Here is a 115,343-nt window from a genome sequence, read left to right as displayed (position 1 = left end):
CGGGCCGTTATATCCCGCGCCACGCCGACCAGTTCAACAACCTCCGCGCCTTCTTCAATGAGTCGGACGGTCTGCCCGATCCAGACGCGCCGGTTATCACGACCAATGGCCGCAAACTCATGGTAGGTACTCTGCGTCCGGGTGCGCATCATCTGCTGGTAGAACTGCGCCAGTTCCTGCCAGCAGCCGGGCTCAGCTATGTGGGTAAAATGCCGCCCTACAATCGATTCCGGTGCGTAGCCCAGCAGCTTCTCGGTAGCGGGGCTGGCATACGTAAACACGCCCCCGGGCGATATTTTGTAAATAACGTCATCGACCGAATCGATCAGTTGCCGGTACCGCAGCTCACTCTGGTCGAGTTCGGTCAGTTTGAGCTGAATTTCATCTTCAAGGTGTTCATTGAGCCGTTGCAGGGCTTCATTGGCATGGTAGAGTTGTCTGGCTTTATCTTCCAGAATTGCTTCAGCTTGCAGGCGGGCGGCCCGCTCGCGGTTCAGCCGCCGTTTTGTCAACTCCAGTTCGTCCATACACAGGCGCTCGCGCTATACTTTCTGAATGGTGAATGCTACGTTGCCCCCATCGCCAGAGAGGTCGTTTACGCTGATGGTTGCTTTTTCGCCGAAGTGATCCAGACAACCCTCAATCATGCCATACGCGAAATCGGCCATCTTCCGTTCCGACTCGTAGCGCATGACCATGGTATCGGGAGTCAACTTCTCGATAATAAACTGGGGTAGCTCCGCATCGGGGTACAGCTTACGTACTTCGACGTGAATATAGTGCTGCACCGAGTTGAGTAACTCAAACGCCGATGTGGCCTGGCTGATAAACATCCGGTAAGAGCGGGAAAACGAGCTAAATGTATAGTGCCCGTATGTCCGCAGCAGGTCGGGTATGGGCAGGCCCGTCTTTTTTTGCAGGGCGCCGACCAGCGTAACCATCTCCGCATGGTCGTAGGTACCGATGGTGGTGTACACCCCCCCGATGGCAGGTCGTTTTCGGTCAGAATCTCATCGACAAGCTCGTACCCGTACTTCTCCTCGACCATGTCGAGCAGACCGGTAAACACGATTCCTTTCATAAAAGTACACTATAGGGCTAAGTGGTATATAAACTCAAAAAAGGTAACATTTTTTGAAAAAAAATAATCACTCGTGTACATATCCAAGTACCATCAACAATTTTTTTACCAAAAATCGTCCGAAAGCTACAGTTCATCGAAATAAGGTGCCTTACCGAGATCAGTAGTGTAACCTTTGTATATCGAAACGGACGAAATCGCTCTCACTGCTTAACCTGAGCCATTGAATCAATGAAAACTAAACTGAACGACGAAGAAGTAATCCGGCAATATCTGGGCACCCGCCCGAACGATTGCTTTGAAACGCTTTACACGCGTTATGTCCGTAAAGTATATAACCGCTGTCTTTCGTATACTAAAGATTCGGAGAAGGCTCAGGATTTCACCCACGATATTTTCATTCGGGCCTTTTCCCGGCTGGATCGCTTCCAGGAACGGTCGACGTTCTCAACCTGGCTCTACTCGATTTCGTACAACTATTGTATGGATCAGATTCGGGTGGCCAACCGGATGACGACAACCCCACTGGACGACGATCTGGACTGCCAGATGCCGTCGATGGACGACTACGAAGCGAAAGAGCATAGTCTACAGCAGCTTTCCGACGCCATGAGCACGATCTCGCCCCAAGAGTCGATGATTCTGCGCATGAAATACCAGGAAGGGCTTGATATTCACCAGATCGCCGAGCAGCTGAACCTCAACGACAGCGCTGTCAAGATGCGCCTGAAGCGGTCGCGCGATAAGGTTCGCCGGCTTTGTGGCGACACCACGGCAATGCCTTTTTAACCCTGTACCCATAGGTTAAGAACCGATAAAGGCGTGCACTCATCAGAGTGCACGCCTTTTCTGTAGTTGGCTGATGGCTATTGATATACCCGCACATAGTCGATCTCCATGCGCCGGGGCCAGATCGTTTCGTCGACACCTTTCGCGCCCCCCCAGTTGCCACCAACGGCCAGGTTGAGCAGCAGATAAAACGGCTGATCGAAGGGCCACTCGGCCGCTGAACGCCCCAACTCACTTTTCTTCGCGGAGAAATACCGCTGCTCATCGACGTAAAAATCGATCTGATCGGCGGTCCAGTCGATGGCGTAGACGTGAAAGGCCGACGTAGCATCGGGAATGGTCAGCGTCCCGGTTTTCTCGGTGTGCTTCACGTGGTTATATACTTCAGTGTGAGTGGTGCCGTGGATGACGCCTTCGTCGTAGCCCACGTGTTCCATAATGTCGAGTTCGCCACAACGCGGCCAACCAACGGTGCCTATGTTATTGCCCAGCATCCAGATCGCGGGCCACGTACCCACCCCCGCCGGGAGCTTGGCGCGGGCTTCGATCCGGCCATACGTCCAGCTTCGCGACTGTCGGGTCGTTAACCGGGCGGAGGTGTACGAGCTGCCCTGCCAGTTTTCCCGCCGGGCTTCGATAATCAAATTTCCAGCTTCGACACGGGCGTTTTCGGGGCGACGCGCAGTGTAATATTGTCGTTCGTTATTCCCCCATCCGTTGCCCCCAACTTCGTATTGCCACCTGGCTGAGTCGGGCAGGCCCGGCCGATCGAATTCGTCGCTCCAGACCAGTTGCCGGGTCGCCGGCCGGGTAGCGGGTAGCGAAAGAGTGTCAGTAGCGGCTGAGCAACCGGTTACCAATCCTAACAGGCACAGTATATGTAGCATACTGGTATAAAACCCGGCGGTGCTCTTTTCTAACCATACTCAGCCGCGCGGGCTGATTTATTGCCTATTTTTCCGCCTTCCTTTAGCCACTATTCCCGCTATCCAACCTTTACAAACGTCAACGTTATACCCTATGAATCGACCCGCACCGAGCGAATATCAGCAGATCAGGCAGATGCTGGCGACGCTACACCCCGACCCGGAAGCGCGGCAGCGCATGGTTCCTACCGACAAGCAGCAGGCGTCGCTCAAACGGCTGCGCACGGAGCTTCATCCCGAACAGTTCTTTATGGTCGTTGACCTGCTGACGCTGTCCATCGTTGCCGCCGGCGGCTGGCGCGAAATGGGCTATGACGATAATGGCCTGACCTTTCGGCAGTACATGGACATGGTACCGAACCGGGGTACCTACCAGACGATGATGATGATGGGCGGGCAAACGTTCCGGATGTCCAATCAGCAGCTGGTCCGCTTTGCCAGCCCCGCTTTTATCGCGACAGTGCCGCTCCGCCATGCCGACGGGCGTGTGCTACTGGTAAAGCGCACGATTACCCCGTGGCAGTATTCTGCCGATGGTTATATTCTGGCTTACCTGTCGGAGTTTACGATCGTTAAGGACTACGAGGGCGAGCCGATGAGCCCGCGCTTTCGCGGACTGCCGCCGGAGATCGAGCAGACGTTTCTTCAGGCTATCAGCGTCGCCTTTGCCAATTTCGGTACGGCCCAAAACCCGTTTCAGCCTAAAGAAATGGAGATTCTGCGCCTGTACGCCAACCACCCGGCGCACGAACCGGCACTCACCATTCAGGCCGTCAGCCAGCTGACGGGTAACACCAAAGAAACGGTAAAATCATACCAGAAAACTATCGTCGCCAAAGCCCGTGAACTTTACGAAGATCAGGTATCGCTGAACACGACCCGCGACGTGGCGCTGTTTCTCAAGCGTAGCGGACTACTGCTGACCCGCCCCTGAGCTACCGCCCAAACGCCCAGGTCAGAAAATCGGGCATCACGGCCCGCCACGTCTCCTGATTGTGCTGCCCGCCTGGCACCTCGACGTACCGGATGTCGGTGTCGCGATGGTAGCCTTTCTTGACCAGTTCGTCGATCAGGTCGGTTGTGTCTTCAATCGCGTCGATGATACCGTTGTTGTTACGGTCGCTGGTTTCGTCGTCGGTGCCGGTTTCAAACCAGAAACGCAGTGGCTGCACGCCCCCACCGTGCCGGACGAGCTGATGGGCAATCCGGTCAGTGTCGTCGGAATAGGCACCGTCGAAGGCGCGGCTGCGCCACCAGAACGAGCCCGAAAACACCCCCGCCCGACTAAACTGGTCGGGGTGGTGATAAACGATATCGAAGGCCGACAAACCACCGAGCGAAAAACCCGCGAACGCCGAACTGGCGGCATCGGTGCGGATACGGTAGTGCTTCCGGACGTACGGGATCAATTCGGTCAGCACGAAGTCGGTGTAGCGGGCGGCCTTGCTGCCCCGCTGCATATAGTCGGCCTGGGCAGCGGTGCCGTATTCCTGAATACGATCGCCGGCATGAATCGCAACCAGCACAAACGGCCGAATGGCCTGCTGCTGATAGAGCGAGTCGAGCACCTCGCTCATGTGAAGCTTCTTCAGATCCTGCCCGTCGTTGAGGTATAAAATAGGATACGTCTGTGTACCATTTTCCTGATAGTCGGGGGGCAGCATGATGGTCAGCCGGACACTGCGGTTGAGCGGTACTGACACGAGCGAGTCGTCGTGCCGGACGATCACGGGCGGTGTGTGCGTCTGGTGAGGGGCTGGTACTGGTTCAGCCATAAGCAAAAACAGAAATAGAAAAACGGTTGTCACAAGAAGCAAAATAGCCAATTATTCCGTTACAATCCTGCTTCTTTTTTGCCTGTGCCGGTGTTTTGCCTTACTTTCAACCGATAATCAGTCTGTTACCAAACGACATACAACCTTGCAGGAAGACTATCGAAAGTGGTACTCGCACCACCTTGGCCGCGACATGGAAATGCTGGTTTACGGCAACTGGGGCTACCCGGTCGTGCTGTTTCCGACCTCAATGGGGCGCTTCTACGAATACAAAAATTTTGGGTTTATCGAATCGGTGCGCTGGTTTGTCGAAACGGGAAAAGTAAAGCTGTACTGCATCGACAGCATCGACCGCGACAGCTTCTACGCCCGCCACCTGCACCCCGGCACCCGGATCTGGAATCAGGTGCTGTACGACCGGTTTCTGCACGACGAGCTGGTACCGGGCATTCAGCGGGAGTGCAACGAGCGGAAAATCGGTGTAGCAGGGGCGTCGTTTGGCGGCTACCACGCGCTCAACTTCGCCTTTCGCCACCCCGAACAGGTTGGCAACCTATTCTCGATGGGTGCCAAGTTCGACATCCGCTCGTTTCTGCACGGCTATTACGACGACAACGTCTACTATAACAACCCGGTCGATTTTGTACCCAACGACGGCAACCCGGAATTATACCACATGAACATCGTGCTGGGCACGTCGGCTTACGACTTCTGCAAACCGGCCAACGAGCAGATGGCGGGTATTCTGGGCCGCAAAGGCATTCGTCATCAACTCGATATCGTCCCCTGGGGCGATCACGACTGGCCGGTCTGGAAAGATATGTTCCCGCGTTATCTGAGCCAGATTTAACGACAGGATTACACTGATTACACTAGCGTTTCAGACCTGACAATACGAAACGACCCGCGCTTATTTGGTGCGGGTCGTTTGTGTTTCACCGGATTAGATTTGCTCGCTTTCGTTTGAACAGTGACTGGAGCGGGTGGTTCTGCTCCCGTCAGCACGGCCGAACGTGTTATTCGGCGGCCTACTCGTTCGATGCTTTTGGGTATAGACGGCTGAATGAATTCGAAACGGCCTGATGCAGTATTGTCGCATGATTCTCCGAGGGCAGGTAATCAAAATAGACGCGTACGTTTTTGTCGTTCAGCGACTTCATTTTGTCAGCAAGCAGGTTCGCATCAACTTCCATTACGCGAGGAATTTCGGTTGGTGTTAGCCCTTCTTTCCCGACGCCGATGTAAATATCGGTATCCGAAAAGGTTGACATGGGGTGTTGCAGCAGCGAACCGTTATTCCACCATAGACTTGGACTCACGATGACGTACTTGGTAAAAAGCGTCGGCTTTTTGATCAGAATTTCTGTCGCCAATAGCCCGCCCAACGACTGGCCTATGATCGTCTTGGAGGTATTCGTCTTATAAGTGGCCCGAATGTACGGTTGCAATTCCCTCTCGATGAACGAGATAAACCGATCGGAGTGCCCGGTCGTCGGATACGCCTTTTTATCGCGTTCAATAGTTGTGGGAAACGTGAAGTCCCTCCGCCTGTCGACCGTTGCGATGCCCACCACGATTGATTTTGGCACCCGGTCGACCCACTCGAAACTATTGAATTGCACGAGCCCGACTATGTGAATGAAGTCTTCGTCGGCCGAACCATCGAGCAGGTAAATAACCGGATAGGTTACGGTGTCTTTCTCGTTGTAGCCTTCGGGCAAATAGATGTTCAGTTTCCTTTTTTCATTCAATTCTTTGGACACAATCTCGTCTATCTGACCGAGCACAAACGGCCTGGATGCTGATTTTTTCGGTGCTAGCGTCTGACCACATACCGTAGCTGCACAAAGAGCAAGGAACAGGATTGAAAAAATCTGCTTCATTTTTTGTCTACTCGATAGTCACGGATATCGGCTGAAAAACGGCCGACAATTCACAGGTTGACGTGTTTTCAGCACGAAATAGGCACGTCACCGTCTGTATTACTACACCCTCCCCTTTTTTTACCAGCACCGGTGATGAATTCCACTGCCGCACTATGACTGTTGTAAACGGTCTTATTACGGATTATGTAAACCTCCGGGGGTAGTTTGGGTTTTTACGGACAGCGGTGCAACTTTGGCCCGTCACAGCGTAACAACGCGCCCCTATTCATCCTTCGTTGCACAGCAGCATACCATCTAACATCAACTACCTGATTATGAGCGATAAACGAAAAATCGGCATCCTATTCGGCCAGGAAAACACGTTCCCGCAGGCCTTTGTCGACCGCGTCAACGAAAAGCAGAGCGACTTTCCGGCCGAGTTTGTCCGGATCGAACAGGTCGAACAGAGCGTACCAACCGACTACGCGGTGATCATCGACCGGATTTCGCAGGATGTGCCGTTCTACAAAGCATTCCTGAAAAACGCAGCCCTTACCGGTACCGCCGTTGTAAACAATCCATTCTGGTGGAGTGCCGACGAAAAGTTTTTCAATAATGCGCTGGCCGTTCAGTTGGGTGTGCCTGTTCCGAAAACGATTCTGCTCCCCTCGAAGGAACGGCCCGACGATACGAACCACAACTCGTTTCGCAACCTCGACAACATGAACTGGGACGGTATTTTTAACCACATCGGCTTCCCGGCGTTCATGAAACCGCACTCCGGGGGCGGCTGGAAAAGCGTGTATAAAGTCGACAATCCGGAGCAGATGTTTCGGGCCTACGACGAGACGGGGCAGCTGGTGATGCTATACCAGGAAGCCATCGACTTTACCGATTATTTCCGTTGCTACTGCATCGGCGGGAAAGATGTCCGTATCATGTCGTACGAACCACGCAACCCACATCATCTGCGCTATGCATCGGAGATGAAAACGACCGGCGACGCGGGTAAGAAGCTGCTGGCAACGATGCAGGACTATGTGCTGAAGCTGAACCACGGTCTGGGCTACGATTTCAACACGGTCGAGTTTGCCGTGCGCGACGGTATCCCCATCGCTATCGACTTCTGTAACCCCGCCCCCGATGCCGACGTACATTCGGTGGGTCAGGAAAATTTCGACTGGGTTGTTGAAGCGGCCGCCAACATGGCCATCGACCGGGCGAAGAAAGCGACCAGAGGCAAAGACAACCTGACCTGGGGTACGTTTGTGCGCGGGTCGATTGGTGAGCCGGGTCCGAAACCGGAAAAGCCCGAGCCGAAACCAGAGAAGCCAGCGCCAAAAGCAGAAAAGGCTCCCAAACCCGAAAAAGAGCTGAAAGAGAAACCAGCTCCGGCCGGGAAGCCAGAAAAAGAAGCCAAACAGGCTGACAGTTCCGAGCCCAAAAAAGAGAAAAAGGGTGACGCAAAACCACCCAAAAAGAACAAGTAATCTACGTACCCAAACAGGCGTCAATCGTTTACCAGTGGTAAATGATTGACGCCTGTTTGACGTTTGTGGCCTCTGCCAAACAATTCGTTTACATAGCCAGTTTGTCGATTACCGTAACCGAATAGTCGATTATTGTCACTTTCGTACGGCATACCTAACTGACAACTGACATGACAACGAGTAGCAAACTGGCTGCTGAATTTATCGGAACTTTGTGGTTGGTACTGGGTGGATGCGGCAGTGCCGTGCTGGCCGCTGCGTACCCCGAACTGGGCCTTGGCTTCGTCGGTGTGTCGCTCTCTTTTGGTCTGACGGTTGTCACGATGGCCTATGCCGTCGGCCGGATTCCGGTGGTCATTTCAACCCGGCTGTCACCATCGGTCTGACCGTGGGCGGTAACTTCAGCCGGGCGATGGTGTTACCCTATATCGTTGCGCAGGTGTTGGGCGGGCTGGCGGGGGCGGGTATCCTGTATGTTATTGCCAGCGGTAAGCCGGGTTTCGTGCTGGGCGACTTTGCCGCTAACGGCTACGGCGATCACTCGCCGGGTGGTTATTCGCTGCTGTCGGCTTTTGTAACGGAGGTCGTCATGACTTTTTTCTTTATCATCATTATCCTCGGCTCGACGCACAAAAAATCGCCCCGCGAACTGGCGGGTTTGGCGATCGGGTTGTCGCTGGCACTGATTCACCTGATCAGTATTCCTGTTACCAACACCTCGGTCAATCCGGCCCGCAGTACCAGTCAGGCTTTGTTTGCGGGCGGCTGGGCAATCGGGCAGCTTTGGCTGTTCTGGGTCGCTCCTATCCTGGGCGCAATTCTGGCGGGTGTTTTTTACAAGACGGTCATTGATAATTCACCCATCGACCTCGACTGATCGGGCTGGTCTTGATCAGGGTTGGTCAGGACTTTTTCGCTGGTCCAGTTCACGCAGCACGTCGACCATTGTTCGGTGGCGGTTAGCGTCGCCAATCAGCCGCAGGCCGGTCATAATCAGGGAGAAGCCCCCCGTGCTGACCCAAAACCAGTTGTCTTCGCTGGCCTGCCGGAGGCCCCAGCCGTGCAGTACGACGGATATGCCGCTGCCCACGAACATCGCACCGACACCGCCCTTTACCCAAAACTTCGTAAGTAATTTCTTTTCCCGTTCGCTGTGCATATGCTGATTAGTCAGGTGACACTAGCATAACCGCCCAGCCGCCATTCCGTTTTTTTATGGACAGGATTATGGGATTAACAGGATTTTTCTTTTTCTCCTAGAATCTCATAATCCTGTCTATACCTAATTCGGGAGGGGCATAATTTGGATGTTCTTGTAATAAACCGTGCTTTTGGGGTCGTGGCCCTGTAAGGCAATGGTCCCGTTGGCGGCTTTGTCCGTGGTTTCGGGTTCGGTGTAGGTGTTGATGACCTTGTCGTTAATCAGAATCTGGATGGTCTTGCCCCGCACGACGATTCGCTCGTTGTACCATTCGCCATCCTTCACAAACGTTTCCTTCACATCCTGTAGCCCGTAAACGCTGCCCGTTTTGCGCCAGTCCGTGTGCGTCTGGTTGACCTGAATCTCGTACCCCTGTTTGGGCCAGCCGGTTTCCTGATAGGCCGTGTGAATAAACATGCCGGAGTTGGAGCCGGGCATGGTTTTGACGTCGGCTTTCCACTCGAAATTTTTGAAATCGTGGTTATTCACCGGCCCTTCGTAGAACAGATGCGCCCGTGGCCCGGCTACAACAATAGCCCCGTCCTGCACGCTGAACGTTGCCGGATTTTCGGCGGCTTTCCAGCCGTTCAGCGTTTTGCCATCGAACAGGCTAACCCATTTTTCGGCGCGCGAAGCTGATTTGTAGGCAGGCATCGCCAGCAGTCCGGTCAGGCCGATTGCCAGCAGTAGTGTACGTTTTAGCATTGTGTGATTGTTGAGTGTCTTTCGGTAAATGAAGTCGACACCCACCCGCTTCTACTGACTAGGGAGCAAACAGAAAGCCCCCGTTTTCTGAAAAACGGGGGCTTGTTTCAGTCGAATCAGTGGTTGAAGCGGAGTTTACATCGATGTCATGATCTGCCGCGATACGCTCAGGTGCGTTTTCACCAGCGGATGAGCCGCTTTCGCCAACTGCTTCAGGTTGCTGTCCGACGCGCTGGATTCAACTTTCGTCATCACCTGGTTGAGTTTTTCGTGGCCTTTTACCCCACTCTCCGTTACGTACAGCTTATCGAACGATGTGCCCGATGCCTGGTTGAATTTGGTCAGCAGCGTTTTCGTCTGAGCGTCGGGCGCGGTAGGCAGCGTAACCCCTTTCGCGGCAGCGATCTCTTTCAGCTTGGCCGATAATCCGGTTTGCTCGGTTACCTCAGCCTGAGCCAGCGCCTTCGTTTGCGGGTTGGTCGCTTTCTGAACCGCGACCCGACTCAGTTCGAGCTGCATCATTCCCCCCATCGCCACTTCGTTCATCAGTTGCTTATCGGCTTCCGATAGTTTGGCACTGGTCGGCGATACGGCACTGACGGCCGCTGCGCCCTGCTTGTTCTGCCGGTCGAATTCGGCTTTGCTTTCATTCCCGACTTTGTTGGCCGCCATGCTGGCGTTACCGGTCCCCGGCTGTTGAGCCAGACTAGCATTTATCAGCGAACCGCTCAGTAGCAGCCCAGCCAATACAGTGTTGATTTTCATGAGTATTTCGGATGAATGTATATCAGTTTATGCGAGACTGGTCCGGGTGTACGCTGTTGCCCTGCCCCGGACCAGTTGTTGACCATACGTTAGCTTTTGTCGCCTGCCTTCTCGATTTGTTCGGTCTGGGCGTGGGCTTCCGGCGCAGGTGGCCCAAGTTGAGGCTCGTCGCCATAGGGCTGCGCCTTGATTTCGTGGAATTCCCCTTTCTTGTCGATCGACGGCCCTTCCGTCCACCGGCGGTGTTCACCGATCGACGGCGACGACGGGTCAATATTGGTGTTGACAAACGCGTAGCTGAACTCCTGCTTCTCCTGGCTCTGCGGGAAGCTGTTCGGAATGGGCAACACCTTACTCATGTCGCCATGCCCCAGTTCTTCCAGCACCGCCAGCCATTGCTGCTGGTGCATGGTGTCGCGGGCAATCATAAACGACAGCATATCTTTCATGCCCGAATCATCGGTCATTTCGTAGAGCCGCGTTGCCAGCACCCGCCCCGTCGATTCAGCCATCACGTTGGCGTACATATCGGCGGCAATGTTGCCCGAGCCAACCACCCACGACCCGTTGAACGGCACACCATTGGAATCGGCGGCCATAGCACCAAGCCCGGCCGACAGATAATGCCGGGGGTCCATGCCCCCATAATGTCTTTCACGATTGGGTTTTTACCCACCAGATCATCGACCAGCGAGTTTGACGCCCCCTCCAGATTGAGCGCGATAGCCGTTGCCAGCATCTCGATATGGGATATTTCTTCGGTACCGGTATCGAGCAGCATATCGCGGTATCGGACCGGGCCGCGCGAATTCCAGGCCTGAAACAGGTATTGCAGACATACCCGAATTTCGCCTTCGATTCCGCCCAGCGCCTGTTGAAGTGCCCGGGCGAATTGTGGATTAGGCTTATCGACCCGTACCTTGTACTGCAATCGTTTGTCGTGGTAAAACATACTGGTTAGTTGGGTTTATGTGTTTATTGCTGGCAATACCACTATCGCAGTCGATAGTATGTGCCTGGCCAGTGAAAAAAATAACCCAACACCTCCCTCCCCCGCCGTAATCCAGACCGTCTTTTCTGCTTTAGTGAGACAATGGTCCCAGGCATAAATAACCGCTCGTATGACCCCGATAAAGATTATTAAACAAATAACCCTTTAGTCGGTAGTTTATATATACTATTTACGTATATGTTCGTATCTAGTCCTCTTTTTTCCCTATTAACTATGACTACCCCACTTGATAAACAACGGAGCGGCTCCCGCCTTGCCCAATCTAAACTGTTGGTCATTGAAGACAACAACGACCAGTGGGCACTGATTAGCAGTGCCTTATCACAGTCTATACCCGAAGTCGACTGTGTACGCGTCAGCTCAGCAAACGAAGCGATTACCCTGCTGGATAGCTGGAGCACGCAGGAGTGGGAACTTCCCAAGCTGATTCTACAGGACCTTTATCTGCCCCAGCGCGAAGACGGCTGGCACTTACTGACGGCCATAAAGGCACTGCCGATGCCGGTGAATCACATCCCGGTTGTTGTCTTTAGTTCGTCGAATCATCGTCCGGACATTGAGGGAACGTATCAGCGTGGAGCCGCCGGTTACGTTGTCAAGCCTTTTGAAGTCGACGAATGGCGCACGTACTTCGATGAACTGCGTGCGTACTGGTGGGACACGATTGCGCTGCCACCCCTACAGTTTGGCTTTTTATAACTACCAGTACTTTCTCAACGCAACTTATAGACGAGCCTCGTATCCGTATGCTACCTGTGCCTCAACCAGATCTACTATCGGATAGAGAAAAGATTCCGCTCCCAACCGCAGGGCTGTTGAGTGCTGTCCCGCTTACCCCCTAGCCCCGACCCGTCGGACCGCCCTGAAGGGGGAGTATTCTGCGAATGAATTTCTCCCCCTTCAGAGGTTGTTTGAGGAACGAATTTTTGTCATCCCGACGACAGGAGGGATCCGCTCCGGCGGCCCGGTCCGGTAACAGGCGTTTTCTTGCTCCTAGCGAACCGGGCCGATTTCTATGGTTTATGCAAGTGGAGACACATAATTTTTGTCATACTTTTCGCCCTTGGCCACCACCGCGTACACCCGATGGATGAGCTTGTTGCGAACCGCATTGAGGACGAGCATCTTATTCTTGCCTTCCTTGACTTTACGCTGGTAGTAGTCCTGCAATTCCCCTTTGGCACGGATAGCTGACATCGCACCCAAATGAAAGAGAGACTTCAGCCGCTTACGAGCATGTTGACTCACACCAGGGCGTCCCCGGACGCTACTGCCCGATTGATAACTGAAGGGGGCAACCCCAGCATGACAAGCCATCTTTTTGGGGTCGGTGATCGTCTTCATTTCATTGGTAGCGATGACGATCTCAGTGGCCGTAGCCGTGCCAATGCCGGTAACCGACACGACCAGTTCAAAAAGTTGGCTCAGACGAGGATCGGCTTCGATAAGCGCACCAATGGCTCTATCGACTGCCTTACGATCTTTCTCCAGAGCGGTGAGAGAGACTTGACAACTTTTGTTGAGTTGCTTCTGTAGAGTGGGATCAATAAAGCCCTGGTGTTCAGCCAGTGGACCGGCAAGCTGATTGTATACGCTGATAAGTCGCTGACGAGCAGCACTTAATAGAGCTAATTTCTGGATGACTTGACGGGGCGCTTCCCACAGACGAATTTGGTCGCAAAAGCGATAGGCGTATTCCGCAATACGCTGGGCATCGATGGAGTCGGTCTTACCTCGTTGCAACCCGCCCGCTTTTTTGATTTGCAACGACGACTCTAACCAAATGGGGAAATGGAGTTTGTGGAGAAAGTCCAACAGGTGGGCGTTATAGATACCCGTATGTTCCATACAGAAGACCGCCTGCTTAGGATTCCAGTCTGGGAGTGCTTTCAGCAGTCGCAAAGCGGTCTTTATGCCCGTTACTGAATTGGGTGTGCTGGTTTGCAGCACTATCTTTTTACCAGTATAAATGGCCCAGTCCAGGGTGGCCTTCGCAATGTCAATGCCCACGAAGTAGTGAATGTCCATGATGCTTTCTAATTTAGGGTTGCCGAATGTCTACTTGTTTTGTGCTCAATACCTTACTAACGGGCCTGATGTCCCACATTTCTATACGAGCCATTCAAGTAGAGACAGGGCGGGTCCTAAATCGGCCCATAGGCCACGAACCTTGCCGAGCGATAGGGTAGCCCGCTCTGTTTTTCGTTCATCGGTAAGCTACCAAATCTTGGAATCTTACCGACCCTCAAACCTAAAGGCCGGAGCGGATCCCTCGCAGGCTCGGGATGACAAAAAGGGCATTTTTGACCCAATTTATGCTTCCCCAAACAACCTCTCAGGGGGCTGGGGGGTAAACGGACCGAAGCAAATTTGGCAATTGCTACCACCAGAAGAAGAACTTAACAACACTGCCGGATGGTGAACTAATCTAGCAGGTTCTGGCTGGTTGGCATCACGGCCATTTCCAGCCAGAATCGGCATATACGGCGCAGCGTCTCTTCTGGCGGTATCCCCTTTGGCATCGCGATTACCGAATTGGCCCGGTGTGCATAGCCCTGCAAAATCGATTGGCGGTTTGGCAACACCAACACGATTATCGGTATGTGGCAAAGCGCGCTGCTGGCCTTCAGCCGACTGAGAATACCCAGGCGTTTATCAATAGCCGTCCGGGCATCGATCAGCATCAGGGCGGGGTGGTCCAGACCGGGCTGCTGCGTTAAGAAGTCTGCCAGTGAATCGCTGGTGGTGTCGCTGTAACACTGGTAATCGAAAGCGTGGTCGCCCACGATCGTTTCCAGCATCCAGGCGGTTTGAGGCTGCTCCGTCACAACCACAATTGTCCGGCCGAGTGAATTAACGTCAGCCGGTTTTACGGTTGCCACAGCCTGACCCGACCCGACTGTGATATCGTTCGCCGGAGACGACGGTGTTTCCTGTCCCGTCAGCGTCAGAACAACCTGTGCCCAGCGACGCCGACTGACCGGAAACGCTTCGCCCGTATCGATCCGAACCTGACCCGTCTTTTTCCGGGTGGCGGGCGGCACCAGCTGGTCAACAAAGCTTGGATTAAGCAGAACCGTTTTATGCACCCGGACGAAGGCCGTCAGTTTGCGCTCAAGGTAACTAATCGGTTTGGATACTAACTCTTTCTCCCCGGACCGAAAATGAATCCAGCAATAGTTGTTGGCACCGGTGCAGTAGGCGATAGATTCAGGTTGCTGAAGGGCGTATTTGATGGCACTCATCTGTCCATTTGTTAGCTGCGGCACAATTCGCCACATCCAGTATGTTATATACGCTGGTAGGAGATAAACCCGGTACCAGTTGATAGGTTCGGCTGACCAAGTGAAACGCTTTGCACGGATTGATTACCCAGCATAATACGTTATTTGTCACCATACTACACCAATACAACCTCACTTTCTGCATATCACGACCGGACCATTCCCTCACGATTTCAAAAAGCGGTTAACCCTGCTAAAAAACAGACCGTTGACACCAGAACATAGTACTCAACTTAAAATAACCCCGCACAAGCATGACTCGCACCTTATTAATAGCGGCTCTCCTGACAGTAGCCATCGGCACCAGCAGCTATGCCCAGGCCAATGTATCGGGTAGCACACGGTCTGATCGCCAGAACAAGCAAAAGACGACGACCCGGAAAGATCCACGACCAGCGCCAGCGCCACCGTCGGTAAGTGCTACCAACCAGACCCGGTCTTCGCCCGACATGGGCACACCAGCATCGGGTGCTACCAGCCAGCCAACCCGTGGTGCCCGCTCCACAACCAACGAACCGGCCCCCAAACGACCAGCCACGAAAAAAACCGGTTCGCAGCGTTAACCACCGGGACGTATAGCTTGGCCACCAGGCAGATAAACGCCAAAGCCGCTATTGGTCTGTCCAATAGCGGCTTTGGTGTTTAGTGGCGTTAGTGCGGCTAGAACGCGAAGTTATACCGGACGAAGAACGAGCGTCCGGGCAGGTTGTAGCCCCGCTTTTCGTAGTAGTTTTCGTCGGTCAGGTTCGTCACTTGCAGGCTCAGCGTATGCTGCCGCGCCAGCGTATACGACGCGCTGGCGTCAAGCACCAGATAGACCGGGTATTCGATTTCGGGGTTGGCTGCGTCGGTGAAATCCGTGTCTTTGCGGTGACCGACGTACCGGCCCAGCAGCCGCGCCCGGAAACCCTTAAACGAATCGTAATCCAGTCCGGCATTGACGTTGGCTTTCGCGACGTTCATGATGTCGCGTTCCGTCACGGCTCCGTCGGTACCAACCACGGTTTCGCTGTACCGAATCATGTTGGTGGCGTTGGCGAACAATTTCAGCGAATACCGATAAGCTGCCAGTGCGCCAAAATCATATCCCGCTTCCGACTCGATCCCGCTGATCTGCGAATCGGCCGCGTTGACGTAAGTAGCCCGCGCCACGATAACATCGCCGTTGGTCTGCCGCTCGTTTACCTGCGTGATAATGCGCGCAATCCGGTCGTTTACGGTCGTGTGGAAGTAGGTTACGCCCGCGCTGAACCCGCTCGTGGGGCGGCTGTAGTGCAGCCCGGCGTCGTAGCTGACGCTATTTTCGTTGCGAATATCCGGGTTACCGGTCGTGATCGTGATGCGCCCCGCCGAGGTACGCACTTCCGAATAGCCCGCTACGTTGAACGCATCGGGCGTTACGAACGCGCGACCCACGGTACCCGTCAATCGCAGATCAGGTGCTACGCGAACCACCGCGCCCAGGCTGGGGCTAACGAACGGCGTGGTCGATTTACCGCCTTTGTAAGTCGTCAGCAGCGGGGTTTCCTTCACGTCGAACGTAATGTTGTCGTAGCGTATGCCCGGTTGCAGAATCAGCCGATCGTTGCTGAATCGCAGTTGCCCCTGCGCGTAGAACGCCGACGAACGGATCGCGTAGTTGGGCGAGGTTGGTGCCCGTTCGGTGGTCGCGTCGGTCCAGGCGCGGCTGCTCGTACTGGCATCCAGATAGTCATAGCCAATGGTCAGCGAGTGCCGACCGATCTGCCAGTTGTCTTTCAGTTGAATCCCCTGCCAGCGGTTTTCGGTCGTCGACGACTGATAAGGTGTAACAGGTTTGCCAGATACGTTGGTCGTTTTGAAAAAGCTATTTTCGCCCGATGCAAACACACGCAACACCGGTTTGTGCGCCCCCAGTTGGCCGCTCAGCGCAACTTCAGCCGCCTGCCGATCGGCATCTTTCAGGCTCGACTGCGTGGTACCGTACGTAATGTCACCCGGCGATTCGACGTCTTTCGCGATGAACTTCTCCCCCGCACATCGACGCGCCAGTTGGCACCTAGCTGATACCCCAGCCGTAGCGAACCCGAGTAATAGGACAGCTTTGTGTTGGGGCGGGTCAGGCCGTCGTCTTTACGGTCGTCCACCGTTTCCGATGGCTTGTTGGTATAATTCTTTACCGCCTGATCGCCGTTCAGTTTGTCCCGGAAGAAATTGCCGCTGCCCAGTTTATAGTCCTGCGCCCGTTTGAAATAGCTGGCCGACAGGTCGAAATCGAGTCGTCTGGTCAGGTTGCCACCGACGTTGCCGCCCGCCTGATAAGTCTGAAACGACCCGTATTCGGCAAAGGCGTTTCCGCGAATCGGCCCGCGCGACCGCCGGGTAATGACGTTGATAACACCCCCCATCGCCTGCGATCCGTACAGCGCCGACGCAGGACCTTTCAGCACTTCCACCCGCTCGACGTTGTTCAGGCCGATAGTCGAGAGGTTGGTTGCCCCCGCCGGACGGCCGTCGATGAGCAGCAGCGTACGTTGGTTTAGCCCCGAAAACTGCGGCCGGAACCCCCGAATACCCACGCCCGACGACAAGCTGGGATACTGAATGACGTTGACAGCCGCCAGCTTCTTGACCAGATCGGTCACGTCGAACGCCTGCGTCTGGGCGATGTCGTGGCGGGTTAGTACGTTGATTTGCTGCGGCACCAGCTCGCGCCGACTATCGGAGCGGGTCGCCGTTACAACGACCTCCGTGAGGTCACGATTGCGGAGTGAATCGGGCGTTTGGCCATAGGCTGACACGGTCAGCAACGACAGGGTTACCAGCGTCGAGCCGACGCGAACCGATATAGCCGATGATGAAGAAACAGGCGCACCCAAACGGTCGCATCGACGGAAAAAATTCGTCACGTAGGTTGTATTTAATTGATAGATGATTGCTGTTGAATCCGTTCGGTTTTTGTCATCCCGACGACAGGAGGAATCTCCGGGTAAGAGTAGGAGAGTCGTCTGCTACCGAAGATCCCTCCTGTCGTCGGGATGACAGAAAGAGAAGTAAAACGGGCCTACCGATACGATTGGGCCACTTCCCACAGCGTGAGAAGCCCGATGCCGATGGAGAAAATACCGACGGCGTAGTTGATAACCCGCACCGCCGTGCGCCAGCGGTCGACCACTTTTGTCAGTGAAAAAGCCAGCAGGCAACCGTACAGCGTCATGGCGACGATGATCCCCGCGCTTTGCAGGATGATAATCCAGACGGCGGTTGCTGCGTCGCGGGCAGCCAGGGTCAGCGCGACGGTGCAGGCTCCACCTGTCCCGGCCAATCCATGCACCATCCCAACCCAGAACGACCGGCTGAACGTCGTGGCCGGTGGATTGTGCGGATGGGCGCGTTCGTGGGTCTGTACGTAATTGCGCCGGATCGCGACGACGCCCAGCCAGATCATCAGCGGCCCAACCGCCAGTTCAACCTGCTCGGCGATGTTGAGAGACAGGGCCGATTTGAGTAACAGAATGAAGCAGGCAAACAGAATGAGCGTGAACGAATGCCCCAGCGCCCAATGCGACGACCGCCAGATGACCCGCCATAGATGCCGACGGCCTGATTTTTCTTTCTCCGACGCCAGTACCGACACGGCAGCCATGTGATCGGGTTCGAAGGAGTGCTGAACCCCCAGCAGTAACGAATCGAGGAGTAACGGATTGACCATGTGCGCAACGGATTGGGGCTGACCGTTGGGAAGTGCGCACGAAAAAAGCCCGGACGCTGCCGCATCGGCGCATCCGTTGACTTTCCTGCCGCTTTTGGTCCCGAAAGCAACCCGGTTATGATGTTCGCGGCAGGTCTTCTGGCTCGTTCAGCACCGACGCCTTCCCATTCCGTCCGGAACAGTGGCGTATTGTCAATGCCTGATTTGTGAACTATACAGCAGCGGGAACTGCTCCGATTAACTCCGCATCGGCGGGGCGACGGATTCCCTTTTAAGCCCTCCGCAACGGAAGGGCACCAGCTAACAGCTGCAAAAGTAGGGGCTTTTCGCGTTACCTTTGGTATCGATTAACGTTTCGACGTCATTTCTTCCAACCGAAACAGGTGCCACCCTATAGGTGGTGAAAAGGGAATCGGGATAAGCCCGAACTGTCGCGCAACTGTACGAACGCATCAAGTCGCTGCTCACAAGCGTCCACTAACCCGTCGATTCGGGAAGGACGGCAGCGATGGTTCAAGTCAGGAGACCTGCCTGTTTCGAGACGACAACGCTTCCGCGGTTTGAAGCTAGGTCGGGTTTGGTGCGTGCTGACTTACCGGTATGGTATCAGCAAGAACGGCAGTATAGGCCTGCCTACCAACCCCCTCTTCTCCATACTGCCAGCGCACAGAAATACCGGTTCGGCCGTTGGTCTGCTCACGACTCAACCCACGTTACGCATGGCTGAACGCTTTTCTCAGTTCCTTGTCGCGGCACCGTCCAGCGGTTCCGGCAAGACGACCCTCACGCTGGGGCTGTTGCGGGCGCTGGCAAACCGGGGATTGCAGGTGCAGCCGTTCAAGTGCGGCCCCGACTACATCGACACGCAGCACCACAGCACGGCGGCCGGTCGACCCAACGGAGTGCCGCCCAACGGACTGCCGCCCAGCATCAATCTCGATTTATTCATGGCGTCGCCGGAGCACGTACGGGCTTCGTATGGGCGATACGTGCAGGAGACTGACGTCGCGATTACGGAGGGGGTGATGGGGTTATTCGACGGGTCGGATCGGATGCAGGGCAGTAGCGCGGCCGTGGCGGAGTTACTGGACATACCCGTCGTGCTGGTTGTCAACGCGAAGGCGATGGCGTATTCGGTGGCCCCGCTGCTCTACGGATTCAAGAATTTTTACGCGGGTATCCGGTTGGTCGGGGCTATTTTCAACAACGTTGGGTCTGAATCGCACTACCGGTTTCTGGCCGACGCCTGCGCCGATGTGGGTGTAGAACCGCTGGGCTATTTGCCCAACAACCCGCGCTTTGCCATTCCCTCGCGGCATCTGGGGCTGCACCTGTCGTCCGAAACGGATTACGAACAGATCATTCAGGCCATCGCCGACGAACTACCCAAAACCGTCGACCTCGACCGGCTGCTGACCGTCACGCAGACCGCTGCACCGGTGGTGGCACCAGCAACTACGTCGGTATCGGAACGGCAGACGCGCCGAATCAGCGTAGCACGGGACGAAGCCTTTCTGTTCACGTACAAACAAAACCTCGACCGGCTGGCGGAGTTCGGCACCGTCACGTTTTTCAGCCCTCTGCACGATTCGGTTTTACCCGACACGGATTTTCTGTACCTGCCCGGCGGTTACCCCGAATTGCACGCGCAGCAACTGAGCGCGAACGAATCCATGCGTACCAGTATCCACGACTACTGCCTGTCGGGTGGACTAGCTTACGCCGAATGTGGTGGGTTGATGTACCTAAGTCAATCCATTCAAGTCCAGTCCCGCCTGACCCGGTCTGGAACAGCCTGGCCGATGGCGGGGGTGTTGGACGTAACGACCTCGATGCAAGCCGCCAAACTGACGCTGGGCTACCGAACCGTCAACTGGAACGACATGCGTATCAACGGCCACGAATTCCACTATTCCAATCTGGCGGAACCAACTCCCCTGCCCTCTGTCGCGTCGATCAGCAACGCCAAAGGCATTCCGGTCGAGACGAAGCTATACCGCGTTCAGAACACGTTCGCGTCCTACGTTCACCTCTACTGGGGCGATAACCCAGCGTTTATCGAGCACTTACTTCGGCTGAATTCAGTTGAAACGGCGAATCAGGTGGCCTCATAAACTGCCTATATTCGCCTGGAAGCTGGTATGCCAGCACCGAATACGTTAAATTTGTTAATCCAGTAAACGAGAATAGCATGGCTACCAGGACGACGAAAAAATCAACGATTCCTTTGGTGATTCGTGGCCGTAACGCGGCAGGCAAGCCAATTGAAGGCGTCATTCCGGCGGGTGAACTACCGACCGAAAACCCCGGCCTGGCCATCCAACGGATTCTGGCGAAACACAAAGACATTACGCCCGCGCCCGTTCAGCCTGAATGAATCCCGTCTCCCCCAACTCGTTCGTTCTGGTCGATACGGGCGTGATCAGTCGCTACTTTTTGCAAAAACCCCAGATCGTTACCGCCTATAATGAACTGATGACTTCGGCGGTGCCCGTTCTGTCTGCCAGCATTTATATCGAACTGATGCGCTGGCTAGTCGCTATTCGGGGACGCACAGTCGACCCAATCACCAAAAGTGAATTCGCTACTATTCGCCGACTACTGGATAACTACGTACAGCTCAATCATGGTGACTGTCTGGATTTAGCGGTAGAAGTCAGCCGATTGTACCCCGATACGGGTTTGGACGACTGCTTTACTATTGGCGTCGGACTCTTTTTCGACGTACCCATCTTTACTCTCAACCAGAAGCATTTTGACCGGGTGCCGGGCGTTCGCCTGTACCGACCCAGCAACTACGCTCTTCTGGAAACGAACTGACTATTGCTAGTTATGGCAGATATCAAACGGCAACGCGTGACCCGCGCCGACGGGAAAGCCATTAACCTCGTGCAGCGCCGGGGGCACCTGTCGTACTGTTACAACGCCTGCTGCTGCGGGCGCGTCGACCGGGGGTACGCGGCCATTCCGGTCGACCTGTACAAGAGCGAGTGGATGCGCCGAAAAATCCGCAACGTCGTCCACATGACCAAAGGCGGCTGTCTGGGCCCGTGTACACTCGCCAATGTCGTAACGCTACTATTCGACGGGCAGTCGGTCTGGTTTCACTCCATCAACAGCGACTGGCAGATCATCGCCATTTTTGACTACATCGACAGTATGATTACCGCCGATGGCTACCTGCCGCCCCCAGCCGAGCTGTCGGAATACGTCTTTCAGTTTTACAGCTGGAAGGGCTCCGAAACAGCCACACAGACGGGGCAGGTGGCCCTACCAACAAGCGGTGTCGTGTTCCTGACCCATGCCGACACCGACCTGCTAACGATGAACCGGGTGATACAAACGCTGCCCGACGATTTCCCGAAAACGACGGGGCTGAGTTTACTGGCGATCAAGAGCGAAGCGCAGATGGCGCAGTTGCTCGACCGCGAGATTGGTGCCGCCCAGATTATCATTCTCCGCATTCACGGTCGGCCGAGCAGCGTACCGGGCTTTGGCGAACTGGTTCGTCGGGCCAACGAGCGGGGGCAGCACCTGATCGTCATTAGCGGCACGGGTGATCTGAACCCGGAATTTGCCGCCGTCTCGACGGTGTCGCCCGCCATTCTGCACGAAACGCTGGCCTACGTACAGGCCGGGGGGTATCAGAACCTGACGTCGCTGCTGTACTTTTTGTCGGACCACCTGCTGCTGACGGGTTTCGGGGCCGACGCGCCGGTGCAACTCCCCAACCACGGCATTTACCACCCTGATCTGCCCGAAAACACCGACCTTCAGGACTGGGTGCAACGCCACAACCCCGACTGGCCGACGGTGGGCATCACGTTCTACCGCTCGCACTGGATCAGCGGCAATACAGCTTTCGTGGACGCGCTGGTGCGGTCGCTGGAAGAGAAATCGCTCAACGCGCTGCCCGTGTTCACGACCTCGCTTAAAGCCATCGATTCTGACACAGGTGCGCCGTTTGCGTTCGCGTTTTTTCAGTCCGATCGGGGCGGCATCGCCATTGACAACCTCATCAACACCATTTCCTACGCTATGACCGACCTGCGTTCGGGCGACGATGAGTCTCCCTCGCAGGCGATGCTGGCGCAACTGAATGTACCCATTTTTCAGGCCATGACGCCCGGTATGGCACGGGGACCGTGGGAGTCGTCGAACCGTGGACTGAACCCACTCGACACAGCCATGAACGTCGCTATCCCGGAGTTCGACGGGCGGATTATCACCGTGCCGGTGTCGTTCAAGGAAAAGGAGCGCACGACAAAGGGGTACGTGCCCCTCGACGACCGGGTGGAACGCGTAACGGGACTTGCCCGGCGGTTTTCGATGCTGCGGAACCTGCCCAATGCGCAGAAACGGGTCGCGTTTATCTTCACAAATTCGAACACGAAAGCATCGCAGATCGGCAACGCCGTGGGGCTGGATGCGCCCGCATCGCTGATGAATATTCTGCGCGCCATGCAGGCCGAAGGTTATCAGGTCGGCGACCTGCCCGCTACCGGCACCGACCTGATCCACCAGTTGATCCACCGCTGTTCGTACGACCAAACGTACCTGACGACCGACCAACTGGCGAACGCGGCCGGGCGGGTGCCGACGGCGCAGTACGCCCGCTGGTTTGCCGACCTGCCCGAAGTCGTGCAGCAGAAAATGACGAAGCAGTGGGGACCGCCCCCCGGCGAAACCTACGTCCACGACGGGCACATCGCGCTGGCGGGGCTGCACCTGGGCAACACGTTCGTGGCCCTGCAACCCCCGCGCGGCTATGGCATGGACCCCGACGCCATTTACCATCAGCCCGACCTTCCGCCGACGCACCACTACTACGCCCTCTACCGCTGGCTCCGCGACGACTGGCAGGCCGACGCCATCGTACACGTTGGCAAGCACGGTACATTGGAATGGCTACCGGGCAAAAGCATCGGCCTGTCGGCGAACTGCTTCCCGGATGCGTTGCTGGGTGATCTGCCGCTTTTCTACCCCTTCATTATCAACGACCCCGGCGAAGGATCGCAGGCGAAACGACGCGCCCACGCAGTGGTGGTCGATCACCTGACGCCACCCATGACGTCGGCCGATAGTTACGGCGAACTGGCCCAACTGACGCAACTGGTCGATGAATATTATCAGGTCGAGACGATGGACCCGGCCAAGCTGCCGCTGCTGCAACGGCAGATCTGGACGCTCATCAAACAGACCAATCTGGACATGGACCTGTCGGCCATGCTCAGCCGCGACCACGGCGACCACAAGCACGAGTGGGACGACGAGATGACACCCGACGGGGTGCCGGTGAGCCTGACGGAGATGGACGGCAAGGACGTGGCGCACCTGATCGAAGACATCGACGGCTACCTCTGCGAACTAGGTGCGGCTCAGATTCGCAACGGCCTGCACACGCTGGGCGAGATGCCCACCGGCGACGCGCTGATCGATATGCTGCAATCGCTTACCCGACTGCCCAACGCATCCGCACCGAGCCTGTCCACCGAAATCGCCCACCTGTTCGGCTTCGACCTGAACGACTTGCAATCGGCTAAAGGCACCCGGCTCACGACCGTTTCCGACCAGTTCACGGACCTCGCCGGACGCCCCGTCGTGACCGCTGCCGACGCGCTTGAGGTGATTGACGAACTGAGCAACCACCTGTTCCGCGTGGCTGAACAACACCGATTCCGCACCGGTCAGATCGATCAGATCGTGTTCGAAACGTTCAACCTGCCCCCCGCCACGCCCGCCCTAACCGGCATCCGGCAGGTACTGACCTACGTTTGTGAGCGACTCCTGCCGAACCTGGTCCGCACCGATGACGAATTGGTCAACCTCTTACATGGCTTGTCGGGCGGGTACGTACCGGCGGGGCCGAGTGGCGCACCGACGCGCGGGCAAGCGCACATTCTGCCGACGGGCCGCAACTTCTACGCCGTCGATCCGCGCGCGCTGCCATCGCAGGCGGCCTGGGAGGTGGGGCAGCAACTGGCCCGTGAAGTCCTCGACCGACACTGGAAGGAAACCGGCCGCTACCCCGAAAGCGTCGGCATCAGTATCTGGGGCACGAGCGCGATGCGTACCAGTGGCGACGATGCCGCCGAGGTGATGGCCCTGCTGGGGGTACGGCCCGTCTGGCAGGCCGAAAGTCGGCGCGTGGTCGATATTGCGGTGATTCCGCTGGCTGAGTTGGGTCGCCCGCGCATCGACGTTACGACCCGTATCAGCGGCTTTTTCCGCGACGCCTTCCCCCACCTCATCGAGTTGCTGGACGACGCTGTGCAACGAGTCATTGCGCTGGATGAACCACCGGAGCAGAACTTCGTCCGCAAGCATTACCTGGCTGAACTGGCACAGTTGCAGGCGCAGGACGTACCCCTCGAAGAAGCCGAAGAGCGGGCGGGTTACCGCATTTTCGGCGCGGCACCGGGTAGCTACGGCGCGGGGATTCTACCGCTCATCAACGAGAAAAACTGGCATACCGACGCTGATTTTGCCGAAACCTACGTCAACTGGGGCGGCTACGCCTACACGCGCACTGTACAGGGGACCGACGCCCGCGACGAGTTCCGGCAACGGCTGTCGGGCGTGGAAGTGGCCCTGCACAATCAGGATAATCGCGAACACGACATTTTCGACAGCGACGATTACCTGCAATTCCACGGCGGGATGATTGCCACCATCCGCAGCCTGACGGGTCAACAGCCGAAGCATTATTTCGGCGATTCACAGAACCCCGCCCGGCCCGTTGTCCGCGATCTGAAGGAGGAAGCCCTACGCGTGTTCCGCTCGCGGGTCGTCAATCCGAAGTGGATCGAGAGCATCAAAAAACACGGCTACAAAGGCGGTCTGGAACTGACCGCTACGGTCGATTACCTATTCGGCTACGACGCCACCGCGCAGGTCGTCGACGACTGGATGTACGCGAAAGTCGGTGAAACCTATGCCCTCGACCCCGCCATGCAGCAATTCTTCGCCGACAACAATCCGTGGGCGTTGAACGCCATCGCCGAACGCCTGCTCGAAGCCGCCCAACGCGGTCTATGGGCCGAACCGTCGCCCGACATGCTAAACGCGTTGCAGGGCATCTACCTCACCAGCGAACGCCTGCTCGAAGCCCGGAACGAATAGATGCGGAGATTAACCAACATATTCTCCGCAAGTTTGCGGAGAATAGGGCAACCAGTACACGTATGACAGCTAACAACTGTCTGATTATTTTCTCAGCGTAACGATGACTTACCCATTTTCTGCCCTCGTTGGTCAGCCGCTGCTCAAACAGGCCCTGCTGCTGTGCGCCGTCAATCCGGGCATTGGCGGGGTACTGATTCGGGGCGACAAAGGCACGGCGAAAAGTACCGCCGTTCGGGGGTTATCAGCCGTCATGCCGCCAGTCCAGCGTGTAGCAAATTCACGCTTCAACTGCCGCCCCGACGAGCCGCTGTCGGTTTGCGACGCCTGTCAGCAAGCCGACTATCAGATTGAATCCATCGCCGTTCCGTTTGTCGATTTACCGCTGGGCGCGACCGAAGACCGGGTAGTGGGTAGTCTCGATCTGGAAAGCGTACTGGTCGACCGGCAGAAGAAACTCCTACCGGGGCTGCTGGCGTCGGCACATCAGGGCATTCTCTACATCGATGAGGTAAACCTACTGGCCGATCATCTGGTCGATGTACTGCTCGACGTGGCGGCAATGGGCGTCAATACGGTACAGCGCGACGGACTGTCGGTCAGTCATCCCGCACGGTTCATGCTGCTTGGTACGATGAATCCCGAAGAAGGCACGCTGCGCCCGCAGTTCCTCGACCGGTTCGGATTAGTGGTCGATGTAGCGGCTCCTCGCGCGGTCGAGGAGCGCACTGAGGTTGTGCGCCGACGCATCGCGTTTGAAGCCGACCCGGTTGCCTTCACCGAGCAGTGGACCAGCGAGCAGCAAACGTTGCAGCATAAGATTGAGCAGGCCCGGCAGTTGCTGCCATCCGTCCGCATGGCCGATGGGATGCTGACGCTGATCAGCCAGCTTTGCACCGACCTGAACATCGTCAGCCTGCGAGCCGACATCGTGTTGTACAAAACAGCCCTGACGATAGCCGCTCTTGCCGGACGTACCGACGTGACACCCGACGACGTAAAGCAGGCGGCTGAACTGGCATTACCCCACCGGCAACGTAAAAAAGCAACCGACGCATCACCGCCAGCCGCCAACCGCCCTCATACGTCAACTGCTCCACCACAACCGCCTGCCGAAAACAGAGCAGGATCGGATAGCACAGAGCCGGATTCAGCACCGAACGATTCATCGGAAGAAGACAAGGGGCAAAATCCTGAATCAGCCCAACCGGAACGGATATTCGGTGCACTGCCACTGGTCAATGCACCGACGTTACCAATCGTACCGGCCGAAACCCTACGTCAGCCCCACCCGGCTCCGGCGGGAAAGCATCAGGTGACAAACGGCCATCAGCAGGGCGCGTTTGTGCGTGCCGTTCCCAATCCGCAGCCGACCGACCTGGCCGTTACGGCTACGCTTCAGAGCGCGCTGCTTCGCGATGCGAGTGACATCACCATCAGCCGCGACGACTTGCATCAGACGGTGCGGGCAAGTAAGACCGGGCGGCTGATTCTGTTCGTCGTGGATGCGTCGGGGTCAATGGCAGCCGGTCAGCGAATGGAAGCGGTGAAAGGAGCCGTACTAAGTCTGCTGACCGACGCCTATCAGCACCGCGACAGCGTGGGTGTCATCAGTTTCCGGGGTGTCGACGCACAATTGCTACTGCCGCCGACGCGAAACGTCGAGCAGGCCGAGCAAGCGTTGCATACGTTACCCACTGGCGGGCGGACACCCCTGCCCCACGCCCTGCAACTCGCCCTCGACATGATGCAGCAGTTCCGCGATCAGCGTCCGTTACTGGTTATCCTCAGCGACGGCAAAGCCAACGTTTCCCTGCCGGGTCTGTCCGCCGGGGCGGGCGGTGGCGATGCGTGGCAGCAGGTCGTGCAGCTTGCCGGTCAGGTACGCGCCCAATCCGTCCCCGCGCTGGTCCTGGACACCGACGCCGACTACCTGCGTTTGGGCCGCGCCAACGCCCTTGCCGACGCCTTGGGAGCAGACTGTATTTCGCTGGATAGCTTGTCGCCCAATGCGCTCACAGAAACCGTTTCGAGCTATATTCTCACGAAGTAGGCACGAACAGTTGTGTGTCAACTACGACCCATCAGGGGCTTTTTTACGCTCTGTTTATGTTGTAGTTTTGTTTTGTACCCATTTATTCAGCAATAGGTATGAGCACGCTCGAAATAGAACTTGTCGATCAGAAAGCGCTGAAGCTCCTACAGGATATGGAAGAGTTAAATCTGATACGAGTGATACGGAAAAAGTCGGGTATGGCTGCGCTGCGAAAGCAGGTTCAGACGAAAATGAGTGAGACCGAAATAAATAGCCAGTCAGGGTGAATCTCATCGACTAAAAGTAGTACAGTTCGAACTTGATAGTTGCCAACCGCCCTCTTATGTAAATCTAATAAACATCGAAGCCGCTAATGATAACCGTGCATATCGACGACGCCCAGTTGGAGCAACGCATCAACGATGAGGTAAATGCCACCGGAAAGAGTGTGCAGTTGGTCATTGAAGAACTGTTGAGCGCAGCCTTGCCGACACTGGAATACCCGCATCTTAATCCCACCGAGCATGGGCACATCATTGCTGATTCGCTGGATCTATCCAACGAACAATCAGCAAATACGACGCTGTTCGGTCAGGTTACCGACTCCGCTGACTACGTTTCCAATCTTCGTAAAGCTTCCTGGCGTCGCTAATGCTTTTAACCGATACGTCGATTTTAATCGATTACCTACGTAAGCGCCCCGACGCCGTTGCTTTTGTTAATACCATTGGGAAAGCTAACCTGGCGATCAATACCATCATCGCCATGGAGTTATATCAGGGCGCGTTGAACAAGCCGGAATTCACCACGATTCAGAAGGAGTTACAGGGCTTTTTCATGTTACCCGTCAACGAACCAATAGCACAATTGGCGTTGCAACTTTCGCAGTTATATGCTCTATCTCATCACATAGGGCTTCCAGACACCTTTATTGCTGCTACAGCCCTAATCTATAACATCGAGTTGCGGACATACAACATCAAAGATTTTCGATTCATCCCCCGGTTGCGCGTATCCAACTCGCTGATCTATTAAGTCTGCTTTCATGCTTAACCTTCGGCCCATCATGTTTGTCGGGACGGCCTCCGACGTGGGAAAGAGCGTCATTACGGCCGGCTTCTGCCGCATTTTCAAACAGGACGGTTACCAGCCCGCGCCATTCAAGGCACAGAATATGTCGCTCAACAGCTACGCGACGCCGGACGGGCTGGAAATCGGTCGGGCGCAGGCGGTACAGGCCGAAGCTGCCGGACTCCCCTGCCATACCGACATGAATCCGGTACTGCTCAAACCCACCAACGACCGCAGTTCGCAGGTGATTCTGAACGGTAAACCCATCGGTAATCAGTCGGCCTACGATTATTTCATGGGCAACGACCGGGCTGAGCTATTTGCCGCCGTAACGCAGGCATTCGACCGGTTGGCCAGTCGGCATTCGCCCGTCGTGATGGAAGGCGCAGGTAGCATATCGGAGCTGAACCTGAAGCACCGCGACATTACCAACCTACGCATCGCGTACCATGCCGGAGCCGCTACCTATCTCATCGGCGACATTGACCGGGGCGGTCTGTTCGGCAGCGTATATGGCACCATCGCCCTGCTGACGCCCGACGAACGGGCACTCATCAAAGGCATCATCATCAACAAGTTCCGGGGCGACGCTCGTCTGTTCGACGACGGTCGTCGGATGCTGGAAGAGCTGACGGGTGTACCGGTAGTCGGGATGCTACCCTACTTCCGCGATATCTTTATTGAGCAGGAAGATTCGGTCGCACTCGAACAGAAAGCCCGGTCGATGTCAGCGGGAAAGGTAAATGTGGCGGTGGTGCTGCTCAAACGGATGTCCAACTTCACCGACTTCGACCGGCTGGAGCGCGACCCGCGCGTGAATCTGTTCTACACCCATCAGCCCGACGACATCGCGCAGGCTGACATCGTGATTCTGCCGGGCAGCAAAAACACCATTGACGACCTACTGACCATCAAAAATAACGGCATCGCCCGGGCAATTACCGACGTATACAAGCGGGGTAAAACGGTCATTGGCATTTGCGGAGGCTATCAGATGCTGGGCGAAGTCGTGGAAGATCCCGACCATCTGGAAGGCCCCATCGAAACGCTACCGGGACTCGGCCTGCTACCCATCCGGACGATATTGCAACCCGTCAAAACGACGCAGCAGCGCAGCTTTACGTACCGCCAAACGACTGACCCGTGCCGAGGTTACGAGATTCATATGGGGCAGACCGATGTTACGGGCACGCCGAACCCCCTCGCCCGGCTCGACAATGGGCAACCGGACGGCTACTTACTCCATGACCGTTGCTGGGGGACGTACCTGCACGGCATTCTCGACAACGATATCGTCATCAATGATCTGCTGGCCCCCTACACGGCCGGGTCGACTAATGAGCCGTTCGACTACGCCCATTTTAAAGAAGAGCAGTACGACCGGCTAGCCGAACTTATTCGCCAACACGTCGACATGGAGCAGATTTACAGCTCGATGCGAGCATAAGTTCATCCGTCAGTCTGACGAAACTCCAGAATATCGCCGGGCTGACAATCCAGCGCGTTGCAAATGGCTTCGAGGGTCGAAAACCGAACTGCTTTCGCCTTTCCCGTCTTCAGTATAGACAGGTTCGCCAGCGTTAGATCGACTTTTTCCGATAATTCATTCAGCGACATCTTACGCTTCGCCATCATCACATCCAGATTTACGATAATCGGCATGGCTTAGACAGTCAACTCGTTCTCGGCCTGCATTTCGGTTCCTCGTCTGAACACCAGCGCAACGATGAAAACGACGCCTGCCATAAACAGGTATTCGGAGCTACCCCAACTTTGAGTAATTGCCACGCCCCGTTTAGCCAGCCAGCCGCAATACCCCTCCGCAATCAGCGCCAGCACGCTCATCCCAAGCATAAGCTGACTGATCGTATCGACCCATGACGCTACCCGTGTGCTGAATGGATAGTCCAGATTGAGTGTCGAAAGAATCTGGATCAGTATGTAAAAAACGTGTGCCTTCAGGCAGTACAGCGCAGCCAGTAGCGAAACCACGGAGATATAATGACGCATGCCAGCCTGACGAAGCATGGATAAGTCCAGATCGGCATAAATTTCTCCCGCCAGAGCCGGGTTACCCATGAGGCTAATGATGAAGGAAATGATTAGTCCCCCTGCTTTAATACACAGGCCAATGTAGATGATCCAGGCAACGACATGAGCCACTGGTATGATCTGTTTTGTCTTTGTTTTCATGATTCCGATCATTTGTTCGATACAAGGTTCAATAAAAATTTATTGAATTACAATAAATTTTTATTCACAAATAGAAAATACTGATTTGTAGGGACGGTATTAAGCCCGCTAGCAGTGGACGTACCAACCCGCAGGCACGCCGGTACTGCTCAGCCTTACACGTCGATGCGCCTGTAGAGCCGGGGAGGCAAAATCGTTATCTTTGCTTGCTGATACTGAAAACGTGCTACGCTATGGTCAAGGCTATCGAGGGTACATACGAAAACGGGCAACTGACGCTGAACGAAACCTTCCCGACGTCAAAAAAGACAAAGGTTGTTGTGTTGATACTGGAAGACGAAAATCCAGCCACCACACAGCGCAAACCGGGCGGACTTAGCCACCTTGGCGGTAGCATCCCGGTTGATTTCAACGCCCCATTGGACGACTTAAACGACTACATGTGATGGACTACCTCATCGATACGCAAATTCTCATCTGGTTTGAGTTGAACGGTTCGGAACTCAAGCCCGCAATAAGAGAGATGCTAATCGATGGGCGTAACAGTATTTGGGTTGCCCAACTCTCACTGTTCGAAATAGCGATCAAACAAACAATCGGCAAGTTGCCGGACCTTCGCTGGGACACAATCACACTCGCCAATCAATTGGAACAGGATGGCTTTCTACTCCTGCCCCTAAAAACTGCCCACATCGCGGTCTACAATTCAATACCCCTATTGGCCAATCACCGCGACCCGTTCGACCGGCTGCTCATGGCATCGGCTATAGCGGAGGGGCTGACTATTATCTCTGCCGACGAACAGTTTCGGCGGTACGTTCCTCAGATTCAGTTGGTCGAAGCCTGATTTATGCTACACGGACATGGCGATGACCGCTATCGCTACGCGACCCCGATTCGCGCCGATTTCAGCACCAACGTTTGGTATGGTGGCGAACCGGCAGGTCTGAAAGATTACCTATTCAGTCAGTGGGACCGGATTAACCGCTACCCCGACGCACTGGCGGGGCAACTGGCCGAACAGATCGCTGGTCACCACCGGCTTGCCGCCGATCAGGTGCTGGTCAACAGCGGCACGACCGAGACGATTTATTTGATCGCGCAGGCATTCGCCGGTAGCCACACGACAATCGTTACGCCCGCCTTTGCGGAGTACGAAGACGCCTGCCGGATGCACGGCCATCAGCTCGACTTTCTCGACTGGAACACGCTCACGGATACACCTTCGCTCTCGGCTGAGTTGGTATTTATCTGTAATCCAAACAACCCGACAGGAGCCATTTTTCACGCATTAGCTGCCTGGATGGACAGAAATCCGCAAACGCTGTTTGTGGTCGACGAAGCGTTCATTGAGTTTACCGACAAACTGGAAACGGCCCTGCCCCTGCTCGCTCAGTACGACAATCTATTGGTTATGCGGTCACTGACGAAGGCCTACGCCATTCCGGGGCTACGGCTGGGCTACGTCATTGGGTCGCCGTTGCTGATCACCCGGCTGACGGCCTGCAAACAACCGTGGACAGTGAATGCGATGGCGATGGCCGCCGGGCAGTTCATCTTCGATCACTACGACCACATTCAACTGCCGCTAAGCCAACTGCTGGCCGACCGGCGGGCGTTTACCGATGCGCTGGACCAACTGCCAACGATTCAAGCCCTCGACACGGCCACCCACTTCTTCCTGGCTGAAACCCGCACCGGGACGGCGGCCGATTTGAAAGCGTATTTGCTCAACCAACACGGCCTGCTCATCCGCGACGCCAGTAACTTTCGGGGGCTGCGACCGGGCCATTTTCGACTTTGCACCCTCGCACCCGACAAAAATGCGCTGCTCATCGACGCACTGACCGAATGGATGCACTGATACAATTGGGACTTCCACTGCTGCTGGGCTATGTGCTTGATCTGCTCATTGGCGATCCCGACAACTGGCCGCATCCTGTTCGGGTATTTGGTAATCTGATTGCCGCCGGTGAGCGCCGACTCAACCGGGGAACAGGCCGTTTCGGTAAAGGGGCTGCGCTAACAATTGGCCTATGCGTCGGCGTCTGGCTGTTTTTCTACAGCCTAAACGCGCTTGCTTTACGCATTCATCCGGCCGTTTACGTGCTCATCAACAGCCTGTTTGTCTGGTACGGGTTGGCCAACAACAACCTGATTACCGAAGGGAAGGCCGTGTTTCGGGTGCTGAAACAGGACGGCCTGGAAGCCGGACGGCGGCAGGTAGCCCGCATTGTCGGGCGGGACACGTCGCGGTTGAGTGCCCAGCAGATTCGGATCGCGGCACTGGAAACCATGTCGGAAAACCTCAGCGATGGCGTCATTGCGCCACTGTTTTTCTACGGGCTGGCGGGCGTACCGGGCATGATGACCTACAAGCTGATTAACACACTGGACTCAATGATCGGCTACCGCAGCGACCGCTACGAACAGTTTGGCAAATTCGCAGCCCGGCTCGATGATCTTGCCAACCTCGTTCCGGCCCGGCTAACGGCCTTGCTGATGAGCCTGTCGGGGGGTAGTCTCCGGGCATTGCAGTTCGCCCTCCGGTACGGTCGTCGACATAAAAGCCCCAACGCCGGTTACCCCGAAGCCGCACTGGCAGGCATGCTCGATTGCCGCTTCGGCGGGCCAAACGTCTATCACGGTATACTAGTCGACAAACCGTTTATCGGCGAGCACGATCGACCCATCGAACCCGACGATATCGACCGGGCGGTTGCCATTAATCACCGCACCTGCCTGCTGATGGTGATGGCGCTGCTGGGTATCTTTGCGCTGCTCTATGCCTAATTTTGTTATTTCTGGTGGCCCCGGCGCGGGGAAAACCACACTGCTCAATGCCCTGCAAACGGCAGGTTACCATACTGTCGACGAAGCGTCGCGGGTGCTGATTCAGGAGCAGGTTGCAGAGGGGGGGCGTTGTTTGCCATGGGTTGATTTACCCTGCTTTGCCCGGCTGGCGCTGCATCGTATGATCTTTGACTACCACCAGACGTCGACACAGCCCGGCAGCTCAGCAACGTTTTTCGACCGGGGTATTCCCGACATCGTCGCCTACCTGCGGGTCGCGGGCTTACCCGTCGATTCGGCCTTTTACGAGGCCGTTCAGCAGTATCCGTACCAGCAGCAGGTGTTTATGGCACCGCCCTGGGAAGCAATTTACGTCAACGACAGCGAGCGCTGGCAGACGTTTGCCGAGGCTACTTCGCTGCACAATGCCCTGGTCGACACTTATTTATCGCTGGGCTTTACCATTGTCCCGCTCCCGCTGGCCCCCGTAGCCGACCGGGTGGCGTTCATCCAGCAGACAGTATCGAGTTGCAACGTTTTATAGTTCTACAGTTGTAAAGTTGGCGTTGCGGCTGGCCAAGGTACTGCACGCTGTGTGGAACCGGGCTTAAAATTCAGCCGTTCACTCACCGAATAAACCAATCGTCCATGACCCCGTCAATCGACACGATCAATCAGATTATCCGCACCCGACGCAGCATTTTTCCGCCCGAATATACCGGTCAGGACATTCCGCGCGAGTTGCTGGAAACCGTTCTCGAAAACGCCAACTACGCCCCCACGCACCGGCTTACGCAACCCTGGCGGTTCACCGTCTTTCGGGGCGAGGGTCTGCAAAAACTCGCCGACTACATGGGCGACACCTACCGCGCCAACGCCACGCCCGAATCGTTTTCGGAGGCTAAGCTCGAAGGTGCCCGTACCAAAGTGCTGAAGTCGGCCTGTGTCATCGCCATTGTGATGGACGTACACCCCGACAAAGTGCCGGAGTGGGAAGAAGTCGCAGCGGTATCCTGTGCGGTACAAAACATGTGGCTGACAACGACCGCCCTTGGCATTGGCGCGTACTGGAGCAGCCCCAGCAACGTCAGTGCGTTGAATCAGTTCCTGAACCTGACACCCAGCCAGAAATGCGTAGGTCTGTTCTTTATGGGCTATCACCAGCCGAAAGACAAACCCGCCGTCCGGACCCCTATCGAAGAGAAAGTGACCTGGGTAGAGTAATTCCCAACGGAAAGAAATCTCAGTCTGTGTTTGTCATCGTGGTGTCGGGTTCCTGACCCGACACCACGATGACAAACACGTCTCCATACTCAACTCTGATCTCAAACAACGACGTAAGAGGAAGTTGCCACTCGGTGGCCAGCAGCAGGCGGATGACGCCCCCGTGGGTAACGACAGCCACACGCTCGTGCGGCTGTTGTCTCAGTTCATTCCAGAACGCCTGTACCCGGCTTTGCATCTGCACCAGCGTTTCCCCGTCCGGCGGGGCATTATTGACAAAATCCTGCATCCACAACTCCGATGCCTGCCGGTCGATGGTGTCCCACGTTTGCCCCTCCCACTTGCCAAAATTCAATTCATATATACGCTCGTCAGTCGTGATGGCCGACGCTATTTGTTCAGCCAGTTGTACGCACCGTCGCGACGGGCTGCTGTATACAGCGTCGAAGTTGGCGGGTAATTTTGGACGAATTACCGCCATTTCGGCAGCAAAGCTACCCGCCAGCGGCACATCAGTGCGGCCGTAGATCAGGCCCGGCGTAATGTCTGTTTTGGTGTGGCGAATCAGGTAAACTTCCATAGTATGGCTGAGAATAGGTAGAAACTTACTTCGCACACCTGCTGCGTTGCGCCCAGACAGTCGCCGGTATACCCACCGATCCAGCGGGTAAAATAGCGAGCCAGCACCATCTTCACGCCGTACAAAACAGGTACGAGTAGTACTAACAGGGGTTGTTGGGTCAACCAGACCATTGCCAGCAAAGGCACAACGGCCCAAACACCCGCCACTACCAACACACCCAGCCCGATGGTTTGCGCGACGGGTTTGGCCTTACTATCATCGGTTTCGCGGACGTAACTGTGGGTTCGAATAAACGTGGCAGCCATGAATCGACTCAGCGCGTGAGCACTCATCAAATACATCAGCAACAGGCCCGGCTGGCTAAGTAAAGAAGCACCTATATGCTTCAATACGCTGAATTTCAGCCCCAACATCAACACCAGCCCGACAACACCGTACGTACCAACCCGACTATCTTTCATAATCGTCAGGATACGCTCTTTCGTCCAGCCCCCACCGAAGCCGTCGCATACGTCGGCGAAGCCATCTTCGTGAAACGCCCCGGTCAGCAGCACCGACGCCGTCATCCCCAGCAGCAGGGCCGTGTCGGCGTCGATCAGGTAGGTACCCGCCAGCCAGACCAACCCCGTTACGGCCCCGACCAGCCAGCCGATCAGGGGCAAATAACGCGTTGCCTGATTCAGGGCCGATTCACTGTAACCCACCCACGCGGGAATGGGCAGTCGGGTGTAGAACTGGAGCGCGACGAAAAACAGCCGGAGTTCGTGTTTCATGCGTTTTCCCCACTGACACCGGCGCTCTCGAACGAGGCCATTTCATTCAGAAAGGCGACGGCACTTTGCAGAATCGGATAGGCCACGGCGCAGCCCGTCCCCTCCCCAAGCCGCATACCCAATTGCAACAGCGGTTCGGCATCCAGTTCAGCCAGCAAACGAGCATGCCCTTTCTCCGCCGACTGATGGCAAAAGACCGCAAATAGCCGAATGCTGGGGTCCAGCCTGTACGCACACAGAAACGCGACGGATGCGATAAAACCATCGACCAGCATGACCATCCGGCGACGAGCGGCTTCCAGAAATGCCCCGCACATCGTCGCAATCTCGAAGCCGCCGAACGTTTGTAATACGGCCATCGGGTCAGTCGCGTCGACGGTTGAATGCACCGCTTTTGCCTGCTCCAGAATCGCCAGTTTCTGTGTATACCGCTCGTCGGCAACGCCTGTTCCGGTACCTACACAGTCGGCAAGTGGCAGGTTCAGCAGTACGCTCATCAACATAGCAGCCGACGACGTATTGCCGATGCCCATTTCGCCAAAGCCGATGACGTTGCAGCCCGTTGCCTGCACCTGCGCGACCAGTGCGCGGCCGTTCTCCAGACAGGTAACACACTGTTCCGGCGTCATGGCGGCTTCCCGCAGAAAACTCCGCGTACCCGGTGCAACTTTAGCGTCGATCAGGTGCGGGTACGGGTCGAAGGTGTAATCGACGCCCGCATCGACCAGCTTTAGCGTGATGCCATGCTGCCGCGTGAAGACGTTGATGGCCGCGCCCCCCGCCAGAAAATTCAGCACCATCTGATACGTCACTTCGCTGGGATAGGCGCTGACGCCCTCGTTGGCAATGCCATGACTAGCCGCTACTACCACCAAATGCGGCTCAACCAGTCGTGGTTGCGTCGTTTGCTGAATCAGGGCTATCTGTTTCGCCAGTGTTTCCAGCCGTCCCAACGCCCCCAGCGGTTTTGTTTTCGTGTCAATGATGTGTTGAATCTGCTGTTCCATTGTGGGTTTTGGTGAGTGTGTGCTGTGAGCTGTGTAGCCTGGACCGGCCCGCCGGCGCGGCTCTAGGTCCGGGTGGACGCAAAGCGGCCTGTTAGCTGCCGCCCTGAGTAGTTGCCCTGACGGGCACCCGGACGTGGATCGCACCACGCCACGGTGGCCGGCGCACCGGTCCAGGCTACATAAAGCTTTGACTACGCGTTTTTCAAAAAAAGTGGCAGGCCGGAGACCATAAAAATGGCTTCGTCGGCGGTGGCGGCTACGTATTGATTGGCCCAGCCCTGGAGATCGGTGAAAGCACGGCCGAGTTCGGTGTCGGCGTGTAGCCCCATCCCGATTTCATTGGAAATAATCAGGAACGTGCCGGGCAATTTCACCAGCGCGTCGACCTCCGCGTTGAACGCCGTCAGTGTCCGGGCAACGTCGCTGTCATGGGCCATAAACAGATTCGTCAGCCAGAGCGTCACGCAGTCGATCACGGCGACCCGGTTGGCCAGCGGTAACGTAGCCAGCTTAGCTTCCTGCTCGAACGTCGTCCACTCGGGACCACGCTCGGCGCGGTGTCGGTCGACCCGCTGCCCGAACTCCGCGTCCCAAATGCGGGCCGTCGCGACGTAAACGGGTGCGTCGCTGAGCTGCCGGGCCCGTTCCTGCGCGTACCGGCTTTTGCCGCTGCGGACCCCACCGGAGATGTAAACGATCATGCTTCGGACTTAAAGCGTTTGTAGAGGAACAACTGCCATTTCTCCTCTGCAACCCCGGCTTTGTCCATTTCAGCGCGGGCCAGCGTGAAAAACAGATCCGACAGCCGGTTGACATAGGCCGGAATAGCCGGGTGAACCTCGTCGGTTTTGCGCAGTGACACCAGCCGCCGTTCGCCCCGCCGAATCTGCGTCCGGGCAACGTGGCATAGGGCCGAAATCTCGTTGCCACCCGGCAGGAGAAAGTAATCCGATGGCGACGACATGGCTGCTTCGAGCGCGTCGATCCACTGCTCACAGAAGTCAGCGCCGTCTTCCGGCATCGGGTTCTTGTTTTCCTTCTTGGCGTCCGATGGGCGAGCCAGGTGCGACATCATATCCATCAAATCTTTCTGAATCTTGTGCAGATTCGGTTGCCATTCATGGGCGTTGCCCAGCCTGACCCGCAGTAGCCCGATGGTGGAATTTGCTTCGTCGAGCGTACCAATGCATTCTACCCGCACGTCGTCTTTGTCGACCCGGCTTCCGCCAAACAGGCCCGTCGTGCCTTTGTCGCCTTTTTTCGTGTATATCTTCATAGTAATTTGATGATTATGTTGTATCCGGCAGCTTCCAGCTGTCGAGCCGCGCTAGCGGCTAATCAAGCAACTACACTTAGCCTGACGGCTCCGACAGCTAGAAGCTGTCGGGGACAACTATGACGTATTCAACATCCTCAGCAATTCACTCACTGACGTAGCCATGCGGGTTTGTCCCGCATAGGTGTACTGCCAACGCGCCTGCCCCTGTTGGAAAAAAGCTTCGATAGTCCGGTCGGCGGTGTCCTGTATCGCGAATCCCTCCCGACGCAGCGCCCGGCGCGTCCAGAACAGCAGTGACTCATTGCCCGACAGGCGGACCGCCGGACCGTTCTCATCGGGTTGCATCGTAAACGTGCCGGTCGAGCGGTCGAAGTAAAACCCGGCTTTGTCGAAGGCAGCATCGAACGCACCCGTTAGCACCAGATCTTCGGGTGCCCCCACGGCCAGATGTCCCCGTGCGTCGAACAGCCATAGTGCATCGGCGGCTTGCAGGGCCAGGTCCAGTTCGTGGGTCGATAGCAGAATCGCTTTGCCGGTTTGCCGGGTCAGTTGTCGCAGCAGCCGCATCATCTCAACGCGGTTAGGCAGGTCGAGGTGGGCCGTGGGTTCATCCAGCAAAATCAGGTCGGTATCCTGCGCCAGCGCACGGGCCAGCATCACCGTCTGCCGCTCACCATCACTCAGTTGATGCAACCGCCGGTCGGCCAGCCGGTGCGTATTCGTCAGGGTCAATGCCTGCTCAATCCGCGCCTGATCGATGGCCGTCAGTCGGCCGAAGCGGCCGGTATGCGGGGCCCGGCCCAGCGCCACCAGCTCACTTACCCGCATCGTACCCATATCCACCCGCTCGGCCAGCACCAGACTCATGCGCCGGGCCAGATCGAGCGTACTGATGTCAGTCAACGGCTGACCAGCCAGCTGCACCGTTCCGGCCAGCGGTGTCTGTAGCCCCGCCAGCGTCCGCATCAGCGTCGACTTTCCCGCCCCGTTCGGTCCCAACAGGCAAACCAGTTGACCGGCAGCTAGTGACAGCGTCAGCCCCTGCGCCACGGTACGTTGCTGCGTCGGGTAGCCGATGCTCAGGTCGTGCGTCGTTAACAGCGGTTCGTTCATCAGAAAGCCGTGCGGATGGTGTTACGACGCATGATAATCCAGATCACGACCGGCCCGCCTAGTAGCGAGGTGACGATGTTGATAGGTAGAATCGCCTGCGTACCGGGCAACTGCGCAATACTGTCGCAGATGAGCAGCAGAATGGTTCCGACCAGACAGGCCGTTGGTATCAGCAGACGATGGTCGGCGGTGTCGAGCAGTGACCGGGTCAGGTGGGGCACGGCGATACCGACGAACCCGATCGGTCCGCAGAAAGCCGTGATACTGCCCGTCAGCACACTGGTACTGAGCAGAATCAGCAGGCGGCTGCGCGGTACATTGAGGCCCATACTCCGGGCGTAGTTGTCGCCCAGCAGCAGCACGTTCAGTGACTTCGACAGTGTGAACGCCAGTAGCAGGCCACCCGCCACTACACCCGCCAGCACGTATAGGTGCGTCTGTACGACCCCGCCCAGCGAGCCAAACGTCCAGAGTAAATATTCCTGCAACTGTTCGGGCTGACTGAAATATTGCCAGATGCTGATGATCGCCAGCGTCACGGTACCGACCATCACCCCAACGATGAGCAAAACGACATTGTCGCGCAGTCGACCGGCAATTGCCAGCACCAGCGCCAGTACCAGCGCCGACCCCGCCGACGCCACCGCGACCAGCAGCCAGCTATCGCCGATGCCCAGTTGCCGGATCGCGTACAAACTGGCACTACCCCCGCTGCCCAGCATGACCAGCGCGACACCCAGCCCAGCCCCGGCCGTAATCCCCAGCTCCGACGGACCAGCCAGCGGATTGCGAAACAACGCCTGCATCTGTAACCCACTCACCGACAGGCCACAGCCGACGATAACGGCCGTGATGGCCTTGGGTAGCCGTATCTTCTGGACGATGTACAGCCACGCTTCGTTGTCGGACGTTTGGCTGAACACGATACGGGCCACTTCTTTGATCGGAATAGCTACCGACCCCAGGGCAATGTCGAGTAGAAAGCAAAGCAGCGCCAGCCCGGCCAGTACGGGCACGACGAGCCGACGCCAGGACCACGCGGATGGCGGACCGGACGGATGCGTATCAGCCGTGTTCATCACTTCAGTTGCTGATAGTAAACCAGTTGGTGCTTCGGTAGCAGATCGGGGTGCAGAATACGGATCAGGTCGGCCAGCACCAGATGCGGATTGACGGCACCGGATTCCCAGAAATCGTTGGAACCCCGACTGTTGACCCGTTTGGTATAGCTGTACAGTCGTCCGGTTTTGAAAGCTTTGAAATCGGCGTAGCGCGCGTCTTTGGCCAGTACACTCTGCTTCGAATCGACCGACATCATCCCCACGTTGAGCCAGTAGTCGGCCGTTAGGGCGACGGGGTACACGGCTTCAAAATTGAGCGGTAGGCTACCCGTTGCCCGGCGGTTCACCCACGGATATTTTCCTCCGGCATCCAGAAAAAAGCGGGTCATGTAGCTGTCGCCGTCGGGTACGAACCAGGCGTCCTTGCTGTTCATGCCGCTGATAATCGTCGGCTTGCTGGCAACCGGCTTCGTCAGCGTAGCCAGCCGGTTGTATTCCTGCTCGACCTTCGCGAATTTCTGGTTGACGAGCGTTTCTTTGTTGAGCAGCGCAGCCAGCAGTTTCACCCATTCAGCCCGGCCCAGTGGCGTTGTCTCCACCCATTCCGAGTTGATCAGCACCGGCACGCCCGCACCCCGGATGGTACGGTAATGGTCGAGCCGGGCCGTGGGGCTCCCCATCGCCATCAGCAAATCGGGCTGCATCGTAATTACCTGTTCGTCGTTGATGGTCTGGTCGCGGCCCACTTCACGGACCTTCCCCGCGTCGATGCGCTGAATCACCTTCGGCGACGATACGTATTTGAGATTACCCAGACCGACGATGAGGTCTTCCGCCCCCAGGAATTCCGCCAACCCTACGTGCATCGACGACATAGCGACGATACTCCGCAGTGGAATATCAATGACCTGACTGGCCGCGTAACCTTTCGGCGCGGGCGTTCCGCGCGGCACCAGCACGTACCGAACCGTATCGACGCTTTTGTCGAACGGACTCATGATCGACACGAATTTGTAGGGGCCGCTGTAGCGAATCGTAAAGCCTTTGGCGTAACGGATGGCAACCTGCGGACGGGCCGGAACCGCGCTTTTGGGTGCGGGCTTTGCGGTAACCGTATAGGATACGCTGCTGGTTGACAGACCAAACAACAGGCAGACAAACCAGGCGGCAATGCGTGGTTTACGCTGCAAAAAACGAGCAGTTTTTGTATGCACAGATGAACGGGCCTTTTCTCCGAAAGCCATTATCGATGAAGCAACGGCAGGTCTTCTGACTTACTCCGTAACCAACGGCCTTCCCATTTCGCAGAAACAGTGGCACACGGGGTTGATTACGTTTGTGGAGATTACAGCAGCGGAGACTGTTCCGGTTTTGCACCGGGATTCCCTTTTAAAACCGGCCGGTCGTGTCTGAAACACACCGTCGGCTACCCTTGCCCCACAAAGGTACGGTGTTGGTATTCGTAATCGTACTACGCTGCCGGAGAAATGTCGGCCCGCCCGTTTCGACCAGTAGTGCGTTTTCACAAACTGGTGCGGACGGCCCTGATGCTACTGACTTTTAAGATAACTGTTGTGGTACTGTCGCAAGAGGGCATCGAGCTGATAGCCCACTTTGTACCGGGAGCCGATGTTGTAGCCCCGGCTGTAGTTATACTCCCACCGAAACTCTTCGGTACTTCGCAGCCTGACCCGCTTCGTCTGCGCAATACGTCCCGGCGGGATAGGGATAGCGAAGTTAAAGCCAGCGGTCGAGCCATTTCCCGTTTTGGTCGCAAAAAAGCCCACCTCAACATTCGGAAACTGCCGGATAAAGTCAATTCGTCCGCCCCGGTCATTGTACAGGTACTGCCCGCCCGATACTTTCAGCGTTACATTATGTCGGCCAATGCGGTAAGCCAGATCAGCCAGCAGCAGCAGGTCCGTGGGCGACTGATAATAAAAGCCGTCTTTGGGGAAGAAGTAAAACCCGGTCAGGCTGGTTTCAAGCCCGAATGACCAGGGAGACCGCAGGTCTGCGTGCCGGTACTGCACGTTCAGGCCGTACCGGTCCGTGTAGAACAATCCCGCCGAAATACTCATAAAGTCAGCCTGGTTAAGCGCCAGGAACTGGTTCAGGAAGATCGGGGCCGGACGAACATTCAGCGCCTGATTATCCAGATCATTCACGATTGGAAACACGATACCCCAGTTGAGTACCAGACCCCGACGCAGATAAAGCTGGCTTTGCAGCAGGATGTTGGTTTTGCTCTGCACCGGCCGGTCACGATTTCCGAAGTTAGCCGTGAACTCCGGCTGAAGACGAAAATCAAGCTTGTAGGCCCGCCGGTTGAACGGTACCGCGTCGGCGTAGGCAATCCGGTCCCGGCGGGTTAGCAGACTGGTGCTGAACGTGGGCGACAGACGATACTGCGCAATCGATACGCCCTGAAAAAGCGGAACCAGCGTCGTAGCCGTGTTGGCAACGGCAGTGCGACTTATGGCCCGCATCGCGGTCATGGGATTACGGTACAGCCGCTGCTCGTACACGACACGGTACTGCGCACTGTCGACGGTCAGGTTTTCCAGGGCGCTCATGATTCGGTTGGGCGTGTTTTGAGCACCCGCCAGCCGTACCGTTGCCAGCAACAGCAGCAGATAGGGCCAACGCTTACTGCGCTTTGTCATGACTGGTCGTCTGTTTGGTGGGCAAAAGAGAGAAGGCGTAGGACGTTCCCACGGTCAGCTGATCAAAATTCAATACTCCCGCCTGCACGGTCCAGTGCCTGAACAGCGTAGCGTACCCACCCAGGTTGATATGCTGCGAATCCCACTCGGCCATCAATCCCCCTTTTCGGCTCAGGCTGGCTTTGATACCAGCAATCGGCCCCGCCAGATAGTAAGCGGCCTTGTCCCGCTTGTCCTGAAAAATAAAGCCCGAAAACAGGGTTGAGTTCTGATCATTCCGCGTGTCTGATCGTTCAAGAAAGTAAGGACTAGCGTAGCCAGCTGTCAGTTCCAGCTCGATCGCCGACGACAGCGAAACGTGCTTCGTCGCTACGATAGCATTGGTAATAAGTGAGTTATCGATACCGAACGGGATAGACAGAATAACGGCAACCGACGGTCGGCGGGCAGTTTCGGTCAGCACGCCATATTTCATATCGATCTGCCGATCACCAATCCCGCGCGCCCCGTACTGAACCGGGCCGTTGGGTCGCAGCAGATTGACATTCAGTTCAAGCCGGGGCAGCATAACCAGGTTGACAAAGAAGATACTTTCCGAGTTACGCGTCGTTAGCTTCGGGTTTAGTGCCGGATTAAAGCGAAACGCATAGTTCACCGGATTATAGGCGACACCCGCATGGAACGTACCGTCGGGCAGCAAGGTAGCGGTGGGCACGTAAAGCAGCCCCGGTTTCCCCGATATGTTGACCTGCCCAAGCACGGTCGTGCCTGACAATACCCCGCTCAGCATTCCCAATAGACACACCCGGCTGAGCCGCCGGGTCATTACACTGTATAGTAAACGTACGTCCGGGATCATTGGGTAATGGGTTGATAAACGGTCAGTAAACGAGACTGCGTGCTGAATTCCGTTGCTATCAGCACCAGCATTCAGCACGCAGTTCGTACGCTTATTCTGTTTTGTTCAGCCCGAGCAACGGCGTTGTTTCATAGCCAACAGCTGTGCTCAGGCGGGTACATAATCAACCCCCGTTACCCTGGTTGTGGCAGCTTGCCACCGCCTTCGAACGGGCAGCCGTCGCATCCGTCACCTGAGCGTTGTAATTGGTAGTTACCATGTTGATATCGATATCCCGGGCTGTTTTGGCGGCCGCAATTTTAGCGTCCTTGATGGCCGGGCAAGCTGTCAGGTCAGCCGCCTGAATTGCGTTGACGTTGTCCAGTGCCTGAAAATACCCAACGTAGGTCATGAGCGCCAGCTGATTGTACAACGCATCGCCCAGCGTTGCCCGCAGCGAATTCAGCATCGCTATTGAGCTTGTCACCTGCGTACGGAGTGTGGTCCGCAGTCCGTCATACTTAGCGGGTACACCCGCCTGGCAACCGGCTACTTCGCCGTTAGCCGCTGACTCCAGTTGTGCATACGTCGCATTGACGGTAGCCGTCTGAGTCGCTTTGGCCGCATCAAGTCGCTGCATAGCGGTGTTATAGGCCGTAGTAGCGGCTTGCTGACAGGGGTCGGTCGGTCCATTCTGTTGTACGGAATTAGCCACGGCCACCGGACTGATACCAGCCGTCCCGATACGTGCTCCAACTGGCTTGCCATTGACGGTTGGCAGCGTATACGATGGCATGTACGCTTTCAGAGAAGCGCTGTTTGCCATGGCAGCCACTTCCTTCTTCATATCGGCCGACAGTGTACCCGAGTTAATCATATCCGACGTAACACTACTCGTCATCGCAGCCGCCTTACTTGCCGGAACGACCTGACCCATGGCGTCGCCCGCCTGCTGCACAGTGGCAGGTACCGGCGCGGACGCACTCATACTGCTCAATGCCGAACCAACAGCTGCGGCCAGCGTCGACGATGTAACGGTACCAGCCGTAGCAGTCACGGCAGCCGGTGCTGTTTGCTTCAGTTCGGGCATTTTAACATTGTCCAAACCCGCAAACGTGTAGGTAGTAGGGGCAACATCGTCTTTCTTCTTGCAACTGTACGCAGCCGTACCCAGGATCAATCCACAGATCAGCCAGTTAATCGGTCGAGCAATTGTTTTCATAAGGGAGAATTTTGATTGATAGTTTACATTAAAAAAATACTCGTATCAGGAAGGTGTACACAGACGGTCAGCGTTAGTAAAACAAAGGCCGCACACCTGTTTACACATCAAACTTATACATTCTATTTTGTTTACCAATTTAAGATTTAGTAAATAAACAGTTAAGTTTTTATCAATTGATGGATACAATGGTCATTAAGTAACCAGTAACCTGGGCCAACTCACTGACCCTGTGGCCATTGAAGCGTGTAGGGATAGATAGACAAAGAAGCGATTGACCGGCTCACCACATACGTCATTTTGAGATTACGGGTTAGAAGTGGAGCCGGATAACTTCCCTATTGCCCGCTAAGCCGATTACATTGTCTGGTCGGCTGCCGATAACCGACTCGTTGTCGAGGCCGTATTTTGGCCCGATTATCTACGCACTATGGTGGATTTCTAGCTAGAAAGACCGTATCAGGCTACATGTAGCCTCCCGGTCTTGATGTGGTTGGGAGTGAGATATTCTTAGCTACTGCCCGTCGCTTGTACTAGCGCACGGTTTCTCTCGGATTGATGATAGCTATCCTTACGAGATGCGTGCTGCGTGCACTTACTCGCGAAGCCTTCATGCATTTCGTACGGGTGAGGCAATAAAAAAAGCACTTACGAATTAACGTAAGTGCTTAACACTAAGTGAGCCAGTGGAGGGATTCGAACCCCCGACGCGCTTGCGCATCCTGATTACAAATCAGGCGGAATCGACCGCTATCCGACACTGGCAACTGTCGTGATTTGTGGTGCAAACTTAGCAGTTTTTGCCGTTGCTTCCAAACCACGTTTTACTTTTTTGTACCGTCGACATAACCGTCTACGGTACAAAGTAACTATTCCTGCGCGGCCCGCATCTCCTGACGCAGGCTATCAAGCTGTTTCTCAGCGTCAGCAATTTTCTGATCGATGTCGGCGCGAAGTTTATCGGCGTTTTTCGAGCGGGCAAAAAATTCGATGTTGTTACGATACGTTGCGATGTCATTTTCAATCGCCGTCATGCGACGACGGATGTCGCTCTCACGCTTGTTGCCACTCGTGTTGCCGTAATCGCCCCGGCTGTACTCATTACGGCCGTAGTCGCCACGATCCCGATCCCGGTCACGACCACCGCGCTGACCACCGCCACCAGCCGGACGGCCACCGCCCCGGCCCATCTCGGCTTCGCTCTGCTGCATGATCCGCTCCTTGTCTTTAGCCGGAATCTTGCCCGTAGCGCCAACCAATGCATTCACGGCGTTGATATACCGCTTCTGCGTGGTCTGCATGTCTTTCTTCGGCACAAACCCGATTTCGGTCCACTCCTTCTTGAACTCGTTGAGTTGCGACAGGTCAGCGTTTTCTGTCGCAGCGGCTTCGATCCGCTCAATCAGGGCCGTTTTCTTAGCCAGGTTAGCTTCAAATTCGCGATCGGTGTCCTGATTTTTCGACCGCTTTTTGTTGAAGAAAGCGTCACACGCAGCTTTGAAACGATCGAAAATCGAGTTTTTCTGCTTCTCCGGCACCTGACCGATGTTCTTCCACTGCCGTTGCAGGTCGATGACCATCTGGGTCATTTCGGGTGATTCCTCGCCCGACGCCAGTATCGTTTCTACACGCTCGCAGAGTTCCGTTTTCTGGCGCAGATTTTCTTCCCGTTTGCTCTCCAGTTGCTTGAAGAATTCGCCCTTGTTATGGAAGAATGTTTTCAGCGCGGCCCAGAACTTCTTGCTCAGTTCCTTTCCTTCCTCGCGAGGCATCGGTCCTTTGATGCCGTTCCACCGGTCCTGCAAGGCCATGACAGCCTTCGTCTTGTCGTTCCAGTCGTTGATACTGCTCGACGTGAAGGAGGTGATCGGTACAAGTTCTTCGTAGATCGCCGACTTCTCTTCGTAAAGCTGAGCCGACTCTTTTCGCTGCTCGTTGGTCTGCCCACGCCGTTTGTCGTACAGCACGTCGAGCGCAGCCTTCATCCGACCCCACAGCACTTCCTGCTCGGCCTTAGGAGCCGGGCCAATGTGTTTGTATTCCTCAAACAGCGCGTTGGCTTCGTCGATGGTTTGCCGCGTAACGGGCGTTTCCTCCGACGCTTTTACCATCGCTTCAACTTTCTCGATCACTTCAGTCTTCAGACCTACGTTCCGCTTCCGGTCGAGATCCTTCAGTTCAAAGTAGATGTTGCGGTTGCTGTAATAGCGATCAACGAGCGCGTGGTAGGTAGCCCAGAGCGTGGCGTTGTGCGGGGAATTCATGTTCCCGGCAGCCTTCCACTCGTCCTGAATTTTCTTGAACTCGTTCCAGCTTGTCTTGGGGTCACCCGCATTCGACTCGTCGGTTTCTACCAGCTCGCGCAGACGGGTCAGCAGATCGGTCTTCGCGGCAAAATTGCCGTCTTTCGCTTTATCGAGGTTCTGAAAATACGTGTTTTTCAGGCTCTTGATCTGCTTGTACAGATCGTCGTAGCGTTGTACGGTATCGTCCTGCTTGAAAGCGAAGCCTTCTTCCGCGCCGGTTTCAGCGACATATGCCTGCATGGCGGCTTCGCGCTCGGCCCGCTTCATCTGATCGAACGGGGGCTTGCTTTCTTTCAGCACCTGATCGGCCTTTTTGAAATCGCCGGGCGTTACTTCCGGCTTGCTGACCGCTGCGAGTTGCGTTTCGAGTAACTGAACGAAGTCTTCCCGCGAAAACTGACTGTAGTCGAGCGACAGTTCGGGCTGCGCTTCATCAGCTTCGTCGGTTTCAGCGACGTTAGCATATTCAGCACTGATTTCATCGGTCGGCACAGCATCGGCCACCTCTACCGCATCGGCAGGCTGTTCTGACGCAGACGCGTCAGCAGTATCCACGCCGGGCGCATCCACGCCGGGAAGTTCAGCGGGGGCTGCTACGGCAATTTCTGCTGCCGGGCTCAACTCGGTTGATGCGGTAGACTCGTCGGTGGCGACCACATCGCCTGTCGCTTCCGGAGTCGATACCGGCTCATCGGCAGGTACGTCAGCAGCAGGCGTCTGGGCGCTGGTTTCCAACGGCGCGACGTCATCAGTCACGGGTTCAGTCGCCAAGTCGGCGGGAGCCTCTACGGGCTGTGTTGATGCCGAAGGCGTTTCAGCCGTATCGCTGCTGTCAGTGGGCAGCGACGGGGCGTTCGTCTCGTCGGGGGTATGTGCGGCCAGCGTATCGGTTGCGGGCGTTGGTGTATCCGACGGCTGGTTGATTTCCTGTTCCTGATTTGCCATGTTAAAAAACGTACCGATTACTTTTGCAAAAGTACATAATTATGCGAGTTTTCCCTTTTTGCCCAATCGGAAAAGCCGCCTACTCCTGTTTGTCTATGACCGCTTCCATCAGCGATTTACGAAAAGAATATACCCGACAGGGACTCGACCTGTCGGATGTCCTGCCTGATCCGGTTGCGCAGTTCCGCCGGTGGTTCGACGCGGCTTTGCAGGCTGGCGTGGCCGAACCGAACGCTATGCATCTCTGCACAGTAGGGGCCAACGGTCGTCCCGATGGGCGGATCGTGTTGCTCAAAGACGTGTCGGACGCTGGTTTTGTTTTCTATACGAACTACGAAAGTCGCAAAAGCCGGGATATGTTGGCCAACCCATTCGCCTGTCTGACGTTTTTTTACCCCGATCTTGAGCAGCAAATCCGGGTGGAAGGCCGGGTAGAGAAAGTGAGCGAGGCCGAGTCAGACGCGTATTTCGGCAGTCGGCCCCGGGGCAGCCAGATTGGCGCGTGGGTATCGCCCCAGAGCCAGCCGATCGATGGGCGCGATGTGCTGACCGACCGGCAGCAGCAGTACGAAACCCAGTTTGCCGATCAGCCCGTGCCGCGCCCTCCGCACTGGGGCGGCTTTCGCGTGGTTCCCGACCTGATCGAGTTCTGGCAGGGTCGTCCCAGCCGCCTGCACGACCGGGTCCGTTATCAGCGCGCCGACACGAGCACGGCCAACTGGCAGCTTGACCGACTCGCCCCTTAGCGAACTGACTCAATCAGCAGGCTTTTTCTACCCAACTCTGCACGTTACGCACTCTGTATATAGCGTAACGTGCAGAGTTTTTTATTAGGCTCTAATTGAACTATATCCATAATTTTTTGGTCGTTTTTGCTAAATTACTATATATTTGCTAATTAACTATAGAAAAATCATACCTACCCGATGCCTTCTTTAAAATGTCCAAAGTGTGATGCGACCGAAGCGGTCAGAAACGGAATTGTGGGGGGGCGACAGCGGTACCGATGCAAAAACTGCGATTACAATTACACCGTCGACAAGGTGGGGAAGGGAATCAACACCTACTACGTCATCAAGGCGCTTCAGCTTTACATCGAAGGCGTCAGTCTACGTGAAATTGAGCGATTGCTGGGCGTCAGTCACGTGTCGGTGATGAACTGGGTCAAGAAATATCAGATCCGTGTACCGGAGAAGAACACGTATCATCCGACTTACAAGATTCTGAGTCATACCGAACTGGCGGCCTATTTTAGCGAACGCGAGAACGTGATGGGCGCAGGCATGATCGTAACCGAGCTGGGCGACAAGTTCATGCTTATCAAATGGGAGCGATTCCGGGACGATTAACCGTATCTATAGCTATTTTGCATAGCTATAGCAGTCGTTTGGCCGGGGCGGGTGGTTAGTTGACTTTCGTACTGTTGTCACGATCAACTACCTACCTAAATCTATGCAAAGACGGTCATTACCCTTTTTTCTGATTGCCTTATTGAGTTTATCAGCCCTGACGGGCCGGGGGCAGGGTTCGCCGGAGTATGGCTCGGGCATGCGCTTCAACCTCGACCCGGAAGGCAAAAAATACATGCGGCTGCTTACCTGGGCGCAGATCTGGGCGCGGTCGGGACAGCAGAACCCGGGCACAACGGTCAACGGCGTACCCACCGACAATGTCTCTGACATCGGTGCCCGGCGTATCCGGATGCTGTTTCAGACGCAGATCAGCCCCCGGTATATGATCGTTTTTCACATTGGTATCAACAATCAGACGTTTCTGAATGGTGGCGCGGCCGGAACGAGCGGCACGGGCGGCTACGGACAGGGCAAAAAACCGGGCATTTTCTTTCACGAAGCCTATAACGAATACGCTGTGGTACCGGCCGGCAAGAATGCCGAAGGAAATCCCCGGAAAGGGTCGCTGTACGTAGGGGCCGGTCTGCATTACTTCAACGGTATTTCGCGCATGTCGTCGGCCAGTACATTGAACTTCCTGACGACTGACCTACCGATCATCAACTGGCCGCTCATCGAAAACAGCGATCAGTTTGCCCGTCAGTTTGGTATCTACGCCAAAGGAAAGCTCGGCAAGCTGGGGTACCAGTTTAGTATGAATAAACCGTTTGCCACCAACCTGACGCCCCCCGCAACCGGCACAGTGGTGACGCCCAACGTAGCCGTTGACAACAATGGTATCAGCAAAATGGCGTATGGTGGCTACGTCGACTATCAGTTCCTGGACCAGGAAGCCAACGTACTGCCATACCGCATCGGGACGTACGTCGGAACGAAGCGGGTGTTCAACATTGGCGCGGGCTTCTACACACAGCCGGAGGGCACGGCGAGCTACAACACAAGCGGTCAGCTCCAGCGCCACAACATCAACCTGTTCGGGCTTGACCTGTTTGCTGATCTGCCGATTGGCGACAAGGCAAAAAACGCGGCTCTGACGGTCTACAGCGTGTACTACAACTACAACTTTGGGCCTAATTACCTGCGGAACATCGGTATTATGAACCTCGGCGCGGCCGATGCCAGCTTCACCGGACAGCGCGCCCTTGCCGGGCCGGGTAATGCCCGCCCGTTCGTCGGCACAGGCAACATCTGGTACACACAGGCCGGTATTCTGCTACCGAAAGCGGTCGAGAAGCCGAAGATGCGGGTACAGCCCTTTGCCGCCTACACATACAAGGCTTTCGACGCCCTGCCCAAAGCGGGCAATTACTACGACATGGGCTTGAATCTGTACATCGACGGGCATAATGCGAAGATTAGCCCACAGTATTCGCTACGGCCTTATTACACCGATGGCAACACGATTGGTGGCTATAAAGGTGAATTTATCGTGCAGGCTCAGGTGTATCTGTAGGCCAGCAGTAGAAAGTTGCATCAAATTGATTTTCAGCGCACAAGCCGTACCTACCGTTTTTTATAATTGTTCCCAACCCTTATTTCTTTTTAAACCTGACGACCGGTCATGATCTCAGATTCTCCCAAGCAAGTTACCAGCACCCGCAGCCTGATCAGTGTGATTGGGGCCTCGTCGGTCGGGACGCTCATCGAGTGGTACGACTTCTACATTTTCGGTTCGCTGGCAACCGTACTGGCCACCAAGTTCTTTCCCGAAGGCAACCCCACGGCCGCTTTCCTCTCGACACTGGCGACGTTTGCCGCCGGTTTCGTCGTACGTCCGTTCGGTGCGCTCTTCTTCGGACGGCTCGGCGACCTCATCGGCCGCAAGTATACGTTCATGGTTACGCTGCTGCTGATGGGGGGGGCCACCTTCGCCATCGGTCTGATTCCGGGTTACGAAACCATCGGCTTTCTGGCTCCGCTGCTGGTCCTGATCCTGCGGCTGTTGCAGGGGCTGGCCCTCGGTGGTGAGTACGGCGGGGCGGCTACCTACGTGGCCGAACACGCACCGACCGGGCAGCGTGGTTACTGGACGTCGTGGATTCAGACGACGGCTACGGTTGGTCTGTTCGTATCGCTGATCGTGATTCTACTGACCCGCTCATCGATGTCGAAAGAAGCATTCGACGAGTGGGGCTGGCGGGTGCCGTTTATCGCGTCGGTACTGATGGTCGGCATTTCGTACATCATCCGGCGGAATATGCACGAGTCGCCCCTGTTTGCGAAGGCGAAAGCCGAAGGTAAAACGTCGGCCAACCCACTCAAGGAAAGCTTCGGCAACAAGTACAATTTCAAGTTTGTGCTGCTCGCGCTGTTTGGTGCTACGATGGGTCAGGGTGTGGTGTGGTATACGGGTCAGTTCTACGCCATGAACTTTATCAAGACGGTCTGCAACGTCGACGCGATGCAGTCGGATGAGCTGATGTCGGTCGCCCTGCTGATGGGTACGCCATTCTTCGTGGTGTTCGGCTGGCTGTCGGACAAAATCGGTCGCAAAGGCATCATGATGGCGGGTATGCTGGTCGCCATTCTGTCGTACCGCACGCTGTACGAGAAGATGTACCAGACGACAAACGTTAAGAAGAAGCAGGAGATCACGGCTAATTTCTCCGCCGATTCGACCACGGCTCCCGACCCAAAAGTGGCCGGTGGTATGATTAAGACCAAAACCGTGAAGCGCGAATACACCGACGGCACAAAGCTAACGGAGGTGACGAAAACCAAGATTGCCGCCGACCCTTCGGCCGAACCCGCCAAGCTGGACGCAGCCCGGCCCGACGTGAAGAAAACCCTGCTCATCAACAGTTCCGACCGGTGGTCGCTGATCTGGCTGGTATTTATCCAGGTGATTTTCGTAACGCTGGTGTACGGTCCGATTGCTGCCTTCCTGGTCGAGATGTTCCCGGTGCAGATTCGTTACACGTCGATGTCGCTGCCGTATCACATCGGTAATGGTGTGTTTGGTGGTCTGCTGCCAGCCGTAGCGACGTATCTGGCTACTGGTGCGAAAGAAGCTAACACGGCCGCCGAAAAAGCAGGATCGGCCCTCCCCTACGCGGCTCCCTATCTGGAGGGCTTATGGTACCCGATTATCGTGGCCGCCGTCAGCCTGCTCATCGGTATTTTCTACATCAAAAACCGGGCGCAGGTAGTCGATTAACAGTACCCCCGTCCCCGACGGGGGTGAGGACTTCGCTTCAAATAAGCAAGTATTTAGCGGCTTCGGGCCGAGTCCTCACCCCCTTCAGGTCGGTCCGACGGGTCGGGTGACGGGGGGTACACGACGTCAATTTCATCTTACATCTTTCTTCTAAAAAAATGAACGCAATCAAACGATATTTAGGTGTCCTGTGGCTGGCGATTGCCGCGCTTGCGGGGTACTTCGGCCTATTTTCGCTCGGCCTTCCCAAGCTGGCGTCCGGCAAAACCGACGACCTGGTTTTTGGGATTATCATTGTCTTCGTACTGATGCCGATTATCGTCGGTGGGCTGGCCCGGTTTGGCCTGTATGCCCTGCAAGGTGAATACGACGATTAGTTGATTCTTTGGTTTGCACCGATTCGGTAGCTGGGCGGTTGTTCTGTAGCGGAGCAACCGCCCTTGCCGTTGATTGCCGATCCGCTGGTAGCGACCAACCCTGCCTAAAACTACGATGAGCCCAGTTTTCACGTTGACAATTTCCCTTCCCTGCGGGGCGAAACCGGGGGCGGCACTATGAAATCTACCAGACTACTGCTGCTGAGCGTCCTGTTTATCCTGCTGCTGAATGAGCCAATCATTACGCTCGTCGATCGCAACGAACTGCTGTTGGGTATTCCCGTGCTATACTTGTACGTGATGGTTGTCTGGATGCTGCTGATTGGGTTACTGGCCTACGTTATTCACCGCGCCACGCCCACCGACGACCCCCTTTCCGACGATGACTAGTTTGCCACTGATTCTTTGTTCGCTGCTGTATCTGGCCGTGCTGTTCGTCATCGCGGACCGGGCCGAACGGCGTGGGTCGGCCACCGGGCGAAGTGTCGTGAGCAACCCGTACGTCTATGCCCTGTCGCTGGCCGTGTACTGCACCGCCTGGACGTTCTACGGTAGCGTGGGCAAGGCGGCTTCGGAGGGGATCGAGTTTCTGGCTGTGTATGTCGGCCCCACGCTGACGGCCCCGCTCTGGTGGTTGCTGCTCCGCAAGATGATTCGTATCTGCAAGCGGCAGGGTATCACCAGCATCGCCGACTTTATCTCGGCCCGCTACGGCAAAAGTCGCGGACTGGGGGTGCTGGTCACGCTGTTCTGCATCATCGGCATCATCCCCTACATGTCGATTCAGATTAAGGCGGTGGCCGCCAGTTTTGCGACGCTGACGGGGCAGGCCCACGCGCCGGGGGCTTTTTTCTTTAGCGACCGGGCTTTTCTGATGACCCTGCTGCTGGCGGTGTTCGCGATCCTGTTCGGCACGCGCAAGCTGGAAGCAACCGAGCGGCACGAAGGACTGGTAGCCACGATTGCCTTTGAATCGCTGGTCAAGCTGGTGGCGTTTGTGGGCGTGGGAGCGTTCGTTACGTTTGGGCTGTTCGATGGACCGGGCGATATTTTCAGCCGTGCCGCTCAGGTCCCCGCGCTGCGCGAAACGTTTCAGTTCGGGCCCGGCCACAGCACGGGCGACTGGTTCTGGCAGTGCCTTATCTCGGGCTTCGCCATGCTTTTTTTACCCCGGCAGTTTCAGGTGGCCGCCGTCGAGAACGTGGATGAGAAACACCTCAACAAAGCCATGTGGCTGTTTCCGCTTTACCTGTTTGTCATCAACTTATTTGTGTTGCCGATGGCTTTCGGCGGGCAATTGCTGCTGGGCGCGTCGGCCGATACCGACGAGTACGTGGTATCGTTACCGCTGCGAAATGGGCAGCTGGGGCTGGCCGTACTGGCGTATCTGGGTGGGTTTTCGGCCGCGACAAGCATGATTATCGTGGAAACAACGGCCCTGAGCGTCATGATCAGCAACAACCTCGTTATGCCGCTGCTACTGACCCGAAACCGCTGGCAGCAACGCTGGGGTACCCGGCCGGGGCCGTTTGTGCTCAACGTCCGGCGGCTGGCGATTCTGGGGCTGCTGCTGCTGGCGTACCTGTATTACCGCATCGTGGCCAACCGGCTGTCGCTGGTATCGGTGGGCATGATTTCGTTTTCAGCCGTTGCCCAGTTTGCCCCGGCCATGATTGGCGGGCTGTTCTGGAAACGCGGCACCCGCACCGGGGCCCGGCTCGGTCTGCTGACCGGCAGCAGCGTATGGCTGTACACGCTGATTCTGCCCACCCTCGTTCCAACTATTTTCCCGCAAAGCGTACTGACCGATGGTCCGTTCGGCATTGACCTGCTCAGCCCTATTCACCTGTTCGGGCTGCGACAGTACGACTCGATCAGCCACTCGGCCTTCTGGTCGTTGCTTGTAAATACGGGGTTCTACGTCTGGGGCTCACTCCGGCAGCCGCAGCAGATTACCGACGTGAATCAGGCGGTGCTGTTTGTCGACGTGTTCCGAATCGATCGCAGCCGCGACATACCGGTGGTCTGGAAAGGCACCTCCCTGCTGACCGATATTCGCGGCTTGCTGGTCACGTTTTTCGGTGAGCAACGGGCCGATTATATCCTCGACCGCTACACCCGCCGGCATCAACTCGACACCAGTCAGCCCTTCGCTGACCCCCGGTTGGTGGCCCATGCCGAACGGGTGCTGACGGGGGCAGTGGGCGCAGCGTCGGCCCGGATTCTGGTAGCGTCGGTGGCGAAGGAAGAGCCGATCACCGCCGACGAAGTGATTCAGATTCTGAAAAGTTCGCAGACGCTACTGGCGGCCAACCGGCAGCTAACCCGGCAATCGACCGAATTGCAGCAGCTAACCCGCCAACTCAGCGATGCCAATGAACTCCTCAAAACTGCCGACCAACAAAAAGACGAATTTCTTTCGACCGTAACCCACGAGATTCGTACGCCCATCACCTCGATTCGCGCGCTGACGGAGATTCTGTACGACGACCCCGATCTGGACGCTACCACGCGGCAACGGTTTCTAAGCACGATCATGCGCGAATCGGAACGGTTGACCCGGCTTATCAATCAGGTGCTCGAACTCGAACGAATCGAATCGGGCCGCGCACCGCTGCAACGCACTATGGTATCGCTGAATGAACTGGTAAAGGAAGCCGCCGATACGGTCCGGCCACTGGCGACCGATAAGCACCTGCTCGTCAAAACCAGCTTTCCGCTGGAGCCAATTCGCGTCAATGCCGACCGCGACCGGCTGATGCAGGTGCTGATTAATCTGATTTCCAACGCTGTAAAGTTCAGCCCCGATCAGGGCAGGCCCATCGATATCAACCTGTTCAGCCGGGCCGACACCTGCACGGTTCAGGTCATCGACCGGGGCGTTGGCATCGACCCCGCCTATCACGATCAGATTTTCGAAAAGTTTTATCAGGCGCAGGCCAACGGAGTGCGTAAACCGAAAGGCAGCGGACTCGGCCTTACCATTTCCCGCACACTGATCGACCTGCACGGCGGACGGCTAACCGTCGATAGTGAACCCGGTCGCGGATCAACGTTCGCGATCCAACTGCCTTTGCCTCAGCCTGAACCGGTAGATGATTCTGTTTTGTCGTCCAACGGTATCATTGAACATTAAACCTCAAACCATAAACGTCAAACTACTCCACATGCCTGCTCACGTTCTGATTGCCGATGATGACCCCAGCATCCTGCTGTCGCTGGAATTTCTGATGAAAAAGCAAGGCTATCAGGTGCTGATTGCCCGCGACGGTACCGAAGCCTACGATTTGCTCCAGCAACACCGCCCCGACGTGCTACTGCTGGACATTATGATGCCCGGCATGAACGGCTACGAACTCTGTACGTATGTGCGCCAGACGCCCGGTTTCGAGCGGGTAAAAGTGGTCTTCCTGAGTGCCAAGAGCAAAGAAGTGGATATTCAGCAGGGCTACAAAGCGGGGGCCGACCTCTACCTGCCCAAACCCTTCTCGACCCGCGAACTGGCTGCGAAAGTTCGTGAGCTGATCCAGTTGAACCCAACGGCGGGCAACGCCTGACAATCTCCTGACCGCTGTCTGCCTGTGCGTCAGGCACCTGGCTCGGCCGTCTGCTCAGTCATTGTCGATGCGCTGGCGTAGTCCATTTACCGACGCGACACAGCGAGCTGGCCTTTCGCGCATAAAACTATCTATAGTTATTGAGCAAGAATGATCGGATCGTGTTGCCGTCAATTCCATCAGAGGTTTTACCTTTACCCGTCGAATACAAAAAAACCATAGTAACGTCCATAAACCCATGCGTATCCGCTCGTTTGATGAATACCAGGCTGCGTACCAGAAAAGCGTAGAAGATCCAGAAGCGTTCTGGGCCGAAGTCGCGCAGAACTTTCACTGGCGCAAACCCTGGACCAAAACCCTGCAATGGAATTTTGACGAACCCAACATCAAATGGTTTGTTGGGGGGAAGCTAAACATCACCGAAAACTGCCTCGACCGGCACCTCGCTGAGCGGGGCGATCAGCCAGCGATTGTCTGGGAACCCAACGACCCCAACGAAGTCGGTACGACACTCACGTACCGGATGCTGCACGATCAGGTCTGCCGATTCGCTAATGTGCTGAAACGCAACGGCGTTGTTAAAGGCGACCGCGTCTGTATCTATATGCCGATGGTGCCCGAGCTGGCGATTGCCGTGCTGGCCTGCGCCCGCATCGGGGCCGTTCACTCGGTGGTATTCGGTGGTTTTTCGGCGCAGAGTATCGCCGACCGTATCAACGACGCCCAGTGCAAAGTGGTTATCACCGCCGATGGTTCGTACCGGGGCAACAAGGAAGTGCCGCTCAAAAATACCGTCGACGACGCGCTGATCGGCTGCCCCAGCGTAAAGCGGGTGATCGTGATGACCCGTACCCGCACGCCGGTGTCGATGATTAAAGGCCGCGACGTTTGGTGGGAACAGGAGTTGAAGCAGGTTACGGCCGACTGCCCCGCCGAAGAGATGGACGCCGAAGACATGCTGTTTATCCTGTACACGTCCGGCTCAACGGGCAAGCCGAAAGGTGTCGTGCACACCTGCGGGGGCTACATGGTTTACGCGGCTTACACGTTCCAGAACGTGTTCCAGTATGAGCCCGGTCAGGTACATTTCTGCACCGCCGACATTGGCTGGATTACGGGCCACAGCTACATCGTATACGGGCCGCTCGCCTGTGGCGCTACCTCAGTAATTTTTGAGGGCGTACCCACCTACCCCGACTGCGGGCGGTTCTGGGACATCACCGACAAGCATAAAGTCAACATTCTGTATACAGCACCTACGGCCATCCGGTCGCTGATGGGCTTCGGTACGGATGTTTTCAACAAATACGATCTAAGTAGTATCGACGTGCTGGGATCGGTGGGTGAGCCCATCAATGCCGAAGCCTGGCACTGGTACGACGATCACGTTGGCAAGAACCGCGCGCCGATTGTCGACACCTGGTGGCAGACCGAAACGGGCGGGATTCTGATTTCGCCGTTGGCCGGTATCACCAAAACCAAACCGACCTTCGCTACGCTGCCCCTGCCGGGCGTGCAGCCGATTCTGGTCGATGAAAACGGCAAGGAGATCGAAGGAAACGGCGTCAGCGGTAACCTGTGTATGAAGTTTCCGTGGCCGGGTATTCTCCGCACGACCTATGGCGACCACGAACGCTGCCGCCAAACGTATTTCGCCACCTACCCCGGCCTGTACTTCACAGGCGACGGCTGCCTGCGCGACGAAGACGGCTATTACCGCATCACGGGCCGGGTCGACGACGTGCTGAACGTGTCGGGCCACCGCATCGGTACCGCCGAGGTCGAGAACGCGATCAACATGCACACGGGTGTAGTTGAGAGCGCGGTGGTTGGTTACCCGCACGACATCAAAGGGCAGGGCATATACGCCTACGTCATTACCGAGCACCCGATGGACGACAAAGACGCCGACCTGACCAAGCGCGACATCAACGCGACCGTTAGCCGCGTCATCGGCCCCATCGCCAAGCCCGACAAGATTCAGTTCGTATCGGGCCTGCCCAAGACCCGTTCGGGCAAAATCATGCGCCGGATTCTCCGCAAAATTGCCGAGGGAGACACGAATAACCTCGGCGACACCACTACCCTGCTCGATCCCGCCGTCGTTGACGAGATCAAATCAGGGGTGCTGTAAGCTTAGATCATTACCAATAAAAACGTCGGGTAGAAACATCTGGCGTTTTTTATTAGTGACTACCCCGACACAAACGACAAGCCCCCGCTTCGGTACCGAAGCGGGGGCTTGTCGTGAGCATGCTAACAAACCGAATTGGCTAGTTCAGCGGCAGATTTTTGAAGTTAAAGAGTTTGGATAAACCGGTCGATTTACCGCCCGACAAGCCGAGACCACCCTGTGACCAGTATCGCTCAAGCTGACAGATTTCAGCAGTCATTTTGGCCATGTTAAGCGTTTTGGTCAGGTAGGCATTTGTTCCCAGCCGGTAGCAACGATCGCGCGATTCGCCCTCATCGGAATCCGACATGATAGCAACCGGGATACCTTCGTAGTCACTGTTCTGCTTGATCCGCGACAGCAGTTCAAAGCCATTGAACATGGGCATGTACAGATCGAGAATAATCAGATCAGGTAGGCGTCCATCGAGCTGATGCGTCAGATGCGTAAGTAAATCTGCTCCACTGGCAAACACACGAACCGCACACGCACTGTAATGATTGTCGAGGATGGTCTGCACCAGATACCGATCATCGTCATCATCATCAACCAGGTAAATGAGAGGAGTAGATTTTGAGAACATAGGTTAACTTTAAGATACGGTAAAGCTTGTACTCATGTTTTTGTCGTAGCAAACGCCCGGCCACATTTCGCGCATACTTACGTAAATCATGATCTGTTTGGATGTTAGAGACGGCGAAAAACCCCTAGGTTTCATAGATTAACTTTTTTATTTATTAGACGGTATCCCCTGGCCGCTGCCTGACCGGATAAACTCTCTCGTGAATTCTTGGCTGGCTTCCCCTGTTTACCAGAAAATCATCATTACCGCATTGTATGAAAGCTGTTGTTTTAAGCGACTGGGGCGACGCCAGTAACTTTTCTGTTCAGGACGTTCCCAATCCTGCTATTCGACCCAACGAGGTTCTCGTCCGCGTTCGGGCGTTCGGTGTAAATCCGGCCGATTTCAAAACCCGCAGCGGCACCGCGCCTTACGCCAAAGCCTATACGCACCCCATCATTCTGGGTTGGGACATGGCCGGCGACATTGTAGCCGTTGGTAGCGAAGTAACCGACTTTCAGCAGGGCGACGCGGTCTATGGCATGGTCAACTTCCCCGAACCCGGTCAGGCTTATGCCGAATACGTAGCGGCACCGGCCGACAATCTGGCTCTAAGACCCGCCAAACTAACCTACGAGCAGGCGGCAGCGGCACCGCTCGCGGTGCTGACGGCCTGGCAGGCACTGACCGAACACGGCCACCTCGAAGCGGGCCAAACGGTACTGGTTCAGGCCGCTTCGGGCGGGGTGGGTCACCTGGGCGTACAGCTGGCTAAAGCCCTCGGTGCCAAAGTGATCGGCACGGCATCGGGCAAAAACGAAGCCTTCGTCAAATCGCTGGGCGTCGATGAATTTATCGACTACACAACGACAAAGGTAGAGGAAGTGCTCAACGATATTGATCTGGTATTTGATACCGCCGGTGCCGACACGATTTTCCAGTCGGCGGAGGTCTTGAAACCGGGCGGACGCCTTATTTCAATTGCCTACGGAGCCATGGACAAGGTACTGGACAAACGCCCGGACATCACCGCCGAGCGTATTCTGGTTCATACCAGTGGCGACGACCTGCGGACGATCAACAAACTGATCGACGCCGGTAAGCTGCACATAGAAGTCAGTCAGGTGTTACCCGCCGATCAGATGGCGGAAGCACATCGCCAGCTCGAAAGCCGTCGGACAACCGGCAAAATCGTCCTGCATTTCTAACTTAGACAGGATTGATTGTTGGACAGGATTACAGCCGGGCCGCCGGGCGGATTAGCAGGATTTTCTTTTTCTATCAACTGAGAAACTAATCCTGTAATCCTGTCCAATAAAAATCACGTTTTGCGCTTTTTCTTGCGGGCGGAGGGGAACAGGACATTGTTGAGAATCAGGCGGTAACCGGGTGAGTGCGGATGCAGATTCAGGTCGGTGGGGTTGCGCCAGCCGCCCCCGCCCCGGATGCCTTCGGGGTCGTGCCCGCCGTAGAACGTCCATTGGCCCTTGCCCACTTCGCCGTAGATGTACCGGTCGGAGGTTTTGCCCTCCCCCATCACCAGTGTGCTCGGCTTGACCGTCGTTTTACGGAAGGCCGTCGTCTGCCCGAAAAACTCCTTGATGATGGTTTCGTGGTTCTGCGTCAGCATGGCCGGGATTACGTCCCACTTGGCCGAGAAATTGAACAGCTGAAAATAACCGCCCGGCTGATCGTAGCCACCTGCTCCGGTCGCGTTGATGTCGGAGAAGGTTGAGAAACCCCGGTACCCGTTGTCGCCTTCGAGCGTGAAGTTCTGAAACGCCAGGCACTTGGTATAGTCGAGTTTGCGTTGCGCGTCGGTATCGACACCATCGCCGTCGTAGGCATTGCCAACAATGTCGACGCCTTCAGCGGCCAGCGCGATATCGAGCGTTTCGGCCCCGGAGCACATGGCAAACAGGTAGCCGCCCCCCGCGCAGAACGACTTGATGTTTTTGGCCACGGCCAGTTTCATCTGCGACACTTTCGGAAAGCCGTATTTCTTCGCAATATCTTCCTGCGCCTTGATGTCGGCCAGGGTTTGCCGGTGCAGGTTACGGCCAAACTGCCCCGTAAAATCTTCGTGGTGCAGGTGCAGCCAGTCGTATTTGGGCAGTTCACCCTTAAGGATTTCTTCGTCGTAAACCACCTCGTACGGTATCTCGGCGTAGGTCAGCACGAGCAGCACGGCGTCGGTATTCTCGAACTCCGACGGGCTGATTTTGATGGGTGAATAGACGATGATTTTGGCGGCTTTTTGCAGCGTCACCACGTCCATATTCAGGTCGGGGTTGGCAAGCTGCTGCTTGATCGTAGCGGTTTGTGCGTCGGAAATGGTTTCAAACGACACACCCCGCACCCGGCATTCGGTTTCAATGCCCGCCCGCTGCTTGACCAGAAAACTGCCCCCCCGGTAGTTGAGCAGCCAGTCGACTTCCAGATCGTCTTTCAGTAGTTTGTACGCAATGCCATACGCTTTGAGGTGGTTGGATTGCCGATCGTCCATCGGAATCAGAATCGAGTTGGCCCGCGCCAGCCCCGACACGAGCAGCAAACCCAACAGAAGTAATTTGTTCATACGCTACACAGTCCGGCAACTCGTTCGACAACTTCCTGCTCACGTTACGGTCTGCCGGATGAAGCGCGGAACCAGCTGATTCCTACTCACTTGCCGACAAACTAAAGATAGCCCTTTTTGCCGAAATCGCATCACGTTTTTCCGAAAACACCCGGTGCTAGCCGGGTGTTTTCGGGTCCGTCAGCCTAGAACACGTAACTCACCGTCAGACGACCGTTGATGGGTGGTTGCGGCACCCAATAATACAGGCCGTTGCGGTACCAGGGCGTCGCAATCAGTTGCCGGTTGAGCAGGTTATTCACAATCAGATTTACCCGCAGCGACCGGTGCTGCCAGCCCAGCCCACCGTCGAGCCGAAAGTAATCGGGTGTGGTATGCTGCGTGGCGGTGGCAAAGCGTTCGCCCCGCCCACCCTGATACTGATAGCCCAGCGACACCGTCAGGCCGGACACGGCGGGCAGCGCGTAGTTGAGCCAGGTGTTCTGCACATGTTTCACAAACATCGGCGTGGGCGTACCGACGAGCAGCGGGTTGACATCCTGCTCGATTTTTGAGTCGCAATACGCGTAATTGACTACCACGTTCAGCCCCCGCGCGACCTGACCTACCACGTCGACATCAACGCCCTGCGACATTGTTTGCCCGACCTGAATCCGGTATTGCGCGTTGCTGGGGTCGGTGGCAATGATATTCGAGCGGTTGATGCGGTAGACCGACAGCGTTGAGTTCCAGCGACCGTTGAACCAGTTTTTCTTGATACCAATTTCCCGGTTCACCCCCTGCAACGGCCGGACGGCTTCCCCACTGCTGGTAACGCCCGCCTGCGGCACGAACGTCCGGTCGTAGAGCGCGTATACCGACAGGTCGGGGTGCAGGCTGTAGCTGATGCCCAGCCGGGGCGTGATGATGTTATCGCCCGATTGCGTGTGCGCGCCCGATACGTCGTTGCTCGTGCGGGCTGCGGTAAACCGGCCCGCTACCGTCAGGCGCAGTTTGCTGTGCAGCAGGCTCAGTTCGTCGAGCAGGTAAGCCGATTCATACGACACCCGCTGACTCGTATTGCCGTTGGCCAGACCGCCCGGCGTGTGGTAGGTCGAGATTTCAGCGCCGTAGTTGGGGTTGGTCACGTCGAGCGGGTAGTACGTCAACTGCGTTGCGCCCTTGCCATCTTTGTAGGTATCGTACGACACGTAGCTGTCGGCGCGAAACCGTTTCTGATTCACGTCGATACCGCCCAGCAGCTGATGCCGAAGCCCGCCGGTCGTGAACGCGCCGTTGACGAATGCCTGCTGCGAATACACTTCCGTACGGTTCAGGTCATACTTGGGATTCCGGAGCAGCACGTTCGGATTGGCCGGGTTTACGTTCGTCACCCACAGATATACCCCCTCGGCGTCATTGCGCAGAAACGACGCCCGCACGGTTAGTTGCCAGTTGGCGCTGACCTGATGCGCGAACGTCAGAAAACCAGTGTGGTCGCGCGCCCGGATCGGGGCAAGACTAGGTTCGGTGAGGGAAAAGTCGATGGGTAGTGTTCCGAAGCCCTGAGGAGTCATCACGATCGGGCTGTACATCGCGTAGCTGTTTGCCTGATACTGGTATTCGGCCGACACATAGGTACGGTCGCTGATGCGGTATTTGAGCACGGGGGCCACCAGAAACCGCCGGTTGTTATCGAACTTAACAAACGAGTTGGTCCGCATACCGACCGTGTTGAGCCGGTACAGCAACTTCCCTTTTTTGTCGAACTGGCCGTCGAGATCAACGGCCAGCCGGTAAAAATCGAAGCTGCCCAGCATGGCAGTGGCTGCGTACCGGCGTGTACCCGTGGGCTGTTTGGTAACGATGTTGAAGCTGCCCGCCGGATCGCCGATATTGTTCATAAACAGCGACGGTCCTTTGATAAACTCGACCCGCTCGATAATGGCCGCGTCGTCGGGCGACGGCCCCCGGTAGATGGGCGTCAGGTCAATACCGTTGCGCAGGCTGGAAATCAGCCCACCCCGCATAAACAGGTACGGCCCCAGGTTATTCGACACCTCCTGCCGGATCACCCCGCTGACGTTGCGGCTCACGCCCTCGGTCATGTTGAAACTACCCTGATCGGCAATCACTTCGGGCGTTATTGTCTGAATGGTCTGCGAAAGGTTAATGGGGGCTGTTCGCAGCCGCAGCGCGCTCGAAATACTGTTGGTCGTGTAGGTGCGGTAGTAACGCGAACTGACCCGCACTTCGTCCAGACTGCGGCCGTCGTCGGGGGCGAGTGCAATGGTTAGTGCCGCATTCGGGTCGGTAACGGGCACTGTCTGCGGCTGATACCCCATAAAACTTACCCGCACGTCCGATACCGATTTAGCAGTGCGAAGTTCAAAGTGCCCGCTGCTATCGGTGGTTGTGCCGTTGGCTGCACCCGTTGCGGTGATGGTGGCCCCGGCCAATGGCGTATTCGACGTTTTTGCGTCGGTCACAACGCCCCGAATCGTCGTCTGGGCCATACTCAGCGTAGAGAATAACGTGAGCAGTACGATTTGTAGTAATTGTTTGATAGTCATTCGTTTATCGGCAAGCAATAATTGTCGGAAATGTCTCAAACAGCATCCTGCTGTTTGGTTTATCGCAACGCGAAATCAGGCGGCAACCAGCTTCGGCTGTCGTTTAAAGCGGGTCCGGCGGTACCAGAGCCACGCACCCGTGAGGGAAAGTAACCCGGGCGTCAGGCCAAGCACGACGTACAGCCAGCGAATCGGCAGACCGCCAAACAGCCCGATATGTGCCTGATACGACGCCCAGTGGAAGCGTTTGCCAAACGGCTGGTGTTCGATGGGGTCGACGGTCAGCAGTTGCCCGGTCTGTGCATCGAAGGCGATATGGCTGGCCTTGCCCTGATAAAGAAAAAAGGTCGTCTGCGGAAAATGCCCCCGGACCAGAATGGGTTGCCCCGCCGTGGTCGGTATGTTGATCGCGATGGGTTCAAAACCGGGTACGCGCTGTTTCGACCGACTCAGCAGCGCATCCAGACTGACCGGTACGACCTGATTCTGAATCGGTGGCTTCAGCCGCCACGTGGCCGGATCGAAATAAGTAGCGTTCATCACCAGCCCCGTTCCGAACAGCAACACGTTGAACAGCAGCGACCACACGCCCACCACCCGATGCAGCGACGATAGGGCCCGGTGGCGGTTTTTCCAGTTGATTCGTTCGCGGAAGCGCAGCACGTTCCAGACGTGTTTGCGGTAGATAACCAGCCCGGTCAGCAGCGACAGAATCATGGTTACGCCCAGCACCGCACCCAGCAGTTTTCCCGGCGCACCGGCCTGAAAACTGTAATGAAACAGGTTGAGCCACCGCCAGAACGACGGCCCGATCTCGTCGTAGCCGCCTTCGCGCAGAATCCGGCCGGTATACGGGTCGATCACGACGAAGTACAGGTACGCGTCCTGCACCCGGCTCAGGTTGCGGTACAGCATAAATTCGTAGCTGTCGGCAGGCCCCTGCGGAAAGTCGTGCAGCACGATTTTGGTCAGGTTGGGGTAGCGCCGAACCAGCATCCGGTACATCCGGTCGATGGAAACGGTTGTGGGGCCGGGCGTCAGCTGATGCAGTTCGGGATTGGCCCAGCGGTCGAGTTCGGGGCGGAACACCAGTGCCGAACCCGTCAGGCCGAAGAGCAGGAGAAACAGACCCGTCGCCAGTCCCAGCCAGCTATGCAGCCGAAACGACCAGCGGGTCGCTTTTTTCAGAAAAGACACGTAAGTGAGGAAGAAGAAAGTAGTCGACTCCAGTGTTGACGGAGCCACACACGCGCGATGATTGGTTGTACAGGGACACGACCGCACCGACCCGCACGGCAGCGCAGTCAGATACGCTTGCCAGCTCGTGGGCGGTACAGGTGCCGGGAAACGGGTAGCCGGAAACGGGCAAAGGCCGGGTCACGGCGTCTCTGTCGGCGAAAGACGGTACAGGAAGAAATAGCCTACAGGCAGGGTGGCCGCAGGAGGTCGTCGGCGGGGCGGGTAGTATTCGTCCGCAGGTAAGAAAACAGCCCTGTCTGATCGCAGGACAGCATGGCCGGGGCAAACGTAAACACGGTTTCGGCTTCGCAGAACAGTTGCACGATGGGCGTGTTGCGAACGCGCTCCGTGGTGTCTTTATCCTGCCGGTCCTGCTGGGCTTTCAGCTTTTTGGCGAGGTAGCACTGCCCGTTGCAGTGCAGTTCGGGGCGGTCGCGGTTTTCGCAGAGCACCCGCGCGATGTAGTCGCGGTTGAGCTGGTAATAGGCAATGGTTCCCCACGGACTGATGCTGGGCAGCAGTGTAGCAATGAGCAGCAGATAAACGAGCAGCGAACGCATCGGGGGCAAAAGTAAGGCAGGAACCGTTAACTTGCCAGTTCAGCCCACAATGCCAGCCGCCATGCGCTCCCTGTTTTTCGCCTTCATCATCGTCACAATTCTGATTGGCTGTAGCCGTCGTTCCATGCCACAAGCCGAGTTAATCACCGTCGAGCCGGGCGTTTCGCAAACGCTGGCTCAGTTGCGCCGACAAACGATCAGTAACCCCGCCTACCAGTTGTCGCTCACCGTACCAGCGCAGAAAGACCAGCCCATCCCGGCAACAGAAACCATCTCGTTCGACTGGACAGCATCGACTCAACCGCTGCTGATCGACTTCAAGGAAAACCGTAATCACCTGCTGGCGCTGACCATAAACGGCGATACGGCAGCGATTTCGTTTGAAAACGAGCACATTATCATCAACGCCGACCGGTTGAAAGCCGGACGTAATCAGATTGGCATTCGCTTCACGGCGGGCGACCTGTCGCTCAACCGCAACGACGACTACCTGTACACGCTGCTCGTTCCCGACCGCGCCCGGACGGTCTTTCCCTGCTTCGATCAGCCCGATCTGAAAGCGACGTTTCAGCTCACGCTGACGATACCCGAAAACTGGGTGGCTATCGGTAATGCGCCGGTGCAGGATTCCAGCTCGGCAAACAATCGCAAAACCATCCGGTTTGCCCCGTCCGACGTTATTCCCACGTATCTGTTTTCGTTCGTAGCCGGGAAATTTACGGTCGTTCACGAAAAACCCGACGGGCGACCCATGACGCTGCTGCACCGCGAAACCGACCCGGTCAAGATCAGGCTAAGTCAGGATTCGCTGTTTTCGCTGCACGCGGGTGCCCTGCGCTTTCTGGAAGCCTATACCCAGCGGCCCTACCCCTTCGCCAAGTTCGATTTTGCGGCCATCCCCGATTTTCAGTACGGCGGTATGGAGCACGTCGGGGCCATCGATTACAAAGCCTCGGCCCTCTACCTCGACAACGGGGCCACGCGCGATCAGAAGCTGGCGCGGGCGTCGGTGATTGCCCACGAAACGGCGCACATGTGGTTCGGCGACCTGGTTACGATGCGCTGGTTCAACGACGTGTGGCTCAAGGAAGTGTTCGCCAATTTCATGGCCGACAAAGTCACGGCGATCACGATGCCGGAGGTAAATAATGACCTTAAATTTGTGATCGATCACCTACCCGCTGCCTTCGCCGTCGACCGTACCGAGGGGGCCAACCCGATCGGGCAACCGCTGGCGAATTTGCAGGAAGCCGGGTCGCTCTACGGCGGCATCATCTACCACAAAGCGCCAATCATGATGCGGCAGTTGGAAGCCCTCATCGGCCCCGACAACCTGCGCGACGGCCTGCGCGAGTACATCCGTACCTACGCCTTCGGCAACGCGACATGGAACGACCTCATCACGATTTTAGACAAACGGACACCCGCCGACCTGAAAAGCTGGAGCGAAGTATGGGTCGGGCAGACGGGCCGCCCCGTGGTAACCTGCCAACTCGATCAGCAGGCTGGACGCGTTAACAAACTGTCGGTGTCGCAGGTGGGGGAAGACGGCTCAAAACGCGTGTGGCCACAGTCGTTCGAGGTGTCGCTGGTGTATGCCGACCATACCGACACGATGCCCGTCAGCCTGACGTCGGCGCAGGTAAACGTACCGGAAGCCGCCGGAAAAGCCGCTCCGTTGTTTGTTGTGCTGAACAGCGATGGGCGGGGTTACGGCCGGTTTGCGGTCGATACGGCGATGCTCGGTCGACTACCAATGCTGACTAACCCCGTCAGCCGGGCCGCTTCGTACATCAATCTGTACGAGAATATGCTGGCCGGGCAGGGAGTCAGTCCGGCCCAACTGGCCAACGCGTATTTGCCCCTTCTGTCGACGGAGGGCGAGGAACTGAATCTGCGCCTGCTAACCAGTCAGCTATCGGATATCGTCTGGAATTTCACCCGCCCCACCGACCGCCCGGCCCTGGCAAAGCAGGCTGAACAAGCGAGCTGGCAGGCCATGGAGCAGATGAAAACACCGGGACCATCCAGTCCGGGACCATCCAGTCCGGGCCTAAAGAAAGTGCTGTTTCGGCTGTACCAGAGCATCGCCTTCAGCCCCGACGCGCAGCAGCGACTCTACCAGATCTGGAGCGATCAGCAGGCACCGGCGGGGGTCACGCTCACCGAAGACGATTACACCGCGCTGGCCCTGTCGCTGGCCGTCCGCGACTATGCCGCCCCCGACATTCTGACGCGGCAACTCGCCCGCATCAAGAACCCCGATCGGCAGAAACGGCTTCAGTTTCTGATGCCCGCCCTTTCCGGCAACCCGGCCGAGCGCGACCAGTTTTTCGCATCACTGGCCGACGCCAAAAATCGCGAGCGTGAAGCCTGGGTAACGGCGGCTCTGGGTTATCTACACCACCCGCTGCGGGCCGAAACGTCGGCGAAGTACCTGGCAAAGAGCCTCGACCTGCTGGACGAGATTCAACGAACGGGCGATATTTTCTTCCCCGAATCATGGCTGCGGGCGACCTTATCGAACTACCAGACACCCGATGTGGCCCGGCTCATTCGCCAGTTTCTGGCCGACCGTCCGACCTACAATGCACGGCTGCGTAACAAGCTGCTCCAGGCCGCCGATGGGTCGTTCAGAGCCAGCAAATTGTTGTATTAGCGTTACGTAAAAACCGAACTACACCCTCTCGGGCTATCAGCCATAAACACAAAAACGCCGGACAGACCGTCCGGCGTTTTGCAAATACTCCTTCTAAAAAATGGCTTATTCGTTGGCCGCGTCGGCAGCCGCCTGTGCTTCCAGTGCTTCGATAGCCGCCCGGTTTTTGTCGCCGTACTCATCGCGCTGCTCTTCGAAGTAAGTGAATATGTTGGTCACTGCATCGACGTTATCAGCAATTTTACCGTGCATTTCACCGAGGTTTTTTTCCAGGAACGAATCGTTCAATCCGTTCATGTTGTCTACCTCGATTTTGCCGATTTTTTCGATCAGTGCGTTCTGACTATTCTGCAAATCTTCGAGTTCACGAACAACTTTATTCATCAACTCGAACTTCTGTAGTTTATCCATTATATGATGCGTTTATTATCGCTTTGTTATTAGCACTAAACAGCCGGGCCACACAAAGGTTTTACTACAGGGTCAATCAGCCGTAACTTTTTGCCCTACCTGCTCTTTTTCAGCCTGAGCAAAGTACCGTCCCCTTCTCTGGTAACCAACTTACTCACAGCGTTTTATTACTTCTACAAGAAAGCATAGTCGGATACCTATATAGTTTTTTACTATTTAATCATAAATTAAATCAATTTGATTAATAAGGCACAGCTCGGTAACCTTGTATCAGCAAAATGATTGAGCCGTACTTGTTCAGTTGATATAACCACCAACTCGTCAGCGCGTTGCCTGCGCCGAAGGGTGGATCGCTTTCGGTACGCGACACAGCCTGCCTGACTTGACTGGTAAACAACAAATCCGTAGCCTGTACATTCCGCGCCGAACTCCAACGAGTTCGGCGTTTTTATTGCTAGCCAAAGTGCTACAGGGCTATACGCGCAGGCAACAGAACACAATGCCTATAATATAGCTACGAACTTGAGTACCTTGCTACCTTTTCGACTATCTAACATATGACAGGCGATTCAACAATGGCCCCTGCTGCGGAAACCGCTGTGCAACTGACACAAACGAACTTCGCTTTGCAAGCCGCCAACATCGGCGCCTGGGACATGGACATCCGGCATCACCAAATCTGGTGTGATGATCGCTGCAAACAACTGTACGGCTATCATCAGGATGAGTTGATACCATATGAGCAGGTGATGCAGTACGTACACCCCGACGATATCGAGCGTGTCGATCAGGCAGCACGGTGGGCGCTTAACGCGGAGTCGGGTGGGCAGTACGACGTACAGTTTCGCACGGTTGGTACCAACGACAGTCAGTTGCGGTGGCTGCACTGCCGGGGTCAGGCTTTCTTCGACGAGCACGGAGCCGCGTATCGTTTTTCGGGTGTTGCTCAGGATATTACGCAGCAGGCGCAGGCTCGTCAGCAGTCAGAAACCAGCGAACAGCGATTCCGCAATCTGGTGCTGGCTTCTCCAACGGCAACTACTGTTTTTACGGGCCGCGACATGGTCGTTCAGGCCATAAATCAGCCTATGCTTCAGATATGGGGAAAAGATAAATCGGTACTCAACAGGCGGTTGCACGACGCCATGCCTGAACTGATCGGGCAACCCTTTCTGTCGCTTCTCCAGCGCGTGTTCGACACTGGCGAAACCTATCGGAACCCGGAAGGCAAGGCAGCCATTTTCATCGACGGCCAGCTCCGGGAGTTCTGGTTTAATTTTTCCTACAATCCGCTTTACAACGCCGACGGACGTATTTACGGTATCATCCACACGGCAACAGACATAACCGAGCAGGTGGTTGCGCGCCGGCAACTAGCCGCCAACGAAGCCCGGCAAACGTTTCTGCTTACCCTCAGCGACCACCTGCGGCAGTTAACCGACCTGACGCAGATTCAGTACAAAGCGGCCTGCCTGCTCGGTGCTTACCTTGGTGCCAACCGGGTTGGGTATGCGGTCGATCAGGGCGACGGGGAAACGGCTGTCGTTACGTGCAATTATATCAACGGCGTCGACGAACTGAAAGGCACCTATCGGTATGCTGATTGCGGGCCCACCGTGCTGGCTGGCTTTCTGGCTGGCCAGACAATTATCCGGCCCGACATCATGCAGGATGCTTCGCTTAGCCCCGCCGAAAAAGAAGCGCATCAGAAACTACAACTGGGCGCAACGTTGAATAAGCCGCTGCTCAGGGGTAAGCAGTTACTGGCCGTGCTGTTTATTCACTACCGCGAGCCGCACCACTGGTCAGCTGATGAGCTTTCGTTACTGGACGAAACGGCCGAGCGGACCTGGGAAGCCATTGAACGGGCGCGGGTCGAGACGGCCCTGCGCCAGCGGGAAGAACAGTACCGGCTGCTGGCACAGGAGCTGGACGAGCGGGTGAAAATCCGGACGCAGGAGTTGGAGCTGGCCAACAAGGAACTGGCACGCTCAAACGACAGCTTGCAGCAGTTTGCCTACGTAGCCAGCCACGACTTACAGGAGCCCCTGCGCAAGATTCAGTCGTTCAGCACACTCCTGACCCAGCACCTGGACAATCAGCTGACCGATTCGGGCCGCGATTACATCGAGCGGATCACCAACGCCAGCGCCCGCATGTCGACGCTCATCAAAGACCTGCTGACCTATTCCCGCGTGTCGACCCGGCAGCAGGCGTTTCAGCCAACTTCGCTGGACGAAATCGTGAAAGATGTGCTGGTAACGCTCGACTGGGCAAGCAGTCAGCGCGACGCCCGGCTCGATGTGGGGCCGCTACCCGTCGTTCAGGGCGACGAGATGCAGCTGACCCAGCTGTTTCAGAACCTGCTGTCGAACGCGCTGAAGTTCACCCCGCCAGGGCAGGTCCCCTACGTCCGGGTTCACAGTACGCTGCAAGCCCGTAATGAACTCCCTGCCCACGCGCAACCCACCAGCGACGCCCGGTTTTTCCACCGGATTTGCGTGCAGGATACGGGTATCGGCTTCGACACCAAATACCTCGACCGGATTTTTCAGGTGTTTCAGCGGCTACATAACAGACACGAATTTCCGGGTACCGGTGTCGGACTGGCCATTTGTCAGCGCGTTGCTGAAAACCACGGGGGAGCCATCACCGCCGACAGTCGGCCGGGGGAAGGGGCTACGTTTATTGTGTACCTGCCCGCCTGACTGCGCCCACTGATACGGCCAGCGAACGCAGCCACCAATGATGGAGTATTTACGGAAACACGCGCCGGTCGGCTTCGTTGATGGGCGCGTCGTTAATGCTGGCGAAGCGCTGTTTCATGTAGCCGTTTTCGTCGAATGCCCACATTTCGTTGCCGTAGGAGCGGTACCACTGCCCGGCCTCGTCGTGCCACTCGTACTCAAAGCGCACCCCGATTTGATTGTCGGTAAACGCCCACAGTTCTTTTTTCAGGCGGTAGTCGAGTTCCTTCGCCCACTTGCGAGTCAGGAAGTCGACTACCGCATCGCGCCCGTTCAGAAATTCGGCCCGGTTGCGCCATTCGGTATCGGGCGTATAGGCCAGGCTGACCTTTACCGGATCTTTGGTGTTCCAGGCGTTTTCGGCCATCACAAGCAGGGGCGATGGTGAGCGTAGCGAGCCTTTTCGACCCTGCGTTGTTGGGCTGTTACTCCGCACTCTCACCAAGACGGCTGCTGGATTTAGCCCGCCCATAGACCCTCAGCTATCTTTACCCTCAAAAACATGTTGTCAGATACCACCTCACCCGAACTCAGAGAGCAGGCAATCAGTGAACTCGAATGCCTTGCCCTGAATACTTACACGCCCATCAGCCGCAAAGAATGGGAGCGGAGTCAGGCGATTGCCGAAAGTGTCTTAGATGAAGTGTTTGGGGCATAGAAAAGCCCCGCTGTGTTGGGCGGGGCTTTTTCATAATAAGGAATAGTCCTACAGGCCTAAAGCACGGTATTGGCTCATTCGATGTTGCAGTTCGGCAGGAACGTCTATCCCTATATGGAGACAAAACGTTATAGCTGCTGCCCATGAAATCATAAAGTCACAATCTTTAAGAAACGCTCTCTTGCCAGTATGATTGTTGCCGTAATAGGCTCCTTGCATGATGTCAAATCCCTCTATCCAGAAACAACCTTCCGCTGCGATGTGGTCTAAAAAAGATTGGTATATCATGTATTTAGGCTAGAACTTGAAAGCTTGCATTATTAGAACGTCTGTTGCCTGTGTTTGTCGGATTAAATCCTTTCGATATTGCCACATTCAACCGCTCCATTCCATACCAAATATCTTTGATATCGTCCATGACTTCCTTTTCCGTTGCCGCAAACGTTATTACTCCAGGGTAATCTACGGCTACGCCAACAAATTGGCCTTCGCCGTCATTGACTATGCGGACATAAACTACTTTCTCTGAATTTGCCATAGTCTTAGTTGATTAATAGCTTATACTATAATAAGCTCTAAGTAAACGAATTTCAGACCAAAAATAGTCCCCCAGTTTGTGATTATTCCTCTAAATCCACCACGGCTCCACCACAGAATCATTGTACTATTCCGCGATAACACATATAAGCATAAAACAACACAAAAGAGCCACAAATGCAACTTGCTGTTTTACTGTATGTATAATCGTACGCGAATACAAATAATTTTTATAAGAACAAACATAATAAAAGTGTCTTAGTATTTTTCCAAGTGAATACGAATCAAGTGCCTAGGCCAAATAATTCAACATTTTTATTAAGTGGGTAGGTCTTTTTTTGCTTACCCCCTGTTTTTAGGGAGTTACAAACTCCGTGCCCATAAAAAAGCTACCCATGGCGTGGGGTAGCTCGGTCTGCATCATTCCATCCCGCCAAGCCCGCGTCACCCCATGCGAACAACCCTGTATACTCTCCACGCTGGCTGCTGGATTTAAGCGGCACATAGACAGAAGCGAACAAGGCGGCATTCTCGCCATGCTGGCTGCTGGATTTATCCTGTGCAGGCACAAAAGAGTCGAACAATGACCGTTACGGGACGCGGTAGCAAGGCTGGCGCGTCACTGTAACTGTACTTTCTGCGCGGCCGTCTCGGCCGTAAATGGGGGTAGTGGGTAGCGGGGTTCCATGCGTAGTGTAGCGTGTACGGTTTATGGTCAGACTGGTAAACTACGTATAGATGCCGGAAAACCGACACCTTCCGTTGCCAAACCCGGCTTTTCTCGCCATCTTGTACCCACTCATCGGTTACCATCATGACAGCAATAACCACTGACAAACCCCCACGCAGACGCCGTCGCCCCTCGTCGGCCGGGGACGTTCCGCAGGCCCTCGTCTACGAGACATGGCAGCAAAAACCCGTGTACTACAAGGGCTATCGGGACGTACTGGCGGGAATAAAATCGATTGACGAAGTTATGTCGTGTTCTGATTTGCAGGGAGTACTGGTTTCGCTCCTGAATGGCTATCTGTTTTCCGCTATCAATCGTAAGGTCTATCTGATTAGCACCAACGAGGTAGGTATCCATTTGGCGGCCAACGATAATCTCGCCAATGATCTGGCCATTTTCGAGAAGGAAAAAGTCGGTAAGCTCAAAGGCAAATTCTTCGATGTGCCGCCCAAAGTCGTGATCGAGGTCGACATCAAAGCGGATCTGGTCGATTTCCTGAATCGGGAGAATAGCTACATTATGGAAAAGTCGCAGAAGCTGATCGACTTCGGCGTCGAACGCATTCTGTGGATCGTCACCGATACGCGCAAAGTGTATGTTATCGACCGCAACGACCCAACCTGGTACGTGGTCAATTGGTCGGAAACGATTACCGTGCTGGACGACTGTACGTTGAATATTGCCCAGTTGCTAACCGACGAGTCTATCGAGTTCTAGGTCAATACAGCGCCTTTTTTAGCAGTAACACACTCTGCGCCAGTTCGGCTTCTGTGCTCGATGCAAAACCCAGCCGGGTGCTGTTGAACCGCCGGTCGGGCAGGTCGTGGCTTAATCCATTGGCCAGCGTAAGCCCCAGTTTCCCGGCCCGTTCGGCCACCCCAACCAGATCAATATCCTCGCGGAACGTGGCCCATACGGCCAGCCCCCCGTCGGGTTTGCTAAACTGCACGGCGTCGGCCAGCTGGTCGGTCAGCAAATCGCAGAACTGATCGCGCCGGGCGTGGTAGGTGCGCAGCGCTTTGCGAAAGTGCCGTTTCAGATCGCCGTTCCTGAGCAGCTGCCCGATGGCAAACTCAAGCATGGTATCGCCCTGCCGGTCGATGATACGCCGGAGCCGGGCCAGCTCATCAATCAGCGCCGTGGGCGCAACGACATAGCCAACGCGGAAAGCCGGGGCAATCGATTTGGTCAGCGAACCGACGTACACGACCATGCCCCGCCGGTCGGCACTGGCCAGCGGCAGAATCGGGCGGCTCAGGTAGTGAAAATCGTAGTCGTAATCATCTTCCACAATCGCAAAGCCCCAGCGTTCAGCCAGTTGCAGAAGCCGCACCCGCCGGTCGGCCCGCAGCGTTACGGTGGTCGGGTAATGGTGATGGGGCGTTACGTAGACCATCCGCACGGGCCGCTGTTCGCACAGCTGCGCCAACGCGGTAACATCCAGCCCGTGCTGATCGGCGGGAACAGTCAGCACGGTCGCCCCCGCCTGCCGGGCGTTCATAGCCGCGCCCGCCCAACTGCTTTCGCCCATCACAAACACGTCGCCCGGCCGCAACAGCACCTGACAGCTCAGGTGCAGGCCCATGATGCTGCCCCGCGTGATGAGCACATTGTCGGGCGTGATACGCAGACCGCGCGTTTCGGCCAGATGCTGTGCCAGTTGTTCGCGCAATAGCGGGTGGCCCTTTGTATCGCCGTAACCGAAGTGCTGCTGCGGATCGCCCCAGCGAAAATACGACCGGTACGCCCGGCTCAGTTCATCCATTGGAGCGAGCCTGGCGTCGGGAAAGCCATCGTCGAGCCGCAGCCCGCCCGTATTGGTCAGTACCGGCCGGGTAAGGTGCGCCCCGGCAGCAAATGCGTAGCCGGGCCACACCAGGCCGTGTGCAGACAGGCCGGGCCGCGCCAGGCTATCTATTTGCTGCTGGTCGATCGGTTCTTCAACCCCCTGTTCGGCTGAATCTGGCAATGGCCGGGGCCAAACGTCGGGGCTGTGCGCAGCCACGTACGTTCCGCTACCCGACCGGCTTTCAAGCCAGCCCTGCGCCAGCCCTTCGTCATAAGCCGCCACCACGGTCTGCCGGTGCAGGTCGAGCAGCCCGGCGAGTTGGCGCGTACCGGGTAACCGCTGCCCCGCCGACAATGTACCGGTGCGAATCAACTGACGCAGTTGTTCACTCAGTTGCACAAAGATGGGCGTCGGCAGGGTCTTATCCAGCCGAATCAGGGACTTGTAAGGCAGCATAACCGGACTAGTTAGTTTCTGAAAAGTGGACGAGTCAGCTAGTCCGGTAAAGATCGAGGTTTGTAGCATAAACCACCAAACGCCATGCAAACAACCCGCACGACACCCAGCCGACTAGCCAAGCGTGCTCATTACGACGCCGATACGATATACCCCATTCTGGACGAAGCCCTCTTTTGCACGGTCAGTACCGTAATCGACGGGCAACCGTTCGCCCTGCCCACCGCCCACGCCCGGCACGACGACAAACTATACATTCACGGCTCGGTGGGCAGCCATTTCATCCGGGCCATTGAAAACGGCGCATCAGTTTGTATCACGGTTATGCTGGCCGATGGGCTGGTACTGGCGAAGTCGGCGTTTAATCACTCGGTCAATTACCGGTCGGTAGTAATTTTTGCGCAGGCGGAGAAAGTGACTGACGAAGCCGAGAAAATGCAGGCGCTGGCCCTGATTACCGATCACCTGATTCCCAACCGCTGGGACGACCTGCGCCCGACGACCGACAGCGAGATGCGGAAAACAACCGTACTGGCTTTTTCACTGGCCGAAGCCTCGGCGAAAGTGCGCACCGGCAGTTCCAACGACGATGCCGCCGACCGCGATTTGCCAACCTGGGCGGGGGTAATTCCGTTGAAAACGGTACAACTACCGCCCGTTCCGGCCGATTACAGCACGGCTCCGCTGCCGGATTATCTGGTGGTTAACTAGCAGTGTTGATGTTCATTCGTCTCCGACAGCATCCTGCTGTCGAGCCGCAGGCTAAGTTGTAGCTACCCGATTAGCCGCTATCGCGGCTCCGACAGCAGGATGCTGCCGGGGACAACCCGTTTGTCTGTGGAACCGAACCCAATATTAATTTAGCACTCTCCCGACCCAAAATCCGCAGCCCCAGCACACCCGATGACCAATTTTATCATAGAAAAAGTAAGCCTGAACGAAGTCGATCAGTTGCAGACTATTGGCCAGCAGACGTTCAGCGAAACCTTTTCAGCCAGCAACACAGCTGCCGACATGGACGCTTACCTAACCGAAAAGTTCTCGACCGAAACCCTGACGTCCGAACTCAACAGTGCTGGTTCTGAATTTTATTTTGCCCGATTCGATGGCAGGGTAATCGCCTATCTGAAACTGAACGTCGGCCAGTCGCAGACGGAGATGAAAGGCGAAAAGTCTCTCGAAATCGAGCGCATATATGTACTGAACGCCTTCCACGGCCAGAAAGTAGGGCAGCTGTTATACGAAAAAGCCATGCAGATTGCCCGGCAGCTGGCTGTCGACTACGTATGGCTGGGGGTCTGGGAGCACAACCCACGCGCGATAGCCTTCTACAAAAAGAACGGTTTTGTGCCGTTCGATACGCACGTTTTCAAACTGGGCACCGACGAGCAGACAGACATTATGATGAAGCTGACGCTATGAACCAGCCCCTTAGCCTCGCAACCGGCTTACTCGCCCTGCAACGCCACTCGGCTGAGTTTATCAACCTGTTTGCGCATGGCAGTCTGGTCGTTGACTTTTACAAACCTGACCGCGTCGACAAGCAGCCACATCCCCGCCATGAGGTATATATCATCACCAATGGCACCGGCACGTTTGATCCGGCTGGGTGTCAGATGGCCGTCAAACCAGGTGATCTGCTCGTTGTGCCAGCGGGCACCGACCACCGATTTAGGCACTTCCCCGACGACTTCGCAACCTGGGTGCTCTTTTACGGCCCCGATGGTGGCAAAGAAGCGTAGCACCGTATTTTCTGTAGTACCATGGCCAAAGCACATCAGTATGCCGTCACGACAACCTGGACGGGCAACACCGGGCAGGGAACTCGTTCGTACAAAAGTTATGAGCGGAGCCACACGGTTTCGGTCGAAAACAAGCCGGATATTATGGGTTCGTCAGACCCGTCTTTTCTGGGTGATCGTACGCGCTACAACCCCGAAGAGCTGCTCGTGGCCTCCCTGTCGACCTGCCATATGCTGTGGTATCTGCACCTCTGCGCCGAAGCGGGCATTATCGTGACGGGTTACGTCGATAACGCAACGGGGGTGATGATCGAAACGGCGGACGGCGGAGGACGCTTCCAGCAGGTGACGCTCTATCCCGTCGTTACGGTGGCCGACGCCAGCATGATCGACAAAGCGAACGCCCTGCACGAGCTGGCCAACCGGAAATGTTTCATCGCCAACTCCTGCAACTTCCCGGTGCATCATCAGCCGCGTTGTATCAGTGCTTAAGTAGAACCACAGGGTCACAAAGGACAACTGCTGGCAACTACCTGCGCCATTATTTTGTAGGTAAAGCAGTGGGTAAACAGTTCGTTATACGCGTAGCCCGGCTACTTCTTATCGGCTACAGACCCGAAGCCTGCATCAACGAAAACGCATGAAGTCCTATTTAACCCCGGAGAGTATTGTCCGCATTGAGCGGATGAACAAAACATTTACCAAATACCACCTGGGCGGTGGCCGGGTACTGCACCATTTTACGGCGGCTGACGATGCCCTGTTTCACGACCACCCATGGCCCTTTCGCAGCACCATCCTATCGGGCGGCTACGTCGAGATTGTGGCGCAACCAACCGACGACGGCCAGTTCGCACTAACGACGGTCAAGCGCCTGCCCGGCACAACCCACGATGTACAGGCAGGAACGATACACAAGCTGACGAAATTGCTGAAACAGGATTGCTGGACGATGATTGAACCCGGCAAACCGGAGCGGAAGTCAGGCTTCTACAAAGCAGATGAGGCCGGCATATGGCACCGCTTCTGGAATCAGCGCAAATGGCGGCTGATCGTTCCCGCGCCAAAAACAGCGTAAGCCAGTAACAAAACTCCCCGGTTAATTTTTCATTATAGATCAGTATTCATCTCATGCTTAGCGGCTTATGCGCTTACACTTACGTTTAACGATCTAAACTATGAAAACTCGAATCCTGGTTTTACTGATCGCCTGTTCTGGCTTTAGTCTCACAACTTGTAGCCAAGTCAGTAATGGTGTTCCTCCGACACCAGCTGCGAATGCCTTTCTCAAAGGTGCAAACGGCCCACCGCTCTGGTTTGTCGATAACGTTGAAGTAGCCGCTCCACAGAAAAAAGGCAAACCGATCGTTGACCCCAACGACATTCAAACTGTAACTGTTCTTTCCCCTGATTCAAACAACGATTTAATCAGTCGTTACGGAGAGAAAGGTAAAAACGGTGTCGTACTCGTAACGACGAAGAAAGGCGAAAAGAAACAGAAGTAACGCTCGACCGTAATTCTTCAGAAAGCACAAAATCTGCCTGAAAGAACAGGGATTGTGCTTTCGTTAATCCGTTCTATAAAATCGGGACAGGTCCGGTCATTTGGTTAACCTCATTGAGGCAGTTGGATGGTGAAAATACTGCCGGACCCCACCTGACTATTCACCAGCAGCGAGCCACCATGCCCCCTGGTCACGATGTCATAACTCAGCGATAAGCCCAGGCCTGTTCCCTCGCCGGGGGGCTTGGTTGTAAAAAAGGGCTGAAAGATCTTCGCCTTGACTGACTCCGCCATCCCCATACCATTGTCCTGCACCTCAATCAGTACGGCACCGGCCTGCCGCTGTGTGCTGACCACAATTTCTGGTTTGTAAACTGGATCATCGCCTTGCTGAGCCTGTTTCGACACGGCATAAAAGGCATTGCTATACAAATTCAACAATACCCGCCCCAATTCCTGGGGCGTTACCACTACCTGACCGACTGTGGCGTCTAACTGTTTGACAATCTGGCAGCTAAAGCCATTGTTGTTAGCCCGGATGCCCTGATAAGCAATGGTGAGGTATTCGTTTACCAGCGCATTCAGATCGGTGGGGCGCTTCTCGCCCGAGCCGGTTCGGCTGTGGTCGAGCATACCCCTGACAATGCCCGACGCACGCACGCCGTGGTGGTGAATCATTCGCAGGTTCTCCGTCAGGATATCAGTAATCGTCAGCACCTCATCAGTGCGCCCGGCCTGCGTCTCGTCCTTCAATTCTTCCACCAGTTCAGCACTGAGCTCGGCGAAGTTGTTAACGAAGTTCAGCGGATTCTGAATTTCGTGCGCGATACCAGCGGTCAGTTCACCCAGACTGGCAAGCTTCTCTTTCTGAATAAGTTGAGCTTGCGTAGAAGCGAGTTCCTGGTAGGCTTTGTTCGCATTGTTCCGTTCGTATTCGGCAATTTTCCTGTTGCTGAATTCCTTGAACCGTAGATTTTCGTCTACCTGTGAAGCGATCAGACAGGGAATAATCAAGCTGTATACATTCGAATACTGTATCATGGAGGCAATGCCGACCTGATACGTAATCATGATTGCGAGGGGCAAAAGCAGCATGGGCAGGTACAGAAGGAGCAACAGTTTATAACCGCCCGAGGAACTAATATAAACGATGAAAACGGCTACTGTCAGGGCACTGAAGCTTCTTGCGAGCGGGACACTGGAGAACGTTGACCACAACAGTCCACTTATCATCAGGCTCAGTGAAAATAGATAGCAGAGGTACGTGTAGTAAATTAACTCGTGGTTGCTTTTAAATCGGGTATTGATAAAAACCAGTAGCGCAACCGTCAGGAGTAACGAAGGTGCCCGCCAGTAAGGCCCTTGCGGAATGTTGCTGACGAAAAGATCCACGTAGATAAAAAGACCGCCACCAATCGCCAGATATAACGGACCGGCATAGCGCACAATCCGTATAATTCGCTTCATTAGCTCATCACGGTATTCAGCGCGGAGCGACCTGTCGTCACCGAATGAAGTATAGTTAGTTTCGAGGCTATTCATGGTAATGAACTTGACCGTGTCGTACGTTTACTATCGACCCTACGTGTATTTACCGTTAAATTTTACCAACGCCAGCCATGCCGCTAAGACCCCCAAACCCGCCCCGAATAACACTGGACGATTTACAACCTGGTGACGTTCTGTTGTCCGCCGGTTCATCCTGGCTCGATAAACTCATTTTGTTGATCGATGAGGGCGATTATACCCATACCACTCAGTACATTGGTAAAGTCGGGAACCAGCACATGGTAGTAGAAGCAACCACCCGTGGTATTGTTTACGAATCCACCGACCCGGACATGACGCAGGACCTGGTTGACGCCTACCGCTATGTCTCGCCGGATGGGCATCAGTTTGGTGATCCCGGCTGGCCGGTTGACCCCGTTCTGGATGTCGCCAAAAGTTTTGTTGGCGGACAGTATGCTTACAGTGAGTTACTGCTGGCGGCCGTTGCCATCCTGGCCTCCGAAATGCCGAACGAGCAAAACCTGAGCATTATCGTTCGACTGGCACTGGATTTCTTCGAGCATGAATTCGAACTGTGGCTGAACGAAAACGCCACCAAAACCCCCATGACCTGCGTGCAGGTTGCCACGGCGGCTCATTGGAATGCCGCGTCAGACCCAGCGAATAAGTACGGCCTTCAGGTCGTCCTGAACGACAGCAGAAAGCCCCCGATTTCCTCAGATCAATCAACGCAGGACATGGTGCAGTATCAGGCAATGCGCTCACGAATCATTTCCCGCGTGAGCTCGCTTTATTCTGTCCCCGGCGTTACGCGGAGCCAGCAATCCGGCCTGACGGTCTTTGCCGGGTCTGACTTGTTGCCGTTGGGTTCGTGCACACCCCGCGACATGGAAACCAGCCCAACGCTTCAATTTATAGGGTGTATTCAGGATAATCGTACCAGCTGATCCGTCGGCTACTGACCAGCATTGCGATTGGCGACGTTCAATAAATTGAGGGCCATCAGGTAGGGCATAATGAACGGGAAAGCAGGGATTGACACCAGGTAAGTCACAATCGTCAGCGGTTCCAGCGAAAACGTGGGGAGCACACTCAGCAAAGCCCCCGCCAGACTCAGAAAAATATAAACCCGACAGGCGCCGGTTTTCAACCAACCGGCCGCTTGTAGCCCTGCGCCGACCGCAGCCGTAGCCAAATAGAAAAGGGCTACCTCCACAGTGCTAATCCAACTAAACAGGGCTCGCATCGCCAGGTACCAATCCGGTCGTTTGGCGATGGAGCCAGCGGAAAAATGAGCGAACGATTCTACCAAAAAGCTTCCCCAGTAAGCCATGTTGGCGATGAACAACGGCAGTGCTGTGCCCATCAGTAGCAAGCCCAGTAAGGCGTATGTGTTCTGCCCGCTCCGGCGAAGTTTGTCGGCCAGTAAGGCCAGGCCAAGCGTTATCGAAAGTCCCCCGCGATCAGCAGCGCATACCGGATTTGTTGTTCGGTAGCGGTGGTTACCCATTGCGGTATTGTCGTCGGAGGAGGCCCCATACCGGCGAAAACCGTGAAACCAATCCAGGGCGTAATTATCAACAGGGCAATAAGGCCGAGCTGCCGTTGGTCGGGATCGGGACTGGTGAAGCAATTCTTCCCCAACCGCCAGACGGCGAATACCATCAGCAGGGCGTGGGCCAGCCAGATGGGGAGATAAAGCCGGGGGTTGCTATGACCGATTCCCAGGGCCACACCCGCGGCCACAAAAGGAACAAGGGCCAGGTAGAAGCGACTGAGTGCTTGTGGGTTAGTCATCAGGGAGTGGATTGGCAAATTCAGCTACTTGAGCTATCCAATCTACGCATTACTCAGCCATCTGCTGCAAACGGCGTTTTCTTACAAAGCTCATCCATGAGATAACTGGGTTTATCCGTCTGCCTTTATCTTCCGACGGGGAAGTGGGCCAGCTAAAGCGTAGAAACTAATCAGGGCAACGCCGTTTTGAACGAGCCACGTTGAAACTGGACGGTTTCGGCAGCATCGGACGTGGGTTGCCGACGAGTGTCCCGCACCAACGTAACCTCGAACGTACCTTCGATTGTACCACCTCGTGCGTCGTAGCTGGTAATCGTAATCGTGCCCGTCTTGGTCAGGTCAGGTTGGTACTGATCGCGCAGTACATCACCGCCAATCAGGGTCACAAAGCTCACGCCTACCTGCTGCTTGCCCACGGAGCAGGGCTGACTGGTCGACAGCGTGTACACGCCAACCGCCGGCGGGATTCGGGTGAAGGTAAGGACTTGATCCCCGCAATAGCCGACACAATTGGCCGGAGCCAGCCTGCGCGCCTTGGGATACGCTGACTTGTTTTGAATAGCCAGATTGATGGTGTTCAGGCCACAGGAGTCATTCGTGGTTTTCCAGGTAGTCGAAAAACCACGCCAGGCCTGCCCATTCAGGGTCGCCGTCGTATCCTCACTGACCAGGGGATCTGGGGTGGGTTTTGAGCAGCCTACCAGCCCAATCAATACCATCGAAAGCCATTTGCCCGTCTTCATAGCTGTGCTTTTCAGAGTAGACCAGAATCGGATGATAAGCGTTGGAATGACTATCGATCTCGCCACGCTACGTTTCGTGGGTGCGTTATAAGACGGGTTCAGAGCGGGCGAACCGGCAGTAGGCAACTGTAGGTAGGTAGATAAGTAATTCTACTTCTACTTGCGCTATTGCTCCTTACCTATGCAACGCCGTACGTTTCTGAAACAAAGTGCCACGACCAGTCTGGTCGCGCTGATTACGCCCACCGGTATCGTCCGGGCCAGTCAGGCCACCGCCCCCGCCGATGATCTGGCCACCGCCTTTGCCAAACCGCCGATGTCGGCCCGCGCGCATACGTGGTGGCACTGGATGAACGGCAACGTGACAAAAGACGGCATTACCCGCGATCTGGAAGCGATGCAGACGATCGGTCTGGGCGGGTTTCAGAACTTCGACGCCGGAACGGGCATTCCCAAAGGACCACTGGTGTACCTGAGTCCCGACTGGCTCGAACTGAAAAAACACACCATCCGCGAAGCGCAGCGGCTGGGGCTGGAATTTACGATGCACAACTGCCCCGGCTGGTCGTCGAGCGGGGGGCCGTGGATTACGCCCGACCGGAGTATGCAGCAGGTGGTCTGGAGCGAAACCGGGCTAACCGGCGGGCAGTCGGTATCGATGCCGTTGCCGCAACCAATTACCCGGCTAAACTACTATCAGGACATCCGGGTGCTGGCGTTCCCGGCCCTGCCGGGTGAAGAACCGCTACCGACGCTGGTCGAGAAAATCACGGTCGGCACGACGGCCGTGGTGGTGGATCAATTGGCCAACGGCCTGGCCATGCAACCGGGCGAAGGTGGCACGGGGTCGGTACTGATTACGTTCAAACAGCCCTACGACGCCCGGTCGCTGTCGTTTATCAGTCAGCCCATCGCTGGTGTACCAGCCCCCGCCCCGGCAGCTGGTGGCAGCATGACGTTTGGGCGGGGCGGTACACCGTTTACGCTGGAAGGGTCAGCCGATGGCACGACGTTTCAGTCAATCGCCAACGGGTCATTCTCGACGGCTCCGGAGCCGGAACCGCAGTTGCTGGAGTTTGCGCCCGCCCGGTACCGCCATTTCCGGCTGACGTCCGCAACGGCCCGGCAACTAACGCAACTCAGCTTCTCCGCTACGCCCCGCCTGCCCGACTGGCGCAAAAAAACCAACGACCGCTTCAACAACATCCCGCCCCCACCCGCCGACGCCGTCCCCGCGACCAACGCCATCCGCCCCGATCAGTTGATCGACCTGACCGACCGGATGGACAAACAAGGCAACCTGCGCTGGGACGCTCCGGCGGGCAACTGGACAATATTGCGCATCGGTTTTACGCCCATCGGCACGCTCAACCGCTCGGCTCCCGACACCGGCATCGGCCTGGAATGCGACAAATACAGCCCCGACGCGATCACGTTTCACCTCGACAAGATGATGGAACAACTGCTGCCGACGCTGGGGCCGCTGGCCAAAAGCGGGAAAGTCGGCCTGCTGATTGACAGCTACGAAGTGGGAATGCAGAACTGGACGGCCCGCTTCCCCGACGAATTCCGCCGACGCGCGGGCTATGACCTGACCAACTACCTGCCCACCCTGACGGGCCGCGTGATCGACAGCACCGACACGACCGAACGTTTTCTGTGGGACTTCCGCCGGGCGCAGGCCGATTTGATGGCCGATGCGTACTATGGGCAGTTTCGGCAATTCTGCCAGCAGCACGACATCCTTGCCTACGCCGAGCCCTACGACCGGGGGCCGATGGAAGAAATGCAGATCGGGAGCCGGGTCGGGGCTAACATGGGCGAATTCTGGAACGGGCTGTCGACCCTTTTTCAGAACAACTGGACTATGCGCCGGACGACCAAACTGGCCGCTTCGATTGCCCACACAAACGGGCAGGCCATCGTCGGGGCGGAGTCGTACACAGGCGAACCGGAGTCGGCGCGCTGGCAGGAATATCCGTTCGGCATGAAAGCCCTCGGCGACAAGATGTTCGCGCAGGGGCTGAACCGGATCATTTTCCACCGCTACGCCCATCAGCCGCACCCCACCGCCCGGCCGGGTATGACGATGGGGCCGTGGGGCATTCACCTCGACCGCACGAATACGTGGTGGCCGGTAGGCCGGGCGTGGCTCGACTACATCGCCCGTTGCCAATACCTGTTGCAGCAGGGTTTGTTCGTGGCCGATCTGGCGTACTTCACCGGCGAAGACCCCGGCATCTACACCCGCGTCAGCCCCGACGAGCTGACACCCGCGCCCCCCGACGGCTACGACTACGACCTCATCAACGGCGAAACGCTGCTGACGAAAGCGACGGTAAAAAACAACCGGCTGACCCTGCCCGACGGCATGAGCTACCGGATACTGGTGCTGCAAAATCCCGACGCCATGACCCTGCCGATGCTTCGCAAACTGCGCGAGCTGATCCGGCAGGGGCTGTGCATCGTAGGCAACCCACCCCGCCGAACACCCGGTCTGAACCGTAACCCCGCCGACGAAACCGAGTTTGCCGCGATCCGAACCGAACTGTGGGGAGCCGAACCCCAGAACGATCGCACGGTGGGCAGCGGCCGGGTCGTCCGTACAATGCCGCTCGATACGCTGCTGACCCAACTCAACACCCGCCCCGACGTGCAAATCTCGTCGCGGTCAGGCGATGCGCCGATTACGTGGATTCACCGGCGCGTGGGCGACACCGACCTGTATTTTCTAGCCAATCAACGCCGGACGGCCGAAGACCTCGTTTGTACGTTTCGCGTCGGTAACCGCCAACCCGAGCACTGGAACCCACTCAACGGTAACCGGGGGCCGCTGCCCGTTTTCGATACGGACGGCACCACCACCCGCGTCGCGCTCCGGCTTGATCCGGCGGGGTCGGCTTTTGTCGCCTTTCGGCAACCCGCCGGTCCGGCCATCAGGTCGGTTCAGCGAAACGGGCAGGTGCTGCTCAGCGCGACACCGTTTCCGGCAAAGACCCGCACGCTCTTCCCGCAGGTTGTCAACAACTTCACAATCAGCCTGTGGGCCAAGCCGGAACTAAACGTCATGCTCGGCACCCGCAACTTCATGGACCACATCGCCGATCCGTGGACGGACTATTACGCCATCTATCCCCCGCCGGGCCGCGCACTCTACGGCGACGGCCACGAAACGGCAGGCCTGACCATCGGGCGTAACGGCGTGGCGGTCTGGCAGCACGGCGCAGGCAACCCCGTACTGACGCTGGCGGCACCGGCGGCCCTCTCGGGCTGGAGTCATGTCGCGCTTGTGTATCGCGACGGCATTCCGTCGGTGTTCGTCAATGGCAAGTTGATTCAGGCAGGCAAGGAGGCTGGTAAGGCCGTGCATCCGGGCGTGGGGCAGGCGTACCTGCGCGAAGGCGCGTCGTTCTACAACGGCGACATGACCCCGCCCGTCCTGACCCCCTCGGCGCTGACCGACGCGCAAATCAGCCAACTGGCCGCACAGCCCCGCCCCACGCCCCCCACCGATCCGGTCGTGCTGCTCGATTCGCACCCCAGACCGCTACTGCTGTTCCGCCAACCTGGCAACTATACGGCCGTCGGTGGGGCGGGCAAAGCTGTCACGATACGCGTAGGCAATCTTGCCCAACCGCTCTCCCTGTCCGGCCCTTGGACGGTGGCGTTTCCCGCGAATCTAGGAGCACCGAAGCAGATTACCCTGCCAAAGCTCACGTCGCTGCACCTGCATTCCGACGCCGGCGTCCGGCATTTTTCGGGGACGGCTACCTACCAGCACACGGTTTCGATACCGGCCAACGCAGACTCCGCCCGGCAGCGGTACCTGCTCGATCTGGGGCAGTGTGAGGTCATTGCCGAAGTCGTTGTTAACGGAACCGAACTGGGTACGCTCTGGAGCCGCCCTTACCGCATCGACATCACCGACGCGCTGAAACCCGGTCAAAACGAACTGCTCATCCGGGTGACAAATCTGTGGCCCAACCGACTCATCGGCGACGAATACCTGCCCGACGAAGCCCGCTACACGCCCGGCGCGGGGGGCAGCGGCTTTGCCAGCCTGAGCGGGGGTGCCATCGAAGCCCTGCCCGACTGGTACAAAGAAGGCAAGCCCAAGCCCCCGGCGGTCGCGTGGCGTTTGCGACCTGGAAACACTACACCAAAGACTCCCCGTTGCTCGAATCGGGCCTGATCGGGCCAGTTACGGTGCAGATGGTGATGCGGTCGCTGCAATAGCCGTTGAGTAACTCTCCGACTATTTTTGTAGATTTGACGTGCTGTTTACGTCAGTATGCCCGTCAGATTCGTCGCCATCGGTTTATTTGCCCTCTTGCTGTGCCACTCGCTGGCGCAGTGCGTCGTCGGCATGGTCGACTGGTGGCAGGCGGAGGAAGATCTTTCTGGGCGATTGACGGTCTACCGCTCAGTCGACAGCATTGTTGAATTTCAGATCGCGCTGAAAACGTCGACCGACAGCCGGGCGCTGGTTCGTACCACCGAAGACGGCTTTCGCTATCGGGGCCACGACTACGGCGTGGTCAGTCTGGACGTTCGCAACGATACGCTGTTTATCGCCGGTCTGGAAACGGGGCGCCGTTCGTTCTGGTCCGCCGACCTGCTGACCTTCCTCGACAAGCACATCAGCGCAGCGTCTACCCCTACCGACCACAAGGGCAACTCGCTGCTGAAGCTGCTGCTCAAAGAGTATTCACCCAGCCAACGCCCCACCCTTCCCGCGCCGGGTCTGGAACGGGTAGCGGCCGTTCGCATCCCGGAGCCGGTAGTTTTCGTACCCTCGCGCCCCTGCGCCGTTCATTCGCCCCCGCCGGAAGCATTCGTTTTGTAGTTGATTTTACCTCACCCCAGCAACGGTTGACCTCACCCCCGGCCCCTCTCCTAAAACAGGAGAGGGGTGACTTGCTGCATTACAAGACTAGTTCCTCGCCCAAAAGGGAGAAGAATGGATAGCTGTACGTAACCCTATAACAGGCATCAATTGAAAAGTGGGTAAAGCCCCTCTCCCGTTTTGGGAGAGGGGTTGGGGTGAGGGCCCATTTCCCCAATTCAAACGAATGATCTTTCATGAACTACCTCTTCCTCAGTGCCGCGCTGGCACTGTCGCTGACGCTGCACGCTCAGGCGCCAGCCAAGCACAAAACGCCCGCTGATACCCTGCGTACCCAGACCCTCGACCCCGTGTCGGTCGCAGGTCGGCGGATGCCCGTTACCGAATCGCTGCCCGACGTAAAAGGCACGTACCTCCTGGCGGGGAAACGCAGCGAAATCATCTCGATCACCGGTCAGGACGCCAACATTGCCCAGAAAACGGCGCGGCAGTTGCTGGCGCGGGTTCCCGGTCTGTTCGTCTACGACATGGACGGCACCGGCAATCAGCTGAATGTCTCGACGCGCGGACTGGATTCGCACCGGTCGTGGGAGTTGAACAGCCGGCAGAATGGCGTTATCACCAACTCCGATATGTACGGCTACCCAGCCAGCCATTATTCGGCACCGATGGAAAGCATCGACCGGGTCGAGCTGGTGCGCGGCACGGCGTCGCTGCAATACGGCGCGCAGTTTGGCGGGATGATTAACTACGTCACCAAACGCGCCGACACAACCCGGCGGTTGGGGTTCGAGAGCATCAACGCGGCCGGGTCGTTTGGGCTGCTGAGCACGTACAACGCCATCGGCGGGCGCACCGGCAAACTCACCTACTACGCCTACTACTACCGGCGCGGGCAGAACGGCTATCGACAAAACGCCCGCAGTGACGCCGAAGCGCAGTTTGTCAGCCTCGATTATCAGGCAACGCCCCGGTTGAAACTGTCGGCGGAACTCGGCCGGTCGATGTACCGCACGCAGGTACCCGGTCCGCTGACCGACGCGCAGTTTGCGCAGGACCCGCGCCAGTCGACCCGCTCGCGGAACTACTTTAGCCCCGACATTTACGTGCCGTCGCTGCGGCTCAACTGGCAACTGTCTGACCGGACGAAGCTGTCGGCCACGGTGTCGGCGGTGCTGGGTGCGCGGAACAGTGTGCTGATCGACGCGTTTGCTACCGTTCCCGACACTATCAACCGGCAGACGGGGCAATACCGCAACCGGCAGGTCGATCAGGACCACTTCAACAGCTACACGGCCGAAGTACGACTGCTGCATCAGTACACGGTGCTGGGCATTCCGGCGACGGTGGCTGTGGGTGTGCAGGGTATGAACAACGACCTGCACCGGCAGCAACTGGGCGTCGGCACGACGGGTACCGACTACGACCTGACGCTGGTTCGGCCGTTCGTACGCGACCTGCACTACTACACCCGCAACATCGCCGGGTTTGCCGAAAGCCAGTTTCACCTGACGCCCCGCTTTACCGTGTCGCCCGGCATTCGCGTCGAAAATGGGCAGACGGACATGCGCGGCACCATCGCCTACTACGACCCGGCCAACCTGCCCCGCGACATCGCCCACCGCTTCGCCCTGCTGGGTATCAGCGGGCAGTACAAACTGTCGCCGACGGTTCAGCTCTACGGTGGCTGGTCGCAGGCGTACCGGCCGGTGGTGTTTAAAGACATCATCCCGGCATCGACCTACGAACGCGTGGCCAACAACCTGCTCGACGCACACGGCTACAACCTCGAAGCGGGCATTAACGGCTACTGGTCGGGGTTGCACACCAACGTGAGTGTCTACGAACTGCTGTACCGCAACCGGCTAGGGATGATTGTTGGCACCGACGCCGATGGGACGGCCTATGTGCTGCGTACGAACATCGGCGACAGCCGCACCCGGGGCGTCGAAGCCCTGCTCGAAGCGGATCTCCTGCGGACCGGCCGGGTAAGGGTCAGCGCCTTCACGTCGACCGCCTACATGGACGCCCGCTACATCAACGGGCGCGTCACCAACGGCGCGGAGAACGTCAGTGTCGTGGGCAACAAAGTAGAGTCAGCCCCCACCTGGACAACCCGCAACGGCCTGACGATTCGCTACCGGACGGTTAGCCTGACGACGCAGTACAGTTACGTCAGCAGCAGCTTCTCCGACGCGCTCAACACGCCCATCCCCACCGCCAACGGCGCGAAAGGCCCCGTGCCGGGCTATGGCCTGCTCGACGTCAACGCCACTTGGTCGGTTGGGAAACACATAACGATTCGGGGGAGCCTGAGCAACGCGACCAACACGCAGTATTTCACCAAACGCCCGACCATGTACCCCGGCCCCGGCGTATGGCCCTCCGACGGCCGCAACGGTACGGTTTCAGTTGGCTTGCGTATTTAGTGTAGCTGTTTGTCTTTTCAGACAATTACACCTCATCACCGACAGTGCAGGGGTCTTCAAAAGATTTGTTCCGTACTGGCTCGTTTACCCCCCAGCCCCGACCCGTCGGACCGCCCTGAGAGGTTGTTTGGGGAACGATTTCAGGATCCTAGAATCGCCTTTTTTGTCATCCCGACGCAGGAGGGATGCCAAAAACTCCTTCCCCAAACAACCTCTGAAGGGGGAGCATTCCGCAAATGAACTGCTCCCCCTTCAGGGCGGTCCGACGGGTCGGGGCTGGGGGTAAGTATTTTGTCATTTCGACGACAGGAGGGATCGCGGTTTTGTTTGCCCTTCCCGAAGATCCCTCCGTTGTCAGAATGATGAAAAAGTAACCAGTGACAGTCTTGTCTGGTAACTTCATAACCAGCCGTCGATACTGACTACCGTATACGAAACGGAACAAGTCAGCATTAGCGGCTGGTGTCATTTTTGTGGATTGTGTATTGCGCCGATTCTGCGCGCGGCTATAACTTGCGACACATTCACATCTGTTCACGTATGATTCGTTTTACGCTGATCCTGGCATTCGTCAGCCTTTTCGTCTACCGGTCAAATGCTCAGACGACCGAAGCTATTCAGTACAAAATCACCCAGCCCGCCAACGTCGACCTGACGCTGACCGGCACGCTGACCATCCCCGCCGGATCACCCAAAAACCGCTCGGTCGTGCTGATCGTTGGCGGTACGGGACCCATCGACCGCGACGGAAACAGCCCGTACGGACTGACGGGTAACACCTACAAATTACTGGCGGATAGTCTGGTTACGCAGGGACTGGCCGTGGCCCGATACGACAAGCGGTTTTCAGGACCCAGCCGCGCCGATGCACTGACCCGACTTACCCAGCCCCCCCTCCCCGACGACTACATCAGCGACGCGGTGGGCTTTATCCGGCTGCTTCAGGCCGACGGACGGTTTCGGCAGGTGATCGTTGCCGGGCACGACGAAGGATCACTCGTGGGGATGCTGGCCGCCCGGCAGGCGGGGGCCAACAAATTTATTTCGCTGGCCGGGGCCGGTCGTAACCTGGCCGATCTGCTGAAAGACCGGCTGATGCCCGCTACGGGTCCGGCCGACGTACGCCAGGAACTGCTCGGCCTGCTCGACTCACTCCGGGCGGGACAGACGGTACACCCGCAGAGCGTACAGCTGAAAGCGCAGTTTGCCCCCCGAAACCAACCCGCTTACCGCGCCTGGATGCAGCTCGACCCCACCCGCGAACTCAAAGCGTTCAGCGGCCCGGTGCTTATCATTCAGGCGGGCAACGACACTCAGCTATCACCCGTCGACACCGAACAGCTCCGCTCCGCCCGCCCCGACGCGGCTTTCGTCCTGTTCAACCGCATGACGCATCAGTTGAAAAACTACGAAGGGTCCAGCCTGATCGGCAACCGCCAGACCTACAACCAGCCCACCCTGCCGGTCACGCCCGGTTTTGCCGCCGTCATCGCGCAGTTTGCGGGGATATAGGTTTTCAGTATACGGCATACAGTTTTCGGTGGTCTGTCTGACAGTAGCTACGTCGTCCCCGACAGCATCCTGCTGTCGGAGCCGCGTTAGCGGCTAACAAATTCTCCGATACCTAGCCTGACGGCTCCGACAGCAAGATGCTGCCGGGGACAAACCTATTCACGACGCCAATACCTGCAACCGCAACTGCGCGCGGTAGCCACCGTGAACTGAAAACCGTATACCGTAAACCGAAATCAGTTCGCTGAGTAATGCCGCAGGTACGCGACGAGCCGCTCGAAATGAACCTGTTCGTACGGGTTCTGGGTCTGCCGGGTGAGTAGATGACGGTAGCTGTCGACCAGCCCGTCGAAGTGGGGGTTGTGCGAGAGCCGGGCGGCAATCAAGCCTTTGTAGCAGCGGTGCGTCTGATTGTAGACGTACAGGCAGGGCTGATTGGGGTTCTCGTTGAGCAGGCGGTCGAGGGTGGCGAGCGTACAGGCGGTGCCCAGAAAATCGAACCCGACTTCGTTGAAAAACGACTCGATCTGCTCGCAAACGGCCTGCAACTCGGCCGACGAATGAATCTTGTACCGAAAATACTGGAAGCCGCTGAACTTGCCGATCGACAGAATCACCGTGTTGGCGTCGGTGCGGTATTCGGTCAGGTTGTTGAGAAACTGCTGGGCAATCTGCTCGACCTGCTCATTCCGGCACCCAAAGTTCACCTCCAGCCGTACCTCATCCTCATAGTATGAAGCCGACAGAATCACGTTCCGGAACCCCGTATCGACCAGCTGCCGGTACTGCTTCCGGTCCGGAATAAGCGCGTAGTCATGACTGGCGAAGAAAGGCGTCAGGTGGTCGTACAGACTGGTTTCAAACGGCGTGAGCGTCATGCGGCTAAGTGGAAAAGCTTTCTAGTTCGTTGATGCTCTACTAACCAATTTTATGCGAATTAGTTTATAATTTATTGTCTTATTTCAATACAGAATTAACCGCCAAACTACGCAGGTCTACGCTTTACAAGCCAACGGGACGAAGCAACGTCGATACAGTACCACAGACGACCACCGCAGCTGCTGCGTACCGTTGCCTGACAACAAATTCGTTTCAAGCCCGGCCTGTCTATCCGTTTCGTAATCCCGCTGATTACCGGTTGATCTGCCCGAACAAGCGCCCGGATTCAGCAGGGCGATAGCGGAACCGGGCCGGTTGACCGACAGAAACGGGCAGACAGACCGCTAGGACACAGGCCCGATACGGGCAAAAAAGCCGTTGGCGAGTCTATAGATGGGTGTTTTCTGAACTTTTCGGCGGGCAGGGCCGTTCTATCTTACACGCCCCAAGCGGGTGTCGTTTCTGGGGACGACCGGAATTGACAGCTTGCAGAGGTCGCGGGTAAGCATGCCGGGAGTTGACGGAATTTCCCGACCGAACAAATCGTCAAAACAATAACTGGCGAATATAACTACGCCATGGCTGCCTAATCCGGAGGATTAAGCAATAGCCATCGTCTCCCCGACCTACGTGCTGCTGGTTGGATAAGGGGGCGTCGACACGCAGCGCTGGTCCGGATAATGGTGTTGACAACGGGCGAGACAAAAACACCTACGGATGATGCTAGGTCTGGTCTGCACCGGGCTGATTCCCGACAATCCCAAGCTGACCTAAGCATGTAGAAAGCACGTCGGTTTCCTTGACTGGACGAGAGTTCGAATCTCTCCGTCTCCACAAAAACCCCAAAAACCCCGAAATTAGGCTAATTTCGGGGTTTTTTGTGGTTACAATATGTACCCTAACAAAAAAGTACATTTTAGTAGCAATTAAAACTTTTGAAAGACCGTCGAAAGGAAGTATTTTGATGGGCTTTTTACGTAATATTCATCTACATTATTCTTCTATAGTTCGAGATGTTGTAGATGCATTCGATGATGTATGAATCTATTCATAGATCAATGTCATATTTGGTGTTGGTCTTTCTAGTTGCTTCATACAATTTTATAAATAAGTAGAGTATAGTAATCTATTTAATATTTTAAAAGTAGCATGTTTCAAACAAGTATTGGTCCCTATGATGGTAATTCTTGGGAAAGCTTAATTCAAATTTGTCTTAAGCATAAATATGCAGATGAAAGATATCGCAGAATGGACGCTACAGTTCATGGCGATCTTGGAATAGAAGGATATACCTTGTCCGGCAGGGTATTTCAGTGCTATTGTCCTGACGATGATACTACAACAGCAGATTTAACTGACAAACAGAAAGATAAAATCAATAAGGACTTATCAAAACTGGTAAAAAATGAGCATGATCTAAAATCACATTTGATGGACAATAAAATCAAAGACTGGATCTTAATAACGCCAGAGTATAGAAACAAAGACATTCATGCATACTGCAATAAAAAAGCAACTGAATATAGAGATAAAAAGTTAAGCATCTTACATGATGATTTCTTCGTTCATGTGCATGAGTTAGATGACTATGCAGCTCAAATTCCGATTGCTTTAAAACATCTTCAATTCAAGTTAGATATAAAAGAGAGCATAGATATTACTAGTGAATATATATCTGATTGGAAAGATGCTGAAATTTCATACACCCAAAACGCAATCAGAAAATATGGTTCCGTATTGCCTCCTAATAAGCCGAATAGGGAAATTAAAATTGAATCTTTAACAAATCATTGCGTAAAAAACTATTTACTGGGAAGTGATATTCTCAGGCAATGGGAAACTAGACTGCCGGAAAAATACGAAAGCTTCGTTCGACTAATTAGTTCTTTTGAACATAGCGTAGCAACAAAATGCATGATAAGTGATGAAAACCCAAACATACTATATAGAGATATAAATAATGATCTTAAAGTAGTGCTTGAGCAAGAATTTCCAGAACTAAGTAAAACAATGATCAATACAATATCTGATCAAGTTGTAAGCAAATGGATGTTGGAGTGTCACATTGATTTTGAATAGAAGATGGAAATAGTCGAAACAAAAAAAATAACATTTAAGCAACGACCTTTAGCTGTATCTATAAATTATAGGATACACTCTAAAATAGTTTTAATATTATTAATATTAAAACTCAACTCTAGAGGATCTAAAGCTTCCCCTTTAAAGATACATTTCTTTGTATGGGCATTAAGGAATCCACAAAATCAGTCTAGAGTTAGAGATTTAATCACATCAAGATTCTCAAGTTATATAGAGTTTTGGGGACTAGAACCTGCTCTAACTCGAGCTCTGGAGTACGCCACTTCCGAAGGATTAATAACCATAGAAAAGGCTAGTTATTCCATAGCGGAGAAAGGAGAACAATTTTTGAAATTAATTCAGAATGATCCACAAATTTTACCATCTGAGAAAGCCTTTTTAATTGCTATTGGAAAGGGCATTTCAGATGATAAACTAAAAAAGATAGCCACTTGGGCTCAGAAAGATGCTTAAAATAAAAGCTTTAAGAATTGAAGTTTTCACCGTAGACGGAAAATACGGCAGAGATATAGTATTTGGGGACGGCTTAAATATTATATACGGGAACAATACATCAGGAAAGAGTACATGTGTTCAAGCAATACTCCATGGATTAGGCATGGAGGAGCTTTTGGGGGGCAAGGCACAAAAACTATGCAGTCCGTTTTGAAAGATATTGTAGAAGATGGGGAGAGTTATCATCAAGTTACCGAGAGCTACGTATATCTAGAAATTGAAAATTATCGAACGATAACCACTAAGCGTAGTGTGCAAAGCACTTATAGAGATTATAAACTTGTCGACGTATTCGATGGGGCATATCTAACTGGTTCCGAAGAAGATAGGTCAAGTATGTCTTTGAAGAACTACTATCTATTCGACGCTAATGCAGCACAGGACAAGCAACACGGTTTTCATGCATACTTAGAAAACTTTTTAGGGTGGCATCTTCCTTCTATTAATAATGCACAAGGCAATGAGGCTAAACTATATATTCAGACGGTATTCCCAGCCTTTTTTATAGAACAAAAATCAGGCTGGTCCGACTTTCTAGCTACGATCCCTTACTTTGGCTTAAGGAGTGTCGAAAGTAAAGTAGCAGAATTTTTGTTGAACATGGATATTATTGAGAATGATATAAAAAAACAAGAATTAAAACAAGCAAAGCAGCAATTACAGCATAAATGGGACACTTTAAAGATTAGATTAAAGGAACTCGCCAATAGTGGAAATTGCATTTTAAGAGGCTACCCTGAAAAACCAGAAAAGATAGAAGATTTCAATTTAATTAGATTTACAATTAATCATCAGAATAGAGTTTTATCTATTGACGAATATTTAAAACTTCTCGGAGAAGAATACAATGCATTAGAGAATAAGGCCATCCCGAAAGTGCAAGACAGATCCAATGATTTCGAAAAGAAGTTATTAGAATTAGAGGAAACAATATCCGACGGCAGTATTTTATATGGAAAATTAACACAGGAAACCTCTCAAGATATTGAGAAAGTTCGTTACTTAAAAAGTCAGTTAGAAGATACTAAAAAAGACGTTGAGAGTTATAAAGCCGAAATCAAATTACAAAAACTTGGTAGTACTCTTGATCTTTCAGTATCCTTAGATTCGTGTCCTACGTGTCATCAACACATTAATGGATCTCTATTACCACAGAATATAAATCAGAGAGTAATGACTGCTGACGAAAATTTAGATTTCCTCAAAGCTCAGCAAAAAATGATTGAAATATATATAGACACGGCACAACAAAATATTGATCGTAATACTACTAATATAGCAGTTCTATCCACTACATTACGTAACCAAAGAAGTGAACTAAGAGGAATCAAAAAGACATTAATGTCTGACGATAGATTACCTTCTGAAGCTGATATTGAGAGAAAAATAATATCAAGACAAAGACTAGATTTTTATGTAAAATTTAGCAAAAAGTTTGATAGCTTAAAAGATGAAATAGTTTTTTTAGTTGATGAGTTCACATCTATTCTTAATGATGAAGCTCGTTTACCAAAGGCTATGTTATCGCATCTTGATGCTCGAAAACATAGTGACATGGAAAGTTACTTTAGATTATATTTAAATAAATTTAATTACAGTAGTAAAGATCCTAACTCAATAAAGATTTCATTTGATAAATACCAGCCTTCAGTAGAAGGATTAGCTTTGAGAAAAGAGTTAGACAGTAGAAACAAAAAAAGTTACGATATAAGATACGACAGTTCAGCTAGCGATTTTGTAAGAAGTATATGGGCATATACTTGTACTCTCTTTAAAGTATCTGACTTATATAATGGCAATCACCCTGGATTAATTGTTATGGACGAACCAGAGCAGCACTCAATGTCAGATCAGAGTCTTCGTAACCTGCTTATAGAACTTGCCTCTTTTAAAAATTGTCAGTCCATTGTGGCAGCGTCTTTCCATAACGAAGAGAGCGTTTTTAGAAGCGCAACCAGCGGTTTAAACTGTCATATTATAAAACTCGGTTATAAGGCTATAGTACCTTTTGAACGATGAATAGTTCATCTGCTTATCTTATACTTTGATAGTGGCCTTTCATGCGCTTGACGATTGAGTCAATACGTTCTGCCATAGCATATAGGTCATTATTATCTTTCCTACTAATGTCTTTACATCTCGCTACGTTTCTTTCACGTAGTATCCAAGCCGCTAGTTTGAGAAGTAACACATCGAAAATCACAATTGTAAGCTTTTGATTCCAACACTCTCGTCTATACAAATATAGCAAAATTACATTATATATAATATACTTTTGCTATATTGGTATAGACAATATTAAGTAACTGACTGTCAGTTACTTAATATCAGATTAAGCGTACTATTCATAAATAATGGTGCAATTAGTGTGCATTGACGCTTTCGTTCCGTCTATTTTTTTGAACTTGTTAGCTTACATTAAATATTACGCAATTCGCTTTGATGCAGTTAAACTTTACCGAACCGCCTTTTGAAGAAGGATAGTATTGCATTCTCATTGTAATCTAAGCTGCCTCGCTGTTCTTTTGCCAATAGCAATTGGTATCTGGCTATTGAAGCTTCTTCCTCGTTTTCCTGCTGCTGTTTGTCTTCCTTATCATCATCTGGTAGTGGCACTGGAGCTGTAAGGGTGTCTGACTCTTTACACTTGGTTTGAATATATTTTACCAAATCAATGAAGTGATTCTTCTTGGTTATGTCAATGATTCCAGTTCCGGGATTACCATTCACCTCTGTTACATAAGTCTGGCCCATCTTTTCCCGGATTAGGTCCACTCCAGCAAACTCCAGTCCGACCGCCTTAGCGGCCTTGATGCACATTTCAGTCTCGACACCGCTCAAGTTGATGGAACGTCCATTACCTCCTTTTGATAAATTGGCTCTAAAGTCCCCCTGGCTGGCTGTTCGTTCCATTGCTGATACTACTTCATCACCTATCACAATGGCCCGGATATCGGTCGGCTTGCCACTACTGCTATCATGTGCTTTAACGAAGCGTTGTAGCTTAACCGGAATGTTTGCCCGATGAAAGCTTTCCATTGTCGTGTTAGCTGCCAATGGCGTCTCCAAGATTGATACACCACTACCCTGGGAGCCGGTAAGCTGCTTAGCCACTACGGGTAGCCCACCCGCCTTATCAATGGCGAAGGCGACATGGTTAGCCCGCATAGCAAATACGGTCAGCGGAGTACGTACGTTGGCCGCGCTCAGCACTTGGCTTGTCCACAGCTTGTCGTGTGCCACTAACAGGCCGATAGCGGTTTGCGGACTGTATACAGTCAAGTTTTCATTTAGGTGGCGCAGGATCGACACACACAGCGGTAGTTCAGCACCGATCCGGCTAATCACCGCATCGAACGAAGCTGCAAATAGCCGTACCGGACTTTCCAGCTCCGGTGAGCCATTGAAGATCCGATCATAGCCATTGACCTGCTCGGAGATGAACAGATACAGGTTACGGGGGTCATGAGTCTCATAGGTGTGTCCGGCGTCGGTAATAGCTTGTGTTAGGTATTTCGACGGGGTGCCGGTACTCAGGATTAGTAGTTTCATTGGTTGCTATTGATTGGAAAGTGGAAAGTGCTTACGTGGTGGCTAAGCGGATTGGCTACAGTGGGGAGTGAAGGCCCATTTGTGTTAGCGAACTGCCCACAATATTTGTGGACGGAATCGACCAACAACTCAAAACTCGTTTTCATATATTCGGAAACGGAAAAAGTGGAAAGTCCCAAAACCGGTAAAGGGCGGGGTCGATAAAGAAAAAAATGCCCAAAAACGGGGGGTGTTTTTCTACAAAGTGCTCATTTTCAATAGTTTAACTCAAATTTTGGGTGCAAAAAATTGAGAATGATTTAATTAGTTGATTTTCAATACTTTATGTCATTACGGGGCGCGGGGTCGGTTTGTGCTCATTGAGTCGAGTGGAAAGTCTTAGCCTGGTAAATGGAAAGCAGCACGCTCCAGCCAGAACGCATTGAAATCTTTGTGCTCAGCGTACAACCTGGAGCGGTCAGCGACACACAAACCGTTATTGGAAAGTCGTTCTAGGGTTGCTTTTCCGGCTGTATCATTATCCAGGTAGGCGTTTACCCGTTGGTAGCTTTCCAACAATGGGAAAGCACTTTCCAAATTGGTCGTTGAGTTGAGCACCAGCGTAGGGAAAGTGGGCGTTTGTAGGCCGTAGTACTCCAGGGCGGAAAGGAAATCAAACACCCCTTCAAAGACGTTGATGCTGCCAGCCGTAGGTGCGTCGATCAGCGTGTATCCGGCTGGCCCTATATTGCGCTTAGCCCCTACTCCATTCCGCAATGCGTAGCCGCCTTTCTGGTTGGCAAATCCTAGCGCAAATAGGTTCTTTTCGCCCTGCTGGTAGTAGATCTCCAGGCAGTACCGCCGTGCGGTCGGGTAGCTGATCTTGCGGCTTTCCACATATCTGATCAAGTGCGGATTGGAAAGCAGTTTGATCGAACAAATAGTAGCTTGTGCAGTGGGGGCGTGAACAGGCCCACTAAATGAAAAGCCAGGCTTACTTTCCAAACCAGCGAACCGGCTCAGCTCGTCAACAGCTTGGGTAAAGCTGACGCTGTTGAGCCGCTGCACTAGCCGGATCACATCGTCTCCGGTCTCGCTGGAGCCAAAATCTTTATAGCGATTTATAGCCGGATTGACCCAAAAGGAGGGCGTACTTTCCTGCCGGAACGGGGAGTAGTATACGAGCCGTTGGCCGTGCTGACTGACGGGCTGAAAACCTCTGAATGCTAGGTAGTCGGCAATGGCTACCTGCTTAGCTGATTGTATCGTTTGAGAGCCGATCATATTGACTTTTTCCTTTGTGGGCTTTTTATCGTTTTACCTACATTGGTCTTTTTAGCTTGCTACCTTGCTACCTTCCCGGTAGCAGGTTGGTAGCAAGGTGGTAGCAAGATCATCTTGCTACTATAAAACTGCCTTTGGTGGCTGTAAAAGGCTTTTTTACCATTGGTAGCAAGGTAGCAAGGAGAAAAAGGAAGAAATGATAAATCAATTCTATTACTTGCCTGACTCACAGCGTTTTATCAGATTTCTACCTTTTCTCTGCCACACAGGCTAGTAGTAGGATCTATCTTGCTACTTGCTTGCTACCTGTCTGCTTCTAGCCTGCTACCAGCTCGTTTATAGATTGGTCCGCTTAGTTTCACGTTCCAGATCGGAGCGTTCCCGAACAGCCCATACGTGAACCGGACTAGATCCGCCCAGTTTCTTGTTGAAACGCATGAATTGGAGCTTTCTCAACGCTTCCCCTAGCTGCTTTGCCCGTAGTTTCTGACGGGTGTACATTTCCAAATTAGCCAGGATGGCAGTTGAGGTTAGAAAGGCGGTTGCCCACTCTCTGTTCTCAACTGGTTCATAGTACTCTAGTAGTAGCTCGTACTCCGGGGAATCAACCTGAAAGTTTTCATTATTGGCAAATAATGAGGCTGTTTCGTCAGCAGTAAACCAGTACGTAAAGCCTTCACGAAAGAGTTGGTAAGCTTCAGCCCACACCTGATTGATATCGATGGCCTGCGCGGTCTGAATGTCGATGCTAAACGCTTCAAACGGCAGAAACCGGCGGCTGCCGGTTGGATCAGTTAGAAAGTCGTTTCCATTAACGCTGCCAAGAAATGAAGCAATACGGGGCAGTTCAGAGGATAGGGCATCATAGGGCCGTCGAACGGTTATATTACCCTGAGTAATGAGCGTTTTGACGGTCTCCCCGTCGCGCTTATTGAGACTACGCAATTGGTCGTCAAGGTTGACGATAAACTTCTCCCCTAGCAAAATCAACGTGTCTTTGCTTTCCAGATTGATCTTACCACAAAACAGGTAGCGCAGTAGATCCGGTGGACACAGCATATTGAGCCAAGTGGTCTTAAAGGCTCCTTGTGTTCCCGTCAGTACCAGGCAGGTTTGATTCTGGCAACCTTCAGGATTGAACGCATTAGCAATGCTGGCCACCAGCCAACGGGTCAGGCTCAAACAGAATAGCTCATTACTCTCTGTTTGCACCGTTGCGGCCAACGCTTTGATAGTCGGTGCTCCACTGGATTGGGGTGTAGGTAGTGATTGAAAATAGGCGTGCAGGGGGTTGTATTGGGGCGTAAAATCCGACTTGAGAATAACCTTCATTTTGTCGGGACTCGTAGCAACGCCTGTTTCGTTGTCGATCTGTCGAATGATAGAGTTGAGCGCGTAATCCTCCAAAGCCTCAAAGTTTCCTTTGGCTTTACCACCCCACTCGATCCGTCCGTTGAGCACATTGTAGCGGAACTGAAATCGGAAGGAAAGATATTCCTCAATGACTTTCCGTTTGCTCTGAAAGGCCGGTGCGGGTTGGGGTGTGTCGGCTTTATCACTAGACCTCTTTTTGGAAACTGGTAGTATGTTTTCTTGGGTTAAGTTATTGATTTTCACTATATTTGCGTCCGTTAAAGTAATTTAAAAAGCATCTAATGGAGGTAAGCCCCGTCAGCTCTGACGGGGCTTCTTTGTTGGTCAATTGGTAGGGGTCAGTAAAGCCCGTAGCTGGCGGTTTTGTCTCTGGAGCTGGCGAATCTGCTCCCGTTGGTCGTCCAACTCGATCACCTGAAAACCAAGTAGGATCGTCTGCCGTAGGATACGCTCTTTGAGCTGCTCCGGGTCGTTGGGTAAGCCTTCACACGAGGCCGAGCTGAAAAGATCTCTCATACTTAGCTGGCTTGCTTCTGCTCGTTTTTGAAGATCTCTTTGAAGCGCACGATTACCGGCTCCCGTCGCCGTTTGTAGTAGTGGTTCTCGGTCATGGTCGCATTCGTGTGACCGAGCATCACTGCCATTTCGCTCAGCGTAAAACCAAGCTCTTCGGAATACATGGTGAAGGTTTTACGGGCTAAGTGGGTATGTAGACTTTCCTTGATGCCGACCGTATTGCCAATGATTTTAAGCCACTTGTTCATCTTGGGATTGGACAAGACAGGTACTAGCTTTCCACTCATCCGGCATCCTTCGTGAAAGCGGTATTTGTCGAGTATTTCGCGGGCGTCGGGGAAAAGAGGTACAAAGGCTTGTACGCCCGATTTAGTGCGATTTTTCAGGATGCAAGCCACATCGTTGATATTGGCTAGATCAGCACTACTTAGCTCTGCTACATCACTGTAAGCCAGGCCAGTATAACAGCACAGTAAGAACACATCCCGCACCTGGTTAGCATGGGGTTCTACGAACTCGAATGCCTTGAGCTTGGCCAGATCTTCCATCGACAGCGTAACCGGCGCTTTGACATACTTTCGAATACGAGCATGCCGTAGCGGGTTCCGATCCGCCCACTCGTGAGCTATTGCGTACTCCACCAGGCCCCGGAAAAACTGGAAGATCTTTAAGGCGTAGTTATGGCAGTACTTCTTTTGGGCTTTGAGATAGGTATCAACTAAGTGGAACTGTAGAGCCGGTTTGAGCTGATTAAATCGGGTGTCTTTCCCGTAGCCAGGTGTAAGGGTAAAGAACGTAGTGAGCAGCGTCTTGTACGTCCTGTAGCGTCGAATCGTACCGATGGATACGTCATTGCTACCAAAGCGCTGTTCATGCCATTGCTGATAGAGGCTGATAGCCTCAATAACGGTTGGCTCTTGTTCATCGTGGCCACGCAGCCCGAAAGCAATATCTCGTATCAGGTTAGGTTCTAATGAGCGCCCGGTTATCTCCCGATCTTTGAACACCTCATACACCGCACTCTCCATTTTCCGAAGCCGAACCGTATTGGTAGGGTCATTCAGAATGGTGCGGGTTTTCGTGTCAAAATCCTCACGAGCGGCTTTTATGCCGGTTGATTTGTTGGTAGATCGAACACCGTTGACAGACACTCGAATGTATATAGCATCCGAGTTGCTACGCATGATAAATACAACATTACAGGTGGGCGCTTTGAACTTGTGCCCCCTTTCGGCAGCATCTTGTGCTTTTCGATAAGCAGGTAATTTAAACATAAACCGTTAACTTTGAGGTAATTAAAACGTAAATGGTAAAGCCCTACGGCCTCGATGCGGTAGGGCTTTCTGCTTTTATAGCAAGTCGATTACGGAAATATTCAGGGCAGTTACGACGCGCTTTACTTCGTCGAAGCTTGGTTCCAAACGCCCTTTGAGCAGCAAGCCGAAGCGTTTTGAGTTTATATCTACCTTCTGGTAGAAATCTTTGTCAATCTTGATTTTAAAGCCTGTTCGCTGTTCGTAGAGCTGTATGGCTTTCGCTACTGGAGGGATCGAAACTGCCTTCATAGTCAATATATGATTATTGTAGTCATTAAACGACTCTCAAATATCGACTATTGATTCTTGATTATGCAAGTTCGATTATGATTATTTTACCACTAATGATGAGTATTGCGCTATCTAATAGTGATTATGGACATTGCTAGCAACATCAAAGCTATACGTAAGGCGAGAGGTATCACGCCTACAATGATGGCCAAGGAGCTGGGTATAGAAGCAACTAATTACCCACGACTTGAAAACCGAGGCAATCAATTGACATTCAATAACTTAGAGAGAATATCTAAGGCCTTACGCGTTTCAGTTGTTGAGCTGATTACTTGGGGGGGGATACAAAGCAATGAGAACCCGAAAGAAACTAGTAACGGCGACTTAGGAGAGAAAACTCAAGACCCTACACCGACCGTTCTTATTGCTCAAGAATATATAGAAACTCTGAAGCGTAAGCTTGCTTTAACTTACAGCACTTTTATTGACACTATTAATAATATCGGGGAGAATGCCGGGATAGGCACAGAACACATTGAAGATGAGAATGAAATATATATAATGTTTTACAGAACATTTACTAACAGCGAATTAATGCAGGTCTATGATATTCTTTATGCCAATCACTCAGCGTTATATTATGTTTTCCGAGACTTATTTCAGAGAGATATTATAGATACAACTACTAGAGAAGCAAAGCTCTTTTTAAAGCACTATAATAGGAAACTTGGAGCTATACCGCATTAAAGACGGGTTACGGGGTTACGCGTTAGGTCACTTTATTCAATAAGGGTACATATAAGAAAAGCTATTAGGATCAATACAATACGTTCCTGGGAGTAGCTTAACAGTACAGGGTAAACCCACAAGGGTACAGAACGCTTAATATGGCATTTATAAGGCTGTAAGTCAATGACTTACAATATATCTCCTTTGTGTCTCCGTCTCCACCGATTAAAAGCCTGTAGATCAATGATTTACAGGCTTTTTTGTGGCAAAAATCGACGCCGTGGCAAATCCGTGGCAAAATAAGTTGGACAAAACCGTGAATACCGATTTAGAGCCTGGCAATTACCCCTACAAGCTTCCCTATCTGAGCAGGCCCGCCGACGAGAACCTGACCGGTCAGTGGTGCGTAACCTACTCGGTCTTTTCGTTCGATAAAAACAAGCTGGTCCGAAAGCGGGTGATCGTAACGGGCTACTCGGTCGCCGAGCGGCACCGGGTTGCGACGGATATCATCGCGGAACTGACCAACTACCTGAAAGGGGGAAAAGCCTACGTCGGTACCAAGCCAAAACAAACGGCCCGCCCCCGCCCCGAGCCGCCCGTTCTTAATCTGAACGATGCCGGTTCGATCCCCATAGAGAAGGCTGTCCCTGAATACCTGGCGTACTGTAAGAAAGTACACGCCAGGAACACATTCAAATCCTACCGCACGGCCGTAATGGATCTGCTAGCCTATTTGGAGCGGCACCACCGGCCCCAGGCGACGCTGGCGCAGTTCAGTTCGGCCGGCGCTATCGAGTTTTTGCACGAGTTGATTACGGTGGTGGGCGTCAACAACCGTTCACGCAATAACCGCAAAGGCTACATAGGAACCTTCTTTAATCACTGGATCGGGCTGGACCGCTCCAAGAAGCTGGGCAAAGCGGGGAATCCCTTCGAGGATAAAAGCATCAAGAAGCTGCCGCAGGTCAGCAATAAGCACCAGGCGTATTCCGAACGGCAACAAGCTGAGTACCGGCAGGTATGCGAAGACCTGGGACTGGACTACTTGCTAACTTTCAACCGGTGGCTGTACTATACGCTCATGCGGCCCCACGAGGAGTTGCGGCTCCTGCGGGTGCGCGACGTGCGAACGCACATGATCTACGTGACGGGTGAATCAGCCAAAACCAACGACGGCGGCTTTGTTAACATTCCCCTACCCCTCGAAGAACTGATTCAGCAGCAGCGCATCCGCGAGTATCCAGGTCACTACTATGTGTTCACCACTTCAGGCGAGCCGGGGCCGGTCTGCGTTGGTCCCAAATTCTTCTACCGCCGGCATCAGCAGGTAATTGAAAAGCTCGGTATGGTTGGTTCAGGCCACGATATGTATTCCTGGAAACATACCGGGGCCATTGCACTATGGAATGCTACGAAGGATATAGAACTAATCCGGCAGCAGGCTAGGCACACCGACATCAAGCAAACCATCGAGTATCTACGTGACCTTGGGGTTCGTATGGTCAACGATGACAAGATTCATAGATTTCCTCGGTTCTAGAGTTTTCTATTTTTAGTTATTCCTAATAAAGGAAGTTGTCCACACCTCTCAATTTGCAATAAGGTGTCTCTCATCATATCCATTAATGTTCCAGTGGTAAATGACTGCGGATCTCTGATAGGATAAACTATCTCCCAGTTATCGTAGTCAATTCCTTGAAAAAGACTTGCCTCACCATCATATTGATTTGTCTGATCCCATTTTAATGGAATTTTCGTTTCAAACATTCCATTAAAATTAATAACTGGCTTACCGAATCTTTGATATGTGCGATTGCCGTTTCTACTATAAGGAAATGGTCTCTTTTCAATAATAATATTTTCCGGTATACTAAAATTTTGAAAGACATACCATGATATTGCCAGAGACTTTATTAATATAATAGTTTTATCAAAATGTATCAATGACTTATCCTCTCTGTTTCTGGATACAACCTCAAGCAAATTATTATAATCCCCGAAAATTGTAACCAGAATCTTCAAAATTTTAAGAATGGGCAAATCGTCGCTGGAGACAGAAAATGTGCTTATCTCTGCTCTATAAGGGGCAATAAAATCTTCGCTCCACACTTTTTCATGCCAATGTTCTGTATATCCATACCTATGATCAACAGGAGGAACTAACGTTGTTTGTTCATTCTTAACTTCACTAAAATTTTCATTTAATACAAATTTTTGGGTGAAGGGCGTAAAGAAAAACGTCCTAGAATGCTTTATAATACTACGAATAGAAATTATATCCTTTTCAACAAAATAGGAGAGAACATAACTCAATAAATACTGAGAATATTCGTCTAGGTCTGCACTGAACTCGCTTGAACAGAATTCAGATATAGCTTTCTGGTTATGAAAATAAAATACGTCTGTTGAATAAAATTTCTCAATGTACCCATTAAAATCAACCTCTGTTCCATATTTATATTCGTATATTCTCTGTATGTTCAGCAGACTGCACACAATTATAATTCTATCAAATCCAAATTTATTTTCTTGATCATAATAATTATTATGAACACTAAATATATTAAGAATACGAAATATGTGTTCAGGATCTAGCCTATCGAAATCGTCAATAACTAACACAGTTTTTGTAGAAGTTTCGTTCCTAATTTTTTCTACAGAACCCCTGATCAATTGTGTTAGTATATCATCCTCATAAATAGATCCCTTACGAACAAGGTATTGCTTGCTTACATCACTCAGGCTGTCAATCAAATTTTTATCAGCTTTTCGTATTGTATCTTTCCACTTGTTGTATTTCTCTTTGAAATCTAAAACCTTTGACACGGAATCTATAATTTTTTTTATCTTCTCAGCTTTATCATCCTTTAAAGATTCGTATAAAATATTTAAAATTTCGCTTGCATTTTCCCGAATAAAGAAACTCAAGTATTCGCTTTCTGAAAAGTGTTTAGGAACGTTTATCGGCAGTTTTCCACTTGCTATTAAAGCGGAAGCAACATCTATTTTTATATAGTCAAATATATCTTCATTATACCCTACTGCATATTTGACTGGTGATATAAAGAAAGCAGAATAGCTGTCCTCATTACGGCTAAAGAAATCGTTTAGAAAATATGATTTCCCAAAGCCAAAAGCACCTGAAAAAAGAATATGTTGATTTTCTGGATTATCAATGTGATGCTGAAAGGCTTTAGAAGGATCAGTTACAGAAACTTTCATGATTATTTACTTAGCTGAAGTATTATAAAATCGATTGAAATTCACTAAAACAACTAGTACTGTTTATATAGTCAAACTTCTCCTGATTCGATTATTTTCCTATAACGCTTTACGCTCGACAGACTGACTCCAGTTAAGGCAACAGTCTCGTTTATAGATAATTTCTTCTGGTAAGCCATTTTTACTTTTTGATAGTTTTCTTCATCAACACCAGGCGGGCGTCCCATGTGCTTACCCTGCTCTTTAGCTAGTACTTGGCCAGCTCGCTGCTTTTCCTTGATGAGATTCCGGTTGTACTCAGCCAGTACCGCGAATACTTGCAATACTAGGTTTCCGCTAAGTGTCTTTGTGTCAATACCCAGATCCAGCGAACGAAACTGAATGCCCTGCTTGGCCCAGTCGCTGACTAGTTGCATCATGTGCATCGCATCACGACCCAGCCTATCGAGGTGGGTAACGACGACTGTATCACCCGGCCGCAGCACTGCGCGTAGCTTGCCAAGCTGGGGCCGGTCAATGACGACCCCACTGATCTTTTCCTGAAAGATCTGGTCACATCCCGCTCTGGTCAGCGTGTCAATTTGTACATCGAGGTTCTGATCCGCACTCGATACCCGCGCGTAGCCAAAAAGCATTGAATAGGTTCATTTAGGTAGGTTCATAAAGATAATCAGCAAAAACTTTCTGACCTAACTTTTTGGACCATTCAAACTGGCACTTTCGATAGCGTCTGCCCCCGGTGAGCCGGGGGCATCAGAAAGTATACCTTTTTGAACCGCCTTATCCAGGCCTAACTAATTTTTCGTGACACCTGCGGTGTTGCGCCCCACGCAGACAGTTAGTACCCGTAGCATCTCTACCAATTATATAGGCTGAATATATTTATTTGCCGTTTAGTTACTAAATAAGGCGTACCTTTAATCCACCTTACCAGCAGATGGTTGTATCAGCGGTTTGTAATCCTGCGTCGGCAGACAATTCATCACCGCTGAATATGCCGTTTAAGCCCCCTCTTACCTTTACGCGCGCTTCAGCCCAGGTAAGCTCCCTGTTTATTGTATCGAACCCCGTCGACCAGAGAGATGAGTTGCAGCCAAAACCAGTGGATGACCCACTGTCTCCTAGCCAGTTTAAGAGACCACTACAGCGCTATAAACGGGCTGTTTGGGAGCGGCACTACTGGCTACAACCAGCTCTTAACACCGCCTTTTTCAATACCCCGTTCTCACTTAATCAATCAAATCAAATGCGTACTGACTACCAGAGTTCTGTTGTCGATACCCACCGTGATACCCGGTGGATCATTGATAAGTGGCATATCCAATTTTTATTTTCCGAGCGGATGCTGGTCAGCATCAAGCACCGCTCCAAGGCACTTAACTGGTACGAAGATGCCGATGTAGCGATAGAATACATGGCCCAGCTGGAAATTTGTTTCAACAGTATTCGGGCCTTTCATAAAAGCTTTGGCAGCCTGCCCATCATTGGAGATCGCCTTTTTAACGAAGACACGGGCCTGATCATCAAAGACAGGTGTATCGATGGGGGATTACGAACAGTAACCTTTGTGCTCAGTGAGTAGCCTGTTCAAGATCAGGAGGGCTTCCACAACACCAGGCAATACTGCCGATTGGCAGTTAAAGACCGGCTCTATAAGCTATTGTCTTGTATAACCGTGTGCTTATCTAAATCGAGTGTCCATTTCTTGGGGTCACTTCGCACGAAACAAAGGTTTATGCCTGTTAGTCCGATTACACCGAAAGCCTCCTGTTCACCAGTCAGCTGTACGTTTTCCCGCACGCTGTGTCTGATCGTTAGTTCTTCAGCCCGCTCGGCCAGTTGGCTGAGCCCTGTATTGACCTGCGATTGATAAACCCGGCTCTTTTCCATTGACTTTGGTTCGTTAGCTAGCTACAAGGTAGGGAAAATGAATGGTCGGGCTAAGCTTACGATTATGTATTGGGACGTCGGCAGTGGGACCAATAAGCAATGATTAACTGGAGATCGTGGCGCTGCTCAGTTAACGTTAGCTTTTTCTCCAGCAAGCCCTGGACCTGCAATTCGTAAACCTCTTCAACAGTGACCGGACTGATTGGATTGGTCAGGAAAATAAACGGAATTGCTTTTTTCCTTAGCTTCTCATCGGCCAGCAGAGCCTTCCGTAATTCCAAGCCATTCATGCCCGGCAGGTTGATTTCGCAAAGGATCAGAAAGGGCTGGGAATTACCCACCTTCAAATGGGCCAAGGCTGCGGCAGCCGTAGAAAAACGAAGTAATGGATGAGTCGGCGCAAGATCCCGAAGCATACCACCAATCAACATATCCTCGTCTTCATCATTGTCGACGAAGATAATTGGGTGTATAGACATATACATATCGATCAGTTAATTCACTGAGCCGATAAATATCTGCGAGTGAATTAGGTTAACAACGTTACCTACCTAACAGTTTACTTTTAATAGGCACTGCCCCCGCCATTACTTAATGGATGCAGCTGCCAGGCAACCATTTTGTTGGTTAGGCAGGTAGGTAAACGGTGAATGTTGCACCTTGCCCCGGTTCACTGCGGGCGACGATACAACCGCCATGATTTTCGACTACGCGCTGGCAGATTGCCAGGCCTACGCCCGTTCCGGCATACTGCTGTTTCCCATGCAGGCGTTGAAAAACCTGGAAAATACGATCCGTGTATTTCTGCTCGAAACCGATACCCTGATCGGTTACGTCGAGCTGCCAAAACTGGTTAACCGGACTGTTTGGGCGCAACTGAACCGGCAGTGCACTACGTTCGCAACGGCAAGCCGTCACGGTGATCACCGGCCGCTGGTCGGGCCGGGTAAATTTCAGGGCGTTGGTCAACAGGTTCTGCAGGAGCTGGCTCAGTTGCGACTCGTCGCCATTAATCACGGGCAGATCGCCGATAGCCACCTGAGCATCGCGTTCGTCAATCAAAAGCTCCAGTGTCGTCAATACAGCCTTCATGATGTCGCTGAGTGATACCAACCCAAAGGCTTGCTGACGCGTTGAAATGCGGGAAAAGACGAGCAAATCTTTAATTAATTGCGACATCCGGGACCCTGCCGAACGCATCCGTTCCAGCAGGTCACGCCCGTCCTCGCCCAGGTTGGCGCCGAAACGCTCTTCCAGCAACGTACTGAAGGATTGAATCTTACGCAGTGGCTCCTGCAAATCGTGACTGGCAATGTAGGCAAACTGTAGTAGGTTCTCATTGGATCGGCTCAGGTCCTGATTAGCGTGGAGCAGCTCCTGGGTGCGTTCAGTTACGCGCTGGTCCAGTTCGGCAGCCAGCAGCCGGTAACGACTTTCGCTCGCTTCGATCGCCTGGTGGGCCAGTACCTGCTCGGTAACGTCAATGGCCATGTCCATGATACCGTACACCACACCGGTCGAATCAACCAGGGGCTTGTATACGAAGTCGAAGTAGTAGGTACCCAGCACACCGTCGACTTCCAGTTCCGCCCGGGCGTTGCGGGACGAGTAAGGCTGCCCCGTTCTGAATACCTCATCCAGTATAGCCAGAAAGGGCTGCCCCTTCAGTTCCGGTACCGCGTCGACGAGGGCTTTGCCTAGTACGGACTCATCTTTACCCCATACAGCAATCATGGGCCGATTGGCCACTTCGATCTGCATCGTAGGTCCGGTAAACAGGCAGGTAGCCACGGGGGCTTCTTCCACCAGGGCCCGAAACCGCTGTTCACTGCGTTGCAGGGCCTGCCGAACCTGAATAGCAGGCGTTACATCGAACGCCGTACTCATAACCCCATATACCTGGTTATCGTCATCCCGCAGGGGGGTAAAGCTGTAATCGAAATACATCGATTGCCACTGCCCGTCCACCAGCAGATCGATGCGCTGACCCCGCTGGTAAACGGGTTGCCCGGTGGCATAGACCCCCAGTAACTGGGCGATGATAGCCGGATTTAGTTCAGGCAGGACCTCCGCGTACGGTCTGCCAATTACGTCGGATCCCTTACCCCAGATAGCGATCAGGGCAGAATTGGCCAGCTGAATCGTTAGGTAGGGACCTACGTACACGCCGATCGGAAAGGGCGCACTGTCGACCAGACTACGCAGCTGACTTTCTTTCTGCTCGATAACCCGCCGGGATCGTACCTGGCTGGTTACGTCCGTAGCGACAACCAGTACACCCACAATCGTACCGGCTTCCCGCCGGGGCTGGTAGTTAAAATCAACGTAGATCGTTTCGAGCTGACCCTGCCGAATCAAATCGACGGCGACTTCGCTGGCCGCGAACGGGGTGCCGCTGGCCAGCACCTGCCGGAGTAGGTCATCGAAACCCTGGCCCTTCAGTTCAGGCAAGGCCTCCAGCAGCGGCTTACCTACCAGCTGGTCGGGCTCCCGGCCCACCAGCCGCCCATATAAGGCGTTAGCCATTTGAAACCTTAGTTCATGCCGATCGATAAGGGCAATACCAACCGGCGATTCGGCAAACGAATGCAGGATCTGCTGCTGGGCGGAGGCTGTCCTTTGCTCGGCCAGTATCCGTTCGGTTATGTCCTGTGCGGTGCCGGCGAACCGGATTGGCTGGCCCTGCGGATCAAAATAAGCCTGCCCCCGGCAGTGCAGCCAGCGCAGCGGCTTCTTGCCAGCACCGGCCGTGCGAAACTCAATGTCGTAGGCCCCGCCGGAGGCCGGCTGAATGGCGCGCTGCACCGCCTGATCGACACGCGCCCGGTCATCGGGGTGTATGTACGATAGTACATCCTGATAAGGCACCACGTATTCCCGCTCGACGCCGTAGAGCTGCTTACAACGGTCGTCCCACCAGACACGCTGGTTGGCAATATCCAGGTCCCAGGTCCCTACCCCGGCCGCTGCCAGGGCAAAGGTCAGTCGTCTATTTTCAGCTTCAAACGTAGACTCGGGCGAGTTAGTCAGATCAGCCATTACGGTAGGTACGGTCGTAGAAAGAAAACCAAATATACAACAACAGACCACACCGACCGATAAGGCACGACAACCGGGCCAACCCGGCGTAGAAAATAAATAGCAGGCAGTCGATTATATAAAAAAAGCGCCCCCTGATGTCCCTGATTCCCCTGAAAACAAAAACAGCCCGGCGGTTGCCAGGCTTCGGTTTCACTCGTTATCCTGCGGCTGGCTGGTAGTAGCCAGAAACATATCCTCGAGTTTGTGCAGGTCGGCGTACAGATTAGCCATGTCGACGGGTGAGTGTACCTGCGGGTCGATGACGGAGGTGGTCAGTACGCGGATGGTCTGGCGGATCAGGGCCGCTCCGCCTGCGCCGATGGGCGAGCCGGGGGGCATGTCGAGTTGGTTTAGAAGCGTCAGGAAGGGTTCGACATCGACACGCAGGTTGGTTTGGGGCTCAGAAACCCGGGTGGGATCGGTTGTACGCATACGCGGAGCACTGCTAGTGAATTAAAACGTATTAATGTTTGTACAGCAATAATATTCAATATGTTTTAGTTTTTATATATCGTTTACTTGAAATAGCCAAATGAAACGAACCCAGCCAGTTGACCGGGTTCGTTGCTACTGGGGGCGGTTTTTGATTACGTAGTCAGCTGCTGGCGGAGTTTGCTTAGTTTCTCCTCCGTATAGGTAATGCCCTTGCTGAGCAGATCGGCCTTGCTTTTCATAATGATGAGCTTCTGCTCCAGGCGGGCAATCTGCCCTTCAACCTGCGCTCTGGTGGTGTTTTTAGCCATGATACCGGTGGATTATTGGGTGACAAACATGGCGTTGAACATATCGCGCAGGTCATAAAGCTGCGTCATGGTCTGGTTGTAATCGACGGCCTGATCGGCTTCCATCGCCGGCACCCGCGTACCTAGCATCCGGATGGCATTTTCGACCAGTTCGGCTAGTACTTGGGGCGTATCGCGCTGAGCCTGCGCCTGATCGGAGAGTTCGAACATGGCCCGCAGCATGGGCTCGATGTTGACATGCTTGCCCGAAGTCGGGTGCTGGAACATGATGGGCGCGTTGCCCTTAAAGTAATTAGTCATAAATTTGATACGCTCAATGAGTGGTTAAACTTCGGTTTGACTTCTGGCCCGGCTGTTCGAGCAGCCGGGCTTTTTTTATTACTTACTCCTAAGAGTAAGTAATATGCCTTCCGCCAAGGGGAGTTTTAACCCTAAGGTTAAAACTCCCCTCTTTTTTTCAATTTACTCCTGCTTGACTGGCGGCTTAGAAAACATATCCAGTTGAACCATCACCTTTCTGTCAAAGGCTTTTAGCTTCGTATTGCTTGACTTGATTCGGCCTTGTTGTTCCTGCCAGCGACGGAATACATCGCTCTCCAACAATTCAGCTTCCGTTCGTTTGGCCTCTTCTACATCGAAATTGCGTTCGTTCAGAATCTGCTTTCGCTCGGCCAGTAGCTCAATTGGTAGAGGATGCTGACCTTGGATAATTTGATCGATGGTCAGGTACACCCATAATTCAAAGCGTGGGTCAAGCCAGGCAGCAAATTTTAGCGCAAGAATTCGGTGCATCCATGTGCCAGAGCGTCGTCGTGACGTGTATAAATCATCTTGGTTATTGATACCTAAAAAACGGGAATGCCCGTTTTTTTCGCCGTCTGAATTATGGGAATTCCCA

At 54.4% G+C, this 115,343-nt stretch carries 109 protein-coding genes, 1 tRNA gene, 1 other RNA gene, 2 pseudogenes and 3 riboswitches (2 of these 116 running past the window's edge); of the genes and pseudogenes, 55 read left to right on the top strand and 58 right to left on the bottom strand.

Annotation, left to right across the window (positions count from 1 at the left end; genetic code table 11):
* Both HH216_RS15540 and HH216_RS15535 read right to left on the bottom strand, forming a co-directional pair.
* Positions 1-527: the 5' portion of a PAS domain S-box protein gene (locus tag HH216_RS15540; RefSeq protein ID WP_169551639.1), read on the bottom strand. 2,362 nt of this gene lie to the left of the window's left edge; only the first 527 of its 2,889 coding nucleotides appear in the window; its start codon is at positions 525-527; the stop codon falls past the left edge of the window.
* A 15-nt stretch (positions 528-542) separates the two neighbouring features.
* Positions 543-977 carry a heme NO-binding domain-containing protein gene (locus tag HH216_RS15535; RefSeq protein ID WP_254448443.1) on the bottom strand — a complete coding sequence of 145 codons (435 nt, stop codon included), beginning with the start codon at positions 975-977 and terminating at the stop codon, positions 543-545.
* 335 nt (positions 978-1,312) lie between these two features.
* On the opposite strand from HH216_RS15535, the gene HH216_RS15530 reads away from it, so the two are divergent.
* A complete protein-coding gene (locus HH216_RS15530; RefSeq protein WP_169551638.1) occupies positions 1,313-1,870 on the top strand; it encodes an RNA polymerase sigma factor in 558 nt (185 codons plus the stop codon).
* A gap of 77 nt (positions 1,871-1,947) precedes the next feature.
* On the opposite strand, the gene HH216_RS15525 is transcribed toward HH216_RS15530, so the two are convergent.
* Positions 1,948-2,757, bottom strand: coding sequence for a glycoside hydrolase family 16 protein (locus tag HH216_RS15525; protein ID WP_169551637.1), 810 nt, complete (start codon positions 2,755-2,757; stop codon positions 1,948-1,950).
* A 133-nt stretch (positions 2,758-2,890) separates the two neighbouring features.
* Here HH216_RS15525 and HH216_RS15520 point away from each other — a divergent pair, with 133 nt between their 5' ends.
* Positions 2,891-3,730, top strand: coding sequence for a hypothetical protein (locus tag HH216_RS15520; protein ID WP_169551636.1), 840 nt, complete (start codon positions 2,891-2,893; stop codon positions 3,728-3,730).
* 1 nt (position 3,731) lies between these two features.
* Here the strand turns inward: HH216_RS15520 and HH216_RS15515 are convergent, their stop codons facing one another.
* Entirely contained in the window at positions 3,732-4,571 is an 840-nt protein-coding gene (locus tag HH216_RS15515; RefSeq protein WP_169551635.1) for an alpha/beta hydrolase, read from the bottom strand.
* A 145-nt stretch (positions 4,572-4,716) separates the two neighbouring features.
* Between HH216_RS15515 and HH216_RS15510 the strand changes: the two genes are divergently transcribed.
* Positions 4,717-5,421, top strand: a complete 705-nt coding sequence (locus tag HH216_RS15510; RefSeq protein ID WP_169551634.1) for an esterase family protein — start codon at positions 4,717-4,719, stop codon at positions 5,419-5,421.
* 178 nt (positions 5,422-5,599) lie between these two features.
* Here HH216_RS15510 and HH216_RS15505 read toward each other — a convergent pair whose 3' ends face one another.
* The gene (locus HH216_RS15505; protein ID WP_254448442.1) at positions 5,600-6,358 is read right to left on the bottom strand and encodes an alpha/beta hydrolase; all 759 of its coding nucleotides are present in this window, start codon (positions 6,356-6,358) and stop codon (positions 5,600-5,602) included.
* Positions 6,359-6,771: 413 nt separating this feature from the next.
* Here HH216_RS15505 and HH216_RS15500 point away from each other — a divergent pair, with 413 nt between their 5' ends.
* Both HH216_RS15500 and aqpZ read left to right on the top strand, forming a co-directional pair.
* On the top strand, positions 6,772-7,926 hold the full coding sequence (locus HH216_RS15500; protein WP_169551632.1) for an ATP-grasp domain-containing protein: 1,155 nt from the start codon (positions 6,772-6,774) through the stop codon (positions 7,924-7,926).
* Between the two features lie 170 nt (positions 7,927-8,096).
* A pseudogene (gene aqpZ / locus HH216_RS15495) lies at positions 8,097-8,803 on the top strand (aquaporin Z).
* Positions 8,804-8,818: 15 nt separating this feature from the next.
* Here aqpZ and HH216_RS15490 read toward each other — a convergent pair.
* The 4 genes and pseudogenes from HH216_RS15490 to HH216_RS15475 form a co-directional block, all read right to left on the bottom strand.
* Entirely contained in the window at positions 8,819-9,085 is a 267-nt protein-coding gene (locus tag HH216_RS15490; RefSeq protein ID WP_169551631.1) for a hypothetical protein, read from the bottom strand.
* 123 nt (positions 9,086-9,208) lie between these two features.
* Positions 9,209-9,832: a 3-keto-disaccharide hydrolase gene (locus HH216_RS15485; protein WP_169551630.1), complete on the bottom strand. Its 624-nt coding sequence runs from the start codon at positions 9,830-9,832 to the stop codon at positions 9,209-9,211.
* Between the two features lie 135 nt (positions 9,833-9,967).
* Positions 9,968-10,597, bottom strand: coding sequence for a DUF4142 domain-containing protein (locus tag HH216_RS15480; protein ID WP_169551629.1), 630 nt, complete (start codon positions 10,595-10,597; stop codon positions 9,968-9,970).
* Positions 10,598-10,686: 89 nt separating this feature from the next.
* Positions 10,687-11,549: pseudogene (locus HH216_RS15475) on the bottom strand (manganese catalase family protein).
* A 273-nt stretch (positions 11,550-11,822) separates the two neighbouring features.
* On the opposite strand from HH216_RS15475, the gene HH216_RS15470 reads away from it, so the two are divergent.
* Positions 11,823-12,308, top strand: coding sequence for a response regulator (locus tag HH216_RS15470; protein WP_169551628.1), 486 nt, complete (start codon positions 11,823-11,825; stop codon positions 12,306-12,308).
* 321 nt (positions 12,309-12,629) lie between these two features.
* On the opposite strand, the gene HH216_RS15465 is transcribed toward HH216_RS15470, so the two are convergent.
* A complete protein-coding gene (locus HH216_RS15465) occupies positions 12,630-13,637 on the bottom strand; it encodes an IS110 family RNA-guided transposase (RefSeq protein WP_169551627.1) in 1,008 nt (335 codons plus the stop codon).
* A gap of 395 nt (positions 13,638-14,032) precedes the next feature.
* Positions 14,033-14,854 (bottom strand): LytTR family transcriptional regulator DNA-binding domain-containing protein, encoded by an 822-nt coding sequence (locus HH216_RS15460; protein WP_169551626.1) that lies wholly within the window; start codon positions 14,852-14,854, stop codon positions 14,033-14,035.
* Between the two features lie 293 nt (positions 14,855-15,147).
* On the opposite strand from HH216_RS15460, the gene HH216_RS15455 reads away from it, so the two are divergent.
* On the top strand, positions 15,148-15,456 hold the full coding sequence (locus HH216_RS15455; RefSeq protein WP_169551625.1) for a hypothetical protein: 309 nt from the start codon (positions 15,148-15,150) through the stop codon (positions 15,454-15,456).
* 97 nt (positions 15,457-15,553) lie between these two features.
* Here HH216_RS15455 and HH216_RS15450 read toward each other — a convergent pair whose 3' ends face one another.
* The 3 genes from HH216_RS15450 to HH216_RS15440 form a co-directional block, all read right to left on the bottom strand.
* On the bottom strand, positions 15,554-16,762 hold the full coding sequence (locus tag HH216_RS15450; protein ID WP_169551624.1) for a TonB-dependent receptor: 1,209 nt from the start codon (positions 16,760-16,762) through the stop codon (positions 15,554-15,556).
* 71 nt (positions 16,763-16,833) lie between these two features.
* A complete protein-coding gene (locus HH216_RS15445) occupies positions 16,834-17,781 on the bottom strand; it encodes a TonB-dependent receptor plug domain-containing protein (RefSeq protein ID WP_169551623.1) in 948 nt (315 codons plus the stop codon).
* 155 nt (positions 17,782-17,936) lie between these two features.
* A complete protein-coding gene (locus HH216_RS15440; protein ID WP_169551622.1) occupies positions 17,937-18,584 on the bottom strand; it encodes a hypothetical protein in 648 nt (215 codons plus the stop codon).
* Positions 18,585-18,695: 111 nt separating this feature from the next.
* Positions 18,696-18,901, bottom strand: a riboswitch (cobalamin riboswitch).
* A 47-nt stretch (positions 18,902-18,948) separates the two neighbouring features.
* A riboswitch (cobalamin riboswitch) is annotated at positions 18,949-19,133 on the top strand.
* Positions 19,134-19,303: 170 nt separating this feature from the next.
* On the opposite strand from HH216_RS15440, the gene HH216_RS15435 reads away from it, so the two are divergent.
* The 9 genes from HH216_RS15435 to HH216_RS15395 all read left to right on the top strand — a co-directional run bounded on the left by HH216_RS15435 (position 19,304) and on the right by HH216_RS15395 (position 30,259).
* On the top strand, positions 19,304-20,698 hold the full coding sequence (locus HH216_RS15435; protein WP_169551621.1) for a cobyrinate a,c-diamide synthase: 1,395 nt from the start codon (positions 19,304-19,306) through the stop codon (positions 20,696-20,698).
* A gap of 77 nt (positions 20,699-20,775) precedes the next feature.
* Positions 20,776-20,961, top strand: a complete 186-nt coding sequence (locus tag HH216_RS15430) for a hypothetical protein (RefSeq protein ID WP_169551620.1) — start codon at positions 20,776-20,778, stop codon at positions 20,959-20,961.
* A complete protein-coding gene (locus tag HH216_RS15425) occupies positions 20,958-21,404 on the top strand; it encodes a type II toxin-antitoxin system VapC family toxin (RefSeq protein ID WP_169551619.1) in 447 nt (148 codons plus the stop codon). Before HH216_RS15430 ends, HH216_RS15425 begins: the two co-directional genes overlap by 4 nt.
* Before the next feature lie 12 nt (positions 21,405-21,416).
* Positions 21,417-25,706 (top strand): cobaltochelatase subunit CobN, encoded by a 4,290-nt coding sequence (cobN, locus tag HH216_RS15420; protein ID WP_169551618.1) that lies wholly within the window; start codon positions 21,417-21,419, stop codon positions 25,704-25,706.
* 103 nt (positions 25,707-25,809) lie between these two features.
* Complete coding sequence (locus HH216_RS15415) at positions 25,810-27,759, top strand: magnesium chelatase subunit D family protein (RefSeq protein WP_169551617.1); 1,950 nt, start codon at positions 25,810-25,812, stop codon at positions 27,757-27,759.
* Positions 27,760-27,857: 98 nt separating this feature from the next.
* A complete protein-coding gene (locus HH216_RS15410; RefSeq protein ID WP_169551616.1) occupies positions 27,858-28,028 on the top strand; it encodes a hypothetical protein in 171 nt (56 codons plus the stop codon).
* Between the two features lie 95 nt (positions 28,029-28,123).
* Positions 28,124-28,393, top strand: coding sequence for a hypothetical protein (locus HH216_RS15405; protein ID WP_169551615.1), 270 nt, complete (start codon positions 28,124-28,126; stop codon positions 28,391-28,393).
* Entirely contained in the window at positions 28,393-28,776 is a 384-nt protein-coding gene (locus HH216_RS15400; RefSeq protein ID WP_169551614.1) for a type II toxin-antitoxin system VapC family toxin, read from the top strand. Before HH216_RS15405 ends, HH216_RS15400 begins: the two co-directional genes overlap by 1 nt.
* Before the next feature lie 10 nt (positions 28,777-28,786).
* Positions 28,787-30,259, top strand: a complete 1,473-nt coding sequence (locus HH216_RS15395) for a cobyric acid synthase (RefSeq protein ID WP_169551613.1) — start codon at positions 28,787-28,789, stop codon at positions 30,257-30,259.
* A 2-nt stretch (positions 30,260-30,261) separates the two neighbouring features.
* On the opposite strand, the gene HH216_RS15390 is transcribed toward HH216_RS15395, so the two are convergent.
* Together HH216_RS15390 and HH216_RS15385 are read right to left on the bottom strand one after the other, a co-directional pair.
* The gene (locus tag HH216_RS15390; RefSeq protein WP_169551612.1) at positions 30,262-30,474 is read right to left on the bottom strand and encodes a helix-turn-helix domain-containing protein; all 213 of its coding nucleotides are present in this window, start codon (positions 30,472-30,474) and stop codon (positions 30,262-30,264) included.
* 3 nt (positions 30,475-30,477) lie between these two features.
* Positions 30,478-31,005 carry a DUF2975 domain-containing protein gene (locus HH216_RS15385; protein ID WP_169551611.1) on the bottom strand — a complete coding sequence of 176 codons (528 nt, stop codon included), beginning with the start codon at positions 31,003-31,005 and terminating at the stop codon, positions 30,478-30,480.
* A 233-nt stretch (positions 31,006-31,238) separates the two neighbouring features.
* On the opposite strand from HH216_RS15385, the gene HH216_RS15380 reads away from it, so the two are divergent.
* The 6 genes from HH216_RS15380 to HH216_RS15355 all read left to right on the top strand — a co-directional run bounded on the left by HH216_RS15380 (position 31,239) and on the right by HH216_RS15355 (position 35,022).
* Entirely contained in the window at positions 31,239-31,451 is a 213-nt protein-coding gene (locus tag HH216_RS15380; protein ID WP_169551610.1) for a hypothetical protein, read from the top strand.
* On the top strand, positions 31,451-31,852 hold the full coding sequence (locus tag HH216_RS15375) for a type II toxin-antitoxin system VapC family toxin (protein ID WP_169551609.1): 402 nt from the start codon (positions 31,451-31,453) through the stop codon (positions 31,850-31,852). The genes HH216_RS15380 and HH216_RS15375 overlap by 1 nt, the downstream gene beginning before the upstream one ends.
* A 3-nt stretch (positions 31,853-31,855) precedes the next feature.
* Entirely contained in the window at positions 31,856-32,869 is a 1,014-nt protein-coding gene (locus HH216_RS15370; protein ID WP_169551608.1) for a pyridoxal phosphate-dependent aminotransferase, read from the top strand.
* Positions 32,857-33,798 (top strand): adenosylcobinamide-phosphate synthase CbiB, encoded by a 942-nt coding sequence (cbiB, locus tag HH216_RS15365; protein ID WP_169551607.1) that lies wholly within the window; start codon positions 32,857-32,859, stop codon positions 33,796-33,798. Before HH216_RS15370 ends, cbiB begins: the two co-directional genes overlap by 13 nt.
* Complete coding sequence (locus HH216_RS15360) at positions 33,791-34,342, top strand: AAA family ATPase (RefSeq protein WP_169551606.1); 552 nt, start codon at positions 33,791-33,793, stop codon at positions 34,340-34,342. The genes cbiB and HH216_RS15360 overlap by 8 nt, the downstream gene beginning before the upstream one ends.
* A 104-nt stretch (positions 34,343-34,446) precedes the next feature.
* A complete protein-coding gene (locus HH216_RS15355) occupies positions 34,447-35,022 on the top strand; it encodes a nitroreductase family protein (RefSeq protein ID WP_169551605.1) in 576 nt (191 codons plus the stop codon).
* Between the two features lie 19 nt (positions 35,023-35,041).
* On the opposite strand, the gene cobC is transcribed toward HH216_RS15355, so the two are convergent.
* From cobC to HH216_RS15290, 13 genes are all read right to left on the bottom strand, one after another.
* Entirely contained in the window at positions 35,042-35,602 is a 561-nt protein-coding gene (cobC, locus tag HH216_RS15350; protein WP_169551604.1) for an alpha-ribazole phosphatase, read from the bottom strand.
* Complete coding sequence (locus HH216_RS15345; RefSeq protein ID WP_169551603.1) at positions 35,587-36,378, bottom strand: adenosylcobinamide-GDP ribazoletransferase; 792 nt, start codon at positions 36,376-36,378, stop codon at positions 35,587-35,589. Before HH216_RS15345 ends, cobC begins: the two co-directional genes overlap by 16 nt.
* Positions 36,375-37,385: a nicotinate-nucleotide--dimethylbenzimidazole phosphoribosyltransferase gene (gene cobT / locus HH216_RS15340; protein ID WP_169551602.1), complete on the bottom strand. Its 1,011-nt coding sequence runs from the start codon at positions 37,383-37,385 to the stop codon at positions 36,375-36,377. The genes HH216_RS15345 and cobT overlap by 4 nt, the downstream gene beginning before the upstream one ends.
* A gap of 191 nt (positions 37,386-37,576) precedes the next feature.
* Positions 37,577-38,086 carry a bifunctional adenosylcobinamide kinase/adenosylcobinamide-phosphate guanylyltransferase gene (locus HH216_RS15335; RefSeq protein ID WP_169551601.1) on the bottom strand — a complete coding sequence of 170 codons (510 nt, stop codon included), beginning with the start codon at positions 38,084-38,086 and terminating at the stop codon, positions 37,577-37,579.
* Positions 38,083-38,661 (bottom strand): cob(I)yrinic acid a,c-diamide adenosyltransferase, encoded by a 579-nt coding sequence (locus HH216_RS15330; RefSeq protein ID WP_169551600.1) that lies wholly within the window; start codon positions 38,659-38,661, stop codon positions 38,083-38,085. The genes HH216_RS15335 and HH216_RS15330 overlap by 4 nt, the downstream gene beginning before the upstream one ends.
* A gap of 117 nt (positions 38,662-38,778) precedes the next feature.
* The gene (locus HH216_RS15325; protein ID WP_169551599.1) at positions 38,779-39,777 is read right to left on the bottom strand and encodes an ABC transporter ATP-binding protein; all 999 of its coding nucleotides are present in this window, start codon (positions 39,775-39,777) and stop codon (positions 38,779-38,781) included.
* The gene (locus HH216_RS15320; RefSeq protein WP_169551598.1) at positions 39,777-40,856 is read right to left on the bottom strand and encodes a FecCD family ABC transporter permease; all 1,080 of its coding nucleotides are present in this window, start codon (positions 40,854-40,856) and stop codon (positions 39,777-39,779) included. Before HH216_RS15320 ends, HH216_RS15325 begins: the two co-directional genes overlap by 1 nt.
* Entirely contained in the window at positions 40,856-42,028 is a 1,173-nt protein-coding gene (locus tag HH216_RS15315; RefSeq protein ID WP_254448441.1) for an ABC transporter substrate-binding protein, read from the bottom strand. Before HH216_RS15315 ends, HH216_RS15320 begins: the two co-directional genes overlap by 1 nt.
* Before the next feature lie 52 nt (positions 42,029-42,080).
* Positions 42,081-42,287, bottom strand: a riboswitch (cobalamin riboswitch).
* A gap of 101 nt (positions 42,288-42,388) precedes the next feature.
* Entirely contained in the window at positions 42,389-43,504 is a 1,116-nt protein-coding gene (locus HH216_RS15310) for a YjbH domain-containing protein (protein ID WP_169551596.1), read from the bottom strand.
* Positions 43,488-44,363, bottom strand: a complete 876-nt coding sequence (locus HH216_RS15305; RefSeq protein ID WP_169551595.1) for a YjbH domain-containing protein — start codon at positions 44,361-44,363, stop codon at positions 43,488-43,490. The genes HH216_RS15310 and HH216_RS15305 overlap by 17 nt, the downstream gene beginning before the upstream one ends.
* 163 nt (positions 44,364-44,526) lie before the next feature.
* Positions 44,527-45,564, bottom strand: coding sequence for a hypothetical protein (locus HH216_RS15300; protein WP_169551594.1), 1,038 nt, complete (start codon positions 45,562-45,564; stop codon positions 44,527-44,529).
* Between the two features lie 681 nt (positions 45,565-46,245).
* Positions 46,246-46,329 (bottom strand) — tRNA-Thr (locus HH216_RS15295).
* Positions 46,330-46,433: 104 nt separating this feature from the next.
* Positions 46,434-48,815 (bottom strand): DUF349 domain-containing protein, encoded by a 2,382-nt coding sequence (locus HH216_RS15290; protein WP_169551593.1) that lies wholly within the window; start codon positions 48,813-48,815, stop codon positions 46,434-46,436.
* A 95-nt stretch (positions 48,816-48,910) separates the two neighbouring features.
* Here HH216_RS15290 and pdxH point away from each other — a divergent pair, with 95 nt between their 5' ends.
* The 9 genes from pdxH to acs all read left to right on the top strand — a co-directional run bounded on the left by pdxH (position 48,911) and on the right by acs (position 59,452).
* Positions 48,911-49,561, top strand: a complete 651-nt coding sequence (gene pdxH, locus HH216_RS15285; RefSeq protein ID WP_169551592.1) for a pyridoxamine 5'-phosphate oxidase — start codon at positions 48,911-48,913, stop codon at positions 49,559-49,561.
* A 180-nt stretch (positions 49,562-49,741) separates the two neighbouring features.
* Positions 49,742-50,164, top strand: a complete 423-nt coding sequence (locus tag HH216_RS15280) for an IS1 family transposase (protein ID WP_169553402.1) — start codon at positions 49,742-49,744, stop codon at positions 50,162-50,164.
* A gap of 103 nt (positions 50,165-50,267) precedes the next feature.
* Positions 50,268-51,680: a porin family protein gene (locus tag HH216_RS15275; protein WP_169551591.1), complete on the top strand. Its 1,413-nt coding sequence runs from the start codon at positions 50,268-50,270 to the stop codon at positions 51,678-51,680.
* Positions 51,681-51,788: 108 nt separating this feature from the next.
* A complete protein-coding gene (locus tag HH216_RS15270; protein ID WP_169551590.1) occupies positions 51,789-53,384 on the top strand; it encodes an MFS transporter in 1,596 nt (531 codons plus the stop codon).
* A 158-nt stretch (positions 53,385-53,542) separates the two neighbouring features.
* On the top strand, positions 53,543-53,761 hold the full coding sequence (locus tag HH216_RS15265) for a DUF6814 family protein (RefSeq protein ID WP_169551589.1): 219 nt from the start codon (positions 53,543-53,545) through the stop codon (positions 53,759-53,761).
* Positions 53,762-53,938: 177 nt separating this feature from the next.
* Positions 53,939-54,151: a hypothetical protein gene (locus HH216_RS15260; RefSeq protein ID WP_169551588.1), complete on the top strand. Its 213-nt coding sequence runs from the start codon at positions 53,939-53,941 to the stop codon at positions 54,149-54,151.
* Complete coding sequence (locus tag HH216_RS15255) at positions 54,144-56,897, top strand: sensor histidine kinase (protein ID WP_169551587.1); 2,754 nt, start codon at positions 54,144-54,146, stop codon at positions 56,895-56,897. Before HH216_RS15260 ends, HH216_RS15255 begins: the two co-directional genes overlap by 8 nt.
* A gap of 31 nt (positions 56,898-56,928) precedes the next feature.
* A complete protein-coding gene (locus HH216_RS15250; RefSeq protein ID WP_169551586.1) occupies positions 56,929-57,318 on the top strand; it encodes a response regulator transcription factor in 390 nt (129 codons plus the stop codon).
* A 238-nt stretch (positions 57,319-57,556) separates the two neighbouring features.
* A complete protein-coding gene (gene acs, locus HH216_RS15245) occupies positions 57,557-59,452 on the top strand; it encodes an acetate--CoA ligase (RefSeq protein WP_169551585.1) in 1,896 nt (631 codons plus the stop codon).
* Between the two features lie 139 nt (positions 59,453-59,591).
* Here acs and HH216_RS15240 read toward each other — a convergent pair whose 3' ends face one another.
* On the bottom strand, positions 59,592-60,074 hold the full coding sequence (locus HH216_RS15240; RefSeq protein WP_169551584.1) for a response regulator: 483 nt from the start codon (positions 60,072-60,074) through the stop codon (positions 59,592-59,594).
* A 254-nt stretch (positions 60,075-60,328) separates the two neighbouring features.
* On the opposite strand from HH216_RS15240, the gene HH216_RS15235 reads away from it, so the two are divergent.
* The gene (locus HH216_RS15235) at positions 60,329-61,261 is read left to right on the top strand and encodes an NADP-dependent oxidoreductase (RefSeq protein ID WP_169551583.1); all 933 of its coding nucleotides are present in this window, start codon (positions 60,329-60,331) and stop codon (positions 61,259-61,261) included.
* A 113-nt stretch (positions 61,262-61,374) separates the two neighbouring features.
* Here HH216_RS15235 and HH216_RS15230 read toward each other — a convergent pair whose 3' ends face one another.
* From HH216_RS15230 to HH216_RS15215, 4 genes are all read right to left on the bottom strand, one after another.
* Positions 61,375-62,631, bottom strand: coding sequence for an asparagine synthetase B (locus tag HH216_RS15230; RefSeq protein WP_169551582.1), 1,257 nt, complete (start codon positions 62,629-62,631; stop codon positions 61,375-61,377).
* A gap of 185 nt (positions 62,632-62,816) precedes the next feature.
* Entirely contained in the window at positions 62,817-65,183 is a 2,367-nt protein-coding gene (locus HH216_RS15225) for a TonB-dependent receptor (protein WP_169551581.1), read from the bottom strand.
* 75 nt (positions 65,184-65,258) lie between these two features.
* Positions 65,259-66,428, bottom strand: a complete 1,170-nt coding sequence (locus HH216_RS15220) for a PepSY-associated TM helix domain-containing protein (RefSeq protein ID WP_169551580.1) — start codon at positions 66,426-66,428, stop codon at positions 65,259-65,261.
* A 176-nt stretch (positions 66,429-66,604) separates the two neighbouring features.
* The gene (locus HH216_RS15215) at positions 66,605-66,982 is read right to left on the bottom strand and encodes a hypothetical protein (protein ID WP_254448440.1); all 378 of its coding nucleotides are present in this window, start codon (positions 66,980-66,982) and stop codon (positions 66,605-66,607) included.
* A 61-nt stretch (positions 66,983-67,043) separates the two neighbouring features.
* Here HH216_RS15215 and HH216_RS15210 point away from each other — a divergent pair, with 61 nt between their 5' ends.
* Positions 67,044-69,641 (top strand): M1 family metallopeptidase, encoded by a 2,598-nt coding sequence (locus HH216_RS15210; RefSeq protein WP_169551579.1) that lies wholly within the window; start codon positions 67,044-67,046, stop codon positions 69,639-69,641.
* 105 nt (positions 69,642-69,746) lie between these two features.
* Here the strand turns inward: HH216_RS15210 and HH216_RS15205 are convergent, their stop codons facing one another.
* On the bottom strand, positions 69,747-70,052 hold the full coding sequence (locus HH216_RS15205) for a hypothetical protein (RefSeq protein WP_169551578.1): 306 nt from the start codon (positions 70,050-70,052) through the stop codon (positions 69,747-69,749).
* Between the two features lie 557 nt (positions 70,053-70,609).
* On the opposite strand from HH216_RS15205, the gene HH216_RS15200 reads away from it, so the two are divergent.
* A complete protein-coding gene (locus HH216_RS15200; protein WP_169551577.1) occupies positions 70,610-72,760 on the top strand; it encodes an ATP-binding protein in 2,151 nt (716 codons plus the stop codon).
* A gap of 49 nt (positions 72,761-72,809) precedes the next feature.
* Here the strand turns inward: HH216_RS15200 and HH216_RS15195 are convergent, their stop codons facing one another.
* Positions 72,810-73,166 (bottom strand): nuclear transport factor 2 family protein, encoded by a 357-nt coding sequence (locus HH216_RS15195; RefSeq protein ID WP_169553401.1) that lies wholly within the window; start codon positions 73,164-73,166, stop codon positions 72,810-72,812.
* 135 nt (positions 73,167-73,301) lie between these two features.
* Between HH216_RS15195 and HH216_RS15190 the strand changes: the two genes are divergently transcribed.
* Positions 73,302-73,457, top strand: coding sequence for a hypothetical protein (locus tag HH216_RS15190; protein WP_169551576.1), 156 nt, complete (start codon positions 73,302-73,304; stop codon positions 73,455-73,457).
* A gap of 292 nt (positions 73,458-73,749) precedes the next feature.
* Here the strand turns inward: HH216_RS15190 and HH216_RS15185 are convergent, their stop codons facing one another.
* On the bottom strand, positions 73,750-73,995 hold the full coding sequence (locus HH216_RS15185; RefSeq protein WP_169551575.1) for a hypothetical protein: 246 nt from the start codon (positions 73,993-73,995) through the stop codon (positions 73,750-73,752).
* A gap of 813 nt (positions 73,996-74,808) precedes the next feature.
* Between HH216_RS15185 and HH216_RS15180 the strand changes: the two genes are divergently transcribed.
* Entirely contained in the window at positions 74,809-75,441 is a 633-nt protein-coding gene (locus HH216_RS15180) for a Uma2 family endonuclease (RefSeq protein WP_254448439.1), read from the top strand.
* A gap of 1 nt (position 75,442) precedes the next feature.
* Here HH216_RS15180 and HH216_RS15175 read toward each other — a convergent pair whose 3' ends face one another.
* Entirely contained in the window at positions 75,443-76,969 is a 1,527-nt protein-coding gene (locus HH216_RS15175) for an aminotransferase-like domain-containing protein (RefSeq protein WP_169551574.1), read from the bottom strand.
* An 84-nt stretch (positions 76,970-77,053) separates the two neighbouring features.
* On the opposite strand from HH216_RS15175, the gene HH216_RS15170 reads away from it, so the two are divergent.
* The 6 genes from HH216_RS15170 (at position 77,054) to HH216_RS15145 (ending at position 80,216) form a co-directional block, all read left to right on the top strand.
* On the top strand, positions 77,054-77,680 hold the full coding sequence (locus HH216_RS15170) for a pyridoxamine 5'-phosphate oxidase family protein (protein ID WP_169551573.1): 627 nt from the start codon (positions 77,054-77,056) through the stop codon (positions 77,678-77,680).
* 192 nt (positions 77,681-77,872) lie between these two features.
* Entirely contained in the window at positions 77,873-78,391 is a 519-nt protein-coding gene (locus tag HH216_RS15165; RefSeq protein ID WP_169551572.1) for a GNAT family N-acetyltransferase, read from the top strand.
* Complete coding sequence (locus HH216_RS15160) at positions 78,388-78,711, top strand: cupin domain-containing protein (RefSeq protein WP_169551571.1); 324 nt, start codon at positions 78,388-78,390, stop codon at positions 78,709-78,711. Before HH216_RS15165 ends, HH216_RS15160 begins: the two co-directional genes overlap by 4 nt.
* Before the next feature lie 21 nt (positions 78,712-78,732).
* The gene (locus HH216_RS15155) at positions 78,733-79,203 is read left to right on the top strand and encodes an OsmC family protein (RefSeq protein WP_169551570.1); all 471 of its coding nucleotides are present in this window, start codon (positions 78,733-78,735) and stop codon (positions 79,201-79,203) included.
* A 148-nt stretch (positions 79,204-79,351) separates the two neighbouring features.
* The gene (locus tag HH216_RS15150; protein ID WP_169551569.1) at positions 79,352-79,789 is read left to right on the top strand and encodes a hypothetical protein; all 438 of its coding nucleotides are present in this window, start codon (positions 79,352-79,354) and stop codon (positions 79,787-79,789) included.
* Between the two features lie 100 nt (positions 79,790-79,889).
* Positions 79,890-80,216, top strand: coding sequence for a hypothetical protein (locus HH216_RS15145; RefSeq protein ID WP_169551568.1), 327 nt, complete (start codon positions 79,890-79,892; stop codon positions 80,214-80,216).
* Between the two features lie 110 nt (positions 80,217-80,326).
* Here HH216_RS15145 and HH216_RS15140 read toward each other — a convergent pair whose 3' ends face one another.
* Positions 80,327-81,682 (bottom strand): sensor histidine kinase, encoded by a 1,356-nt coding sequence (locus HH216_RS15140; RefSeq protein ID WP_169551567.1) that lies wholly within the window; start codon positions 81,680-81,682, stop codon positions 80,327-80,329.
* Between the two features lie 218 nt (positions 81,683-81,900).
* On the opposite strand from HH216_RS15140, the gene HH216_RS15135 reads away from it, so the two are divergent.
* On the top strand, positions 81,901-82,671 hold the full coding sequence (locus tag HH216_RS15135; protein ID WP_169551566.1) for a hypothetical protein: 771 nt from the start codon (positions 81,901-81,903) through the stop codon (positions 82,669-82,671).
* A gap of 8 nt (positions 82,672-82,679) precedes the next feature.
* On the opposite strand, the gene HH216_RS15130 is transcribed toward HH216_RS15135, so the two are convergent.
* From HH216_RS15130 to HH216_RS15120, 3 genes are all read right to left on the bottom strand, one after another.
* The gene (locus tag HH216_RS15130) at positions 82,680-83,090 is read right to left on the bottom strand and encodes a hypothetical protein (protein WP_169551565.1); all 411 of its coding nucleotides are present in this window, start codon (positions 83,088-83,090) and stop codon (positions 82,680-82,682) included.
* A 77-nt stretch (positions 83,091-83,167) separates the two neighbouring features.
* Entirely contained in the window at positions 83,168-83,521 is a 354-nt protein-coding gene (locus HH216_RS15125; RefSeq protein WP_169551564.1) for a hypothetical protein, read from the bottom strand.
* 170 nt (positions 83,522-83,691) lie between these two features.
* Positions 83,692-84,264, bottom strand: a complete 573-nt coding sequence (locus HH216_RS15120) for a DUF6252 family protein (RefSeq protein ID WP_169551563.1) — start codon at positions 84,262-84,264, stop codon at positions 83,692-83,694.
* A 181-nt stretch (positions 84,265-84,445) separates the two neighbouring features.
* On the opposite strand from HH216_RS15120, the gene HH216_RS15115 reads away from it, so the two are divergent.
* The 4 genes from HH216_RS15115 (at position 84,446) to HH216_RS15100 (ending at position 93,051) form a co-directional block, all read left to right on the top strand.
* Positions 84,446-88,456: a glycosyl hydrolase gene (locus HH216_RS15115; protein ID WP_169551562.1), complete on the top strand. Its 4,011-nt coding sequence runs from the start codon at positions 84,446-84,448 to the stop codon at positions 88,454-88,456.
* 99 nt (positions 88,457-88,555) lie between these two features.
* The gene (locus HH216_RS15110; protein ID WP_169551561.1) at positions 88,556-89,110 is read left to right on the top strand and encodes a hypothetical protein; all 555 of its coding nucleotides are present in this window, start codon (positions 88,556-88,558) and stop codon (positions 89,108-89,110) included.
* Positions 89,111-89,346: 236 nt separating this feature from the next.
* Positions 89,347-91,539, top strand: coding sequence for a TonB-dependent receptor family protein (locus HH216_RS15105; protein ID WP_169551560.1), 2,193 nt, complete (start codon positions 89,347-89,349; stop codon positions 91,537-91,539).
* A gap of 540 nt (positions 91,540-92,079) precedes the next feature.
* Positions 92,080-93,051, top strand: a complete 972-nt coding sequence (locus HH216_RS15100; protein WP_169551559.1) for an alpha/beta hydrolase — start codon at positions 92,080-92,082, stop codon at positions 93,049-93,051.
* 236 nt (positions 93,052-93,287) lie between these two features.
* On the opposite strand, the gene HH216_RS15095 is transcribed toward HH216_RS15100, so the two are convergent.
* Positions 93,288-93,929 carry a hypothetical protein gene (locus HH216_RS15095; protein WP_169551558.1) on the bottom strand — a complete coding sequence of 214 codons (642 nt, stop codon included), beginning with the start codon at positions 93,927-93,929 and terminating at the stop codon, positions 93,288-93,290.
* A gap of 465 nt (positions 93,930-94,394) precedes the next feature.
* Between HH216_RS15095 and ssrA the strand changes: the two genes are divergently transcribed.
* The 5 genes from ssrA (at position 94,395) to HH216_RS15070 (ending at position 98,544) form a co-directional block, all read left to right on the top strand.
* Positions 94,395-94,767, top strand: a transfer-messenger RNA (tmRNA) gene (ssrA, locus tag HH216_RS15090).
* 312 nt (positions 94,768-95,079) lie between these two features.
* Positions 95,080-96,009, top strand: a complete 930-nt coding sequence (locus HH216_RS15085; protein WP_169551557.1) for a hypothetical protein — start codon at positions 95,080-95,082, stop codon at positions 96,007-96,009.
* A 3-nt stretch (positions 96,010-96,012) separates the two neighbouring features.
* Entirely contained in the window at positions 96,013-96,483 is a 471-nt protein-coding gene (locus tag HH216_RS15080; protein ID WP_169551556.1) for a hypothetical protein, read from the top strand.
* On the top strand, positions 96,476-96,679 hold the full coding sequence (locus HH216_RS26895; RefSeq protein WP_169551555.1) for an AAA family ATPase: 204 nt from the start codon (positions 96,476-96,478) through the stop codon (positions 96,677-96,679). The genes HH216_RS15080 and HH216_RS26895 overlap by 8 nt, the downstream gene beginning before the upstream one ends.
* A complete protein-coding gene (locus HH216_RS15070) occupies positions 96,598-98,544 on the top strand; it encodes a hypothetical protein (RefSeq protein WP_169548917.1) in 1,947 nt (648 codons plus the stop codon). Before HH216_RS26895 ends, HH216_RS15070 begins: the two co-directional genes overlap by 82 nt.
* A gap of 429 nt (positions 98,545-98,973) precedes the next feature.
* Here the strand turns inward: HH216_RS15070 and HH216_RS15065 are convergent, their stop codons facing one another.
* The 6 genes from HH216_RS15065 to HH216_RS15040 form a co-directional block, all read right to left on the bottom strand.
* The gene (locus HH216_RS15065; protein WP_169551554.1) at positions 98,974-100,077 is read right to left on the bottom strand and encodes an ATP-grasp domain-containing protein; all 1,104 of its coding nucleotides are present in this window, start codon (positions 100,075-100,077) and stop codon (positions 98,974-98,976) included.
* A gap of 378 nt (positions 100,078-100,455) precedes the next feature.
* Positions 100,456-101,340 carry a CHC2 zinc finger domain-containing protein gene (locus HH216_RS15060; RefSeq protein WP_169551553.1) on the bottom strand — a complete coding sequence of 295 codons (885 nt, stop codon included), beginning with the start codon at positions 101,338-101,340 and terminating at the stop codon, positions 100,456-100,458.
* 336 nt (positions 101,341-101,676) lie between these two features.
* A complete protein-coding gene (locus HH216_RS15055; RefSeq protein ID WP_169551552.1) occupies positions 101,677-102,957 on the bottom strand; it encodes a VapE domain-containing protein in 1,281 nt (426 codons plus the stop codon).
* Between the two features lie 81 nt (positions 102,958-103,038).
* Positions 103,039-103,230, bottom strand: coding sequence for a hypothetical protein (locus tag HH216_RS15050; protein ID WP_169551551.1), 192 nt, complete (start codon positions 103,228-103,230; stop codon positions 103,039-103,041).
* Between the two features lie 2 nt (positions 103,231-103,232).
* Complete coding sequence (locus tag HH216_RS15045) at positions 103,233-104,504, bottom strand: site-specific integrase (protein ID WP_169551550.1); 1,272 nt, start codon at positions 104,502-104,504, stop codon at positions 103,233-103,235.
* Positions 104,505-104,579: 75 nt separating this feature from the next.
* A complete protein-coding gene (locus HH216_RS15040; protein WP_169551549.1) occupies positions 104,580-104,795 on the bottom strand; it encodes a hypothetical protein in 216 nt (71 codons plus the stop codon).
* A 126-nt stretch (positions 104,796-104,921) separates the two neighbouring features.
* Here HH216_RS15040 and HH216_RS15035 point away from each other — a divergent pair, with 126 nt between their 5' ends.
* Both HH216_RS15035 and HH216_RS15030 read left to right on the top strand, forming a co-directional pair.
* The gene (locus HH216_RS15035; RefSeq protein ID WP_169551548.1) at positions 104,922-105,524 is read left to right on the top strand and encodes a helix-turn-helix domain-containing protein; all 603 of its coding nucleotides are present in this window, start codon (positions 104,922-104,924) and stop codon (positions 105,522-105,524) included.
* 298 nt (positions 105,525-105,822) lie between these two features.
* Entirely contained in the window at positions 105,823-107,049 is a 1,227-nt protein-coding gene (locus tag HH216_RS15030; RefSeq protein WP_169551547.1) for a tyrosine-type recombinase/integrase, read from the top strand.
* Here the strand turns inward: HH216_RS15030 and HH216_RS15025 are convergent.
* The gene (locus HH216_RS15025; RefSeq protein WP_169551546.1) at positions 107,046-108,731 is read right to left on the bottom strand and encodes a P-loop NTPase fold protein; all 1,686 of its coding nucleotides are present in this window, start codon (positions 108,729-108,731) and stop codon (positions 107,046-107,048) included. The genes HH216_RS15030 and HH216_RS15025 overlap by 4 nt on opposite strands.
* 71 nt (positions 108,732-108,802) lie before the next feature.
* A complete protein-coding gene (locus tag HH216_RS15020; RefSeq protein WP_169551545.1) occupies positions 108,803-109,366 on the bottom strand; it encodes a recombinase family protein in 564 nt (187 codons plus the stop codon).
* Between the two features lie 302 nt (positions 109,367-109,668).
* Between HH216_RS15020 and HH216_RS15015 the strand changes: the two genes are divergently transcribed.
* Entirely contained in the window at positions 109,669-110,313 is a 645-nt protein-coding gene (locus HH216_RS15015; protein WP_169551544.1) for a hypothetical protein, read from the top strand.
* A 68-nt stretch (positions 110,314-110,381) separates the two neighbouring features.
* Here the strand turns inward: HH216_RS15015 and HH216_RS15010 are convergent, their stop codons facing one another.
* The 7 genes from HH216_RS15010 to HH216_RS14980 all read right to left on the bottom strand — a co-directional run.
* Complete coding sequence (locus HH216_RS15010) at positions 110,382-110,621, bottom strand: hypothetical protein (RefSeq protein WP_169551543.1); 240 nt, start codon at positions 110,619-110,621, stop codon at positions 110,382-110,384.
* Between the two features lie 62 nt (positions 110,622-110,683).
* Positions 110,684-111,100: a response regulator gene (locus HH216_RS15005; protein ID WP_169551542.1), complete on the bottom strand. Its 417-nt coding sequence runs from the start codon at positions 111,098-111,100 to the stop codon at positions 110,684-110,686.
* 148 nt (positions 111,101-111,248) lie between these two features.
* Complete coding sequence (locus HH216_RS15000) at positions 111,249-113,660, bottom strand: PAS domain-containing sensor histidine kinase (protein WP_169551541.1); 2,412 nt, start codon at positions 113,658-113,660, stop codon at positions 111,249-111,251.
* Positions 113,661-113,852: 192 nt separating this feature from the next.
* Entirely contained in the window at positions 113,853-114,134 is a 282-nt protein-coding gene (locus HH216_RS14995; RefSeq protein ID WP_169551540.1) for a hypothetical protein, read from the bottom strand.
* Between the two features lie 155 nt (positions 114,135-114,289).
* Entirely contained in the window at positions 114,290-114,445 is a 156-nt protein-coding gene (locus HH216_RS14990) for a hypothetical protein (protein WP_169551539.1), read from the bottom strand.
* A 12-nt stretch (positions 114,446-114,457) separates the two neighbouring features.
* A complete protein-coding gene (locus tag HH216_RS14985; RefSeq protein WP_169551538.1) occupies positions 114,458-114,745 on the bottom strand; it encodes a hypothetical protein in 288 nt (95 codons plus the stop codon).
* A 162-nt stretch (positions 114,746-114,907) separates the two neighbouring features.
* Positions 114,908-115,343, bottom strand: the 3' portion of a protein-coding gene (locus tag HH216_RS14980) for a KilA-N domain-containing protein (RefSeq protein WP_169551537.1). It continues 173 nt past the right edge of the window; only the last 436 of its 609 coding nucleotides appear in the window; the start codon falls outside the window, past its right edge; it ends in the stop codon at positions 114,908-114,910.

Origin of the sequence: Spirosoma rhododendri (genome assembly GCF_012849055.1) — a bacterium.
Taxonomy (GTDB): Bacteria; Bacteroidota; Bacteroidia; order Cytophagales; family Spirosomataceae; genus Spirosoma; species Spirosoma rhododendri.
Note: the sequence above shows the minus strand (reverse complement) of the source record. Positions and strands in the feature narration are given on the sequence as shown.

What these genes read in the sequence shown, in the direction of transcription:
- acs (WP_169551585.1), top strand. Translation starts at nt 57,557, where the DNA reads ATGCGTATCCGCTCGTTTGATGAATACCAGGCTGCGTACCAGAAAAGC.
- HH216_RS15370 (WP_169551608.1), top strand. Translation starts at nt 31,856, where the DNA reads ATGCTACACGGACATGGCGATGACCGCTATCGCTACGCGACCCCGATT.
- HH216_RS15480 (WP_169551629.1), bottom strand. Translation starts at nt 10,597, where the DNA reads ATGAAAATCAACACTGTATTGGCTGGGCTGCTACTGAGCGGTTCGCTG.
- HH216_RS15380 (WP_169551610.1), top strand. Translation starts at nt 31,239, where the DNA reads ATGGTCAAGGCTATCGAGGGTACATACGAAAACGGGCAACTGACGCTG.
- HH216_RS15390 (WP_169551612.1), bottom strand. Translation starts at nt 30,474, where the DNA reads ATGCCGATTATCGTAAATCTGGATGTGATGATGGCGAAGCGTAAGATG.
- HH216_RS15270 (WP_169551590.1), top strand. Translation starts at nt 51,789, where the DNA reads ATGATCTCAGATTCTCCCAAGCAAGTTACCAGCACCCGCAGCCTGATC.
- HH216_RS26895 (WP_169551555.1), top strand. Translation starts at nt 96,476, where the DNA reads ATGCTTAAAATAAAAGCTTTAAGAATTGAAGTTTTCACCGTAGACGGA.
- HH216_RS15115 (WP_169551562.1), top strand. Translation starts at nt 84,446, where the DNA reads ATGCAACGCCGTACGTTTCTGAAACAAAGTGCCACGACCAGTCTGGTC.
- HH216_RS15290 (WP_169551593.1), bottom strand. Translation starts at nt 48,815, where the DNA reads ATGGCAAATCAGGAACAGGAAATCAACCAGCCGTCGGATACACCAACG.
- HH216_RS15025 (WP_169551546.1), bottom strand. Translation starts at nt 108,731, where the DNA reads ATGAAAGTTTCTGTAACTGATCCTTCTAAAGCCTTTCAGCATCACATT.
- HH216_RS15530 (WP_169551638.1), top strand. Translation starts at nt 1,313, where the DNA reads ATGAAAACTAAACTGAACGACGAAGAAGTAATCCGGCAATATCTGGGC.
- HH216_RS15430 (WP_169551620.1), top strand. Translation starts at nt 20,776, where the DNA reads ATGGCTACCAGGACGACGAAAAAATCAACGATTCCTTTGGTGATTCGT.
- HH216_RS15320 (WP_169551598.1), bottom strand. Translation starts at nt 40,856, where the DNA reads ATGAACACGGCTGATACGCATCCGTCCGGTCCGCCATCCGCGTGGTCC.
- HH216_RS15520 (WP_169551636.1), top strand. Translation starts at nt 2,891, where the DNA reads ATGAATCGACCCGCACCGAGCGAATATCAGCAGATCAGGCAGATGCTG.
- HH216_RS15185 (WP_169551575.1), bottom strand. Translation starts at nt 73,995, where the DNA reads ATGGCAAATTCAGAGAAAGTAGTTTATGTCCGCATAGTCAATGACGGC.
- HH216_RS15020 (WP_169551545.1), bottom strand. Translation starts at nt 109,366, where the DNA reads ATGCTTTTTGGCTACGCGCGGGTATCGAGTGCGGATCAGAACCTCGAT.
- HH216_RS15385 (WP_169551611.1), bottom strand. Translation starts at nt 31,005, where the DNA reads ATGAAAACAAAGACAAAACAGATCATACCAGTGGCTCATGTCGTTGCC.
- HH216_RS15170 (WP_169551573.1), top strand. Translation starts at nt 77,054, where the DNA reads ATGCAAACAACCCGCACGACACCCAGCCGACTAGCCAAGCGTGCTCAT.
- HH216_RS15325 (WP_169551599.1), bottom strand. Translation starts at nt 39,777, where the DNA reads ATGAACGAACCGCTGTTAACGACGCACGACCTGAGCATCGGCTACCCG.
- HH216_RS15180 (WP_254448439.1), top strand. Translation starts at nt 74,809, where the DNA reads ATGACAGCAATAACCACTGACAAACCCCCACGCAGACGCCGTCGCCCC.
- HH216_RS15225 (WP_169551581.1), bottom strand. Translation starts at nt 65,183, where the DNA reads ATGACTATCAAACAATTACTACAAATCGTACTGCTCACGTTATTCTCT.
- HH216_RS15000 (WP_169551541.1), bottom strand. Translation starts at nt 113,660, where the DNA reads ATGGCTGATCTGACTAACTCGCCCGAGTCTACGTTTGAAGCTGAAAAT.
- HH216_RS15300 (WP_169551594.1), bottom strand. Translation starts at nt 45,564, where the DNA reads ATGAAAACAATTGCTCGACCGATTAACTGGCTGATCTGTGGATTGATC.
- HH216_RS15150 (WP_169551569.1), top strand. Translation starts at nt 79,352, where the DNA reads ATGAAGTCCTATTTAACCCCGGAGAGTATTGTCCGCATTGAGCGGATG.
- HH216_RS15485 (WP_169551630.1), bottom strand. Translation starts at nt 9,832, where the DNA reads ATGCTAAAACGTACACTACTGCTGGCAATCGGCCTGACCGGACTGCTG.
- HH216_RS15195 (WP_169553401.1), bottom strand. Translation starts at nt 73,166, where the DNA reads ATGGCCGAAAACGCCTGGAACACCAAAGATCCGGTAAAGGTCAGCCTG.
- HH216_RS15280 (WP_169553402.1), top strand. Translation starts at nt 49,742, where the DNA reads ATGCCTTCTTTAAAATGTCCAAAGTGTGATGCGACCGAAGCGGTCAGA.
- HH216_RS15235 (WP_169551583.1), top strand. Translation starts at nt 60,329, where the DNA reads ATGAAAGCTGTTGTTTTAAGCGACTGGGGCGACGCCAGTAACTTTTCT.
- HH216_RS15455 (WP_169551625.1), top strand. Translation starts at nt 15,148, where the DNA reads ATGACTCGCACCTTATTAATAGCGGCTCTCCTGACAGTAGCCATCGGC.
- HH216_RS14985 (WP_169551538.1), bottom strand. Translation starts at nt 114,745, where the DNA reads ATGACTAATTACTTTAAGGGCAACGCGCCCATCATGTTCCAGCACCCG.
- HH216_RS15230 (WP_169551582.1), bottom strand. Translation starts at nt 62,631, where the DNA reads ATGAACAAATTACTTCTGTTGGGTTTGCTGCTCGTGTCGGGGCTGGCG.
- HH216_RS15160 (WP_169551571.1), top strand. Translation starts at nt 78,388, where the DNA reads ATGAACCAGCCCCTTAGCCTCGCAACCGGCTTACTCGCCCTGCAACGC.
- HH216_RS15310 (WP_169551596.1), bottom strand. Translation starts at nt 43,504, where the DNA reads ATGACAAAGCGCAGTAAGCGTTGGCCCTATCTGCTGCTGTTGCTGGCA.
- HH216_RS15190 (WP_169551576.1), top strand. Translation starts at nt 73,302, where the DNA reads ATGTTGTCAGATACCACCTCACCCGAACTCAGAGAGCAGGCAATCAGT.
- cobC (WP_169551604.1), bottom strand. Translation starts at nt 35,602, where the DNA reads ATGGAAGTTTACCTGATTCGCCACACCAAAACAGACATTACGCCGGGC.
- HH216_RS15515 (WP_169551635.1), bottom strand. Translation starts at nt 4,571, where the DNA reads ATGGCTGAACCAGTACCAGCCCCTCACCAGACGCACACACCGCCCGTG.
- HH216_RS15015 (WP_169551544.1), top strand. Translation starts at nt 109,669, where the DNA reads ATGGTTGTATCAGCGGTTTGTAATCCTGCGTCGGCAGACAATTCATCA.
- HH216_RS15275 (WP_169551591.1), top strand. Translation starts at nt 50,268, where the DNA reads ATGCAAAGACGGTCATTACCCTTTTTTCTGATTGCCTTATTGAGTTTA.
- HH216_RS15165 (WP_169551572.1), top strand. Translation starts at nt 77,873, where the DNA reads ATGACCAATTTTATCATAGAAAAAGTAAGCCTGAACGAAGTCGATCAG.
- HH216_RS15490 (WP_169551631.1), bottom strand. Translation starts at nt 9,085, where the DNA reads ATGCACAGCGAACGGGAAAAGAAATTACTTACGAAGTTTTGGGTAAAG.
- HH216_RS15305 (WP_169551595.1), bottom strand. Translation starts at nt 44,363, where the DNA reads ATGATCCCGGACGTACGTTTACTATACAGTGTAATGACCCGGCGGCTC.
- HH216_RS15415 (WP_169551617.1), top strand. Translation starts at nt 25,810, where the DNA reads ATGACTTACCCATTTTCTGCCCTCGTTGGTCAGCCGCTGCTCAAACAG.
- HH216_RS15425 (WP_169551619.1), top strand. Translation starts at nt 20,958, where the DNA reads ATGAATCCCGTCTCCCCCAACTCGTTCGTTCTGGTCGATACGGGCGTG.
- HH216_RS15200 (WP_169551577.1), top strand. Translation starts at nt 70,610, where the DNA reads ATGACAGGCGATTCAACAATGGCCCCTGCTGCGGAAACCGCTGTGCAA.
- HH216_RS15175 (WP_169551574.1), bottom strand. Translation starts at nt 76,969, where the DNA reads ATGCTGCCTTACAAGTCCCTGATTCGGCTGGATAAGACCCTGCCGACG.
- HH216_RS15375 (WP_169551609.1), top strand. Translation starts at nt 31,451, where the DNA reads ATGGACTACCTCATCGATACGCAAATTCTCATCTGGTTTGAGTTGAAC.
- HH216_RS15145 (WP_169551568.1), top strand. Translation starts at nt 79,890, where the DNA reads ATGAAAACTCGAATCCTGGTTTTACTGATCGCCTGTTCTGGCTTTAGT.
- HH216_RS15465 (WP_169551627.1), bottom strand. Translation starts at nt 13,637, where the DNA reads ATGGACATTCACTACTTCGTGGGCATTGACATTGCGAAGGCCACCCTG.
- cbiB (WP_169551607.1), top strand. Translation starts at nt 32,857, where the DNA reads ATGGATGCACTGATACAATTGGGACTTCCACTGCTGCTGGGCTATGTG.
- HH216_RS15210 (WP_169551579.1), top strand. Translation starts at nt 67,044, where the DNA reads ATGCGCTCCCTGTTTTTCGCCTTCATCATCGTCACAATTCTGATTGGC.
- HH216_RS15215 (WP_254448440.1), bottom strand. Translation starts at nt 66,982, where the DNA reads ATGCGTTCGCTGCTCGTTTATCTGCTGCTCATTGCTACACTGCTGCCC.
- HH216_RS15140 (WP_169551567.1), bottom strand. Translation starts at nt 81,682, where the DNA reads ATGAAGCGAATTATACGGATTGTGCGCTATGCCGGTCCGTTATATCTG.
- pdxH (WP_169551592.1), top strand. Translation starts at nt 48,911, where the DNA reads ATGACCGCTTCCATCAGCGATTTACGAAAAGAATATACCCGACAGGGA.
- HH216_RS15125 (WP_169551564.1), bottom strand. Translation starts at nt 83,521, where the DNA reads ATGACTAACCCACAAGCACTCAGTCGCTTCTACCTGGCCCTTGTTCCT.
- HH216_RS15085 (WP_169551557.1), top strand. Translation starts at nt 95,080, where the DNA reads ATGTTTCAAACAAGTATTGGTCCCTATGATGGTAATTCTTGGGAAAGC.
- HH216_RS15360 (WP_169551606.1), top strand. Translation starts at nt 33,791, where the DNA reads ATGCCTAATTTTGTTATTTCTGGTGGCCCCGGCGCGGGGAAAACCACA.
- HH216_RS15100 (WP_169551559.1), top strand. Translation starts at nt 92,080, where the DNA reads ATGATTCGTTTTACGCTGATCCTGGCATTCGTCAGCCTTTTCGTCTAC.
- HH216_RS15265 (WP_169551589.1), top strand. Translation starts at nt 53,543, where the DNA reads ATGAACGCAATCAAACGATATTTAGGTGTCCTGTGGCTGGCGATTGCC.
- HH216_RS14995 (WP_169551540.1), bottom strand. Translation starts at nt 114,134, where the DNA reads ATGCGTACAACCGATCCCACCCGGGTTTCTGAGCCCCAAACCAACCTG.
- HH216_RS15040 (WP_169551549.1), bottom strand. Translation starts at nt 104,795, where the DNA reads ATGAAGGCAGTTTCGATCCCTCCAGTAGCGAAAGCCATACAGCTCTAC.
- HH216_RS15155 (WP_169551570.1), top strand. Translation starts at nt 78,733, where the DNA reads ATGGCCAAAGCACATCAGTATGCCGTCACGACAACCTGGACGGGCAAC.
- HH216_RS15355 (WP_169551605.1), top strand. Translation starts at nt 34,447, where the DNA reads ATGACCCCGTCAATCGACACGATCAATCAGATTATCCGCACCCGACGC.
- cobT (WP_169551602.1), bottom strand. Translation starts at nt 37,385, where the DNA reads ATGGAACAGCAGATTCAACACATCATTGACACGAAAACAAAACCGCTG.
- HH216_RS15110 (WP_169551561.1), top strand. Translation starts at nt 88,556, where the DNA reads ATGCCCGTCAGATTCGTCGCCATCGGTTTATTTGCCCTCTTGCTGTGC.
- HH216_RS15035 (WP_169551548.1), top strand. Translation starts at nt 104,922, where the DNA reads ATGGACATTGCTAGCAACATCAAAGCTATACGTAAGGCGAGAGGTATC.
- HH216_RS15435 (WP_169551621.1), top strand. Translation starts at nt 19,304, where the DNA reads ATGGCTGAACGCTTTTCTCAGTTCCTTGTCGCGGCACCGTCCAGCGGT.
- HH216_RS15005 (WP_169551542.1), bottom strand. Translation starts at nt 111,100, where the DNA reads ATGTCTATACACCCAATTATCTTCGTCGACAATGATGAAGACGAGGAT.
- HH216_RS15250 (WP_169551586.1), top strand. Translation starts at nt 56,929, where the DNA reads ATGCCTGCTCACGTTCTGATTGCCGATGATGACCCCAGCATCCTGCTG.
- HH216_RS15410 (WP_169551616.1), top strand. Translation starts at nt 27,858, where the DNA reads ATGAGCACGCTCGAAATAGAACTTGTCGATCAGAAAGCGCTGAAGCTC.
- HH216_RS15080 (WP_169551556.1), top strand. Translation starts at nt 96,013, where the DNA reads ATGGAAATAGTCGAAACAAAAAAAATAACATTTAAGCAACGACCTTTA.
- HH216_RS15500 (WP_169551632.1), top strand. Translation starts at nt 6,772, where the DNA reads ATGAGCGATAAACGAAAAATCGGCATCCTATTCGGCCAGGAAAACACG.
- HH216_RS15130 (WP_169551565.1), bottom strand. Translation starts at nt 83,090, where the DNA reads ATGGGCACAGCACTGCCGTTGTTCATCGCCAACATGGCTTACTGGGGA.
- HH216_RS15045 (WP_169551550.1), bottom strand. Translation starts at nt 104,504, where the DNA reads ATGTTTAAATTACCTGCTTATCGAAAAGCACAAGATGCTGCCGAAAGG.
- HH216_RS15120 (WP_169551563.1), bottom strand. Translation starts at nt 84,264, where the DNA reads ATGAAGACGGGCAAATGGCTTTCGATGGTATTGATTGGGCTGGTAGGC.
- HH216_RS15205 (WP_169551578.1), bottom strand. Translation starts at nt 70,052, where the DNA reads ATGGATAAACTACAGAAGTTCGAGTTGATGAATAAAGTTGTTCGTGAA.
- HH216_RS15065 (WP_169551554.1), bottom strand. Translation starts at nt 100,077, where the DNA reads ATGAAACTACTAATCCTGAGTACCGGCACCCCGTCGAAATACCTAACA.
- HH216_RS15335 (WP_169551601.1), bottom strand. Translation starts at nt 38,086, where the DNA reads ATGATCGTTTACATCTCCGGTGGGGTCCGCAGCGGCAAAAGCCGGTAC.
- HH216_RS15060 (WP_169551553.1), bottom strand. Translation starts at nt 101,340, where the DNA reads ATGATCGGCTCTCAAACGATACAATCAGCTAAGCAGGTAGCCATTGCC.
- HH216_RS15260 (WP_169551588.1), top strand. Translation starts at nt 53,939, where the DNA reads ATGAAATCTACCAGACTACTGCTGCTGAGCGTCCTGTTTATCCTGCTG.
- HH216_RS14990 (WP_169551539.1), bottom strand. Translation starts at nt 114,445, where the DNA reads ATGGCTAAAAACACCACCAGAGCGCAGGTTGAAGGGCAGATTGCCCGC.
- HH216_RS15255 (WP_169551587.1), top strand. Translation starts at nt 54,144, where the DNA reads ATGACTAGTTTGCCACTGATTCTTTGTTCGCTGCTGTATCTGGCCGTG.
- HH216_RS15070 (WP_169548917.1), top strand. Translation starts at nt 96,598, where the DNA reads ATGTGTTCAAGCAATACTCCATGGATTAGGCATGGAGGAGCTTTTGGG.
- HH216_RS15240 (WP_169551584.1), bottom strand. Translation starts at nt 60,074, where the DNA reads ATGTTCTCAAAATCTACTCCTCTCATTTACCTGGTTGATGATGATGAC.
- HH216_RS15345 (WP_169551603.1), bottom strand. Translation starts at nt 36,378, where the DNA reads ATGAAACACGAACTCCGGCTGTTTTTCGTCGCGCTCCAGTTCTACACC.
- HH216_RS15330 (WP_169551600.1), bottom strand. Translation starts at nt 38,661, where the DNA reads ATGAAGATATACACGAAAAAAGGCGACAAAGGCACGACGGGCCTGTTT.
- HH216_RS15395 (WP_169551613.1), top strand. Translation starts at nt 28,787, where the DNA reads ATGCTTAACCTTCGGCCCATCATGTTTGTCGGGACGGCCTCCGACGTG.
- HH216_RS15440 (WP_169551622.1), bottom strand. Translation starts at nt 18,584, where the DNA reads ATGGTCAATCCGTTACTCCTCGATTCGTTACTGCTGGGGGTTCAGCAC.
- HH216_RS15010 (WP_169551543.1), bottom strand. Translation starts at nt 110,621, where the DNA reads ATGGAAAAGAGCCGGGTTTATCAATCGCAGGTCAATACAGGGCTCAGC.
- HH216_RS15105 (WP_169551560.1), top strand. Translation starts at nt 89,347, where the DNA reads ATGAACTACCTCTTCCTCAGTGCCGCGCTGGCACTGTCGCTGACGCTG.
- HH216_RS15400 (WP_169551614.1), top strand. Translation starts at nt 28,393, where the DNA reads ATGCTTTTAACCGATACGTCGATTTTAATCGATTACCTACGTAAGCGC.
- HH216_RS15095 (WP_169551558.1), bottom strand. Translation starts at nt 93,929, where the DNA reads ATGACGCTCACGCCGTTTGAAACCAGTCTGTACGACCACCTGACGCCT.
- HH216_RS15525 (WP_169551637.1), bottom strand. Translation starts at nt 2,757, where the DNA reads ATGCTACATATACTGTGCCTGTTAGGATTGGTAACCGGTTGCTCAGCC.
- HH216_RS15460 (WP_169551626.1), bottom strand. Translation starts at nt 14,854, where the DNA reads ATGAGTGCCATCAAATACGCCCTTCAGCAACCTGAATCTATCGCCTAC.
- cobN (WP_169551618.1), top strand. Translation starts at nt 21,417, where the DNA reads ATGGCAGATATCAAACGGCAACGCGTGACCCGCGCCGACGGGAAAGCC.
- HH216_RS15050 (WP_169551551.1), bottom strand. Translation starts at nt 103,230, where the DNA reads ATGAGAGATCTTTTCAGCTCGGCCTCGTGTGAAGGCTTACCCAACGAC.
- HH216_RS15470 (WP_169551628.1), top strand. Translation starts at nt 11,823, where the DNA reads ATGACTACCCCACTTGATAAACAACGGAGCGGCTCCCGCCTTGCCCAA.